Origin of the sequence: Comamonas serinivorans (assembly GCF_002158865.1) — a bacterium.
Lineage (GTDB): Bacteria > Pseudomonadota > Gammaproteobacteria > Burkholderiales > Burkholderiaceae_C > Comamonas_E > Comamonas_E serinivorans.
On record NZ_CP021455.1, the window covers coordinates 2324299 to 2439641 of the forward strand.

The window sequence follows — 115343 nt, forward strand, 5'->3', positions numbered from 1 at the left end:
CAACGAAGGGCCGAGTCCGCGTGCGCTGGTGCCGGCGCCGCTCTACCAGGGCATGAACCTGGGCAAGATCGTGCGCTTCGAGGAGATCACGCGTGCGCCGCTCGAGGTGCAGGACTGCCTGCTGGGCATGCTGTCGGACCGGGTGTTGGCGGTGCCCGAGCTGGAGGGCGAGCACGCCATGCTGTACGCCCGCGAGGGCTTCAACATCATTGCCACGGCCAACACGCGCGACCGCGGCGTCAACGAGATGAGCGCCGCGCTGAAGCGCCGCTTCGATTTCGAGACCGTGTTCCCCATCATGGATTTCGACCGCGAGATGGCGCTGGTGCAGTCGGCCTCGACGCGCCTGCTGGCCCAGAGCGGCATTCCCCACACCGTGCCGGCCAACATCGTGGAGCTGCTGGTCACCACCTTCCGCGACTTGCGCGGCGCCAAGGACGCCAACGCCGGCAAGGGCCAGAACTCGGACATGGACAAGCTGACGGCCGTCATGTCGACCGCCGAAGCCGTGAACGTGGCCCATGCCGTGGGCGTGCGCGCCTGGTTCCTGGAGCAGCGCGAAGGCAGCCCGGCCGACCTGGTCGACTGCATCGCCGGCACCGTGGTGAAGGACAACGCCGACGACCGCGCCAAGCTGCGCCGCTACTTCGAGCAAAAGGCCGCGAAGAAGCCCGGCGCGCACTGGCAGGCCTACTACCAGGCCCGGCACCGCCTGCCTTGATGCGTGGGGCTTGTGTGGTGCCGGAGTATGACGGTGTTTCCGATGACAAATCATCGGGATTGGGTGAATACTGCCCAAATGACACGGCCTGGGTAACACGACATGGGGGTGCATGGGCATGACCGTCGTCGATGACGTGCGCCGGTTTCTGGCCGATTTCGATGCGCGCGTGGGCGGGCCTGCCCGGGTGCTGTGGCCGCACACGGCCTGCGAGCTGGATGCCGCCGAAGCCGCGCTGGGCATGCGCCTGCCGCTGTCTTACCGCCGCTTTCTGGGCGAGTTTGGCGGCTGCTGGGCCGGCCTGGACGTGTACGGCCTGCGCAACGACGACCTGTTGCAGTCCACCTCCATGGTGGAGCTGACCCGCGAGTTTCTGGACGACGGCTGGCCCTTGCCGCGGCCGTGTTGCGTGTTCAGCATCGACGGCGCCGGCAACCCGATCTATTTCGATGCCGTGGGGCAGGTGTGCCTGTTCGACCACGACCTGGGCCAAGCCAGCCTGCTGGCGCCCGACTTTGACGCCTTGATGCGAGACGTGCTCACATGAGTCCCAGCAACGGCCCGGCCGGGAACGGCCCCGAACCCCTCATCATCGGTGTGCGCCACCACAGCCCCGCCTGCGCGCGGCTGGTGCAGGCGCGCATCCGCCAGCTCAAGCCGCGCCACGTGCTCATCGAAGGGCCGGCCGACTTCAATGGCCGCGTGGACGAGCTGATGCTGCCGCACCAGCTGCCGGTGGCCATCTACAGCTACCTGTCGTGCGGCACGCTGCACCGGGGCTCGTGGTCGCCGCTGGCTGCGCACTCGCCCGAATGGCAGGCCCTGGTGGAAGGGCAGGCCGCCGGGGCGCAGGTGCGGTTTTGCGACCTGCCGGCCTGGCACCCCGCGTTCTCCGACATGGAAAACCGCTATGCCGACGTGGCCGACGCCGAGCAGGAGCAGGCCGGCGCCACCTACGAGGCGGCCCTGGCCGAGCGCCTGTCGGTGCAGGGCACCGATGCGCTGTGGGACCACCTGTTCGAGGGCCTGACGGCGCCTGAGCAGGTGGACGAGTTGAGCCAGCGCCTGGCCGTGCACTTTGCGCAGCTGCGCGGCGACACCCCGGGCTCGCTGGGCAACCAGCAGCGCGAACAGATGATGGCGCGCTGGCTGGCCTGGGCCGTGCGCGATGCCCTCAGCCAGGGCTGGCGTGGCGGTGCCGACGAGCCCGGCGGCGTGGTGCTGGTCTGCGGCGGCTTTCACGCTCCCATGCTGGCCCGGCTGTGGCCGGGCTGCGATGGCGAGCTGCCCGACACGCCCGCACCCGACGTGCGCCAGATCCGCCTAGCCATGCTGGGTATGGGGGTGTCTGCGTCTGAAGATGAATCGGATCCGCTGGATACTGTGGACGATGAAGCGGTTCACGGCATGCCGCCCGGCCCAGACTTGCCGGCCCTGTCGGGCGTGCCGCTGGACCTGGACGCCGAGCCGCTGCGCCATGGCTCGTTCATCGTGCCCTACAGCTTTGCGCGGCTCGATGCGTTTGCCGGCTATGCCTCGGGCATGGCCTCGCCAGGCTGGTACGAATGGCTGTGGCAAGAGGGGCCGGATGCGGCGGCCAAACAGCTGCTGCTGCGGCTGTCGCGCCGCATGCGCGACAAAAAGCTGCCCCTGTCCACGGCCGACCTGATGGCGGCGCATGGCCGCGCCATGGGCCTGGCGCGTCTGCGCGGCCACGCCTGGCCCTACCGCATCGACTGGCTCGACGCCATGGCTGGTGCGCTGGTGAAAGAGGCGTTGGACGTGCCGCTGCCCTGGACCTACCGCGGGCCGCTGCGGCCCGGCACCGCGCCCGTGCTGGTCGAGGCCATGGACGTGCTGGCGGGCCAGCAGCTCGGCAAGCTGGCACCCGGCACGCCGCAACCGCCGCTGGTGCAGTCGGTCATGGCCGAGCTGGAGGCCCAGGGCCTGCTGCCCCTGCAGGGTCAGCGCCGGCTCAACCTGCTGCAGCCCGAAGACCGGCAGCGCAGCCAGAGCCTGCATCGGCTCAAGCTGTTGGACGTGCCGGGCATCGAACGCACACAGGGCCCTGACCTGGCCCTGTCGGGCGACCCGAGCGAGCACTGGCGGCTGTCCGCGCCGGTGTCGCAAGCTGCGGCCTTGATCGAAGCCGGCGCCTGGGGCGGCACCCTGCGCGACGCCGCACGCGCCAAGCTCGAACACCTGCTGGCCGGTGCCGGGCAGGACATTGTCAAGCTGGCGCGGCTGCTGAACCTGGCCGCCTGGGCAGGGCTGTCCGCCATCAGCCAGCAAGCCATGGACCGGCTGGGCGATGCCGTGAGCCAGGCGCCGCAGCTGGAGCCGCTGGGCGAGGCCCTGGCCACGCTGCACACCATGCTGCGCCATGGCCAGGCCCTGGGCATGGCGCATGCGCCCGTGCTGAAGGTGGTGGTGCAGGCCGGCTTCGACCGCGCCCTGTGGCTGATGGAATTGCCCATGGGCGTGCCGCCCGACCAGATGACGGCCCACATCCAGGCGCACGCCACGCTCAAGCAGATCGTGGCCGATGCGCTGGCCGATGCCGCCCCGGCGCTGCGGGGTGCACAGGGCGCTTGGCCTGTCGGGACAAGCCCGGCCCCGGCCGCCGCCCTGCCTGCTGCGGCCGATCACGCCCTGGCGCAGGCGGCGCAGCAGCTGGCCGCGCGCGCCGTGGCCGTCTGGCAGCGCAAGCTGCGCGACGGCCAGAGCGACCCCGTGAGCCGCGGCGCAGCGCTGGGGGCGCTGGTCGACCTGGCCGACCGTTTCGACATGGGGGCGGTCGACGGCCGCGCCCAGGCGGTGGCGCAGGACTGGGAGCAGCAGGCGCTGGCCTTGCTCGGCACCCTGCCCATGGGCGGGCTGGGCGACGCCCTGGCCGGTCTGCTGGCGCTGGCCCGGCATGCGCTCGAACGCTCGGCCGGCTTTGTGCAGGGCCTGGACGGCCTGGTGCAGAACCTGGATGACGGCGACTTCGTGCTCGCGTTGCCGGCGTTGCGGGGCGCGTTTTCGTGGCTGCCCACGCGTGAACGCGGCGAATTCGCCCAGCAGGTCGCGGCCCTGCACGGCAAAGGCCAGGGCGGCGACTGGCGTCAGCTGCTGGCACGCCTGCCCAGCGAAGCCGGCGTGCTGGCCCTGGCCGAGGCGCAGCGCGACGAGCGCGCCGCCATCGCACGCCTGCGCCACTGGGGCGCTTGGGACCTGGAGCCCATGCCCGCCGACGAGGCGCCAGCCACGGCCGGCGGCCCCGAGCCCCATCCACCCGATGACGGGGGCGCCGGCGTGGGGGCCACGCCGTGCCGCAGCGAAGGGCCGCTCCCGAGTCAGGCACGGCCTCCTCGGGGCGCGCCCAGCATAGGGGCAGCGGACCAGGCGAAGCCGGGGGGCGTGGGAGCAACGCCAACCGTGGGGGAGGCCGGCGCATGAGCCTCACCGTGACCGACCCGCTGGAGCGCTGGCGCCTGCTGCTGGGTGAAGCCGCGCAGGACGCCTGCGGCGGCCTGGGCGCCGATGCCGCTGCGGCCGATGCCGCACTCGACTGGCTGTATGGCCGCGACAGCGACCTGGGCGCGCGCGGCGAGCGCAGTGCCGAGCGCAGCGGCGACATGAGCCCCTCGGCCCTGACCGTGCCCGACTGGATCAACGCCATCCACACGCTGTTTCCGCAGGAGGTGATCGAGCGGCTGGAGACCGACGCCGTCGAGCGCTACGGCATCGATGAAGTGGTGACCAACCTCGAGGTGCTGCAGCGCATCGAGCCCTCGCAGGGCCTGCTGCGCGCCGTGCTGCAGACCAAGCACCTGATGAACCCCGAGGTGCTGGCCGCCGCGCGCGCCATCGTGACCGAGGTGGTGCGCCGCATCATGGAGAAGCTCGCCACCGAGGTGCGCCAGGCCTTTGGTGGCACACGCGACCGGCGCCGCAACTCGCGTCGGCCCATCGCCAGCAACTTCGACTTCAAGCGCACGGTGGCGACCAACCTGCACCGCTACGACCCGGCCAGCGGCCGGCTGTACCTGCAGACGCCGCGCTTCAACAGCCGCACCAAGAAACACACCGACACCTGGGACATCATCTTGCTGGTTGACCAGTCGGGCTCCATGACGGACTCGGTCATCCACTCGGCCGTGATGGCCGCCTGCCTGTGGCAGCTGCCCGGCATGCGCACCAAGCTGGTCGCGTTCGACACCGCGGTGGTGGACCTGACCGACGACGTGGCCGACCCGGTCGAGCTGCTGATGAAGGTGCAGCTCGGTGGGGGCACCGACATCGCCAAGGCCGTGGCCTATGCGCAAGGCCTGGTGAACAACCCCCAAAAAACCGTGGTGGTGCTCATCTCCGACTTCTACGAGGGCGGCAGCGAATACGAGCTGATTCGCCGCGTGAAGGCGTTGACGGCCGAAGGCGTGCGCTTTCTGGGGCTCGCGGCGCTCGATGCATCGGCCAACCCCGTCTACAACCACGAGACCGGCCAGGCCCTGGCCAACGTGGGCGCCAAGGTGGGCGCCATGACGCCCGGCCACCTGGCCGCCTGGCTGGCTGAGCAGGTGCAGGGGTGAGGTGCAGTATGCGTTCAGGCCCGAATCATTCAAATCGGAGGACAAGTGATACTGCGCATGAATTCGGCATCGGTGTCGCCTCACCCGAGTGTGACCAAGCCCGGCAGGGCGCAGGCCTGACCCTGCCAACCCATGCGCGCGAGGCGTGGCCACTGCAGAGCGCCTCGTTGACTGCGGCAGGTGGCCGTCCTCGCGATGAGGCCCTGGGCGCGCCATGAAGACCGTGCGCCACACCCTGCAGGCCGGCCTGCTGATGGCCAGCGCGGCGGCGTGCGCGCAGACCGTGTCGCGCGCCGACTTGCTGGGAGCGCTGTCGCCGCTGGCCGTGGACCAGGGGGTGCCCGCGTACCTGCCCCAAGGCCTGCGCTGCGGCGCCATGCCGTGGCAGCTGGACCACGAGGCCTATGTGCAGCGCCTGGCGCGCACGCCCGTGGCGGACCTGGACCTGTTTGAGCTGGTCTACCTGAAGAACGCCGAAGCCCGGCTGCGCGAACGCTTGCAGGCGGGCGCCAACCCCAATGTGTGCGGCGGTCCCCTGAACGTCAGCCTGCTGAGTTTTGCGGCCGGCACGGGCGATGTGAAGCTGGTGCAACTGCTGTTGGCGCATGGCGCGCACCTGGAGCAGCCCCTCGATGACACCGGCGGATCGGCCTTCATCCAGGCGCTGACGGCCGACCGCTACGACGTGGCCCAGCTGCTCATGGCGCGTGGCGCGGATGTGCACATCACCACGACAGACGGGCGCACAGCCCTGCACGCGCTGGCGAACGCCAACCGGGTCCAAGGCCGCTACCAGCCGGCGCGCGAGCTGGCACTGGCCCGCCGCCTGTTGCAGATGGGCCTGTCGCCCAATGCGCAAGACCGGCAGCCCAACGGCGGCTTCACGCCTGTGGCGCTGGCGGTGGTGTTCAACCAACCCGAGTTGGTGCGGCTGTTCATGGCCCACGGCGCGGACCTGAGCCTGACCGACGCCAAGGGCCGCACGGCGCTTCAACTGGCGCGCCAGCTGGACCGAGGCGCGGTTGCGCGTGCTGGAGGGGCGATGACCACGGCACACCCCGTCGCACGCCATGACCGCCGGGCCGGCCAAGCTCATGCCCCGGTCCGAACCCAAGCCCGACACCGGCCATGCAGGGGGACGCGATGAGCCCGCCGCCGCTGGCCGTGACCGACCCGCTGGAGCGCTGGCGCCTGCTGCTGGGCGAAGCCGCGCAGGACGCCTGCGGCGCGCTGGGCGAGTCGGCCGCTGCGGCCGATGCCGCGCTCGACTGGCTGTATGGCCGCGACAGCGACCTGGGCGCGCGCGGCGAGCGCAGCGTGGGCAGCCGCGACGGCCAGCGCTTTGGCGTGCGCACCGACGACGCCGTGTCGGTGCCCGACTGGATCAACGCCGTGCACCGGCTGTTTCCGCAAGAGGTGATCGAGCGGCTGGAGACCGACGCCGTCGAGCGCTACGGCATCGCCGAGATCGTCACCAACGCCGAGGTGCTGCAGCGGATTGAGCCGTCGCCCAGCCTGCTGCGCGCCGTGCTGCAGACCAAGCACCTGATGAACCCCGAGGTGCTGGCCATGGCGCGGCAGCTGGTGGGCGAGGTGGTGCGCCGCATCCTCGAGCAACTGGCGACCCAGGTGCGTCAGGCCTTCAGCGGCACGCGCGACCGGCGCAAGCCCTCGCGCCGCGCCGTGGCCGCCAATTTCGACTTCAGGCGCACGGTGGCGACCAACCTGCACCGCTACGACCCGGCCAGCGGGCGCCTCTACCTGCAGACGCCGCGTTTCAACAGCCGCAGCAAAAAGCACACCGAGACCTGGGACATCATCCTGCTGGTCGACCAGTCGGGCTCCATGACCGACTCGGTCATCCACTCGGCCGTGCTGGCCGCCTGTCTGTGGGGCCTGCCCGGCATGCGCACGCACCTGATCGCCTACGACACCGAGGTGGTCGACCTGACCGATGACGCGGCCGACCCGGTCGAGCTGCTGATGAAGGTGCAGCTGGGCGGGGGCAACGACGGCGCCAAGGCCGTGGCCTATGCCCAGGGCCTGGTGCGCAACCCGCAGCAGACCGTGCTCGTGGTCATCAGCGACTTTTACGAAGAAGCCTTCGTCGCGCGCGAGATGGTGCGCCGCATGGCGCAGCTCATCGCCGATGGCGCCAAGGTGCTGGGGCTGATGGCGCTCGACGAACACGCGGTGCCCACGTACGACCACGAGGTCGTGCAGGCCATGGCCAACGTGGGCGCCAAGATGGGGGCGATGACGCCGGGTCACCTGGCGGCCTGGCTGGCCGAGCAGCTGCAGGCTTGAAGGTGCGATGCAGTATGGGATTGGCATGACCAAAAATAAATCGGTGGACCCTGCATACACCCGCATGGCGGGTGCCCCGGCCGCAGGTGGCTGTGAAGGAGCCCGGACATGACGGCGATGGCCTTGTCGATCGACGGACAACGCCTGGCGACGGTGTGCTGCGACGGCTTCGACGTCGTCCGTTTTCACCTGCAGGGCACGCGCTCAGACCCCGCCTTTGCCCACGTGCACCTGGGCGCCGGGGGCTTGCTGTGGCTGAACGACGTGACCGTGACGCCGGGCCAGCGCGTGGGCCTGGCGGTGCTCGCCGCTGGGGAGACCGCACCGGCCGGCCAGACGCTGGACCTGCTGTACCCCGATGACGGCCTGGACCAGGACAACCAGGCGGAGGGCGAGGGCTCAGGCCCCATCGAGTTTGACGACCGCGCGGCCATCGACCGTGTGCTGAACCACGTTCGCGGCCTGCCCAGTCACCGCGCCGGCTACCGGTTCGACTGGCTGGACGCCGACGGCACGCGGGTCAGCGGCAGCACGGCGGCAGCGATGCACGGCATCACGTTCTCGGCGGTGTGGAACCGGTTTCACCCGGCGCGCGTGCGGGTGTCCTTGCACACGCACACCCTGGCCAGCGTGGGGCAGCGCCGGCGCAACGACGCAGCGGGGCAAGTGACGCTGGCCCGCGGGGATTTGATGGCCGGCCAATCGGTGAGCGTGACGCTGTCGGACAGCGACAACATGGAGGAGGGCGCATGAACCGCCGCGAAGATTTGCTGGAACTCACGCCGCAGGCCTTGACGGCCTTGGCCAACGCCGGGTTTGTGAAGCGCGCGCAGCGCGAGGTGGCGGCCGGGCAATTGCCCACGCTCAGCATCGACGACCAGGGCGTGGTGACCGCCGTGTTCGACGACGGCGTGGAGACGCGGTTTCCGCCCGGCGTGGGCCTGCACGACGCGCACTGCAACTGCCCCGCCAGCGGCATGTGCCGCCACCGCGTCACCCTGGTGTTGGCTTGGCAGGCGGGGTTTCATACTGAAGATGAGGCTGATTCATCGGAAACGCCTGGTACTGCCTCAGCGGTTGGCGCCGCGTCCACCGAAGCACCCCAGCCAGCTGATGCACCGTCCGCAGAGGCCGGCCAGGGCGGCGCGGTGGCAGGTACAGCGGCGGTGAACCCCGGCGATGCCGATGCGGGGGGCGCACCACCTGCCGCAGGTGCTGCGGGCGCCAAGCCCGCCAGTGCCGGGCTGGCCAGCGCGGGCGGCAAGGCCGCCGCACCCGTCCGCGCGGCAGGAGGAGAGGCCCGGCCAAGAGAGGCCCGGCCAGGTGAGGCCCGGCCAGGTGAGGCCCGGCCAGGCGAGGCCCGGCCAGGCGAGGCCTTCAGCCCCGCCGACTTCGACGACGCGGCCTTGACCACCGCATTGGGCGCCACGGCGCTGGCCCAGGCCACGCGCTTTGCGGCCCAGCAGCCCACGGTGCGCGTGCAGCCCTGGCAGGGCGCCGATGCGCCGCCGCTGGCGCGGCTGCCCATGTGCACGGTGCGCTTTTTCTCGCGCCACAACCTGCAGCTGGCGCGCTGCGACTGCGTGGCGGGCGGCCGCTGCGCTCACGTGGCGCTGGCCGTGTGGGCGTTTCGCCAGGCCAGGCCGGCGCCGGGCGAGGGCGAGCGGGTGCTGACCCTGCGCGGCCCGGTGCCCTTCGGCGCCGTGGCGGCGACGGCGTCCCCCGACTCAGCGCTGCCGGCAGATGCCGTGGCGGCGGTGGCCGGGGCCGAGCCGGCCGCAGCGGTGGTGTCGCCCCGCCGCGCGCGGGGCGCCAAGGCAGGTGCTGGCCTGGACACCGACAGCGCCGAATACGCCATCGTCGATGCGCGTGGCGATGGCTTCGGCCTGCAGTCGCCCGCAGGCCTGCGCGTGCGGGCCGGGCTGGATGCGCTGCTGGCCCAGCTCTGGCTGGAGGGCGCGGCGCAGCCCCAGCTGGCGTTGGCCGGCCGCATCACGGCCCTGCGCGCCGACCTGCAGGAGCTGGGCTGGCAGTGGCTGCTCGATGCGCTGGACGAGCTCGAAGGCCAGCTGCACGCCCTTGCCGCGCGCAGCACGCGCTTCGACCCGTTGCGGCTGGTCGACGTGAGCACCGAGCTGTGGGCGCGCTGGCGCTGTGCCCAGCACCAGTGGCAGCGCGAGAGCCAGCCCGGGCAGGCGGGTGCGGCCAGCGCCGCGGCCCACGAGGCCGTGCCGGCGGCGGAGGTGCTGGGCCGTGGCGTGCGCGGTGAAGTCGCACTTGACCACCTGCGGCTGGTGTCGCTGGGTGGTGCGCTCTGGTCCGATGCGCAGGCCGAAGGGGCCAGCGTCTACCTGGCCGACCCGGACACCCAAAGCGTGCTGGTGCTGGAGCGCGAGTGGCCCAAGGCCGAAGCGGCTGCCGCCACCACGGGCAGCGGCCCGACACCGGTGCCCGCGCCCGGTGCGGCCAGCGCGTCCGTGGCGCAAACCAGCCTGCTGCAGCGCCGCGTCGTCAACGTGCCGCTGCGCCAGCTGCTCGACAGCCAGATCGTCACCAAGGCCGCCAAGCGCCGCGCCAACGGCGCCGTCGACATCGGGGGCAACAAGCGCCAGACCGGTGTGCTGCCGCTGTCGGCCACGGCCTGGAACGAGCTGGCCCCGCCGCTGGCCCAGCCCGATGTGCAGTCGCTGGACGCCCACCTGCGTCAGCAGGTGCCGCCCTTCGTGGCGCCGCGGCATGCGGCCACGGGTGCGGCCGCCGGCGTGTCGGGCCACCTGCACGTGGTGCGCCTGGCCGATGCCGAGTTGCAGCACTGGTGGTGGGACGGCGCGCGCCAGACCGTGCACGCCGTGTGGACCCAGGCCACCGTGATGACCCACGAGGCCGTGCTGGCCGGCGATGGCGACCCCGACACCGCCGAACGCCCCGCCGTGCTGCATGTGCAGCTCGCCTACCAGCCCGAGTCCCCGGGGGCCGTGGACGGGCTGGCGCGCGCGCTGGCCGGAGAATGGGGCGCCGTGCAGGCGGTGGCCGGGCCCGCCTGGCGGGCCCAGGGCGAGGTGCGCCTGCAGGCCACGGCCATCGTCTGTGCCCAGCGCGCGCTGGCCCTGGCGGCGCAGCCTGTGGCGCCGCAAACCATGCCCAGCGCCGAGGCGGGCGACGACGAGGACCTGCGCGCCCTGGCCCTGCAGAACGGCCTGCACCACCTCAGCGTGCTGTTGCGGGACGGCATGCGCCATCAGGGCGGCAGCTGGTCGCAGAGCGCGGCCGAGCACGCGCAGCTGTTGCGCCGCGCCGGCTTTGCCCAGGCCGCCCAGGCCCTGACCGCCTTGCCGGGGCTGGCCCTGGGGGCCAACCGCGAGGCGGTGCTGCCGCGCGTCACCCAGCTGGCCCTGCTGCTGCGGCAGCTGCAGGCCTGAGGCGTCGACCAGGGCCGGCCACCAAGGAAGACCCTGAGCGGCTGCGAGCGGCCCTGGCCTGTGCGCAAGCTGAACACCTGCTGAGGTGCCCCGCAGGCAAGGCGGCGGCTCAGATCATGGCGTCACCGACGCATGTCTTCATCCAGTATGGTGCCACTTCCGTTTCATGTTGAATGGGAAGTGGCTCATACCCCTTCAACCATCACAGTGGTCGCCCCACCGGCGTCTGGAACGCGCCCGGCTGCGCGTGGGCGGTGCGCTGGGGCTGGTCGATGGGCCGGCGGCCGGCGCCGTGGGCGATTGGTGGGTGCCCACCGCGCGCTGAGGCCTGTGTGTGATGGACCAGCAGCCGGGTTCTGTACGAGCCGGCTTGCGCGCTGCAGTTCACCGCCTTAGCCTGTGCGGCCGCCGAAGACGGAGCGTAGAGGCCCGCCACCTCGGCAGGGCTGCCAGCAGCGCTATCGGCACGGCTGCGGGACGCTCATGCGGCCAGCGGCGCGCCGACCGCCTCTCTGTATCCGCATGCCAGCGCCGTGTCGCGCGCGGCTCATTCGTCCGGGGAAATCGGCCTTGTATTAATGCTCATTTTGAGAATAATGAACACACCTTCACCCCACGAGACCCTGAGCATGTCCATCAAATCCGTGCAGTTCGATCAGCCCCTGATCTCGTCTCTGGGGGCGTCCGGCGCCGCCACGGGCGCGGCGTGCAGCATCGGCGAAGCCTGGGCGCGTGTGCCGCCCGACCTGAGTCCGGCCGAGCAGCAGCAGGCCAAACAACGCATCCACGCCTTGCTCGAGCAGCACAACGCCGTGCTCGTCACCCACTACTACGTGGATGGCCCGCTGCAGGACCTGGCGCGCGAAACCGGCGGCTGCGTGGGCGATTCGCTGGAGATGGCGCGCTTTGGCGCCGCGCACCCGGCCTCCACGCTGCTGGTGGCGGGCGTGCGCTTCATGGGCGAGACGGCCAAGATCCTGAGCCCCGACAAGCGCGTGCTGATGCCCGATGGCGACGCCACCTGCTCGCTGGACCTGGGCTGCCCGGCCGATGCGTTCAGCGCCTTTTGCGACGCCCACCCCGACCGCACCGTGGTCGTCTACGCCAACACCAGCGCCGCCGTGAAGGCGCGGGCGGATTGGGTGGTGACCTCGTCCATCGGCGAGCAGATCGTGGCGCACCTGCACGCACGCGGCGAAAAAATCCTCTGGGCGCCCGACCGTCACCTGGGCCACTACATCCAGCAGCAAACCGGCGCCGACATGCTGCTGTGGAACGGCGCCTGCGTGGTGCACGACGAGTTCAAGGCCAGCGAACTCGCGGCGCTCAAGCGCGAGCTGCCGCAGGCGGCCGTGCTGGTGCATCCCGAGGCCCCGGCTGCCGTGGCGGCGCTGGCCGACGTGGTGGGCTCGACCACGCAGCTGATCGCCGCCATCGACCGCTACCCGACCGACACCTTCATCGTCGCCAGCGACCGCGGCATCCTGTACGAGATGGGCGCACGCCACCCGGACAAGCGCTTTTTGCCGGCACCCACGGCCGGGCAGGGCGCGGCCTGCAAAAGCTGCGCCATGTGCCCGTGGATGGCCATGAACAGCTTGGCCGGCATCGAGCAAGCCCTGCGGCACGGCCACGGCGAGATCACGCTGGACGCCGCGCTGGCACAGGCCGCGCGCCAGCCCATCGAGCGCATGCTGCAGTTCGCCGCCGAGCGCGGGCAGCGCGTGCGCACCAGCGGCAGCCACGAGCAGGACGCCAGCCTGTTCACGCACCACGGCGTGGCCTGAGCCATGGCGGATCTCCACACCCCCTCCCGCGAGCCAGTTCGGCACGGCGATGTCCTGGTCATCGGCGCGGGGCTGGCCGGTCTGTCCGTGGCGCTGTCGCTGCCCGCCCACCTGCGGGTCACCGTGCTGAGCAAAGGGCCGCTGCAGGCCTGTGCCAGCGCCTGGGCGCAAGGCGGCATCGCGGCCGTGCTGGACCCGGCGGATGACCTCGAATCCCACGTGCAGGACACCCTGGTGGCCGGCGCCGGCCAGTGCGACGAGGCCGTGGTGCGGGCCATCGTGGCCCAGGCGCCGGGGGCCATCGCCTGGCTGCGCAGCCTGGGCGTGGACTTTGACCGGGACGAGGGCGGCCAGGCCCTGCACCTCACGCGCGAAGGCGGGCACAGCCACCGGCGCATCGCGCACGTGGCCGACCGCACCGGGCAGGCCGTGCACGCGGCGCTGCTGCAGGCCTGCCGTGCGCGCGCCCACATCGAACTGTTGGAAGGGCACGCCGCGCTGGCGCTGGTGACCGCCGGCGAGGCCGAGGGCGCGCGCTGCCTGGGCGCCCGGGTGCGCCAGCCCGGTGGCGAGGTCGTGCGCTGGCAGGCCGCGCACACCGTGTTGGCCACGGGCGGCCTGGGTCAGCTGTTCGCCAGCACCACCAACCCCGATTGCGCCACCGGCGATGGCGTCGCCATGGCCTGGCGCGCGGGCTGCCGCGTGCAAGACCTGGAGTTCATCCAGTTCCACCCCACGGCCCTGCAGGTGCAGGGCCGCGCCGTGGGGCTGGTGACCGAGGCGCTGCGCGGCGAAGGCGCGCTGCTGCGCCTGCCCGACGGCACGCGCTTCATGCCGGCGCATGACGCGCGCGCCGAGCTGGCGCCGCGCGACGTCGTGGCCCGCGCCATCTGGCACGAGATGCGCAGCCGCGGCCTGCCGCATGTGCTGCTGGACATTTCGCACCGGCCACGTGATTGGCTGCAGCGCCATTTCCCAGGGGTGATGCAGCTGTGCGCTGCGCATGGCCTGGACCTCGCGCAGGCGCCCATTCCCGTGGCGCCGTGCGCGCACTACGCCTGCGGCGGCGTGCGCGCCACGGTAGCGGGCCGCACCGACCTGCCGGGGTTGTATGCCGTGGGCGAGGTGGCCAGAACCGGCCTGCATGGCGCCAACCGCCTGGCCAGCAACTCGCTGCTCGAATGCGTGGTCATGGGCCGTCAGGCCGCCCGGCACCTGGTGGGCGAGCTGGCGCCAAAGCCGCATGCCGAGGGCTCGGGCGAGCCGCGTCTGCAGGCTGATCAGCTGGCCGCGCCCTGGCCTGACGTGCAGGCCATGCCAGACCCCGCATGCCCGGGGCGCTCGTCATCGCCCGAACCGGCGGCGCCTCAGGGCGACGCGGGCGGGGCACCCAGGGCCACCTCAGCCGGATGGGTCGAGCCGGGCGCTGCCAGCGTGGGCACAGGGCCCAGCCTGCAGGCCTTGCGCCAGCTGATGAACGCCGTGGCCGGCATTCAGCGCAACGCGGTGGACCTGGCCGCTGCTGCGGCCCAGCTCGCAGCCTGGCAGGCGCAGCTCGCCGAGGGCGAGCACCTGGCGGTGCATGCACCCGGTGACCCTGGGGCGGCTCAGGTCGGGGGCCAAGGCGTGGGGCCAGTCGTGCTGGGGCCGGACGCCGCCGTGCGCCACGCACTGGACGTGTGTCAGCTCATTGTCAGCGCGGCGCTGCAGCGCCGGCACAGCTGCGGTGCGCATGCGCGCAGCGACGAGCCCGGTGAATCGTTGGTGGCGGGTGATGCCATCAATCCGCAGTATGCAGCCACTGCCGTTCATTGAACAACGGCGGCGGTGCTGTACTGCCTTTCGACGTCTCGTGGGGGCTGAGGCGTGCGGTCAGCGCAGGGCGTGGCTCAGCGCTTGCGCCAGGTCGGCCTGCAGGTCGGCCGTGCGCTCCAGGCCCACGGCAAAGCGGATGAGGTGGCCCGGCGTCAGCGTGGTGGGCAGGCTGCGCATCTCGTCCAGGTGGTAGGGCACGACCAGGCTGATGGGGCCGCCCCAGCTGTAGCCCAGGCGGAACAGGCGCAGCGCATCGCAGAACGCATCGACCTGGGCCGGGCTGCAGCCGGGGTCCAGCATCACGCTGAACAGGCTGGCCGCCGCGCCGCTGTCGTCGCCCGCATCGGCCCGCGCCTGGGCCGGGGCACACAGCCGGCGCCAGTGGTCGTGCCCGGGCGAGCCCGGCAGCGCGGGGTGCAGCACCTGCACGAACGCCGGCTGCTGGCTGGCCCAGCGCGCCAGGGCGCGCGCGCTGCGGTCGGCTGCGCCGTAGCGCAGGTGCACCGTGGGCAGGCTGCGCAGCACCATTTCGACGTCGTTCATGCCCACGCCCAGGCCCAGGCGCATGTGGGCGAGCTTGAGCTTTTTGTGCAGCAGCGCATCGCGTGTGGTCACGCTGCCCATGAGCACGTCGCCGCCGCCGCTGGGGTACTTGGTCAGCGCGTGGGCCGAGATGTCGGCCCCCCAACCGTCGCCGAAATCGAACGGGTTGAAGGCGATGCCGGCGCCCCAGGTGTTGTCCAGCGCGGTGGTCACGCCGCGCTCGCGGCAGATGCGGGCGAGCGCCGGCAGGTCGGGGAACTCCAGCGTCACCGAGCCGGCGGCCTCCAGCCAGACCAGGCGGGTTTTGTCGCTGATGCGCGCGGCCAGGTCGTCCGGGTTCATGGGGTCGTAGAACTGGTGCGTGATGCCCCAGTTGCGCAGCTCGCCCTCGGCCAACGACTTGTTGGGGCCATAGGCGTTGTCGGGCATCAGCAGCTCGTCGCCGGCCTTGAGCAAGGCCATGGGCACCAGCGCCAGCGCGGCCAGCCCGCTGGGCACCAGCAGCGTCTGCAGGCCACCTTCCAGCGCGCAGATGCGCTCTTCGAGCAGAAAGCTCGTGGGCGTGCCGTGCAGGCCGTAGGTGTAGCCCGACTTGTCCATCCAGGTGGTGTCGCGCATGGCGGCCACGCTGTCGAACAACACTGTCGAGGCCTTGTGGACGCCAAACGTGGGCGCGGCGAACACCGTGGGCGGCTGGTAGGGGTGGTGAATCAGCTCGGTGGCGCTGGCCGGTTGTGCATGCAGCGGCGCGTGTGGCTTGGGCAAGGCGGGGGATGGGGTATCGCTCATGCGGACAATGGTAACGGGCGAGACACCGGGGTGCGAGGCGGGTGGGCAGGGCGTGTGCGCGTCCGCCGGGGCGCAGCAGGTGATACTCGGTGACCATCTTGGCCGCGTCGCACCGTCCCCGAGCCAGCATGCGCAGGCCGGGGCGCGGTGGGCGTGCCAGGCAAGCAACACGAAGGGGTCGACATGGTGGAGTTGTTGGCACTGGTCGGTGTCGCGGTGCTGTGGGTGCTGGTGCGCCGGCTCACGACGCGCGTGCGCCAGCTGGAAGAATCGCTGCGCCTCCTGCAGCAGGCCCAGGCCTGGACCGCGCTGCAGGACCCGGCGGAGGCGGCGTCGCCAGCTGCATCGGCTGCGGCATGGGGCGTGACCGCGGCGCCGCCGTCGCCCAGCGCGGCCACAGCTTCCGGGACACCCGCGACGGCGGTGCCGGTGGGTGCAGCGGCCGACGCCGCGCCTGCCTGGGGCCTGACAGGACCTGTTCCTGGTCCAGAGGCCATCCCGAGGCCTGACGTTGCGCCCGCCAGCCGCGGCGCTGCGCGCCCGCCTGTCGCGCCGCCGGCCGACGAGTTGTTCGACTGGGACGGCCCTGCGGCCAGCCCCGACCCCGCAGAAGCCGCCGAGCCCAGCGTGCTGGCCCGCGCGGGCCTGGCGATCAAGGCCTGGTTCTCGACCGGCAACGTGCCCGTCAAGGTGGGCATGCTGGTGCTGCTGGCCGGTGTGGCGGCCCTGCTGCGCTACGCCAGCGGCCAGGGCTGGGTGAACGTGCCGATCGCCTGGCGGCTGGTGGGCGTCAGCGCGCTGGCGTTGGGCGGCCTGGCCCTGGGCTGGCGCCAGCGCGCCAGCCGGCCCGTGTTTGCCCAGGCGCTGCAGGGCGGGTCGCTGGGCATGGTCCTGCTGGTGGTGTTCGCGGCCTTCAAGCTGTATGGCCTGCTGGGGGCCGGTGTCGCGCTGGGCCTGTCGGCTCTCCTCATCGGGGCGGTGGCGGTCATGGCGGTGCGACAGAACGCGCTGAGCCTGGCCATGCTCAGCGTGGCGACCGGGTTCCTCGCGCCCATCTGGCTGTCCAGCGGCAGTGGCAACCACGTGGCGCTGTTCTCGTACTACGCGCTGCTCAACGCGGGCATTTTCGCCATGGCCTGGCAGCGCGCCTGGCGCTGGCTCAACCTGATGGGCTTTGCCTTCACCTGGGGCATCGGCACGCTCTGGGGCGTGCTGCAGTACACGCCGGCCAAGTTCGCCAGCACCGAGCCCTTCCTGGTGCTGTTCTTTGCTTTTTACCTGGCGCTGCCCGTGCTGTTCGCACGCCGGGCCACGGCGCGTGAGGGCGACCGGCTCGACGCCTGCCTGCTGTTCGGCACGCCGCTGATCGCCTTTGCCCTGCAGGCGGTGCTGCTCGAGGGCAAACGCCTGCCGCTCGCGCTGTGCGCGGTGGCCGTGGCGGCCCTCTACGGCGTGCTGGCCAAGGCCCTGTGGGGTCGGCCGCGCCACGCGGACCTGGCCCGGGTGCATGCCGTGCTGGGCGTCGCCTTTGCCACGCTGGCGGTGCCGCTGGCGTTCTCGTCCAGCGTCACGGGCTGCGTGTTCGCGCTGGAGGGCGCGGGCCTCATCTGGCTGGGCCTGACGCAGGGGCGCAGGGGGCCGCAGGCCGGGGGCGCCGGGCTGCAGCTGCTGGCCGCCGTGGCGGTGCTGGATGCGCTGAGCCAGCCCGCGCTCGCGTCCACGCCGGTGTTCAACGCCGGCTTCATGAGCTTGCTGTTGCTGGCGCTGGCTGGGTTGACCAGCGCGTGGCTGTACCGCAGGGCCTCGGGCCTGCAAGCTGCAGCCACAGCCCGTCGCGACCGCGGGGCGAGCCCCGCCGCGCAGGACGCAGCGCCCACCTGGGCGGCCGCGGTCGCCTATGGCTGGGGTCTGGCGTGGTGGCTGCTGATGGGCCTGCGCGAGATCGAGCGGTTTGTGGCTGCCGACGGGCTGTGGCCCGCCAGCCTGGTGTGGCTGGGTGCCACCGGCTGGCTGGCGGCCGAGGTGCACGCGCGCCGGCCGGCCGCAGCCCTGCGCTGGACCAGCCTGGCGGCCGTGCTGGCGGCCTACCCGCTGGCCCTGGCCCAAGGCACGCCGTTGTGGGGCTGGCCCGTGATCGCCTGGCTGGTTGCTGCGGCGCTGACCCTGCGCAGCCTGGCCTGCCTGGGCCCAAGTCCCGCCGACACGACATCGGCTGCCGCCGATCGGCAGGTGGCTGCAGCCCAGCTGGCCTGGGCCTGGTTGCCGCCCACCCTGGTGTGCCTGTCGCTGCCGCGCTGGTTTTCCGCCGCCCCGGGCGACTGGCCGCTGGTGCTGTTCGCGCTGCCCTGGCTGGCGGCTGCGGCGCTCGCGCTCTGGCGCTGGTCGTGGCTCGGCTGGCCCCAGGCTGGGCGACTGCCGGGCTGGCGCCATGTCTACCTGGGCGGCACCTTCGCGCTGCTGGCCGTGTGGTGGTGGCTGGCCCTGGGCAGCGCGGGCGACACACTGCCCTGGCCCTGGGTGCCGGTGCTCAACCCGCTGGACCTGGCGCAGCTGGCCGTGTTGGCGTTGCTGGGATGCTGGTGGGGGCGCGCCGACGCACCCGAGCCCCTGGCTCGTTGGCGCGCAGGCGGCCTGGCCGGCGCGGCCTGTGTGCTGATCACGGTGGTGACGCTGCGGGGCACGCACCACTGGGGCCACGAGCCCTGGTCGCTGCAGCTGCTGGGCAGCAGCCTGGCGCAGTCGTGCCTGACGGTGCTGTGGAGCGTGCTGGGCGTGGGCGGCTGGGTGCTGGGCTCGCGCCGTGGCCACCGCGTGCTGTGGCTGGCGGGCGCCGTGCTCATGGGCGTGGTGCTGCTCAAGCTGCTGCTGATCGATCGGCAGAACCTGGGCGACCTGCTGGGCATCGGTGCCTTCATCGCTTACGGCTTGCTGTGCACGGCCGTGGGCTGGCTGGCGCCGGCGCCGCCCAAGGCCGCATCGGCAGACGACGCAGGCGAGGAGCCCGGGCGCGCGCAGGCGGCGCCCGGCGGCCCTGGCTGAGGGCCCAGGTTGGTGCATGGGGCGCAGGGCATGGGGTAAGGTCGGCCATCTCGTGGGGCAGCAAGGAAGCCGAATGATTCGATCGATGACCACCTGGGCGGCCGTGGCCGGCCTGACCTTCACCACCGCCGCGTGGGCGCAGTCCGGCGGCCTGCCGAATCTGGCCGAATTGGGCGGCCAGATGCATGCCGCGGCCCAGGTGTGCGGCCACCATTCGGCCGACGAACTGCAGAAGATGAAGGCGGCGCAGAAGGCGCAAAGCCTTCAGCAGGGTGTGTCGGCCGAGGCGTTCGACGCCGGCTTTCAAAAAGGCTTGGACGATGGCCTGGCGAAATTCAAGCCCCTGTCGGCCGCCCAGAAGAGCCAGACCTGTGCGCAGCTGAAGGCCTTGTCCCAGGTGAAGCTGCCGCAGCGATGAGGCCAGTGATCCCCAAGGCCTTCGCCTGACCGCTTACCCGCGGTCAGGGCGGCGATTCTGGCCGACTGATTCAAGCTTTGAAAGGGGTATCAGGCAGTTTCCGTTCAATACAAAACGGCAACAGCTCCATACTCTTGTGCATCACACTTCGGCCTCGAGCGCCTCGATCTGGGTGCTGGCGTCCAGCCAGGCTTCTTCGGCGGCGACCAGCTCGTCGCCAATCGCCTTCAGGCGCCTGCCGGCCTCGGCCATGGCGTCGGGGCTGGGGTTGTCCAGCAGCGATTGCTCCAGCGTCGCCTGTTCCGACTGCAGCGCGGCCATGCGCGCCTCGGCCGCGGCCAGCGCCTTTTTGTGCGGGCGCAGCTGGGCGGCCAGTTCCTGGCGGCGCTGGGCCGCGAGCTTGCGGCGTTCGCCGCCCGACAGGCCGTCGTCGATGGCAGGCGCCTGCGCGCTGACAGCCGGCGCCGCCGCGGGACTGGCGCTGCCGGCGAGCTTGGCGGCTTCGCGCTGACGCTTGGCCTCCTCGAGCAGGTAGCGCTGGTAGTCGTCCATGTCGCCGTCGTAGGGCTTGACGCCGCCCTGGGCCACCAGCCAGAAGTCTTCGCAGACGGCGCGCAGCAGCATGCGGTCGTGGCTGACCAGCAGCACCGTGCCGTCGAAATCGTTCAAGGCCATGGCCAGGGCTTCGCGCGTCGCCAGGTCCAGGTGGTTGGTGGGTTCGTCCAGCAGCAGCAGGTTGGGGCGCTGCCACACGATCATGGCCAGCACCAGGCGGGCCTTTTCGCCGCCGCTGAAGCTGCCCACGGACTGCATCACCTGGTCGCCCGTGAAGTTGAAGCTGCCCAGGTAGTTGCGCAGGTCCTGCTCGCGCGATTCGTTGGCCGCGGGCGCGCCCTGGGCGGCCAGGTCGCGGGCCAGCCGCGTCATGTGGGCCAAGGCGTGGTCGTCGGGGCGCAGCACGTCCAGCTCTTGTTGAGCGAAGTAGCCCACCGTCAAGCCCTTGCCCTCGGTGAACTGGCCCGCCAGCGGCGCCAACTCGTGCGCGATGGTCTTCACCAGCGTGGACTTGCCCTGGCCGTTGGCCCCCAGGATGCCGATGCGCTGACCGGCCAGCACCGAGCGGTTGATGCCGCGCAGGATGGTGGTGGGAGCGCCGTCAGCTGACGCCGGCGGGTAGCCGACGGCGGCATCGGTGATGGCCAGCATGGGGTTGGGCAGGTTGGCCGGCTCGCGGAAGGTGAAGGTGAAGTCGGCCTCGGCCAGCACGGGGGCGATCTTTTCCATGCGCTCGAGCTGCTTGACGCGGCTTTGCGCCTGCTTGGCCTTGGTTGCCTTGGCCTTGAAGCGGTCGATGAACTTCTGCAGGTGCGCCATCTTCTCCTGCTGGCGATCGAACGCCGCCTGCTGCAGCAACAGCTGCTGCGCACGCAGCTCCTCGAACTTGCTGTAGTTGCCGCCGTAGCGGGTGAGGCGGCCTTGCTCGATGTGCACGGTGACGCGCGTGACGGCGTCCAGGAACTCGCGGTCGTGGCTGATGACGATCAGCGTGCCGGGGTAGCGGCCCAGCCAGCCTTCCAGCCACACCAGCGCGTCCAGGTCCAGGTGGTTGGTGGGTTCGTCGAGCAGCAGCAGGTCGCTGGGCGCCATGAGCGCGCGGGCCAGCTGCAGGCGCATGCGCCAGCCGCCCGAGAAGCTGTTCACGGGGTGGTCCAGCTCGGCCACCTGAAAGCCCAGGCCCAAGATCAAGGCCTGGGCGCGCGCGCTCGCGTCGGCCGCGCCGGCATCGAGCAGGTCGCTGTGGGCCTGGGCGATCGCCATGCCATCGCCCTGGGCCTCGGCGGCGCGCAGGGCGGCGTTCAGCCGCGTCAGCCGCGTGTCGCCGTCCAGCACGAACTGCGTGGCCGATTCGTCGGTTTCGGGCATGTGCTGCGCCACCTGCGCCATCTGCCAGCCGCTGGGGATCTGGAAATCGCCCGAGTCTTCGTGCAGGTCGCCCGCCAGCAGGGCAAACAGGCTGGACTTGCCGGCGCCGTTGCGCCCGACCAGGCCGACTTTCTCGCCGGGGTTCAGGGTGAGCGACACGTCGTCCAGCACGACTTTGGTGCCGCGGCGCAGCGTGATGTGAGAGAGGGAAATCATGGGCCTGAGGCAGCTGCGGCGGACAAGGGCGTCCAACGGGGCGAGGGGGAGGAGGGCGCAGCCAAAGCCCTCGATTATCCCTGCTGAGGGCCGCCGCACTGCCTGGACGCATGCCGCGGCCCATGCGGCCGACCCGGCACCGATGCGCGGTGGCCCGTGTGTGCGGCAGCCGTCACCGGCCGGGCAGGGCGCCGAGCAGGACCTGGGGGAGCGGCCCGGTGCGCGTCAAGCGGCCCGATATGCAAAAACCACATGTCGTTGTGCGCGATTGTTCGTTCACAGGATGCGGCGCGGCGCGAAGAATCCGTGGCCATGTACCCGTCTGCGTCGCTCTCCGAGCCATCGCCAAGGCGGGGTACCCGTTGTCTGTCTCCTTTCTTGCCCAAGGTTCGCACCATGCCCCACGCTGCTTCCACTCCGACCCGCGATGCCGGTCGCACGCCGTTTCAGGCCCTGGGGGTGCTGGTGCTGGCCTGGTTGTCCAGCTGGAACAGCCTGGCCTGTGACCCCGAGGTGGACATCCACCTCTACCCCTTCTTCTGAGGGGCGCCACGCGCTTGCACGGGCGCCCGGGCTGATGGCCCGGTTGCCGTGCGATCCGCAGGCGCCGCTCTGTCTCCCGGCCTGCCCTGGTGCGGGCTTTCCCTGGCTTGTCGTTTCGCTTCCTGCCCATGCTGTTCACCCGTCGCCACCTGCTGGCCGCCCTGTCTTCCACGTCCGCACTGGGCCTGTCCATTGCGCCCCTGGCCACCGCGGCCGCGGCAACCCCGGCGTCTGCCGCCAGCCCGCACTTCGGGGGTGTGCTCAACGTGGCCGTGTCGCCCGAGCCCACCCTGCTGACCTCGGCCTTCATCACCACGATGAACATCGGCCAGGTGTCCAGCAAGGTGCTGGAGGGGCTGGTCGCCTATGACCTGGACCTCAAGCCCGTGCCGGCGCTGGCCACCTCCTGGGCCACCGCGCCCGATGGCAAGACCATCACCTTCAACCTGCGCAAGGGGGTGAAATGGCACGATGGCAAGGATTTCACGGCCGCCGACGTGGCTTTCACGCTCAAGGAGGTGTGGCAAAAGCTGCACCCCTTCGGCCGCGCCGCCTTCGCCAACGTGCAAGAGGTGCTGACGCCCGATGCCCACACCGTGGTGCTCAAGCTCAGCGCGCCCGCGCCTTACCTGCTGAACTACGCCAACACCTATGGCGCGCAGATCCTGCCCAAGCACCTCTACGAGGGCAAGGACGTGCTGACCCACCCGGCCAACAACGCGCCCATCGGCACCGGGCCCTTTGTGTTCAAGGAGTGGGTCAAGGGCAGCCACGTGCGGCTGGAGCGCAACCCGCAGTACTGGGGCAAGGACGCCCAGGGCAAGCAGCTGCCGTACCTGGACGGCATCGTGTTCCGCTTCCTCCCCGATCCGGCGGCGCGCGCCGTGGCGCTGCAGGCCGGCGAGCTGGACGTCGCCCTGGGCTCCAGCATTCCGGTGACCAGCCTGGCCAACTTCAAGGACCCCAAGCGCTACACCATCAACCTGGACGACGGCCGCTACCTGTCGACCATCTTCCTCACGCAGTTCAACGTGCGCCGCCCGCAGCTGCAGGACAAGCGCGTGCGCCAGGCCTTTGCCCACGCCATCGACCGCAATGCCCTGCTCAAGGTGGTCTACCTGGGCTACGGCAAGGCGGCCACCGGCCCCATCCCATCGTCCGTGGTGCAGTACTACACGCCGAATACGCCCCAGTACGCGTTCGATTTGAAAAAGGCGGGCGAGCTGCTCGATGCCGCGGGCCTGAAGAAGGACGCCAAGGGCGTGCGGCTGAAGGTCAACCTCGACTACGACACCGGCAGCAACCGCGCGGCCGAGTTCATCAAGCAATCGCTGGCGCGTGTCGGTGTGCAGGTCAACCTGCGCACGGGCGACACCGCGACCTTCCTGCGCCGCATCTTCACCGAGCAGGACTACGACCTCATGGTGTCCAGCCTGCACCGCCTGCCCGACCCCACGCTGGGCGTGCAGCGCCTGTTCTGGACCAAGAACATCGTCAAGGCGCCCTGGACCAATGGCTCGGGCTACAGCAACCCCAAGCTGGACCAGATCATGGAGGCCGCCGCCGTCGAGGCCGACGCCGCCAAGCGCACGCAACTCATCCACGAGTGGCAGCGCATCGCCCAGGAAGACCTGCCGCTGATCGACCTGATCGAGCCGACCTGGGTCACCGTGTCCACCGCGCGGTTCCACACAACCATGCGCCAGGGCGACGGCCTGTTCGCCTCGTACGCCGACGCCTGGCTGCAGCCCAAGACGCCATGAGCGAGGTGCTGGACCTTCCGCGCGAACCCCTGGCCGGGGTGCCGGGTGCGCCGGCGCGCCCGGCCGACGGGGCGCCGCGCGCGCTGCCGGCGGTGCTGGGCACCGCGCTGCGGCGTGCGGCACCGCGCGTGCTCTCGCTGCTGCTGGTGGTGCTGGGCATTGCGGTGCTCAACTTCTTCATCCTGCAGCTGGCCCCGGGCGACGTGGTGGATGTGCTGGCCGGCGAGGCCGGCGGTGCCAGCCCCGAATACATGGCCCTGCTGCGCGAGCGCTTCGGCCTGGATGCGCCCTGGCACGTGCAGCTGCTGAACTACCTGGGCCAGCTGCTGACGCTGGACCTGGGCTTTTCGTTCCGCCACAACATGCCCGTGGTCGACCTGGTGGCCGCACGCCTGCCGGCCACCTTGCTGCTGATGCTGTCGGCCCTGGGCCTGGCGCTGGTGCTCGGGGTCCTGCTCGGCGTGTCGGCGGCGCGCAAGCCCGGCGGCGCCTGGGATGCCACCTTGTCCGTGGTGGGGCTGGTGTCGTACGCCTTGCCCACCTTCTGGCTCGGCCTCATGGCCATCGTGCTGTTTGCCGGCCACCTGGGCTGGCTGCCGTCCAGCGGCATGGTCGACCTGTCGGCCGACCACAGCGGCTGGGACCACGTGCGCGACGTGGCCGCGCACACCGTGCTGCCGGCCTCGGTGTTGGCCACCTTCTACATCGCCGTGTACGCCCGCCTGGTGCGCGCCGCCATGGTCGAGCTGCAGGGTGCCGATTTCGTGCGCACGGCCCGCGCCAAGGGCGCCAGCGACGCGCGCGCGCGCTGGCGCCACGCCTTCCGCAACGCCTTGCTGCCGCTGGTCACCATGGTCGGCTTCCAGACCGCGTCGCTGCTCAGCGGCGCCGTCCTGGTCGAGTCGGTGTTCGACTGGCCCGGCCTGGGCCGGCTGACGTTCGAGTCCATCCAGGCGCGTGATTTCAACCTGCTGCTCAGCATCCTGTTCCTCAGCTCGCTGCTGGTGGTGGCCGTCAACCTGGTGGTGGATCTGCTCTATGGCTGGCTGGACCCGCGCGTGCGGGTCGAGGGGGATGCATGAAGCAGTCCGCACACACCGATGGGAGTAACCACCCCTTGCCGATGAATCGGAATCGGAAACTGGCCCATACCTCTGTAAGCGATGCGGAGTTGACGCGCTCTGTGGGCGGTCGCGCCGCCAGCCGCATCCGCGCTGCCTGGGCGGGCTGGCGGCACAGCAGCTGGAGCCTCCAGCTCGGCAGCCTGCTGTTGCTGCTGGTGGCGGCCGTGGCTGGCCTGGGGCCGTTGCTGTTTCCGGGCGACCCCTGGGCCATGGCCGGGCCGCCCATGCTGTGGCCGGGCGATGACCCCGCGTTTCCGCTGGGCACCGACATCATGGGACGCGACCTGGCCACCGGGCTGGTGTCCGGCGCCAAGGTGTCGCTGCTGGTGGGGGCCGTCAGCACGCTGATGGCCAGCGTGGTCGGGGTGCTGGTCGGCGCGCTGGCCGGCTTCCATGGTGGCCTGGTCGATCGCGTGCTCATGCGCGTGGTCGAGCTGTTTCAGATCGTGCCGCATTTCGTGCTCGCCGTCGTGCTGGTGGCGGTGTTCGAGCCCTCGGTCACCACCGCCATCGTGGCCATTGCCGTGGTGTCGTGGCCGGCCACGGCCCGGCTGGTGCGCAGCGAATTCCTGAGCCTGCGCGAACGCGAATTCGTGCTGGCCGCCCGCACGCTGGGCATGGGCGACCTGCGGCTGATCGCCACGCAGCTGTTGCCCAACGCCTTGCCGCCCGTGCTGGTGGTGGCGCTGCTGTCGGTCGCCACGGCAATCCTGACCGAGGCGTCGCTGGCCTTTCTGGGCCTGGGCGACCCCAACGTGATGAGCTGGGGCACGCTGATCGGCGCCGGCCGCGAGCAGATCGTGGACGCCTGGTACGTGTGCGCCTTGCCGGGCGCGGCCATCGTGGTCACCGTGCTGGCCATCAACCTGGTCGGCGAAGGCCTGACCGACCGCTTCAACCCACGCCTGAGCCGGAGGTGAACCATGGCTTTGCTTGACGTGCGCGCCCTGAGCACGCAGATCCAGACCCGCGCCGGCCCCGTCACGGTGGTCGATGGCGTGTCCTTCTCGGTCGACCGCGGCCAGACGCTGGCCCTGGTCGGCGAAAGCGGCAGCGGCAAATCGGTGACGGCGCTGAGCCTGCTGCGGCTGCTCGACCCGTTGGTGCAGCCCCGCATCACGGGCCAGGTGCTGCTGGACGGCCAGGACGTGCTGGCCATGCCGCGCCACCGGCTGCGCGCCCTGCGCGGCAACCAGATCGCCATGATCTTCCAGGAGCCGCTGTCGGCCCTCAACCCGGTGCTGCGCGTGGGCGAGCAGGTGGCCGAAGCCGTTCGCCTGCACCACGACGTCGGCCACCGCGAGGGCTGGCTGCGCGCGATCGAGCTGCTCGACCGCGTGCACATCGCTCAGGCCGCGGCGCGGGCCCGCGACTACCCGCACCAGCTGTCGGGCGGCATGCGCCAGCGCGTGATGATCGCCATGGCGCTGGCCTGCAAGCCCAAGCTGCTGATCGCCGATGAACCGACGACGGCGCTGGACGTGAACACCCAGGCCCAGATCCTGGACCTGCTGCGCGAGCTGCAGGCGCAGGATGGCCTGGCCCTGCTGCTCATCAGCCACGACCTGGGCGTGGTGGCCGACATGGCCGATCGCGTGGCCGTGATGTATGCGGGCCGGGTGGTTGAGTATGCGGATGCTGGCGTTTTGTTCCAATCGCCAGCCCATCCATACTCCAGAGGTCTGCTGGATTCGGTGGCGCTTGACGGCGTGCCCCCGCAGCAGCCGCTGCCCGAGATTCCCGGTGTCGTGCCGCTGCTGAGCGAGTTGCCGCCCGGCTGCGCGTTCGCGCCCCGCTGCACGCGCGCCACGGCCGAGTGCGAACGGCAGGTGCCGGCCCTGCAGAACCACGGCCGTGGGGACGCGGGCCTGCAGGCGGCTGCCTGTCTGCACCCTTTGCCACGGGCGGAGACCCCTTCGGAACCGGCCTTGCCGGCCAGCCAGCTGGCCGCGCCGCGCCTGCGGCGCATGGCCGAACTCGTGCAGGAGGCGGCATGACCGATCTGAGCCTGGCCACGGCCGCAACGCGCGAGGCCGGTCCAACGCCCTTGCTGGCGCTGGAGGACGTGCGCAAGACCTACGTGGGCCGCCACGGCCGCGTGCACGCGCTCGACGGGGTGAGCCTGCAGATCCAGCCCGGCGAAACCTTTGGCCTGGTGGGCGAGAGCGGCTGCGGCAAGTCCACGCTGGCGCGCGTGGTGATGCAGCTGGTGGGCGTGGATGCCGGCCGCGTGCTGGTCGACGGCCAGTGGGTGGCACCCCAGCCACGCCGCTGGTGGCCGGCCGCCCGGCGTCCGCAACCCCGGGACGAGCCCGGCCCGCAGCGGCTGGACACACAGCGGGTGCAGATGGTGTTCCAGGACCCCTATGCCTCGCTGAATCCGCGGCAGACCATCGGGCAGGCGCTGGAGGCGCCCCTCATCGTGCACCGGCGCGGCGACGCCGCGGCACGGCGCGAACGCGTGCGGCAGCTGCTGGACTGGGTCGGCCTGCGCGAGCAGGTGCTGGACCGCTACCCGCACGAGTTTTCGGGGGGCCAGCGCCAGCGCGTGGGCATCGCGCGCGCCCTGGCGCTGTCGCCACGCCTGCTGGTGCTGGACGAAGCCGTGTCGGCGCTCGACGTGTCGGTGCGCGCCCAGATCATCAACCTGCTGCTGCGCCTGCAGCAGGAGCTGAAGCTGACCTACCTGTTCATCTCGCACGACCTGGGCGTGGTGCGCCACGTCTCGCACACCGTGGGCGTGATGCAGCAGGGGCGGCTGGTCGAGTGCGGGCCCGCGCAAGCCGTGTGGCGCCAGCCCGCGCACCCCTACACGCTGAGCCTGCTCAACGCCGCGCGGCGCCTGCCGCATCCCCAGGTCATCCGGCCCGCCCAAGCCCAACGTCCGGCGCCCGCCGTTTTCTCGTCCGATTCCCGCCCAGGAGCGCATGCATGACCCGAACCTTGAAACTTGGTGCCTATTTCACCGGCAGCGCCGTCCAGGGGGACAGCTGGCGCCACCCGCAGTCGCACATCGACGCCGACCAGCGCTTTGACCGTTACCTGAGCTATGCCCAGCGGCTGGAGGCGGCGTGCTTCGACGCCATCTTCTTCTTCGACAACCTGTTCGCGGCCACCGACCGCGACACCGTGGCCACCACGCCCCAGGCCCCGCGCTGGGACCCGCTGGTGCTGCTGTCGGCCCTGGCCACGCACACGCGGCGCATCGGGCTGGTGGCCTCGGTCAGCACCAGCTACAGCCAGCCCTACAACGTGGCGCGGCAGTTCGCCGCGCTGGACCAGCTGAGCCAGGGCCGCGCGGGTTGGAACGTGGTCACCTCGACCGGCGGCGGCGAGAACTTCAACCTGGACGGCCACCTGGACCACGCCTTGCGCTACGAGCGCGCGCACGAGTTCGTCGAGGTGGTGACCGGGCTGTGGGACAGCTGGGCCGACGACGCCTTCTTGCGCGACAAGGTCAGCGGCCAGTGGGCCGACCCCGACAAGCTGCGCGTGCTGGGCCACCAGGGCAAACACTTTCAGGTGCGCGGGCCGCTGAACGCTGCGCGCTCGCCACAGGGCTGGCCCCTGATTTCGCAGGCCGGCTCATCCGAAGCGGGCAAGGACCTGGCCGCCCGCTTTGGCGAGATGCTTTACACGGCGGCGCAAGACCTGGGGCAGGCGCGCGCGTTTTACGACGACGTGAAGGCCCGCGCGGCCCGGCACGGCCGTCTGCCTGAGCACATCCTCATCCTGCCGGGCGTGATGCCCGTCATCGGCCGCACGCAGGCCGAGGCCGACGCCAAGTTCCAGGCGCTGATGGCCGCGCGCGACCAGCCGGCCGTGCTGCGCGCGCTGTCGTCCTATGCCAGCCTGGGCATCGACCTGGCCGGCCTGGCCATGAGCGACCGCGTGCCGCTGCCCGAGGTCATCCCCGAAACCAACAGCCACAAGAGCCGGCAAAAGCTGCTGGTGGACTGGATCCGCAGCGAGCAGCCCACGGTGCAGGACCTGTACACGCGCTGGAGCGCCGGCGGCCACCGCCTGCTCGTGGGCACGCCCGAGCACATCGCCGACGACTTCCAGCATTGGTTCGAGGCCGGCGCCTGCGACGGCTTCAACGTCATGTTCAGCTCGACGCCGGGCGGCCTGGAGGACTTCTGCAGCCTGGTGGTGCCCGAGCTGCAGCGCCGCCACCTGTTTCGCCGCCAGTACAGCGGCCGCACCCTGCGCGACCACCTGGGCCTGCCGCGCGTGCCCAACCGCCACTTTGCCCCGGCGTCAGACCCCGCACCCGCGGCTCAGGCGGACGCGCCGCCGTCCGAACTGACCGCCGCCTGACGCCCTCGGCCCGCGCAGCGCGCCGAGGCCGGCACCGGCCACTGCCCCTTCTCCAACCCACCAACGAGAGACACCCCCATGAGCCTGGTCACCGAACACCACGCCCCCGAATCGACGAGCGAGCCCAGCGCGCGCCTGCACCAGCGGCCCAGCAGCCCGGTCGTGACGCGGCCCGAAGGCAAGCCCACGCGCCAGGACTGGTTCGACCCCGTGCCGCCGCGGCCCACGCTGGCCGCCGAGCGCCGCTTCCGCCAGGAGCAGCTGGCAGCGGCCTTTCGGCTGTTCGCCCAATTCGGCTTCGACTACGGCCTGGCCGGCCACATCACGGCGCGCGATCCGGAGTGGACCGACCACTTCTGGGTCAACCCCTTTGGCGTGCATTTCTCGCAGATGAAGGTGTCCGACCTGCTGCTGGTGAACCACCACGGCGAGATCGTGCAGGGCAGGGGGCCGCTGAACCGCGCGGCCTTTGCCATCCACGCGGCGCTGCACGAGGACCGGCCCGACATCGTTGCGGCAGCCCACACCCATTCGACCCATGGCAAGGCGTGGGCCACCTTCGGCCAGCCGCTGCAGGCGCTGACGCAGGACTCCTGCGTCTTCTACCAGGACCATGGCGTCTACGAGCAGTTCCACGGCGTGGTCAACGAAACCGACGAAGGCCACCGCATCGGCCAGGCGCTGGGCGCGCACAAGGCCGTGATCCTGAAGAACCACGGCATCCTGACCGTGGGGCCGTCGGTGCAGGCCACGGCCTGGTGGTACATCGCGCTGGAAAACGCCTGCCAGGTGCAGCTGCTGGCCCAGGCCGCAGGCCAGCCGTCGCCCATCCCCCACGACATGGCGGCGCTCACCCACAGCCAGATCGGCCGCCCCGGCGGCGCCGAGTTCGCCTTCAAGGCCTGGTTTGACCAGCTCGTGCAACGCGAGCCCGAGGTGCTGTCCTGAGACAGGCCCAAGCCATGTCAAGGGTATGAGTTGGTTGCCGATGATTTGAAATCGGCTAGGGCTTGATACTGCCAAAAAGGATGGCTGAAGGCCGTGACACTGCCGGTCCAGCTAGCCTGAGACCGCAGCCCCGTGGCGCGGCTTCGGTTCAGGCCACGCCGCATGGCACCGAGCGACGATGCCCGCATGCCAACGGGCCGCTTGCTGCAAGGCAAGCGGCCCGTAAGTTCGTTGGGAGAGCGGGGTGCGACGCGTCTGCCGGGCTGACGAAGCTGGGGCCGTGAGCCCCCTTTGCGCCAGGCCGTTGCAGTCGGCCTCGACGGACGCGCGCCGAAAACGGCCGACGCCCGCTGTGCGGGTCCGCGTCACGCCACCGTGTCCCCGCTGGGCAGAGCGGTGGCGTGGGCCCGATGCGCGCACCGGACCGCAACCGGGACCGGGGCCAGCTCAGCGCACCGTGACGGCGACTTGCTTGCTGGCGGCGCCTGGCTTGCGGGCCGTGGTCTTGCTGGTGCCGGCGCGGGCCTTGGCGCCCTTGGCGGCCAGCGGCTTGCTCGCGGCGTCGGCCACGCGTTTCTTGATGTGGGCCAACGCTTCCTCGACCTGGTCGATGAGGATCAGGCAGACGTCGCCGGCTTTCAGGCGCGAAAGCGCGTGGTCGATGGCGGCGAATTCGCCGTGGATTTCGTCAACCTGGCGGGTGCGCTGCGCGTTGGCCAGGCCCTGGCGCAGCAGGCCCAGCACTTCGCCATCGGCTCGGCCGCGCTGGCAGGCGTCCTGGTAGAGGACCACCTCTTCGAAGGACTGGCCCAGGATCTCGGTCTGCTTGACGATGTCCTGGTCGCGTCGGTCGCCGGCGCCGCTGATCACCACGCTGCGCTGGCGCGCCGGCATGGCCGACACGGCCTGGGTGAGTGCGGCGATGGCGTCGGGGTTGTGGCCGTAGTCGGCGATCAGCGTGGCGCCGCGGAACTCGAACACGTTGAAACGGCCGGGCACGCCGTGCACGTCGTTGATGAAGCTGCCCAGACCGGTGCGGATCACGTCCCAGGGCACCTGCGACGCCCACGCCGCGCCCACCGAGGCCAGCGTGTTGTCGACCTGGAAGCCGATCTTGCCGCCCATGGTCAGGGGCACACGCGTCAGCGGCAGGCGTTTTTCGAACTTGCCTTCGGCCACGACGATGTCGCCCTGGTCGACGAAGACCACGCGTTTGCCCAGGGCGCGGTGGCGCGCCAGCACGGGGTGTTGGCCATCCTGGGCGAAAAAGATCACCTGACCGGGGCAGTAGGGCGCCATGGCCGCGACATGGGGGTCGGCGGCATTGAGCACGGCGTGGCCCGAGGTGGCCACGTTCAGCACGATGACGCGCTTGAGCACCGTCAGGTCTTCCACCGTGGTGATGTAGTTCAGGCCCAGGTGGTCGCCTTCGCCCACGTTGGTGACCACGGCCACCTGGCACTCGTCGAACGCCAGGCCTTCGCGCAGCATGCCGCCGCGCGCCGTTTCCAGCACGGCGGCGTCGACGTCGGGGTGCATGAGCACGCTGCGCGCGCTGCGCGGGCCGCTGCAGTCACCGCTGTCGATCTGCTTGCTGTTGATGTAAACACCGTCGGTGTTGGTCATGCCGACCGTGAGGCCCTGCGTGCGCAGCAGGTGGGCGATGAGGCGCACCGTGGTGGTCTTGCCGTTGGTGCCGGTCACGGCCACGACCGGAATGCGGCCGTTGTCGCCCTTGGGGAAGAGCTGGTCCATGACGGCCTCACCCACGTTGCGGCCCTTGCCGAACGAGGGGCTGATGTGCATGCGCAGGCCGGGCGCGGCATTCACCTCGACGATGCCGCCCGATTGACCCTGCAGCGGCTTGCCCACGGTTTCGCAGACCACGTCCACGCCGCAGATGTCCAGCCCCACGGTCTGCGCGGCCACGATGGCGGCTTGTGCCACATCGGGGTGCACGGTGTCGGTGACGTCGGTGGCGGTGCCGCCGGTCGACAGGTTGGCGTTGTTGCGCAGCACCACGCGCTGGCCCTTGGCCGGCACGTCATCGGCCGTCAGGCCCTGGGCCTTCAGGCGGGCAAACGCGATGTCATCCAGGCGCATGCGGGTCAGCGGTGTGGCGTGGCCGTCGCCGCGGCGCGGGTCCTGGTTGACGAGGTCGACCAGCTCACGCACGGTGTGCGTGCCGTCGCCGATGACCAGCGGCGGATCGCGGCGTGCGGCGGCCACCAGCTTGTCGCCCACCACCAACAGGCGGAAGTCGTGACCGGGCAGGTAGCTTTCCACCATCACCTCGCCATAGGGCTCGGCGGCGCGGTAGGCCACGTCAAAGTGTTCGCGCTCGTAAATGCAAACGGTAACGCCCTTGCCCTGGTTGCCGTCCTGCGGCTTGACGACCACAGGCAGGCCGATCTCGTTGGCGGCCTTCCAGCCGTCTTCCACATCGGTCACCGGACGGCCCAGCGGCACCGGCACGCCGCAGGCGCGCAGCAGCTTCTTGGTCAGGTCCTTGTCCTGGGCAATCGCCTCGGCGATGCAGCTGGTCTGGTCCACCTCGGCGGCCTGGAAGCGGCGCTGTTTCTTGCCCCAGCCCAGCTGCACCAGCGACCCCTTGGTCAGGCGACGCAGCGGGATGCCACGCGCCAGCGCGGCTTCGGCGATGGCGCCCGTGGAGGGGCCCAGGCGTTCGTCTTCGTCGAGCTCGCGCAGCTTGGCGATGGCGCCGGGCACGTCGAAGTCCTCGCCGCGCAGGGCGGCCTGGACCAGCTGCTCGGCCAGCTCCAGGGCCAGCCGGCCGACCGCTTCTTCGCTGTACTGCACGACGACTTGATACGTTCCCGCTTCCTCAGTCGCGGTGGTGCGGCTGAACGTCACGGGGCATCCGGACTGGGACTGCAGCGCCAGGGCGGCGTGCTCCAGGGCATGGGCGAGCGTGATGGGCTCGCTGGGCTTGTTGGCGTGCAGTGCCCCGATGGCGGGGAACAGGGCGCGCAGCTGCTTCTCGAAGTCGGGATAGCGGCTGAGGTCGTTTTCGGCGCCGGCACAGTTCACGATGGCTTCGATGGCCGTGGAGCGGCTCCAAATGTTGGGGCCGCGAAGGGCGCGAGTGCGTGAGACGTCCATGATGGGTTGCCTGCCTTTGCGAAGGGTCGGTTGAAGAGGCGCTGGGCGCCGTTCATGTGCAATCAAAATCAGAATATCACGAGGATTCCGATTGAATTGCGGACTTCAACGAAAAATTTGAATGCGAATGATGTGGGAATGTTGGGGCCGTTTGCGAAATGCAACAGCCCCGCGAATCAGAAGATGGTGTCGGTGGCCAGCAGGTGATCGGTCTGCGCCAGGGCCGCGCCGATCAACTCGAGCGGGATGCCCAGGGCCCAGGCCGCGGCGATGGCGGGCAGGGCCAGCGTGCTTTCGCCCGCGACCAGCACCTGGGCCGTGGTGGAGCTGCCGGGGTGGGCCTGCTGCTGGGCCTGCAACATGCCCGACAGGTCGATGCGGGCCAGCGGCAGCACCGGGATTTCATGTTCACCCGCGCACAGCACGATCTCGCCGTCGCGCACGAACACGCCACGGCCGCCGCCCAGGCGGTGCTGGATGAACGCGGCGTTGTCGCTGCGCGTGCTGTACATCAGCACCTCGCCATCGCACAGCGGCGCCATCTCGGCCACGGCGGCATCGTCGGCGTTCAAGATGCCGAAACCGTGCTTGAGCACCACGTCGATCTGCGTGCGCGCGACGTTGGGCATTTGCTCGGTGCGCGTGATGTAGTGGTCGGCGAGGCCGTCCGTCCCCGGCATGCGGGTGACGATGCCGACGTTGCAGCGGTCGTAGGGCAGGCCCTGGTTCAGGATGTGCCAGGCGCTGGTCTCGATGACGCCGGCCTTGGCGTGGCGGCTCATGAGCACGCGCTCGCCACCGCCCCAGCCGCGCGAGTCCATGCGCTCGAGGATGCGGTTGCCGAGGAACAGGCCATCGGCACAGGCCAGGGCCGTGGGCTGGCCCTGCAGCTGGATCAGGCCGGCAATGAGCCGGGCCGTGAGGCTGGCCTCGCTGCCGCCCAGCACGCCGACGAGCAACATGCGCGCCGAGCCGTCGATGCCGGCCGTTTCGCCAGGCGGGAAGAGGTGATCGACGATGGCCTTGCCGACAGGACGCGGCTTGCCTTCGCTGGGCTTGAGGTGCATCAGCAGGCCGGGGCCGGCGTTGACCTCGACGATGGCGCCGCCGGTTTCCTGCAGCGGGCGGCTGATGTCGGTGGTCACCAAGTCGATGCCGGCGATGTCCAGACCCACGACGCGGGCGGCCAGCGCGGCTTCGGCGGCGACCTCGGGGTGCACGATGTCGGTCACGTCCTCGCACATGTTGCCCGTGCGCTCGACCACGGCCAGTTGGCCGAAATCGGGCACGCTGTCGGGCGTCAGGCCCTGGCGCAGCAGCTCCAACATGACCTTTTTGTCCTGCGGCAGCACGATGGGTTCGAGCGGCACGTTCTCTTCGTCGCCGCGGCGCGGGTCGGCGTTGAGCTGGCGGTCGATGAGTTCGCGCACGGTGGACTTGCCGTCGCCGCGAATCTGCGTGATGCGGCCGCGCGTGGCGGCGGCCAGCTTGCCGCCCACGATGAGCAGGCGGTGTTCGCTGCCAGCGATCATGGCTTCGGCCAGCACGCCCGAGCCTTCTTCCTTGGCGATCTCGTAGGCCTCGAAGACTTCGTCGCGGCTGGTCAGGTTCAGCGACACGCCGCGTGCGTGGTTGCCGTCGATGGGTTTGACCACGCCGGGCGCGCCCAGGTCGTGGATGAATTCCCAGGCTTCTTCGGCCGATTCGACCTCGGTGCCGCGCGGAATCGGCACGCCGCAGGTGCCCAGCAGTTCCTTGGTCAGGTGCTTGTCGCCCGCAATGCCTTCGGCGATGGCGCTGGTGCGGTCGGTCTCGGCCGTCCAGATGCGGCGCTGAAACGCGCCCTGGCCGAGTTGCACCAGGTTGCCGTCGTTCAGGCGCAGGGCCGGGATGCCGCGTTCTGCAGCGGCGTCGACGATGGCCGCCGTGCTCGGGCCCAGGCACAGGCGGCTGCCCATGGCCTTCAACTCGCGCACGGGCGCCGTCACGTCGAAGGGGGTGTTGTCGATGGCTGCCATCAGCAGGTCGCGTGCAGCGTGCAGGGCGAACTTGCCGATCTCGGCGTGCTCGCTGCGGATGACGACCTTGTAGACGCCGCGCTCACCGGTTTCGCGGGCCTTGCCAAAACCTGTGCGCAGGCCGGCCATGTTCTGCAGCTCGATGGCCACATGTTCCATGATGTGGGCCGGCCACGTGCCATCGCGCAGCCGCATGAGGAAGCCGCCCCGGCGGCCCACGCTGCAGCGATGCTCCACCAGTCCAGGCAGCCAAGCGGAGAGGCGCTCGTTGAAACCCGGCAGCACATTGGAGGGACAGTCCTCCAGGTCTGCGATGTCAACCACGGCCTCCACAGCGGGGCGATAGGTCCAGATGCTGGGGCCCCGAAGCTCGGTCATGCGCAAGATGGTGATGGTCTTGTTGTTCATACACACTCACAAAGTCGCGATGAGTGCTTAACGCAGCGGTCCTGCTTTTGGGTGACACGCGCGCAATACAATTTGTGAACGAGAGAGGGTGATGGCGATGCCATGAGACCGCCGCCGAAAAAAATCTCTTCACCAACAACTACTTAGCACTTCGCTTCGTTTGCTGCATCTTCTTACGCCCGGGCTTTCCCGGGGGGCGAAATCCCTGCGGCACACTCCACGCCCATGAGCTCCATCCCATCTGCCGCCCCCTTGAGCACGAGCCAGGAGGCGCTCAAAGCGCGCGCCCTGCAATCGCTGGCAGCCCCAGCCGAGGTGCTGGCCCAGCTCGACACCGACCTGGACGATCAACTGCGCTTCGACGCGGGCGTGCTGCTGCTGACGGCGCAGGGCCTGTGCGCGGCCGGACCGGGGGCCGCCGAGGGCCGGAGCTGGGCGATCCGGCCCGACATGCGGCTGATCGAGCGCGACCACAACGGCGTGGGCGTGCTGGAGCTGCACGACGCGGGCCGGCGCCTGGCGGCCTGGCGCTTCACGCTGGGCAAGCACGTCGCCGCCATGGCGCTCAAGGACCGCTTCGAGCAGGTGCGCGACCAGACCGATGCCGGCCCGGTCAGCGACCTGCTGCTGAACGAGGACGAGGCCGAGCCCGCCGAGGATGACAAGCCGCCCTCGGGCATGACGCTGTTCCGCCTGTGGCGCTTTGCCAAACCCTACAAGTGGCCGCTGGCGCTGGGTTTTTCGCTCATGCTGGCCTCGACGGCGGCGACCATGGTGCCGCTGTACATGACCAAGCCGCTGATGGACGAGGTGCTGATCCCGTTCCAGAACGGCCAGCACATCGACCCCATGCTGGTGGCCAAGTACCTCGCCGGCCTGTTTGCAGCCGCCATCCTGGCCTGGCTGCTGGGCTGGGCCAAGACCTACATCCTGGCCATCGTGTCCGAGCGCATCGGCGCCGACCTGCGCACGACGACCTACGACCACCTGCTGCGGCTGTCGCTGGAGTACTTCGGCCGGCGCCGCACGGGGGACCTGATGGCGCGCATCGGCAGCGAGACCGACCGCATCAACGTCTTCCTGTCGCTGCACCTGCTCGATTTCCTGAGCGACGTGGTGATGATCATCATGACGGGCGTCATCCTGTTTTCGATCAACCCGACGCTGGCCCTGGTCACGCTGGTGCCGCTGCCCATCATCGGCTGGATGATCCACACCGTGCGCGACCGCCTGCGCACCGGCTTCGAGAAGATGGACCGCGTCTGGGCCGAGGTGACCAACGTGTTGGCCGACACCATCCCCGGCATCCGCGTGGTCAAGGCCTTTGCGCAAGAGGCGCGCGAGTCCGAGCGTTTCCACGAGGCCAACCGCCTCAACGTCGAAGCCAACAACCGCCTGAACAAGGTCTGGTCGCTGTTCTCGCCCACGGTCACCCTGTTGACCGAGCTGGGCCTGCTCGTGGTCTGGGCCGCCGGCATCTGGCTGGTCGCAGGCCAGCAGATCACCGTCGGTGTGCTGACCATGTTCCTGGCCTACATCGGCCGCTTCTACACCCGGCTGGACTCGATGAGCCGCATCGTGTCGGTGACCAGCAAGGCCGCTACGGGCACCAAGCGCATCTTCGAGATCCTGGACCACGTCTCCAGCGTGCCCGAGGCCGCCAACCCCAAGCCGCTGACCAACGTGCGCGGGCAGATCGACATCGAGGACGCCTACTTCCGCTACGGCAACCGCTCGGTGCTGCGGGGCCTGAACCTGCACATCCGGCCCGGCGAGATGATCGGCCTGGTGGGGCACTCGGGCTCGGGCAAGAGCACGCTGGTCAACCTGATCTGCCGCTTCTACGACATCAGCGAAGGCAGCATCCAGATCGACGGACACGACATCCGCGACGTCAAGGTGGCCGACTACCGCCGCAACATCGGCCTGGTGCTGCAAGAGCCTTTCCTGTTCTTCGGCACCATCGCCGAGAACATCGCCTACGGCAAGCCCGAAGCGACGCGCGAGGAGATCGTGACCGCCGCGCGCGCCGCGCATGCGCACGAGTTCATCCTGCGGCTGCCCCAGGGCTACGACTCCATCGTCGGCGAGCGCGGCCAGGGCCTGTCGGGCGGCGAGCGCCAGCGCATCTCGATTGCGCGCGCCTTGCTCATCGACCCGCGCATCCTCATCCTGGACGAGGCCACCTCGTCGGTGGACACCGAGACCGAGAAGGAAATCCAGAAGGCGCTGGACAACCTGGTGCGCGGCCGCACCACCATCGCCATCGCCCACCGCCTGTCCACGCTGCAGAAGGCCGACCGCCTGGTGGTGATGGACAAGGGCGTGAAGGTGGAAGAGGGCACGCACGCCGACCTGCTGGCCCAACAGGGCTTTTATTGGCGCCTGTACGAGGCGCAGCAGCGCCAGGAAGAGGCGGATCGCGTCGCGCTGATGGGCGGATCCGCCGCGTCAGAACCCGTCAATGCATGAGCAGTATGCGGGCACTGCCGATGAATTTGGAATGAGAAACCATGCATACCCCAGTGTTTGAGTTGAAGCGCGACGAGCACGGTCGCCTGGTCTGCATCGACGGCCAGGGCCAGGCCCACGTGGGCGTGAACGCGGTGCGCGCCTTTCCCATCTCGGCGCCGGGCGAGGGCATTTCGCTGGTTGATGCCGATGGCCACGAGCTGGTCTGGCTGCCCACGCTGGCGGGCCTGGCGGCCGATCAGGCGGCGCTGGTGCTCGAGGGCCTCACGCAGCGCGAGTTCATGCCCGTGATCGAGCGGGTCACGCACGTCAGCAGCTTCGTCACGCCCAGCCTGTGGGACGTGGTGACCGACCGTGGCCCCACGCAGCTGCTGCTCAAGGGCGAAGAGAACATCCGCCGCATCGCCGAGGGCGTGCTGCTGGTGAGCGACGCGCACGGGGTGCAGTTCCTGATCCGCAACCCGCAGGACATGGACCGCGACAGCCGGCGCCTGCTCGATCGCTTTCTGTAGTCGCCCGCGCTGCCGGCGAACGCTGCCCGCAGCGCATCGCTTGACTGGTACGTCGGTTGGAGGTGTTGGCTGCGCTGATTCAACCCGCCGGCGCTGCGGCGGGCGTTTTCGCCAGGGTCGACGTCCACCACACCAGCATGCCGCCGATCACCGCCAGCGCGTGACCCACGGCCAGCAGCAGACCGCTGTGGAACAGGTGCGGCACGATCAGGCCGGCCATCAACGAAAAGAACAGCATCTGTGTGAAGCCCTGCAGCGACGACGCCAGGCCTCGCATGGTGGGGAACAGCCCCAGGATCCGCAGCGACAGGATGGGCATCAGCAGCGCGATGCCGAAGCTGTAGAGCGTGATCGGCATCACGGCCCAGGGCACGGCCGGCTCCAGGCCCAGGCCGCGCACCGCCAGGTTGTAGCCCACGTTCCAGACGCAGGCCGCAAACAGGCAGGAGTAGCCGATGCGCTTTTGCGCCCGCTGTGGCAGCTTGCCGGCCATCGAGCCCGTGAGCACCGAGCCCAGCATGGTGCCGCCGATCAGCGGGATGAACAGCCAACCGAACGAGGTCTCTTCGAGGCGCAGCACGCCCATGATGAACTCGGCCGCCGAGCCGATGTAGACCGAGTTCGCTCCGGCCATCAGCCCCAGGCCAAGGATCATGAGGCGGAACTGGCCGTTGCTCAGGGCGTGCAGGTAGTTGCTGGCGATCACGCCCAGGCGCAGGGGCTGGCGTTTGTCGGCCGGCAGGGTTTCGGGCATCACGCGCCAGACCAGCAGGGCCAGCAGGGCGCCAAAGCCAGCCAGGAAGTAGAAGGTGGTGCGCCAGCCGCCATGCGCCTGCAGCCAGCCGCCGAAGATGGGCGCCAAGGCCGGCGCCAGGCCGAAGCAGAACATGACCATGGCCATCATGCTTTGGGCTTCGGCGCCCTGGTAGCGGTCCTGCACCATGGCGCGCACGATCACCATGCCGGCGCCGCCCATCAGGCCCTGGGCAAAGCGCACGGCCACCAGCGCCTCGATGCTGGGCACGAAGGCGGCCACGAGCGAGGTCAGGCAGTAGCCCACCGAGGCCCACAGCAGCACCGCGCGCCGGCCGAAGGTGTCGCTCAGCGTGCCGTAGAACAGCATGGTGCCGGCCATGGCCAGCACGTAGACGCTCAGCGTCTGTTGCACCGCGACCTGACTCACGCCGAACTCACGCCCGATGGCGTGGAACGAGGGCAGGTAGGTGTCGATGCCCAGGGGCCCGAGCATGGTGCACAGCGCGAACAGCGCCGTCAGTTGAAGCTTGGAACGCATGGAAAAGCGGAAGGTGGGCCCGTCCCGTGCCGGGCCGGCGCCTGAGGAACACAAAAATCGGGGGCGGGAGACGGTCGCAGCGCAGGGATTTGTTGCCCAAAGCCTGAGCGGGGTGCGGCCTCAGGTCTGGTGGCTTCATGGGCATGCGGCACGCCTGACTCACCGTCCGGCGGTGCCGGGATGCCCTGCGGGTCAACCCCTGGTGAGCGGCCATTCTGCCATGGGGCCCGGCAGGGATGGCCGTGTGCCGGTGTGGCATGGCGGCGTCCCACGCCTGAAGCCGCAGGGTCTGAGCAATGCCCCGACCTGGTGCGCTCCTGCCTGAGCAGCTGGGGCGTCTGTGGGGCGGGTGCGGCTGGTCGGTGCGCAGACGCGCCGCGCGCCGGCGTCTCAGCACGCTCAGCCCGCCTTGTGGGGGCGATTGCGAACCTGGCGGTCACACCGCGCTTGGTTCAGGCCCAGGCGGCGCCTGGCCTGGCGCCCGGGTGCGCCGCCACCTCAAAGGCTTTTCAGGCGGCCGGAAGGGTCCCCCCGGCACGCCATAATTTGCGCGCAGCGGGCCGGCCGTGCCCGCACCAACCACCCGGCTGCGCGATCAGCCACTCAGGAGGGCGCACCCGTGCAACGCTACGAGTTCAGCGATGGCAAATCGAACAAGTTCTGGCAGGTCAAGCAAGCCGGCAGCGAGCTGCACATCGCCTGGGGCAAGATCGGCACCGCCGGCCAGAGCCAGGTGAAGGGCTTCGACGACGAGTCCCAGGCGCAGGCCGCCCAGGCCAAGTTGGTGGCTGAGAAGACCAAAAAAGGCTATGTGCTGGCGGGCGCCGCTGCGGCCATGGCCCCCATGCCTCAGCCGGCACCGCCGCAGGTGGCCGCATCGGCCGACGCGCAGCACGAGGCACGAACCGCAGCGCCGGCGTCCACGGCGGCTGTGGCGACACGCGAGCCGCTCGACACGTCACCTGCGCCCGATTCGGCCTGCCCGGATGCCGATGTGGTGCCCGAGGCCGGCCCTGCAGCGCCGTTGGCTGCGGACATCGCCACAGTGGCGGATGCGTCCCATGCCCCGGACGCCCAACGGCAACTCAACGCCTGGCTGGCCGAACGCCGCGCCACACCCGGGTTCGACCAGCGCTTGCTGGCCGCCTGGCGTCAGCTGCTGACCGAGGTGGCGGCCGGAAACCTCTCGGTGCTCGACCCAGCCTTCGAGGCCCAGTCGAAGCATCGAATGGCCCCGGATGACGCGGCTGCACGCGCTTCGCTGAGCGCGCTGGCGCTGAAGATGCCGACCGCCGCCCAGTTGAAGAAGCGCTTTGCACTGGACGACGCGGCTGCGCGCGTGATGCTCACCTGGCTGGAGCAATTCCGCCGCGGCGACGACCTGCAGACGTGGAGCGCGTCCATGCTGGTGCCCGTGGCGCAGGCGTTGCTGGCCGAACCGCGCCTGGCCGAAGCCGAGGCCGCCGCCGCGCACAGCCACGCCGCGCAGTGGGCCGATCTGGCACCTGGCGATGCCGCACAGCGCGACGACGCCCGCTGGGGTGCTGGGGCTGAACGGGCCTTGCCCCTGTTTCACATCCCGGTCTGGCCCGATGCCGAGGCCGCGAGACGCGCGCTGAACGACCTGTTCAGACGCACCAACCTGGAGCGCTTCGATGCCGAGGCGTCTGACGACGACTTCGCGCCGGTCATCCAGCGGGTGCGCGAGCGGCAACGCTTGCACGATCCGCTGGATGCCAAGGCTGGACTCGAGGCGGATGCCGAGGCGGACGCCGAGGCCGATGCCGTGTTGCTGGCCCTGTCGTTTGGCAACCATGTGCTGCTCGCACCCTGGCTCATCCATCGCGATGGCTTGCCCGGCTATGTGGTCCTGCTGCTGGAGGCCGCCCGCATCGTCGTTCACGACAACTGGCGCACCCGCCGATTCCACCTGACGCGCGGCACGGCGAACCTCGATCATCAGCTGGGCCTGCCGGTTCCCGGCCTGGCGTATGTGCGCGAACTGCTGCGCCAGGCCCCGGCGGAAACCCGCGCCCAGTGCGAACAGCTGCTGCTGGCCGGGCTGCCCCGGGTGCCGGTGCCGCTTCGGCAGCACATGGCCATGCTGCTGCCCGAGTCGCAGGCGCTGGTGCAGGCGGTGCTGGCCGAGCCCGAGCTGGATTGGACCGAGGATGCCTGGCTGCTGCTGTCGTGCGAGCTGGACGAGGCGACGCGCGCCCGACTGGAACCCCACCGCGGCCGCTGGAGTGGCTGGCTGGAGCGCAGGGCCTGGGTGTCCAACCTGGCGCGGGTGCATGCGGGGGCCGACGATGTCGGCACGCACCCCGATGCCCTGACGCAAGCCCTGGAAGCGGTCGACGGCAAGGAGCGCCAGCAGGCCATCGAGGTCTGCCAGGCGCGCGCGCCCCTGGCCATGCTGATCGCCGCCACGCGGGTGGCCTTGGGTGGCGGGCGCCAAGCGCCCCTGGCGCAAGGCATGGTGCGCAGCATGCTGGCGGACCTGGCGCCGGGGCTGGTGTTGGTCCGGCCGTGGTTGACGCCCGCGGCCTGGCGCTGGCTGCAGGTGCAGGCCCAGCCGCAGGCCGCCATCGCCCTGGCCGACGCCGCGGAGCTGCCGCCGGTGTTGGCCAACCCGCCCTGGCGCCAGAAGACCGCCAAGGCCGGCCGCACCGTGCTGACGCTGCAGGGCGGCACGGTGCCTGCCCCTGCGCTGAATTGGCCGGCCCCGTCCGAACCCGGCCATGCCGCCAAGGTGCTGACCGATCCCGCCAAGATGGCCAGCCTGCTGGCCGTGAGTCACCGCGACAAGGGACCACACCTGAGCGCCTGTGCTCAGGCCATTCGCGCAGGCGACATGACGGCCCTGCTGGCGGCCTGGCGCGAGGGGCGCGAGCAGGCCGTCAGCCGTGGCGAGCACACCTACCTGTTTGGCAACGACCTGCTGCGCCTGCCGCCCGAGGTGGGGGTGCCGTTCTGGAACGCCGTGGCCGGCGAGATCACGATCTGGTACTGGGACGACCTCATTGCGCACTGGGGTGAAGCCGCCTTGCCCGGGGTGCTGGCCCAGCTGCGCGCGTTTGCCGATGAGCGCGCCAACCACTGGCTGCACGTCGGGTCGACGGCGCTGGCCATCGACAGCGCCCGCATGGGCTTGCGGGCCAAGGCGCCGGCACAGCGCCTGTTGGGCCAGCAATGGTTGCTCGCGTGGCCGCGCCATGCCGCGGCCGGCCTGGTGCCCGTGGCCCTGGGGCCGGACGGGGCCGAGCAGGCCGACGCCGCGGCCGCGCTGCGCTTCATGGCGGCGCAGGCCGGTGCCGGCCTGCGTGAGCTGCTGCTGGCCCAGGCGGCCAGTCATGGCCACCCCGATGCGGAGCATGCCCTGGTGGCCGTTCTGGATGCGGACCCGCTGGCGCTGTACCCCGCCAAAATCGGCAAATTGCCTGACTTTTGGCAACCCCAGCAGTGGCAGCGCCCGGTGTTGGCAACCGGCCCGGGCGCCGGCAAGGGACTGCCCGATGCCGCCGTCGAGGCGCTGGGCCAGATGCTGAGTTTTCCGCGTCCGGCGGGCGCCTATGCCGGCCTTGGCCAGGTGATCGCGGCCTGCACGCGCGACTCCCTGTCCGCGTTCGCCTGGGACCTGTTCAGCGCCTGGCTGGCCGCCGGTGCGCCGGCCAAGGACAACTGGGCCTTCTCGGCCCTGGGCGTGCTGGGCGACGACCACGCCGTGCATCGCCTGGCGCCGCTCATGAAGGCCTGGCCCACCGAAGGCGGCAGCGCGCGTGCCAGCCTCGGCCTGCTGGTCATGAGCGAGCTCGGCAGCGACAGCGCGCTGCGCCTGGTGGCCGACCTGGGCGCCGAGAAAATGCCCAAGGGCATGCGCGCCAAGGCGCAGGCCGCCCTGCAGCAGGCGGCCGATGAGCGCGGCCTGAGCCTGGATGACCTGCAGGACCGCCTGGTGCCAGACCTGGGCCTGGACGACCGCGGCCAGACCACGCTGGACTACGGGCCGCGCCAGTTCCTGCTGTCCTTCGACGAGAACCTCAAGCCCTGGTTGCGCAAGCTCGAGGGCGGCAAGCCCGGCGCGCGCATCCGCAGCCTGCCAGCCCGCAATGCGGCCGACGACCCCGACCAGGCGCAGGCCGCCAGCGAACGGTACAAGGCCATCAAGGCCCAGACCGAGGGCGTGGCCAAGGTGCAGCGGGTCCGGCTGGAGCAGGCCATGGTCGCGGGCCGGCGCTGGAGCCGCGAGGACTTCGAAACCCTCTACGTGCGGCAGCCACTGCTGCGGCAGCTGGCCGCGCGCCTGATCTGGGGCATTTTTGCCGACGAGACCGGAGGCGCCGATGCGCCCGCGGTTCAGGCCGGCAACGTGCGGGGCCGCCCCGAGCGCCTGCTGCAGGTCGTGCGGCTGGCAGACGATGGCGAGCTGAGCACGGCCGACGACGAGCCCTGGGATTGGCCCGAGGCGCAGACCCGGCCTGTGCGCGTGGGCATCGTCCACCCCCTGGAGCTGAGCGAGGCCGAGCGCGCGGCCTTTGGCCAGCTGCTGGCCGATTACGAGCTGATGCAGCCGTTCGAGCAACTGGCCCGCTGGCTGCAGCCCGCGGTGGCGCCCGATGGGCGCGCCGCGCTCGTCGGCCAGCTGACGGCGCCCGGCAGGCAGTACGCGCCGATGCGCCTGCTTGCCTTCAAGACCCGCGGCTGGAGCCTGCACAGCGACGACGGCTATGGCTTCAGTGGCGGCACCCGAGAACTGGGGCCGACCTGGCGCGTGCAGATCCGGGTCACGCCGGGCGTGGACACCTACGACCTGCGCAACGCGCCCCCGCAGACCCTGGCGGCCGTCGCGGTGTACGAGGCCGGCACAGCCCAGGGCAAGCCCGGCAGCGACGACTGGGCCCGCCTCGATGCCGTGGCGTTCAGCGAATTCATGCGCGACATGGCGTACCTGACACTGTGACCGAGGTTGCACAGGGTGATGTGCAGTATAGGTCAGTGCTCGTTTATTTTTGATCGGGATTGGGTTGATACTGGGTAGATTTTGAGGAAACATTGCAGGCGGCCGTCGAACGACGCGAGCGGCACGAACAACAGGGAGGGCACATGCCACGGTATGCATTCAACGACGGCAAGTCGAACAAGTTCTGGCAGATCGAGCAAGTCGGCAGCGAGCTGCACATCGCCTGGGGCAAGGTCGGCACCGCGGGCCAAAGCCAGGTGAAAGCCTTCGACAACGAGGCCAAGGCCGGTGCCGCCATGGCCAAGCTGCAGGCCGAAAAGACCGGCAAGGGCGATGTCGTCGAGGGCGAGGGCGGTGGGGTGACCGCCGATGCCCTGCCGGTGGCGGCACCGTCTGCGCCGCCGGCCCCACGCCAGGCCAAGCGCAAGGCGGGCACCACGTCGCATGCTGGCATGGAGGCCGCAACGGAGGCCGCGATCGAAGTCCGGACCCATGGCGACGCTGCAGCACGCCATCCGCGTGGGCGTGCCCCATGCGCTGCACATCGGCGCCGAGGACCAGCAGGCCTTCAGCCAGATCTTTGCCGACTACGAGCTGCTGCAGCCGTTTGCGCAGCTGGGGCGCGACACCTATGCGCTGAGCGGGGCCGAGCGCCAGGGCACGGTGCTCTCGCGTTGGGTGGGCGTCACGGTGGCCAGCGGCCGCGTGATGGGGCTGCTCTCACGGGGCTGGTGGCGCGGGCATGCCCAGGACGGGGGCGGCATCTGGTACTTCAGCAAGCCCGTGGGCGATGGGCGGATGATCGAGCAGAGCCAGGCCCGGGCTTCATCGTGGCGGCCATGCAGGAGTTCGACACCCAGACGCTGGGCGAGGTGAAAGTCGGCGTGCCTTGGGGCGAGACGGGGGCCGGCCAGGTGCAACCCTGGCACGCGCTGGACGAGCTGACGACCAGCGAGCTGATTCGCGACCTGGCGGGCTTGTCGGCGTGAGTGCACCTGCGCGGTGCAAAACCAGCCGGCGTCGTCGCCCAGGCCGCGGAGGCGACGCGCGTTCTGGCGATAATCGCCCGCTGTTCGTTGTATTGCCGCATGCGCTGGAAACCGTCCCCCTTCATCACCCTGAGTTGCACCGCGCACGCGGCGGCGCTGGCCGGGGTGTGTGCCATGCCGCAGCACTGGCCCTGGATGGCCGGCGCCGTGGCCGCCAACCAGCTGCTGCTGACCGGGGCTGGCCTGTGGCCTCGCAGCGACTGGCTGGGCGCCAACCTCACGCGTCTGCCGGCTGCAGCGGCCGCGCGCGGCGAGGTGGCCCTGACGTTTGACGACGGCCCCGACCCCGAGGTGACGCCCGAGGTGCTGGACCAGCTGGCGGCACAGGGCGCAACGGCCAGCTTTTTCTGCGTGGGGCAGCGCGTGCGCGAGCAGGCGCCCCTGGCGCGCCGCATCGCGGCGGCCGGCCACACCCTGGAAAACCACACCCAGACCCATCCGAACCACTTTGCGGCGCTGGGTCCGTCCGGCATGCGCGCGCAGATCCGCGATGCCCAGGCGTCGATCGCGGCGACTGTGGGGCGAGCGCCCCGTTTTTTCAGGGCCGTGGCGGGCTTGCGCAACCCCATGCTGGACCCCGTGCTGCAGACCGAAGGCCTGCTGCTCGCGCATTGGACAAGGCGCGGCTTTGACACGCGTGACGCCGATGCCGAACGCGTGCTGACCCGCCTCACGCGGGGCTTGGCGGCGGGCGACGTGTTGCTGCTGCACGATGGCCACGCCCGGCGCGACGCGCAGGGGCGGCCCGTGGTGCTGACCCTGCTGCCACGGCTGCTGGCACGCCTGCGCGAAGCCGGCTTGAAGGCCGTCGCGCTGGACCAGGCCGTGCCGCTGGGCCACGGGCCGAATCCCGCGCGACCCGCCGCAACCCTGCAAGATGCCCCCCGGAGACCATGAGCGCCGTCCCGCACCATTCCCGCGCTGCCCCCCGGGGGTATCGACAGCCCCTTCACCTGGCCCTGACCGAGCAGGCCAGCGACTGGTATCGCGCAGGCGGGCGTTTCGCGCACGGGTTTGCCAAGGGCAAGCTGGGGCGCGATCCGCTGTTCATCGACATGTTGCGGCACGGCATGTTCCCGGCCAAGGGCCGATTTTTGGACCTGGGTTGCGGGCAGGCGGTGTTCGCGGCCTGGTTGCTGGCCGCGCAGGCCCATGCCGACGCCGGCCGCTGGCCGGCCGACTGGCCGCCGCCGCCGCAGGTGACCCAGTTGCTGGGGCTGGAGCTCATGCCGTCGGACGTGGCGCGCGCCCATGCGGCGCTGGCGCAGTTTTCGCCGCGCATCGTCATCGAGCAAGGGGATGTGACGCAGGCGGCATTTCCGGCCTGCGAGGTGGTGACCATCCTCGACGTGCTGCATTACTTCGACCACAACCGGCAGCGTGACGTGCTGACCCGCGTCCACCAGGCCCTGACGCCCGGTGGCGTGCTGGTGGCACGGGTGGGCGACGCGGCGGCGGGTTGGCGTTTCGAGTTGAGCCGCAAGGTTGACCAATGGGTCACCTTCGTGCGCGGCCATGGCTGGTCGCAGCTGCACTGCCGCTCGGTGGCCGACTGGCAGGCGCTGTTGCAGGACATCGGGTTTGAGGTGCAGGTGATGGCCAGCGTTGGCGGGCCACCCTTTGCCAACACATTTTTGGTGGCACGGCGCCCGCAAGGGGCCGTCGCGTGAACAGAGGGAGACAACCGTGGCGCGTGTGATTGCCTACACAGCGACGAGTGCTGTGGGCCAGGGCCGCAAGGCCTTGCTCGATGCCTTGATGCAGGGGCGCAGCGGCCTCCAGCCCTGCGATTTTCCGCAGGCGGAGATCGCCACCTGGATCGGTGCGGTCGAGGGCCTGGAGGCCGTGACGCTGCCGGCCGAGCTGGCCCCCTGGGATTGCCGCAACAACCGCCTGGCCTGGCTGGGCCTGCAGGCCGATGGCCTGCACGCGGCTGTGCAGCAGGCGGTGCAGGCCTTGGGCAGCGCGCGCGTCGGCCTGATCCTGGGCACCAGCACCTCGGGCATCCTGTCTGCCGAGCAGGCCTATCAGCACCGGGCGCCCGACTCGGGCGCCTTGCCGGCCTGGTTCGACTACCGGCGCACGCACGACACCGCGGCGCTCAGCGGCTTTGTGGCGGCCGTCCACGGCTTGACCGGGCCGGCGCTGACCATCTCCACAGCCTGTTCGTCGTCGGCCAAGGCCTTTGCGGCGGCCGACCGCTGGCTGCAGCAAGGCGTGGTCGATGCGGTGTTGGTTGGCGGAGTTGACAGCCTGTGCCTGACCACGCTCTATGGCTTCAGCTCGCTCGAGCTGACGTCCAGCCAGCCCTGCCGGCCGGGCGATGCCCACCGCGACGGCCTGTCGATCGGTGAAGCGGCGGCCTTTGCCCTGCTGATGCGCGATGGCGAGGACTTGGCGGGCGTCAAGGCCAGCGGCATGCGCCTGGCAGGCTGGGGCGAGTCGAGCGATGCGCACCACATGTCGGCACCACACCCCGAAGGTCTGGGCGCACGCATGGCCATGCAGGCCGCGCTGCGCAGCGCGGGCCTGTCCGCGGGCGACATCGATTACATCAACCTGCACGGCACGGCCACGCCGGCCAACGACCAGGCCGAAGGGGCAGCGGTGGCGGCTGTGCTGGGCACGGCGGTGAACTGCAGCTCCACCAAAGGCCTGACCGGCCATACGCTGGGCGCCGCGGGCGGGCTGGAGGCCGTGGTGTGCCTGTTGGCCCTGGAACAGGGACTGGTGCCGGCCACGGTGGGCTTGCAACAGCCCGACCCGGGCATCGCGCTGAAGCCGGCCCTGCGCAGCCGACGCATGCCCGTGCGCCATGCAATGAGCAATTCGTTTGGCTTTGGCGGCAGCAACTGCAGCCTGATCGTGTCCCGGGAGGCCGCATGAGCGTGCATGCCTTGCAGGCAGAGGTGTTGGGCGCTGGGGTGCTGGGCCCCGGCTTGGCCGATTGGAGGCAGTGGCAGGCCGTGGTGGCCGCCCCCCAGACCTGGACCGCCGCGCCCACGGTGCTGCCGGCTCCCAGCCTGCTGCCGCCGGCCGAGCGGCGGCGGGCCAGTCGCGTGGTGAAGGCCGCGCTCGAGGCCGGGACGCAGGCGGTGGCCCAGGCCGGCCTGGTCGCCAGCGAGCTGCCGGTGGTGTTCGCCAGCTCGGGCGGCGACGGGCACAACTGCCATGCGCTGTGCGAACTGCTGGCTGGCGACGACAAACAGATCTCGCCCACGCGTTTTCACAACTCGGTGCACAACGCGGCCTCGGGCTACTGGTCGATTGCGGCCCAGGCCATGGCGCCCGCGCAGGTGGTCGCGGCATTCGACGGCAGCTTCGCCATGGGCCTGCTGGAAGCTTTATCGCAAGTGCAGTATGCGGGTGTTCCCGTTTTGCTGATCGCCTGTGACAGCGAATACCCCGAGCCACTGCACAGCACGCGGCCGATTGCCGACGTGTCGGCCCTGGCGCTGGTGCTGGGGCCGGTGGGCGACGCCCGGGCCACGGCCGCTGGTGCGCCCGCGACCCTGGGCCGCCTGCACCTGGATGCCTCGGCCGCCTGGGGCAGCACGCCGGCCACGGCGCTGCCGGGCGCCTGGCCGGCCGGCTTGTGCGCGCTGCCGGCGCAGCTGCCGCCATGGCGCGGCCTGAGCCTGCTGGCTGCGCTGGCCGGTGCGGCGGTTGGTGACCCCACCGGAGCCGAGCCGGCGGCGCGCACCCTGCACCTGCACGTCGACGACGGGCGCTCGCTGGCCGTGCGGCTGCGCGTCGGTCGGCCAGGCGATGAGGCGCCGGGATCGCCATGACCGGGGTGGCGCCGAATCCCGACCGCTGGTCGCTGGCCGCGGGCCAGGGCCGCGACTGGATTGCCGCACGCATTCCGCATGCCGGCGGCATGTGCCTGCTCGACCACGTGGTGCGTGCCGCGCCGGACCAGCTCTGGGCCGCCACGCGCAGCCACCTGCGCAGGCCACATCCCCTCATCGTGCGCGGCGACCGCCTGGGGGCGGCCCACGGGGTCGAGTACGCCAGCCAGGCCATGGCGCTGCATGGCGGCTTGCTGGCCGGTGCGGCCGGCTCGGTGACGGGGGCCCACCCGGGTGGCGGCCGGCTGGTCAGCGTGCGCGAGTTGCGGCTGGCGGTGCCCGAATTGGCCCGGCCAGGCAAGGCGCAGGCAGGCGATGGCCCAGACCCCGCCGCGCAGGTGCTGGGTGTGCACGTGACGCTGGAGGCTGGCGATGCCCGCCAGGCCAGTTACGCGTTTGCGCTCGGGCCCTGGACGCCTGCGGCAGCCGACGCCGGGCTCGGCACATCGGCCGGCGCCTGGCCCGGTGAGCCGCCTGGGCTGGACACGATCTGGGTCAGCGGCCGCGCTTCGGTGCTGCTGGTGACCTGACCACGAGAAAGAAGAACGACGCATGCCAACTGAGACAGCGACCGAGGCAACGACAGGGCGGGGCGATGCCCAGCGCGTCAGATGGGCCCTGGTGACCGGGGCGAGCGGCGACATCGGCGCCGCGGTGGCGACCACGCTGGCGGCACAGGGCCTTGCCGTGTGGGTGCACGCGAACCGCAACGCCGCGCGCGCCGATGCCGTGGTGGCCAGCATCGAGGCCGCAGGCGGGCAGGCCAGGCCCATCGTGTTCGACGTGGCCGATGGCGCGGCCTGCGCCGCGGCCGTGGCGCAGATGCTGGCGGTGGCGCCCATCCAGGTGCTGGTCAACAACGCCGGCGTGCACGACGACGCCGTGATGCCCGGCATGCGCGCCGAGCAATGGCAGCGCGTGATCGACGTCAACCTGAACGGCTTCTTCAACGTCACCCAGCCGCTGCTGCTGCCCATGCTGCGCACGCGCTGGGGGCGCATCGTCAACGTCACCTCGGTCGCCGGTCAGGCCGGCAACCGGGGCCAGGTGAACTACGCCGCCGCCAAGGGCGGGCTGCATGCCGCCACCAAGGCCCTGGCGCTCGAAGTGGCCAGCCGCGGCGTCACGGTCAATGCCGTGGCGCCCGGCATCATCGCCACGGCCATGAGCGCGGACACCTTCGATGCGGCGCGCATCAAGCAGCTGGTGCCGGTGCAACGCGCCGGCCAGGCGCAGGAGGTGGCCGATCTGGTCGCGTTCCTGGCCAGCGAGCGTGCCGGCTACATCACGGCGCAGACGCTGGCCATCAATGGCGGCATGTGGGCGGCATGAGGCATGCATTGGGCAGTATGCGCCTGTTTCCGATGGTGACTGATCGGAAACCTTGAGATACTGCCCACACCTGTGGCCCCGTGTGGCGTGCAGCATGCCGCAAGCCGGTGACGCCACACGTGTCACGCGCCCGCCCGGGGGCGGTGGCATGATGGCAAAGGCCACGGCTCGCCTGCGGGCCCCGGGCCAGGCAACAACAGTGAACACGAACATGAGCACCTTCGATCACGAGGTTTGGGTCATTGGTGGCGGGCCGGGCGGCGGCGGCGCTGCTTGCCGGGGCCGCGCGGTGCGGCGGGCCAAGCACGATTGCCCTCGTTGCCGCGTGAACGCACCCCTGCAGCCGGCCTGCCTGCCGCGTGAGCAGGGCGTCGGCAAGTCCGCGCCCCGCGTGGGCATGACGCCGGGTGCGGCTGGGTGCGTTTCGCGGGACGGCCAGCCACGTCACCCCACCCGTCTGGTTGACCACGTGGCATGACGGCACCGCTCAACCGCCAGGACCGCGCCTCGCCGACCCGGCCGGTCGGCTCGGCGGCGCTGGTCGCATTTCGCTGGCTGGCCATGGTGCTGGGCCTGGGCGTGCTGGGCCTGATGTGCCTGGCCTGGACCCCGTTCGCCCTGGTGTTGCGCGGGGTGTTGCCGCGCGACGTTGGCAGCGCCATCGGCCGGCGGGTGATCTCGTACTGCTTCCGTTTCTACGTGGGGGTGTTGCGCGTGGCCTGCGGCTGCCGCATCGACCTGTCTGAGCTGGACGCGCTCACGCGCGAGCGGCGGCCGCTGGTGGTGGTGGCCAATCACCCGTCGCTGCTGGATGCGGTGCTCATCGTCTCGCGCCTGCCCAATGCCGTCTGCATCATGAAAGGGGCGGTGGCGCACAACGCGTTTCTGGGGGCCGGGGCCCAGCTGGCGGGTTACGTGTCCAATGTGTCGGCCCTCAGCGTGGTGCGCGGCGCCTTGCAGGATTTGAAGCGCCACCAGAGCCAGCTGGTGATCTTTCCCGAGGGCACGCGCACCGGCGAAGGCCCGATCGGTGATTGCGGCGCCACCGCCGGCGTGATCGCGGCACGCGCCCAGGTGCCGGTGCAGACCCTGGTCATCACCATGAGCGAGCGCTACCTGGGCAAAGGCTGGCCCCTGTTTCGGCCGCCGCCGCTGCCCCTGCACATCCGCGTCGAGGTGAGCGCGCGTTTTCGAGTGGTGCCGGCCCTGGCCGACGAGTTTGGGCACGACCTGAAGGCCTGGTACCGCGCCCGCCTGGAGGGTCAGCCCAGCCCGGTGCTGCGCGCGCTGGTGCCGGAAGCGGGAGGTCAGCCATGAGCATGCCCGGGCCATCGCAGCCGTTTGCCAGCACGAATGCTGGCGCGCCCGCTGTGCCGGGGCAGGCCAGCGCGTCGGCCCGCGGCCTGCTGGCATCGCCGCAGCCCTCGCGCACGCACCTGGTGCTCATCCCGTCGTACAACCCGGGGCGGCTGGTGCAGCAGACGGTGCAGGCCGCGCGCGCGCAGTGGAACCCGGTGTGGGTCGTTGTCGACGGCTCGACCGACGAGAGCGTGGCGCTGTTGCGCGAGATGGCGGCGCGCGACCCGGGGCTGCGCGTGATCGAGCGAGCCCGCAATGGCGGCAAGGGCGAGGCCATGCGCGACGGCGTGGCGGCGGCCCTCGCGGCCGGCTTCACCCATGTGCTGTCCATGGACTCGGACGGTCAGCACCCGGCCCCGCTCATCCCGACGTTCATGGCCACGTCCCGTGAGCACCCCGCTGCCATGGTGCTGGGCAAGCCGGTGTTCGACGCCGATGCGCCGCGTGCGCGCGTGCTGGGGCGCGAGGTGTCCAACGTGCTGGCTCGCCTGCAGACGCTGGAATCGGTGCGCTCGGGCATTGGCGACTGTCTGTACGGCTTTCGCGTCTACCCCGCGCAGGCCTTGGCGCGTGCGCTGGCGGCCTCGGCCTACATGCAACGCATGGATTTCGACCCCGAGGCCGTGGTGCGCATGCGCTGGGCCGGCGTGCCGGTCATCAACCTGCCGGCGCCTGTGCGCTACATCGCCCGCGAGGCGGGCGGGATCTCGCACTTCCGCTATGGCCGCGACAACGCGCGGCTGGCCTGGATGCACACGCGCCTGCTGGCGGGCATGGCCTGGCGGTCACCGCGTCTGCTGTGGGCGCGCCTTCAAGGCCGATGACGGAGTATGGGTTTGCTGCCGTTTGAATGACAACGAAAATGGCTTGATACTGCCGTTGTGAGTCATTCCCTGGATCTGGCTGAACGTCCGGTTTGTTGGTGATCGATATGTGGGTCGTCCTGGTCGCCAGGCGCTTGCACGTGGCGTTGAGCCTGACGAGCGCCGTGTGGCCTGGCCCGCGCAGTGAATCCATGCCGGCGGTCGGGCGCGAAACGGGGACTGCTTTCGTGAGCGCTTGGCGGGCGTGCAGCATCAGGGGGCCCCAACACCTGCGTCCAACCTCCGGCTGCACATCTCCCGACGCGATTCATGCCAACGCCAGGCCCTGGCCATGGCCATGGCCCGCTGCCGGGCGTCAGCGCGCCAACACGGCCTCGCGCTCGCCTTGCACGGCGGCCAGCAGCACCTCGCGCGCGAGTTCCGGCCGCTCCATGGGCACGAAATGCGTGGTGCCGGGCACGGTGCGCACATCGGCCTGGGCCGGCCAGTCCTGCCAATGGCAGGTGCTGCCTTCGGCGGCGCGCAGCACGGTGATGGGCACCGGCAGCTGCGCGATGGGCGCGTTGACGGGGCGGAAGGGGTGGCTGAAGTTGTGGGCCTCCCAGGTGGGGGCGCAGCGCAGGTGCCAGGCCTGGTCATCGCCCAGGAACAGGCCATCGGCCAGGTAGTCGGCGATCACTTCGGTCGGCCAGGTCTTGAACGCGCCCCGGCCCTGGTAGCTGGCCAGGGCCGCATCCGGGCTGTCGAAATGGTTTTTGCGCCGCAGGGCGCCGGCCAGCAGCGGCGAGGGGTCGCGGTTGGCGTCTGGCGCCAGGGGGGGCGCAACCACCGGGTCGAACAGCACCAGGGGGCGTTGCGGGCCGAGGTCGGCGGGCCACTGCAAGGTGGCCAGCAGGCAGGTCGCGCCCCCCATGGAGTGGCCGGCCAGCACACGCGGCACCTCGCCTTCGGATTGGCGTAACGCGCGCAGCAGCGCATGCAGGTCGTCGCGGTAGCCATCCCAGCTCGACACCGTCGCGTCGGCCTCGGCCGGCAGGGTGGTGAGGCCGTGGCCGCGCAGGTCGACGGCCAGCACGCGCAGGCCCTGGTCGCCCAGCGGACTCAGCAGCCGGGTGTAGGTCATGGCGTTGAAGCCGTTGGCGTGCAGGAACAGCAGGTCATGCCGCCCGTCTTCGGGGCCCCATTCCAGGGCGGCGATCTGGCCGTTGCCGTGCGGCGTGCTCAGGTCGAAGTGGCGGCGGCGAGGAGGGGTCTGGGGCAGGGCGGTCACGGCGTTCATGGGGACGGGGAAGGGGGCCGATCTGGCGGCCGGCATGCCGTCAAGTATGCGGGCAAGTCGGCACCGGGCCCGTCACCCGTGCAGCGGCCGTGGGACACGTCCCGGCTGCCGTTGGAAGGCGTGCGGCACGGGTGACGGTCGCCTGGGGCGCCGTTGTGCGCACAAGTCCTCGTCCCTGGGGCGGCATCGGGGCCGGGCCGCAGGGAGGCCACCATTGAAAAGCCTAAAATGCCCCCACATTCCAGAGCACCGCCGAGTAGCGTCCCGCGCGAGGCGGTGTGTCTGTTTTTTGCGTGACTTGGAGTCTGGCTTGAACAATCAATTGTTTACGAAGGTCGCCATCTGGGCGGTCATTGCCATGGTGCTGTTCACTGTGTTCAAGCAGTTCGACGGCCGCGCCATGGCGGGCGCCAAACCCATCGAATATTCCACCTTCCTGAAAGACGTGCGTGAAGGCCGCGTCAAGAAGGTGCTGATCCAGGAAGGGTCCACGGGGTCCGAAGTGCTGGCCGAGAACAGCGACGGCAGCCGCGTGCGCGCGAGCGTGCCCTACCTGGACCGCGGTCTGGTCGGTGACCTCATCAACTACAACGTCGAGTTCGACACCGAGCCGCGCAAGGAAGGCAACCTGCTGGTGTCCCTCCTCGTCAGCTGGGGCCCCATGCTGCTGCTGATCGGCGTCTGGATCTATTTCATGCGCCAGATGCAAGGCGGTGGCAAAGGCGGTGCGTTCAGCTTTGGCAAGTCCAAGGCCCGCATGATCGACGAGAACAACAACAACATCACCTTTGCCGACGTGGCCGGCTGCGACGAAGCCAAGGAAGAAGTGCGTGAGGTCGTGGACTTCCTGCGCGATCCGCAGAAGTTTCAGAAGCTGGGCGGCCGCATCCCGCGCGGCCTGCTGCTGGTCGGCCCCCCGGGCACCGGCAAGACGCTGCTGGCCAAGTCCATCGCCGGTGAAGCCAAGGTGCCGTTCTTCAGCATCTCGGGTTCCGACTTCGTCGAAATGTTCGTCGGCGTGGGCGCGGCCCGTGTGCGCGACATGTTCGAGAACGCCAAGAAGAACGCCCCCTGCATCATCTTCATCGACGAAATCGACGCCGTGGGCCGCCAGCGTGGCGCCGGCCTGGGCGGCGGCAACGACGAGCGCGAGCAGACGCTGAACCAGATGCTCGTGGAGATGGACGGCTTCGAGACCAACCTGGGCGTGATCGTGGTTGCCGCGACCAACCGCCCGGACATCCTGGACGCCGCCTTGCTGCGCCCGGGCCGTTTCGACCGCCAGGTCTACGTCACGCTGCCCGACATCCGCGGTCGTGAGCAGATCCTCAGCGTGCACATGCGCAAGGTGCCGATTGGCCAGGACGTGAACGCCAGCATCATCGCGCGCGGCACGCCGGGCATGTCGGGTGCCGACTTGGCCAACCTCTGCAACGAGGCTGCGCTGATGGCCGCCCGCCGCAACGCGCGTGTGGTCGAGATGCAGGACTTCGAGAAGGCCAAGGACAAGATCCTCATGGGCCCCGAGCGCAAGAGCATGGTCATGCCCGAGGAAGAGCGCCGCAACACCGCCTATCACGAGGCCGGCCATGCCCTGATCGGCAAGCTGCTGCCCAAGTGCGACCCGGTGCACAAGGTGACCATCATCCCGCGTGGCCGCGCGCTGGGCGTGACCATGAGCCTGCCCGAAGGCGACCGCTACAGCTACGACAAGGAATACATGCTGAACCAGATCAGCATGCTGTTCGGTGGCCGCATCGCCGAAGAGGTGTTCATGAACCAGATGACTACCGGCGCCAGCAACGACTTCGAGCGCGCCACGGCACTGGCGCGCGACATGGTCATGCGCTATGGCATGAGCGAGTCGCTGGGCCCCATGGTCTATGCCGAGAACGAGGGCGAGGTGTTCCTGGGCCGCTCGGTCACCAAGACCACCTCGATCAGCGAGGAAACCATGCAAAAGGTCGACATCGAGGTGCGCCGCATCATCGACGACCAGTACACGCTGGCCCGCAAGCTGATCGAAGACAACAGCGACAAGATGCACGCCATGGCCAAGGCCCTGCTCGAGTGGGAAACCATCGACATGGACCAGATCGACGACATCATGGCGGGCCGCGAACCGCGTCCGCCGCAGGACTTCACACCGCGCCTGCCGCCTTCCAGCGGTGGCCCGGGGGGTACGCCGGCGGTGAAGCCGGATGCCTCGCCGACCGCGGCCTGATGTCGAGGGCCGGCCACGGGTCGGCCTGCTGTTCAAGAACGGGGCATGAGGCCCCGTTTTTGCCTTCTTCACGACCCGGTCGAGCGCGACCCGGTCGGCCCGCGACCGATTCACCTTGTGTCATGAGTCACCCTCCCATCTGGCAGACCACCCGCCACGCCATTTCCCTGGCGCAGCCGGTGGTCATGGGCATCGTCAACGTCACGCCCGATTCCTTCTCTGACGGGGGGCGCCACAACCAGCCCCACGCGGCCCTGGCCCATGCCGAGCGCCTGGTGAAGGAGGGCGCCGCCATCCTCGACATCGGCGCCGAATCGACGCGCCCTGGTGCGCCCCGTGTGCCGCTGGATGAAGAGCTGCGCCGCCTGGACAGCGTGCTGCCTGAGCTGCTGCGCTGGCAGGTACCGATTTCGATCGACACCTACAAGGCCGAGGTGATGCGCCACGTGCTGGACCTGGGCGTGGACATCGTCAACGACATCTGGGCCCTGCGCCAGCCCGGTGCCGAAGCGGTGGTGACCCAGCATGACCGCTGTGGCGTGTGCCTGATGCACATGCACGGTGAACCCGCCACCATGCAGCAGACGCCCATGGCCGGCCACGCGGTGGCGACCAGCCTGGCTTTCCTGCACGAGCGCGTGCAGGCCCTGACGGCGCAGGGCGTGGCCCCGGCGCGCATCACCATCGACCCGGGGGTCGGCTTTGGCAAGACCGTGGCCCAGAACTTCGCCACCCTGGCCCATCAGCAGGCGTACGCCACGCTGGGGCTGCCGCTGCTGGCGGGCTGGTCGCGCAAATCGTCGCTGGGCGCTGTGCTGGCCGACGACTCGGGGACGCCGCCCGCCCCCGACCAGCGCGTGGCGGCCAGCGTGGCCGCTGCACTGGTGGCGGTGCAGCGCGGCGCGGCCATCGTGCGCGTGCACGACGTGGCCGCCACCGTGCAGGCCCTGCGCGTGTGGCAGGCCGTGCAGGCGGCGGCTGACGATGGCGGTGCGTAGCGGCCGCGGGCCGGCTGAGCCGGCGCACGCGCGAAGGGCTGCGACCGGCATGTCGGCGGTCAAAGGTAAAACAATGTGGGGTATGGATCATTCATCGTTGAATGATGAACGGTGATGGGTGCATACTGTGTGGATGGATGGTGCGACACGAGGCGCACCCAGGAGTGAACATGACAAGAAGCTACTTTGGCACCGACGGCATCCGCGGCACCGTGGGCCAGGCCCCGATCACCCCGGACTTCGTGCTGCGCCTGGCGCATGCCGTGGGCCAGGTGCTGCGGCGCCAGATCGAGCGCCCCACGGTGCTGATCGGCAAGGACACGCGGATTTCGGGCTACATGCTGGAGTCGGCGCTCGAATCGGGCTTCAACTCCGCCGGGGTCGATGTGGTGCTGCTCGGGCCCCTGCCGACACCGGCCGTCGCTTACCTGACGCGGGCGCAGCGCGCCAGCCTCGGGGTGGTCATCAGCGCCAGCCACAACCCGTACCCCGACAACGGCATCAAGTTTTTCTCGGCGCAGGGCGCCAAGCTGCCCGACGCCTGGGAAGAGCAGGTCGAGGCCGCGCTGGCCTGCGAGCCGGTCTGGGTGCCTTCGGCCCAACTGGGCAAGGCCAGGCGGCTGGACGACGCCGCGGGCCGCTACATCGAGTTCTGCAAAAGCACGTTCGACCACGCGCTGAGCCTGCGCGGCCTGCGCCTGGTGGTCGATGCTGCCCATGGTGCGGCCTACCAGATTGCGCCCGCCGTGTTCCATGAGCTGGGCGCCGAGGTGCGGGCCATCGGCGTCACGCCCGATGGCCTGAACATCAACGAAGGCTGCGGGGCCACGCACCCCGAGGCCTTGTGCCAGGCCGTGCGCCAGCATCAGGCCGATTTCGGCATCGCCCTCGATGGCGACGCCGATCGCCTGCAGCTGGTCGATGCGCAAGGGCGGCTCTACAACGGCGACGAGCTGCTGTACGTGATGGCCCAGGCGCGCGCCCGCGATGGCCAGGTGCCGCCAGGCGTGGTCGGCACGCTGATGACCAACCAGGGCATCGAAGTGGCCCTCAAGCGCCTGGGCGTGGCCCTGGTGCGCGCCAAGGTGGGCGACCGCTATGTGCTCGAAGAGCTGGAGCGCCGCGGCTGGCTGCTGGGCGGCGAAAGCTCGGGCCACCTGTTGGCCCTGGACAAGCACACCACGGGCGACGGCATCGTCAGCGCCCTGCAGGTGCTGCAGGCCTGCGTGCGCGAGGAAAAGACCCTGGCCCAGCTGCTCGATGGCGTGAGCCTGTTCCCGCAGACCATGATCAACGTGCGCCTGAGCGAGCACAGCGCCGATTGGCGCCACAATGCCGCCCTGCAGGCCGCCACCCAGGCCGTCGAAGCCGAGCTGGGCGATGCCGGCCGCGTGCTCATCCGCCCCAGTGGCACCGAGCCGCTGCTGCGCGTGATGGTGGAGGCCAGGGACGCCCGGCAGGCCCAGGCCGCCGCCGAACGCATTGCGGCCACGGTGTGAGGTGTGGTGAAGAGCATGGCTTCATCCCTGTCATCCATTCAACGCGAGCATGGGCATACTGCCTTTTCGGGGGGTGACCGTGTGGCTGCGTGATGCCACCATCGCCGTGCTGGCCCTGATGGTCGGTGGGACTGCCAGCGCCGAGGGCGTCTGGCGCTTGCCGTCCAGCAAGGCCCCGGCCCAGGCTGCACCACCGGCCTGGACCGGCGATGCCCGAGGCTTTGCCGCCTGTGCGCACCTGTTTCCGGCCCCGCCGCCGATGCCGGCCACGCCAGGCGCGCTGCGTGCGCTGTGCTTCAACGAGTTCGCCGTGCTGCACTCCGGCGACACCAAGACGCCGGTCTACGTCGTGCAGCGCCTGAACGCGCGCCAGTTGCAGGCCGCACGTGAGCTCAAGCGCAAGGACAAGTTCTACGCCGAGGGCCGCCTGCCGCGCGCCGAACGCGCCGAGCTGTCGGATTACAAGCACTCGGGCTACTCGCGCGGCCACATGGCGCCCACGGGCGACATGGCCACGGCAGAGGGCAAGGCACAGAGCTTTTCGCTGGCCAACATGGTGCCGCAGGACATCGAGCACAACGGTGGTGCCTGGAACGACATCGAGCAGGACACGCGCGCCTACATCCGCCGCACCCAAGGCGATGTGTTCGTCATCACTGGTCCGGTGTTCGCGCCGCCCGTGCGCACCGTGGGCCAGGGCCGCGTGCGTGTGCCCAGCGCCTTGTTCAAGCTGGTCTACGACCCCGGCACGGGCCGCAGCTGGGCGCACTGGCAGGACAACCGCGGCGGCACGCGCGCGGGTCAGCCCATCAGCTACACCGAGCTGGTGCGCCGCACCGGCCTGGCCTTTTTGCCGTGATGGGCGGGCAAGGCCGGGACGGCCGCAGCCTGCACAGCGACCGCGACCGGGTGTGCAAGCTTGCGAGGACCGATTGCCCATGCGGGCTCGGCTGATCCGGCTGCACGGGGGCAGGGTGTGGGCGAGCAGGCGGATGCCGCCAAATCGCTGCGGCGGCCTCATGCCGCCACAACCCGCGTGCGGAGTGGCCCCGTTCACTGGATGGCTTCCCTTTGGGGTGGGTAGTATGACCTATCTACCGTTTCAAGTTCATCGGCATGTGGGTGATACTGTGGCATGCCATGCGTTGCTGCAGCTTGTCGATGCAGCGCGTGGCGGCCGCCGTCCGCCCCTGTTCAAGCGTTGAACACGCCCGTCAATCGGGTGTGAAGGCGTCCACGGCATCGGTGATCAGGCTGTCCACCCCCAGGGCCAGCAGGCGTTCGGCCTCGCGGGCGTCGTTCACGGTGTAGGCCGCGCAGGCCAGGCCGGCGTCGTGGATGGCCTGCACGCGGCTGGCCTGCCACAGCCGATGCTCGGCCACCAGGCCGACGCAGTCCAGGTCCTGTGCCAGCTGCAGGGCGTCGGCCGTGTGGCGGGGCCAGGACGCCAGCAGCAGCGCGCGCGGCCAGTGCGCGTCGGCCTCGGCCGCCGCCTGCAGCGCTGCCGGCTGGAACGAGCTCAGCAAGGGCGGCGTGGCGTCCGGCGGCCAATGCGCGCGCAAGGCCTGGACCACGGCGCGGCCGGTGGCTTCCGCCTGGCCCGGGTTGGGCTTGATCTCCAGGTTCAGGTTCATGCCGTTGGCCCGGCAATAGCGCAACACACTGGTCAGGTGCGGCAGGGGCTCGCCCGCGTAGGGGGCGGAATGCCAAGTGCCTGCATCGAGCTGGGACAAGCGCGCCCAAGGCCACGCGCCGGCTGGCCCGTGGCCGTTGCTGGTGCGCTGCAGGGTGTCGTCGTGCAGCAGGAACAGCACGCCGTCGGCCGACAGCTTCACATCGCACTCGGCCATGCGGTAGCGGCGCGCCGCACCGGCGCGGATTGCCGCCAGCGTGTTTTCCGGGGCGCAGTGCCCCGCGCCGCGGTGGGCGATCCAGCGCGGGCAAGGCCAGGCAGGGGATGTGCGCATGGGAGAGGTGATGGGAGATGACGGGAAGGGCATCATGCCGCACCCGGTGCTGAGGCCGGATCATCGGCCTGGATGCGGTAACGTGGTGCCAACCTGATGCGGCCGGGTGCATGCTCCCAAAGGGACGGCCGCGAGCGGTGACCGCTTCCGGGCAACGCGCCAACCGTCGCCCGATGCGCTTGAGCGGCGCCGCCGCTCGACACCTCGCTCGTTCGGTTTGCAACACCCGGTGGCACCGGCCCATTCCGTCGCGCGAGCGACATGGCGCCCGTGGTCCGCGGTGCCGGAATGCCCCGGCAAACCCCGAGCCGCGAGCGGCGCAGCACAGGTTGTGCAGAAAAATTAGGTGAAAACACCAATTGGTGCGACAATAGCGGGCTTATCAGGGATCACGCTCCCGGCATGCCACTTGGGCATGCCGATGATCACCCGGCGTTGCCGGGCCACAGCGGATCCGATGAGCCCTGCATCTCCCTTCTTGCACACAGGCTAGCCACCCTTGCAGACGCACCCCGCGTTCTGCGCCGACGATGACCCCATCGCCGAGGTTTTTGGTGGCCGAGGATGGCCGAAACGCAGTCTGTCGCTGGCGCCGCTTCACCGATGAAGCCGGCACCACACCGATCAGGCCCGCATGCGTTTTTTGTCGTTGGATGGTTGATGTGTTTTGAACCGTCCAACGCCGGCGCGCCCCTCGTGCGCCGGGCGTGACATTTCTCTTTTGGAAAACCATGTCCGATTTGGCACACACCGTGCCGGGCAACGCATTGCCCGAACAACAAGCTACCCCTGAATCCGTGTCCACCATCGATGCGCTGGCACGCGAGTTCGATGCCGCCGAAGTGCGTGCCCTGGCCGAGCGCCAGGCCGACGGTTCGGCCCAGGTCAAGCGCCTGAAAGCCGACAAGGCTGAGCAGGCGGCCCAGGCCCGCCAGGCCAAGCAGGCGAGCGACATCCAGCGCGAAGCCCGCGAAGCCGCTGCCGAGCGTGCCGACGCCGACACCGGGGCCGACGAGCCCCAGAACGCCGAGCCGGTGAATGCCGAGGCGTTTGCTGCCCTGGGCCTGGCGCCTGAGCTGGTGCAGGCCGTGGCCGACCTGGGCTTCTCCGATCCCACGCCGGTGCAGGCCGCCGCCATTCCCAAGGCCATGCCCGACGGCTTGAGCGATGCGCGCCAATATGCCGACCTGATGGTGTCCAGCCAAACCGGCTCGGGCAAAACGGCGGCGTTTTTGCTGCCCGTGCTGAACACGCTGCTCAAGCTGCAAAACAGCAAGTTCGAGCGCGAAAAGGCCGAATGGGATGCCAAGGTTGCCGCTGCGCTGGCCAACGGCGAAGAAGCACCCAAGAAGCCGCGCCGCAAAAACCCGTTGCAGTCGCGTCACTTCCAGCCCGCCATTCCCGGCGCGCTGATCCTGTGCCCCACGCGCGAGTTGGCCCAACAGGTGGCCAATGACGCCATCGACCTGGTGCGCCACTGCCGCGGCCTGCGCATCGCCACCGTGGTGGGCGGCATGCCTTATCAACTGCAAGTGGCCAAGCTGCAAAACGCCAACCTCGTGGTGGCCACGCCGGGCCGTCTGCTCGACCTGGAGCGCAGCGGTCAGCTCAAGCTGAACGAGGTTGAATTCCTCGTCATGGACGAAGCCGACCGCATGCTCGACCTGGGTTTTGCCGACGACCTCGAAGCCATTCACCAGCTGACCGGCAACCGCCGCCAGACCATGATGTTCTCGGCCACGTTCGCCCCGCGCATCCAGGATCTGGCCATGCGCGTGATGCACGAAGGCGGCAAGCACGTCCAGCGCATCCAGATCGACACGCCGCAGGAAGCGCATGCCAACATCGAGCAATCGCTGATGTGGGCCGACAACTCGGTGCACAAGCGCCAGCTGCTGGACCACTGGCTGCGTGACCCCGCCATCAACCAGGCCATCGTCTTCGCCTCGACCCAGATCGAGTGCGACGGCCTGGCCGAAGACCTGCAGCAAACCGGCTTTGCCGCCGTGGCCCTGCACGGCGCGCTCAGCCAGGCGCTGCGCAACCGTCGCCTGCGCGCACTGCGCGAAGGCAAGGTGCAGATCCTGGTCGCCACCGACGTGGCCGCCCGCGGCATCGACGTGCCCACCATCACGCACGTGTTCAACTTCGGCCTGCCGATGAAGGCCGAGGATTACACCCACCGCATTGGCCGCACCGGCCGTGCGGGCCGCGATGGCATCGCCGTCACCTTCGCCGAAATCCGCGACCGCGGCCGCTTGTTCGACATCGAACGCTACACGCGCCAGGCCTTCCAGATCGCCACGGTGCCGGGCCTGGAGCCCACGCTGCGCTTCCCGGTGATCAGCGAGCGCAACGGTGGCCGTGCGCCCGGCGGCAAGGGTCGCCATGGCGGCGGCCGTGGCCGCCCCGGTGGCGATCGCGGTGGCCGTGGTGCCCCGCGCTTCGACGACCGTCGCAATGGCCCGCGCATGTACCGCGGCGAAGGCGACTTCAACGACCAGCGCGCCCCCCGTGCCGACCGGCATGACGGCCCGCGCGAGGGCGGCTTCGATCAGCGCCGCGATTTCGGCGGTGGCCGCTTCGAGCCGCGTGGCAACCGTGGCGCCGAGGGTCGTGGTGATTTCCGCGCACCGCGTCCCGAAGGCCGTTTCGACCCCCGTGGCGACGCCCGCCGCGAGCCGCGCTTCGACGACCGCGCCCCGCGTTTCGACCGCGCCGAGCGTCCCGCACGCGGTGACTTCGACGACCGCCGCCCGGCGACGCGCCGCGAAGGCCACCGCGATGGCTTCGGCAGCAAGCCGGCCGCCGCGCGCCCCTACGAGCCGCGCGGTCAAGCGCGCGACAGCCGCATGGGTGACCGCGACGGCCGCTCGCACGCGCCCCAGGGCCGCGGCGGCAAGCGCACGCACGAGTATTGATGCCACCGCACTGGTGGCCTGAAGGCTGCCAGTTGGTGTGTATATGCAAGGGTATGGCCCTGTTGCCGTTGTGTTGATAACGGCAACAGGACCATACCCTTGTGCATTGTGCCGATTGAACCCGCAGTCCAGTCACCTCGACGCGGGCGGGTGTGCGGGCCCGGGCAGGGCGCCGCAGCATCCTCGGTCTGGCCTCGCCCAGGACACACGCGGGAAGGCCGTGTACGCAGAATTACGGCCAGATGACCGTTTGTTTAACCGTAGACTTTCAAGGTTATTCACCTTTTCCGCGCTCGGAGCTTTACATGGACTTCCTTTCACACCCCGACTTCTGGGTCGGGTTGGTCAAGATCATCTGGATCAACATCATCCTGTCGGGTGACAACGCCGTGGTCATCGCCCTCGCGGCGCGTTCGCTGCCGCCCGCGCAGCAGAAGAAGGCCATTGCCTTCGGCTCTGGCGCTGCCGTGGTGCTGCGCATCCTGCTGACGGTGGTGGCCGCCAAGCTGATGGCCTTGTCGTTTGTGCAGATCGTGGGCGGCGCGCTGCTGCTGTGGATTGGTCTGCAGCTGCTGACCGGCGACGAAGGTGATGAGGGCGAATCCAAGGGCACGGGCTCGATGATGGCGGCCATCCGCACCATCTTGATTGCCGACCTGGTGATGAGCCTGGACAACGTGATCGCCGTGGCCGCTGCGGCGCAGGGCAACATGGTGCTGCTCATCGTGGGCCTGGCCATTTCCATTCCGCTGGTGATCTTCGGCTCCACGCTGATGATCAAGCTGATGGAGCGCTTCCCCGTCATCGTCGTGCTGGGCGCGGCCTTGATCGGCTGGGTGGCCGGCGAAACCATCATGAACGACAACATCCTGCATCCGGCCGTGGTGGAACACCCCTCGCTGCACTACATCGCCGCTGCCGCAGGCGCGGTCCTCGTTGTGGGCCTGGGCATGTGGCTCAAAAAGCGTGGCGAAGCCAAGGCCGCGCAGCCCTCGGCCTGACACGGCCTCACAGGCCCTCGACCAAGCCGCCTGCCGGGCGGCTTTTTTCATGGTGAATGGGGTTCAGGGTGATCGCGTGCGGCTGTGGCGGGCGGCGGTGAGTCACGGCCAGGTCAAAGGCGGTTGGCTCAATGAAAAATAATTAAAAAGAATGCGTTTTTGAGCAATTTTTCTCCTATGCTGCCAAATGTTTCTCGGTGGTCGTTGACCACTGCGTTGGTGCATGGGCTTGGCCGACGCGTTCCGTCAACCTTTTATCCAGTGCATCAACCCATGTCCTCCACACGCTTTCCTCGCCTCCTGCTCAGCGCCTTGCTGCTGGCTGCCGCCAGCCACGCTCAGGCTGCTTACACCGTCACTTTCCAACAACAAGGCAGCAACGTGGTGGCCACCGGCTCGGGCAGCTTCACGGTGAGCACGCCCGACTCGGCTGTTGAGCTCCCGCAATCGGGCCTGTTCCAGGGCCGGGGATTGCCAGACTCCAGCAACCAAGCAGGCTTTCTGCTGGGCGATGTCGGCCAGGTGGCGCTGCACTATGGTCAGCTGTCGAGCGCGGTGACCGAGTTGAGCGCGGTGGAAACGCCGTTTTTCGGAACCTCCAGCGGCGGGTTTGCGGGCATGGCTGTGCAATCCAATGGGATCTGCATCTTGGCAACGCCATTCGATTACACCTCTGGTGCGTCGCTCAACAACACCACGACCTGGACCAACACCACCTTGGCCGACATGGGCCTGACCGCCGGCTCGACCCTGACGTTCGAGTGCGATCCGCTGCCGGTGGCGACGGCCCTCAGTGCCGAAGCCCCGTCTGCCAAGGCCGTGACGGCCAACAACGTCATCGTCGTGCGCGTCTTGGCCGCCAGCACAGGCACCACCCAGGCCGTGCCGGCCCTGGGGCCCTTCGGCCTGCTGGCCTTGGGCGCCGCCCTGGGCGGCTGGGGCGTGTTGCGTCGCCGCCGCGCCAACGCCGCGGCCTGATCCGCGTCACCCGCTCGCGCCGCATGGCGCGCTTGCAGACCGCCCTCGTGGGCGGTTTGTTCGTTGGGGGCAGTCCTGTGGCGTGACGCCCCAGGGACATGCACCACCCTGGCGCGCGTTTCCACTGGGCACACAACCACCCGGAGACGCCCCATGACCCGCTTTTCCCTTCAACGCCGTGCCGTGGCGCGCGCCGGCGCCTGCCTGCTGCTGCCGGCCTGGGCCCAGGTTGGCGCGGCGGCCGCCGCCACCTGGCCGGCCAAGCCGGTGCGCATGGTGGTGTCCAGCCCCGCAGGGTCCACGGGCGACGTGATTGCGCGCCTGTTGTGCGACCAGATGACGCGGGCCACGGGCCAGCCCTTCATCGTGGACAACAAGCCTGGCGCCAACAGCTCGATCGGTGCCGCCGAGGTGGCCCGTGCCGCGCCCGATGGCCACACCCTGATGCTGGCCAACACCAGCAGCGTGGTCGTCAACCCGCAGCTGTACAAAAAGCTGCCGTACAGCGACAAAGACTTCACGCCCATCAGCGCCATCGTCGAGGGCCGCTTCATCCTGGCCGTGAACCCGGCCTGGGCGCAGGCGCAAGGCATTGCCACCGCGGCCGATTTCCTGGGCTGGGCCAAGCGCAACCCGGGCCGTGTGCGCTACGGATCAGCCGGCCAGGGCAACCTGGCGCACCTCACCTTCGCCATGCTGAACAACCACGCCGGCATCGTCACCACCCACATCCCCTACAAAGGCAGCGGTCCGGCGCAGAACGCGTTGATGGCCGGCGAGATCGAGGCCATGTTCGACATCCCGAACGCCATCCCGCTGTTCGAGTCCGGCCGGCTCAAGCCCCTGGCCGTCACCGCGCCGCAGCGCATCGCAGCCTTGCCCCAGGTGCCCACGCTGGAGGAGGTGGGGGTTCGCGGCTTCGACGTGACCTACTGGATGGCGGTGCAGGCGCCCGCCCGCACGCCACCGGCCATCGTCGATCAGGTGTATGCGGCGCTGAAGCAGGCGGCCGCCGACCCCAAGACGCGCGCGGGCCTGGCGGTGCAGGGCGATGTCATCGTGATGGCGCCGCAGCCGTTTGCGCAGCGCATCCAGCGCGAGATCGCGCTCTGGGGCGACGTGATCCGGCGCGAAAAGCTGTCGCTGGAGTGAAGCGCGGCCTCAGCCCATGAGCTTGTCGCGGAAGATGAAAAACACCGCGCCCAGGATGCACAGGCCGGCCCACAGGTAATCGAGCTTGAACGGCTCTTTCATGTAGAGCACGGCGAACGGCACGAACAGCGTGAGGGTGATGACCTCTTGCAGGATCTTGAGCTGGCCCAGCGACAGCACCTGGTAGCCGATGCGGTTGGCCGGCACCTGTAGCAGGTACTCGAAGAAGGCCACGCCCCAGCTGATCAGCGCCGCCACGATCCAGGGCTTGCTGCTGAGTTCCTTGAGGTGCGCATACCAGGCGAACGTCATGAACACGTTGCTCAGGCACAGCAGGCCGATGGTGATCGCGATCTTGGGCATGGTGATGCAGTATGGGGTGGTTGCCGATTCACAACAAACGGGTGCCCAGGGGTACTTCGCCCTCGGGAATGCACAGCCGGACCGCACCGTCGGCATCGTGAAACCCGGTCACCAGGCATTCAGACATGAGGGGGCCGATCTGCTTGGGCGGGAAATTCACCACGGCGACGACCAGCCGCCCCACCAGATCCTGGGGCTGGTAGTGCACGGTGATCTGGGCGCTGGACTTGCGCACGCCCAGCTCGGGGCCGAAGTCGACATGCAGGATGTAGGCCGGTTTGCGGGCTTTCTCAAACACATCGGCCTGCAGCACGCGGCCCACGCGCAGCTGCACCTTGCTGAAATCGTCCCAGGTGATGGTGTCCATGGAAAAAGGGAAGGGCGGTGGTGGTCGAAGCGGCGATTGTCGGCCAAAGGATGGCGCCTGCAGCCGGCGCGTGCCATCAAGATGGGCCGGCCGTGGATGGCAGCGGGGAGGGGACGCTGCTGTCCGAACTGGATGGGAGCAAGTCGGCGGCCCCGTCGACCGGTGCGGCACCGGCTGGCCACGATCTTTTCAAACGTGAGGCCCTGGAAAAGTCCAGCGGCGCAGTCGTGCTCTGGCATGCGTGTGGCGGTTGACGGCGGCCTGCCCATGGTGCGCCCAAGTGCCCAGGCGCCGAGTGCGCGGTGGCGCCGCATCCCGCGTGGTGTCGCACGTCGTGCACCACGTCATGGCCGCCGCTCAGCCCACTGTCCTGGGTGAATGGGCCTTGACCCTCAATGGCTGCGCCATGGGGATGATCTTTCTTCAAGGGGTATGGCTTGATTGCCGATTCCGAATCAACGGCAACAACCACATACTCCACAACGAATCAGCCGCCGATGTAGCTCATCTCCACGCGGGCGGGGCCATCGGCCGCGGCCAGGCCGGGCTGGCGCAGGGCCGAGTAGCGGTCGTCCCGCCGTTGCCAGGTCTGGCGAATGCGCTCAGCCAGCTGCCCGTCGTTGGCGCCACCGCGCAGCAGCCCGCCCAGGTCGGTGCCCGTGGCGGCGAACAGGCAGGTGAACAGCTGGCCGTCGGTGGACAGGCGCAGCCGGGTGCAGCCCGCGCAAAAGGCCTGGGTGACGGCGCTGATGAAGCCCAGCTCGCCGAGCTGGGGCTGGTGGTGGCCCTGGGCGTCCACGTGCAGCCAGCGCTCGGCGGTGTCGCGGGGCGTGGCCACCGCATCCCGCGGCGCATCGGGCGACGCCAGGCGCATGGCGTCCGCAGCCTCGAAGACCGGCCCCTCATCGCCGACGGGGCGCAGCGCGAATTCGGCGCGCAGCCGGTCCAGCAACTCGGCGCTGGGCACCACCTGGTCCAGCCGCCAGCCGTTGGTGCTGCCCACGTCCATGTACTCGATGAAGCGCAGCGCCAGGCCCTGGCCCCGGAAGTGGCGCGCCATGGGCAGCACCTGCGCATCGTTCACGCCACGCTGCACCACCATGTTGAGCTTGATGGCCAGGCCGGCGTGCTGAGCGGCTGCGATGCCAGCCAGCACGGCGGACACGGGCTGGTCGGTGTCGGCCATGCGGCGAAACACGGTGTCGTCCAGCGCGTCCAGGCTGATGGTGACGCGCCGCAGCCCGGCCTGGGCCAGGGCTTGCGCCTTGGCGGGCAGCAGCACGCCGTTGGTGGTCAGGCACAGGTCCACCGGCGTGCCCTGCGGGGTTCGCAGCCGGGCCAGCCGGGCGACCAGCTCGGGCAGGTCGCGTCGCAGCAGGGGCTCGCCGCCGGTCAGCCTGAGCTTGTGCACCCCCAGCCGCACGAACACGCGCGCCAGGCGCTCGATCTCGTTGACCGTCAGGTAGGCCGAGCGCGGCAGGTAGCGGTGGTGGTCGAACACCTCGCGCGGCATGCAGTAGCGGCAGCGGAAGTTGCAGCGGTCGGTCACGCTGATGCGCAGCTCGCGCAAGGGCCGGTGGAAGCGGTCCAGCGGCTGGCCCGCGTTGCCGGGCGCGCCGTGCTGGCTGGCAGCGCCTGGCTTCGTGGGCGAGGCGTCCTGGGGATGGCCCACTGCGGCACCCATCGGCATGGCCGGGGCAGGCGCAAGCCCCGCCGGGCGCGTGCGGGCGTTGCGGCGCAAATCGTGCAGGGGCAACCAGGGGCGATCCATGCCCGCATTGTGGCGCGGTGCGCGCAGCGGCGATTCGACGACTCACGCATGAACGGCGGTCCGCAGGGGCGTGCCTGCAGGCTGTGCGGCGGTGAACGGGGCGGCAGGCGGCCCTGACGGCTGTGGTGCCGAACGCCTGCCTTGAGCGGCGTACGGCGCGCGCCGCCACAATGCCCGTTTTCCCAACCGACCCTGAACCCATCCCTGTCATGCCAACCTTGAGCGACTTCCCCATTGGCCAGAAGTGGCCCGCCCAGCACCCCGACCGCCTGCAGCTGTACTCGCTGCCGACACCGAATGGCGTGAAGGTGTCCATCATGCTGGAGGAAACTGGCTTGCCGTATGAGGCGCACCGCGTGGACTTCGCGACCGACGACCAGCTGTCGCCCGAGTTCCTGTCGCTGAATCCCAACAACAAGATCCCCGCCATCCTCGATCCCGATGGTCCGGGCGGCCAGCCCTTGCCGCTGTTCGAATCGGGCGCGATCTTGATGTACCTGGCCGACAAGACCGGCCGCTTTGTGCCGCAGGATGCGGCGGCGCGCTGGCAGACCCTGCAGTGGGTGATGTTCCAGATGGGGGGCGTGGGCCCGATGTTTGGCCAGCTCGGCTTCTTCCACAAGTTCGCCGGCAAGGACTACGAGGACAAGCGCCCGCGCGACCGCTACGTGAACGAGAGCAAGCGCCTGCTGGGCGTGCTCGACAAGCACCTCATCGGCCGCGACTGGGTGATGGGCGACGACTACACGGTGGCCGACATCGCGATCTTTCCGTGGATCCGCAACCTCGTGGGCTTCTACGAGGCGCGCGAGCTGGTGGGGTTCGACGCGTTCAAGCAGGTGGCGCGGGTGCTCGATGCCTTCGTCGCCCGGCCCGCCGTGCAGCGGGGGCTGAACATCCCGGCTGCGCCCTGAGCAGGCGGCTACACCGACGGCCAAGGCGAGGGCTGCTGCGTCGTCGTCCGGCTGGACGACGGTCACACCCTGGTCGCACCGGTGGCGTCGCGCTCAAGCGCCTGGATGCCGAGGACAACGGGATCGTCAGGGCCTCGCGGGGGCCCACCGGACCGAGGGGGCGCAAGGCCGAACCGCACGCGGTGTCCGGGGCCCTGACTTGTTCTGGACACCGCGCAGCCTCGGGGTGTACCTACCTGATGGCCGCCATGAGGCACGGCGGTGACCCAAGCCCATCTTGGCTACAAATGCCGCATTTCCACGCGGCCATGGGGTGCGTCGACGCGCCCGCTTGCGGGCGGGGCGGCGCTGGCCCTACCATCGGCGCCGCAGCACATTTGGGCGGCTGCACCGCTTGATCGTTTCGCCCAGCAAAGGAAATCCGCCATGTCCAACAACTCCCTGGTGAGCGAACTGCTCGCGCAACTCGACGGTGCACCCACGCAGCAGATCGCCCAGCAGCTGGGGGTGGGCGGGCAGGACGCCAACACCGCCATCTCCGCCGCCGTGCCCATGCTGCTGGGCGCGCTCGGCAACAACGCCAGCCAGGCCGGCGGCGCCGATGCGCTGTTCAACGCGCTCACGCGCGACCATGCGCCGGCCGTGAACCCGGCCCTGGGCGGCGTGGACCTGGGGGGGTTGCTGGGCTCGGTCCTCGGCGGCCTGGGCGGCGGTGCGCCGGCCAGCGCGCAGCTCGATGGCGGCAGCATCCTGGGCCATGTCTTTGGCAACGCACAGGACCGCGCGCAGGACGGCCTGGGCCAGGCCACGGGCCTGAACAACGGCCAGGCGGGCCAGCTGCTCAAGATCCTCGCGCCCATCGTCATGGCTTTTCTGGCCAAGCGCGTGATGGCCGGCGGCCTGAACTCGGGCGGCCTGGGCAGCATGCTGGGTCAGGAAACCAACGAGATTCGCCAGGGCGGCTCGGCCGGCGGCAGCCTGGGGGGCGGTTTGCTGGGTGCCGTGCTCGACCAGAACGGCGACGGCAAGCTGGACGTGGGCGACCTGCTCAAGATCGGCGGCAGCCTGCTGGGCGGCCGCCGCTGAGCAGCGAAGCCGGGGCGCCAAGCCGGCCGGGTTGAGCCGTCGCTTGGCCGGCTGCGCTGAACGGCAAGCTGTGCCACCGGGTTCATCGTTCCAGCTACCATGCAAAGGGCCGTCAGGCCCTTTTTCATGGGTATCACGCCACTGCCTTTCATCTTTCATCGACAACCCGGAGATACCCCTTTGAGAGGGACGCTCGGGCACGCGTCTCGATCAGCGAGGCCCACCGAGCCGGCAACCATCCGCCTGCCGCTTTCGGACTGGACGGGCCGGCCGGCGGCTGCACCTTGCGCGAGAACGATTATCATTTTCGGCTCGCTGCTGCGGCGCAACCTGGGTCGAGCGCGGCAAGCCATTGAACAATCCATCGATCGAAGGAAGAGGGTTTATGACGCGTCAAGTCGCACGCCGTGTGGTGCTGGGCGGGCTGTTGGGGGTGGGGCTGGGCCTGGGGCCGGCCGGGATGACGGCGGCGCAGGCGCAGTCGGCGTCCAGTTCGCAGACCGCGACCTCGGCCAAGGCGGTGGCCAGCGGCTATGCCGAGCTGGTGTTCGCCACCTATGGCGACACGCTGGCCGGCGCACGCGACATGCAGGCGGCACTGCTGGCCTTCACGGCCGCCCCGTCGCCGACGACGCTGGAGGCCGCCCGCAAGCGCTGGCTGGCCGCGCGCGAGTTCTATGGCCAGACCGAGGCGTTTCGCTTCTACGGCGGCCCCATCGACGACGACCAGGGCCCCGAGGGCCAGATCAACGCCTGGCCCATGGACGAGTCCTACGTCGACTACGTCGAGGGCAAGCCCAACGCGGGGCTGATCAACAACCCCAAGTTCCAGATCACCAAGGCCAACCTGGCCAAGCAGAATGAGCGCGGGGGCGAGGAGAACATCGCCACAGGCTGGCATGCCATCGAGTTCCTGCTCTGGGGGCAGGACCTGTCGGAAACCGGGCCCGGTGAGCGCTCGTTCGAGGACTACGTGGACGGCAAACGGGCCAACGCCGACCGCCGCCGCACCTACCTGAAGGTGGTGACCGAGCTGCTGATCGACGACCTGGAACAGGTGACGCGGGCCTGGGCGCCGGCGCAGAAGAACTACCGCGCCCGCTTTGAGGCGGGCGGCATGGAGTCGGTGCGCAAGATCATCGTCGGCCTGGGTTCGCTGTCGCGCGGCGAACTGGCGGGCGAGCGCATGGAAGTGGCGCTCAATTCGCAGGACCAGGAAGACGAGCACTCGTGCTTCTCGGACAACACCCACCGCGACATGGTGGCCAACGCCACCGGCATCCAGAACGTGTGGCTGGGCCAATACAAGCGCCGCGACGGCAGCACGCTCCAGGTGGCCTCGCTGGCCGATCTGGTGGGCGTCCGCAACGCCGAACTGGCCAGCAAGACCAGTGCACAGCTCGCGCGCACCGTGGCGGCCACCGAAGCCATCCAGGCCCCGTTTGACCGCGAAATCATCGGCGGCGCGCAGGCGCCGGGTCGTTTGCGCATCCAGGCGGCCGTGGACAGCGCGACCGAGCAGTCCAAGTTGCTGGTCCAGGCGGCCCATGCCATCGGCATCACCCGGTTGACGCTGGTGCAGCCTTGAGGACCTCTGAACGCAGGGGCGGGGCGACGACCAAGACCCGGCCCGTGCCTCGGGGCATGCGCTCGCGGCCCAAGCGTTGGGCGGCGCACCGTCCCCAGGCCCGGCCGGCAGGCTGGGCGCTGGGCCTGTGCGCGGCGGCGGTGCTGGTGGCGGCTTTGCCCTGGGCCTCCCCTGTCAAGCCGGCCGAAGCGGCCGCCGCACAGGGCGGCACCGCCAGCGACCCCAGCGAATACACCGGCGGCCAGACCACGGTGTTCGCCACGGGCAAGAACGCGTTCTCGTTCCCGTTCGCCAACCTGGCGGACGAGGAGCGCACGCGCTTCGTGATCGGCAATTCCTTTTTCAAGCGCAACTGGGTCGAGGCGCCGGCCAGCACCCGGGTGCGCGACGGCCTGGGGCCGCATTTCATCGCGCGCAGCTGTGGCGGCTGCCACGTGATGGATGGGCGCGGTGAGCCGCCCGATTACGCGCGCACGTTGGACCCCGATCCCGAGCCCACGGTGGCGCTGCTCATGCGCCTGTCCGTGCCCGGCCGGGCCGACCCGCGCGTGGGCGTGGTGCCCGAGCCCACCTACGGCGACCAGTTCGGCAACGCCGCGGTGCAGGGCGTGCGGCCCGAAGGGGTGGTCCGCATCCACAGCGAGGTGCTGCGGGGCCACTTTGCCGACGGCACGGCGTATGAACTCATTCAGCCCCGCTACACGCTGACGGACCTGGGCTATGGCCCGCTGGCGCCCGACGTGATGGTGAGCCCGCGCATCGCGCCGCAGGCCATTGGCGTCGGCCTGCTCGAGGCCATTGCCGAAGCCGACATCCTGGCCAACGCCCGCGCGCAGGCCGCGCTGGGCGGGCCCATCCGCGGGCAGGTGAACCGCGTGTGGGACGCCTACGGCCAGCGCGAGGCCGTGGGCCGCTTCGGCTGGAAGGCGAATGCGCCCAGCGTGGCGCACCAGACCTCGCACGCGTTCCTGGGCGACATCGGCATCACCTCGCGCGTGTTTCCGCGCGAGGCCTGCATGCCGGGCCAGGCCGACTGCCTGGCCGCGCCCCATGGCGGCGGCGCGCAACCCGGGTTGACCGCGGCGCAAGCCGGCGCCGACGCGCCCGAGATCGACGACAAGACCCTCGACGACGTGATCTTCTACCAGGCGACGCTGGCGCCGCCCGCCCGCCGCAACCTGCACGACCCCGTGGTCCGCCAGGGCGAAAAGTTGTTCACCGAGGCCCAATGCGCGGTGTGCCACAAGCCCAGCTACGTCACGGGCGAGGGGCCGTTTCCGCGCCTGACCGCCAAGGCCATCGCGGGCCAGCGCATCTGGCCTTACACCGACTTGCTGCTGCACGACATGGGGCCGGCGCTGGCCGACGGCCGGCCCGACTTTCTGGCGAATGGCCAGCAGTGGCGCACGCCGCCGCTGTGGGGCATCGGGCTGCTGCAGGACGTGAACGGCCACCAGCGGCTGCTGCACGACGGGCGTGCCCGCGGGGTGCTCGAAGCCATCCTCTGGCACGGTGGCGAGGCCGAGGCCGCCAAGCAGCGCGTGCTGACCCTGAGTGCCCAGGACCGCGACGCCCTGGTCAAGTTCGTGGAGTCCCTGTGATGCGATTGAATCCATCAGAATTAGCAGTATGGCGCCATTCCCGTTTCATGAAAAACGGAGGCTGCACCATACTGCCTCCTCATACCACCTCGCTTCGGCGAACTGGCGCCCGCCTGACCGGCCCGGCGGCCTGGGTGCTGGCGGGCCTGCTGGCCGGCGGACCCGCGCTGGCCCAAGGCGCGGAGTCGGCCACGCCGGATGGCGCAGGCGACACGCCCATGCCGTACTACAGCGCGTCCCAGGTGCTGGGCAGCTTGTACGGCCGCCACCTGCCCGGGCGCGCAGCAGCGTTTGCGCAGGCGGCCCAGACGCAGGAACAGGCGCTGGTGCGCTTTTGTGCCGGTGGCCACGCCGGCGCAGGCCAGGCGGCAGAGGCCTTGCGAGGCCCCTGGCGGCAGGCCCTGGACGCATGGCTGCAGCTGTCCACCCCCAGCCTGGGGCCGCTGGTGGTGCGGCGCTCGCTGCGGCAGATCGACTTCACGCCGATTCGCCCGCAGCTGATTGAGCGCGCACTGCAAAAAGCCCCCCAAACGCCAGCCGACATGGAGCTGGTCGGCACACCGGCCAAGGGCTTTGGCGCCCTGGACTGGCTGCTGGCCCAAGGGCTGCAGCCCGCCACGCCGGCCTGCGCGTTTGCCGCGCAGGTGGCGCGCGCCATCACGGCCGAGGCGAGCGCACTGCAGGCCGATCTGTCGGCCACGCCAGCCAAGGCCTGGGACAACCCAGGCACCGGCGAGGAGGGCGAGGCGGATCCCGACCAGGCAGCCCGGGCCGCGCAAGCAACCAGCGAGGCCATGGCCGAGTGGGTCAACCAGTGGCTGGGCGCGCTGGAGCGCCTGCGCTGGGCCCAGATGGACAAGCCGATCCAGGCCGCCGAGGGTTCGGGCAAGCCGCCAGCGTTGGCCCGCCAGCGGCTGGCCGACAACCTGGCCGATTGGCAGATGCAGTGGCAGGCCTTGAAGGCGCAGGCCGTGCTCACGCCCGCGCAGCGCCGCACACCGCCTGTGCCGGGCCAGTCGCTCATCCCCATCGAGGCCTTGCTGCTGAGCAAGGGCCACATCGCGCTGGCCGCGCGCTGGCGCCAGCGCGTGGAAGCCGCCGACGCGGCCCTGCACCGCCTGCAGTCGGCAGGTGCGCCAGACAGCCGTTCGACTGGCCGGAAGGCCAACCAGGCAGCGCGACCATCGGCCAATCCGGCGGCGAATCAGATGGGGTGGACGCCGCCGTTGCAGCGCGAGGTGGTGGCCGCGGCCGCCCGGCTCAAGGTCGTCACCGCGCTGTACCAGGCCGAGGTGGCACCGGCGCTCGACATCCCGCTGGGCTTCAGCGATGCCGACGGGGACTGAGGTGGCCGCTCAGGTCTTCGTTGCTGCCGGCATGAGCAGCGCGGAGCCATCGCCGGCCCAGGCCCTGGACGCGCCGGACGGTGCGCGTCGGCGTTTGCTGCGCTGGGCGGTTTTGGGTGGCATGGGTGGCGCATGGAGTATGGGGTCGTTGGCGTTTTCTGTTCATCGGGAAAGGCTTGATACTGCCAACGAAACTCGCCCCCATCCACACGCCACACTCGCCGCCGTCTGGCAAGACCAGGGGGGCGATGGCTTGACACAGGATTGGGCCGGCCTGCTGCACATCGATGAACGCGGTGGGGAATGGGCCTGGCGCCTGGGCGCCCGCCTGAAGCTGCCCACGCGTGGCCACGGCGTGCAGCGCCTGCCTGACGGGCAGCTGGTGTTCGTGGCACGCCGCCCCGGCGATTGGCTGGTTCGCTGGCAGCCGGCCACCGGCCAGGCTGAGTGGGCCTGGATGGACGAGGACCGCTGTTTCAACGGCCATGTGATGCTCGCCAGCGCGGCGACGGCTGTCGCCCTGGGTCAGCCGCACGGTGTGCTGCTGACCACTGAAACCGACCTGGAGGACAGCCAGGGCTGCATTGGCCTGCGCAGCGCGCAGGGCCTGGCCAAGCTGGCCGAATGGCGCACGCACGGCATGGACCCGCATGAGCTGATCGTGCTGCCCGCTGCCGTGGGGCCATACCCTGCGGGCACGCTCATCGTGGCCAATGGCGGCATTCCCACCCAAAGCGAGACCGGCCGCAGCAAGAAGTGGCTCGATCGCATGGACCCCTCGCTGGTGGCCCTGCATCCGCACGATGGTCGGCTGCTGGGGCAGTGGCGGTTGCCGGACCCGCGCCTGTCCATCCGTCACCTGGCCTGGGATGGCGAGCGGCAGCGCCTGGGCATTGCCCTGCAGGCCGAGCACGATGGTCCTCAGCGGCAGCAGGCGCCCATTTTTGCGCTCTGGGACGGGCGCGCGCTGCGGCTGGCGCAAGGCCAGCCCGAGCTGGCGGGCTACGGCGGCAGCGTGGAGCGGGCCCCGGGCGACGCGGGTGGCTTCGTCGTCAGTTGCCCCAAGTCCGACTGCACGGCGTGGTTCGATGCACAAGGCCGCTTTGTGCGGACGGTGGCGCAGCGCGACGTCTGTCCGTTGGCCGTGCAGGGCAACCGACTGTGGAGTGGCGGCGGCCACGGCATGGCGGCCAGCCGGCCGATCGGCGAAGCGCTCACGCCCATCGGCAGCCAGTTTGCGGTGCCGGGGCAGGACGGGGTGCATGCGCTGCAGTTCGACAACCACTGGCGGCTGGCCTGAGACCAGCGCGTGCCCAGCCCTGGCGCTTGGGTGTCGGTCTTGTGCAGGTGCCGCGCGTGGGCGATGGGGGCCGCATTCAGGTCATCCGCGCCGCCTCGCGGGCCACCGCTTGAACGCGTTTCGCCCGAGATCGACGCCCCTCAGAGCCCACTGGGATGGGGCGACAGCCAATCGGCAAACCGCGCCAAGCCATGTGCGCGTTGGGCGCCATCCACGCAGATCAGGTCGGCTCCGCCAGCGTAGGGCGCATACACGCACCCGCGCGCCAGGTCGGCCCACAGCATGGGGCCTGCGCGTTCTGCCAGCACAGCGGCGATGGCCTCGTCGTGGGCGTGCGGCAGCCACCGCGTCTGCCGCGCGCGCAGCGCTTCAGCCCACTCTTCGGTGTGCAGCATCGGGCGCACCCAGCCGCGCTCGCCAGCTTGCTGAACCGTGCAGACCTCGATCCGCCACACCGCATGCGCCTCGCCCAACAGCCAGGCGGCGACGGCGTTGTGACGTGCCAGCGCCTCGGTCCAGTCGCCGGGCGTCTCGGGGTGGCGGCGCGCCTGCGGCAGATGGTGCACGCGCAGCCAGCGCTGCGGCAGGGCGTGTCGCAGCTGGTGACCCAAGGGCGGCACGGCCCCGAAGTGGTGTCGCCAAGCGACATGCAGCGCGTCGACCTTGGCGCGGGTGGGGCTCATGCGGGCAGGAAACGTCTGGTGGTGCGATGAGGTCAACGCCTCGGTTGATGGGCGCGTCGGGGCGCCATCAGCGAATGCCTTTGAACAGCTCGAAACTCAGGACGGACACCAGCGTGCGCGCGATGGCATCGGCGGCGACGTGGCCGGTGCTGAATGCGCCGACGGTGGAGGTCTGGAAGTCTTGCGGGTTGCCGCTGGCGTGCAGCTCGATGAACGCCGTGGAGGAGCGGATGGCCGGCGCGCGCCGCAAGGCCATCATGGCCTCGGGCGACTGCAGCTCGTCGTGGATCACGGCGTCCAGCGTTTGACCGGCCAACTGAGCGGCCGCTGCGGCCACCGAGGCAGCGACTTCGCAGTGCATGCCGAGCGGCACCAGCGCATCGAGCACGGCCGCGCGGCGGTCAGGGTGGGCGGACACCAGCAGCACGCGCAGGCCGTGAAGCTGGGAGTGGCCGGTCGGCGCTGCGGCTGCGGTGGCGTCTTGCACGGGCGGAAAGCTCACGCGCAACACCAGGTGGTCGCTGTCGGTGCGCAACTCGGTGCGCGCCTGCAGCCTGCGCGCAATGCGGTGCCACACGAACCACCGCGTGTTCTGCCACTTGGGGTTGCGCCCGCCCTGCGTCTCGGACGGGAACCAGGCGCCTACGCGCAGCCGCGTGCGCGGGCGGGGCTCGTCGCCATACACGGCTTCCAGCTGCAGGGCGACGTTGCTGGAGAAGTCGCTGGTCCAGAGCAGCAGCTCGTCGAAGAAGGTGTACAGCTCACCGGGGCGGGCTTGCACCTGGGCGCTGCTCAAGGCTTGGCGCACCTGGATGTCGCGTTCGCGCAGCCAGTCGCCACGCCCCAGGATGGCGGCGCGCAGGAAGTTGGCGGCGTCCAGCGGTTCGGCCGCGGGCGTCAGCTGGGGCACATCGCTGAACAACTGCGCGGAGCGGGCGATGTCGTGCGCGCGTTCGACCGCGGCAAACACGGGCTGGAAGCGATCGGTCAACGTGGGGCTGAGTTGCCGCAGCTGCTGCAACTGGCCCTGTGCGGGCGCCAGGGCCAGCAGGATGTCGCTGCTGAGCTGCTTGACCATGCTTTGCGCGAGCAGCTCGGCCTCGCTGGCGTCGTTGGCCTCGCCAGCCACGGTGGCGGGCGGCGAGGAGGGGGGCGAAGCCCCCGCGGTCTTGCGCTGGAACCAATGGCGTGCCATGTGTGCATCCTCCCGAGGGGCCAAAGCCCCTCATGCAACGGTGTGTGTGGCCACGGTCGCCCCGGCCTGTTTGCGGCCAAGGTCTGTGAAGGCACGAGTATAGGGGCCGTGCGAGGCGGCTCAGCGCTGGGCCTTGCCCGCACGCACCTGCTTGACGTCGAATTCCGTGACGGGCGCCGCCTGGTTGCCCCAGCTGTTGCGCACGTGGCTGAGCACATCGGCCACCTCGGCGTCGTTCAGCACCGTCATGAAGGGCGGCATGCCGAAGGGCCGCGGGTTGGCCGCGGTGCTGGGAGCAAACCCGCCACGCAGCGTTTGCTCCACCAGGTTGGACACGTTGTCCATCAGCACGGCCCGGTTGCCGGCCAGCGGCGGATAAGCCCCGGGCACGCCCTGGCCGCTTGCGCCGTGGCACTGCACACAGTGCACCTGGTACAGCGTGGCACCGCGCGTCAGCCTGTCCTTGCTGGATGCTGGCGCCTGGGGCGCCGGTGGCGCGGCTTCGACCGGGATGGCCTTGAGGTAGGTGGCCATGGCGTGGAGATCGGCCGGTGTCAGGTACTGGGTGCTGTGCTGCACCACCTCGCGCATGGGGCCGGCCACCGTCCCGCGGCTGGACTGGCCGGACGCGAGCAGGGCGACGATGTCGGTCAGCGGCCAATCCTGCACGCCGGCTTGCCGGGGATCGGACAGGGACGGGGCGTACCAGTTGCGCATGGGGATCATGCCGCCGGGCATGAGGGCGGTGTGGCGGCTCGCGCCCCAGGCGTTGCGGGGGGAATGGCAATCGGCGCAATGGCCCAGTCCGGTCACCAGGTAGGCGCCCCGGTCGTACTCGGGACCCCGCTGGGCCTGCGGCTTGTGTTCGCCGGGCGAGAAGAACAGCGCCCGCCACACGGCCAACGCCGCCTGTTGGTTGTACGGCCACCGCAGGTCCGCCGGTCGATTGGGCTGCGCGACGGCCGGCAGGCTTTGCAGGTAGGCGAACATCGCATCGCTGTCGGCGCGCGTCACCCGCGTGTAGCTGGTGTAAGGAAACGCCGGGTACAGCAGGCGGCCATCGGCGGCGCGGCCTTCATGCAGGGCGCGCCAGAAGGCGTCGGCATTCCAGCTGCCGATGCCGTGCTGGCGATCCGGGGTCAGGTTGGGGGCATACAGGCTGCCAAACGGCGTGGGCAGTTCGCGCCCACCAGCCCAGGCCGCGCCGCCCGGCGCGGTGTGGCAGTGCATGCAGTTGCCGGCACGCACCAGGTAGGCGCCACGCTGCAGCGCCTGGGCCGAGCGATCCAGTGGCGGATCATCCCGAATGGCGATGTCGCTGCTGTTGCGCCACACCACCCAGGCCACAGCCGCCGCCAGCAGCACAACGGCAACCAGGAGCCAACGGCGCAAGCGGGATGTCGGTGCGCGCGTCATGGGGCCTGCAGATCCGGTGCGGCGCCACAGCGGTAGGCCGGGACCAGGGGACCACGCACCGCAGCGGCGGGCTTGGCGCCTGCGGGCACGGCCTGCACCGCCAGCCAGCTCGCGGCGGCGTGCAGGTCTTCGTCGGTCAGCTCGTGCACAACGCGGGCCATGCAGTCGGGCGCCAGCGCGCGGCGCTGGCCGGTGCGCCAGGCACCCAGCTGACCGACGAGGTAGGCCTTGGGCAAACCCAGCAAGGCCGGGGTGTTCGGGGCGATGCCCATCAGTTGCTCGCCATGGCACTGCATGCAGGCCGGCACGCCTGCGCCTGGTTTGCCCTGGCGCACCAGTTGCTCGCCGCGCGCCAGCAGCTGCGCATCCACCTGCGACGCCCGTTCGGCCGGCGGCGGGTAGACGACATCGAGCTGGGCAAAGTAGCGGGCAATTTCAAGCAGGTATGCGTCTGAAAGAGGCTCCACCAAATCGGCCATCAGGCCATAGTGGCGCCTGCCATCTTGAAAATTCTTGAGCTGGTGGTAGAGGTAGCCTGCCGGTTTGCCGGCCAGGCGCGGGTAGTAGCCATCGGGCCCCGCACGGCCCTGCAAGCCATGGCAGGCCGTGCAGGCCTGCATGCGCTGGGCCATGGAGTCTTCAAAGGTGGGAGACGCTGAAGGTGTCTGGGCCTGCACGCTGCCCAGCAGCGCGGCCGATGCCGCCAGGCAAACCGCCGCAGCGGCCAGGACCGAGGAGAAGAAGCGCAACCCGCGTTGGTGTCGCATGCCCGTTCACTCGCGTGCGTCAGCGCACCACGATCAGCACGCGCCGGTTGCGCGGCTCATCCACGCCCGGTCCGGTGGCCACGAGCAGGTCGCGTTGCCCGCGCCCCACGGCGCGGATGCGATCAGCTGGAAAACCCCGGCCCACCAGCAAATCCCGCAAGGCGTTGGCGCGGGCTTGGGAGATGCGGTCGTTCTGCTCGGGCGTGCCCGTCGTGTCGGTGTAGCCGATGACGACGATTTCGCCGCCCGGGCGCGAGGTAGCTGCCGTCAGCACCGTGTCCAGCTCAGCCAGGGATTTCAGCGTGAGCGTGGCCCCTCCGGTCTCGAACTCCAGCGTGTAGGTATCGGGCTTGGCGGGTGTCAACCGCAGGATGTCGGCATACGCGTCCTTCACGGCCGCCGCGTCCAGGGTGGATGCCGTCTGTTTGCCCAGCGGGCTCACGTCGGTGCTGGCATAGGCGTGGCTGAGCACCTGTTCGGAATCGTTGTTGCGCACCACCACCGCGGTGGCACGGCCCCCGCTGTCGGGCAGCAGCACCACGCGCGTGCGCGGTGCGCAGGCCGTCAGCAGGACACAGGACGCAAGCAGGGCGAGGGCGGGGACACGAAACACACCCTGGTTCATGACTCGACGTCCACGATGAAGTCGGTGCCGCGCACGCCGATGACGGCTGTGGGCGTGGTGACCTTCACGTTGTCGGGTTGGCTTTTGCCGAGGGCGCCGGTGATCATGCGCAGCGTGCCCTGCACGATCTGTACGGCCAGGTTGCCGGTCTGATTCACGGGCTCGTAGCGCAGGGCGGTCAAACTGACCGACGAGTTGGCACCCACGGTGATCACGGTGCCGTCGCTCAGGGTGAGGGCCGCGCCGCTTTTGCTGCCGGTTTCGATGCGGTCGGACTCGGCAATCGCCTGGCCCACCACGGGCTGCGTGCGAGAATTCCCGTGGACCACGAACACCTCGCCTTCGACGGCTTTGAAGATGCCGCCGGAAGAGGGCAGTGGCTCAGCCGCGTGGGCGGCACCCAGGCCAAGGGCGCAAATCACGGTCAAGGACCGCAGCCATGAAGACAGGTGGAGATTCATGGTGGTGGAAGGCTGATGAAAACTGAATCGTAACGCCAAGACACACAATTCAAGGCCAAAGATTTGTACTACCAAGGAATGCAATGGCAAGTTTGTTGATTTTGTTGGATGACATCGCCACGATGCTGGACGATGTGGCCGTGCTCACCAAATTGACCGCCAAGAAAACCGCAGGCGTCCTGGGGGACGACCTGGCGCTCAACGCACAGCAAGTGAGCGGCGTTTCTGCCAGCCGCGAGTTGCCGGTGGTCTGGGCAGTGGCCAAGGGCTCGTTCATCAACAAATGCGTGCTCATTCCGATTGCCCTGCTGCTCAACGCCTTTTTGCCGGCGCTGGTCACGCCGCTGCTGATGCTGGGCGGCGCCTTCCTGTGTTACGAAGGGGCGGAAAAAATCCTCCACAAGCTGCTGCACAAGGGGGAGGACGACGGCAAAACCAACGCAGCGGTGCTGCAGGGGCAGCTCACCCCCGCTGAAATCCAGGCCATGGAGGCCCAAAAGATCAAAGGGGCGATCAAGACCGATTTCATCCTGTCCGCGGAAATCATCGTGATCGCCCTGGGCGTGGTGCAAGAGGCCACGTTTTGGACCCAGGTGTCGGTGCTGTGCGGCATCGGCATCTTGATGACCGTCGGGGTGTACGCCCTGGTCGCCGGCATCATCAAGCTCGATGACCTGGGCCTGTACCTGACGCAGCGGGCCAGTGCCGCGCAACAGGCCGCAGGACGCGCCATCCTGGTGCTGGCTCCGTGGCTGATGAAGACCTTGTCGGTCGTCGGCACGGCCGCCATGTTCCTGGTGGGCGGCGGCATCCTGGTGCACGGCGTGCCCTGGTTGCACCACGCGGCAGAAGCCGCGGTGGCTCACCTCGGGGCGTTCCTGGGCAGCAACCTCTTCAACGCCGTTGTGGGCATCGTGGCCGGCCTGGTGATCGTGGCCATCGTGACCGGTGTACAGCGTCTGCTGCGGCGCAGTGCGTAATTCGTCCGCGCCGATAAATGGAGTATCGGCTGATCGCCGATGATTGAATAACGGCGGCAGTCGTATACTCCTGAAGCGGCTGCTCAGGTGCTTGAGGCGCGGCGGGCGTAGGCCGCGTCCATGACCTGCGCGAGGCTGACGTCTTTCTGGGTCAGGCCTTGCGCATCGTGCGTGGTGAGCGTGACCCAGACGCGGTCGTAGACGTTGCGCCAGTCGGGGTGGTGATCGGCGCGTTCGGCCGCCAGCGCCACCTCGGTCATGAAGGCAAACGCGGGGCCAAACCCCGCAAACACGAACTCTCGCTGCAGCTGGCCACCTGCCTCGTCCAACAGCGTCCACTCGGGCACGGCCGAAATGGCTGCGTCGCGTTCCACCCCTGTCAATCGTTTCATGGTCGATCCTTGCAAGTCAGGCCTGTGGGCCCAGGCCTCAGTGTGAGCTCAGCAGCACCGAAGTGGCGGTCCGGTGCCTGACAGAGCTGCCCCCGCCGTCAGCCGCCGTCACCCGTGCCGCTGCTGCTGCGGATCAAGGGCGGGTTGACCTGCCCAGGCGGGCGCCGGATGACCGCGCCATTGCCCGGGTTGCCCACGGGACGATCAGCACCGGTGGGCCGGTTGGGGCGCGGCCGGTTGTTGTCGGGGCGGTTGTGGTTCCAGCCCGGACGATCGGGGCGACCGTTGTTCCAGCCGGGCCGGTGGTCGTCGGGGCGCCAGCCCGGCCGGTTGTAGCCTGGGCGTTCGTAACGGCCCGGAATCCAGCGGCGATGACCGCGGTCCAAGTCCCAGTAGCCGCTGACCCAGAGGGCACCCGCATACGGCGCCACCGGCACCACCTCGTGCGGGATGGCAGGGTAGTAGGTGCCGTTGTAGAAGCCGTCGGCATAGCCGTTGTCGTAATAGCTGCCGCCGCCGTAATAGGTCGAGCCACTGTCGTAATACGGTTCGCCCACCGGAGCGACCACGCAGCCGGTCAACGCCAGGCCGGCCAAGGCGGCCACCAGCAGGGCAAGGGGACGACGCCCGTGAGGATGTTGACGATTCACGAAGAACCTCCTGTGGGTTAAGCCCGGCCGGACACGCGTCCCGCCATGAGGCACTCCCGTCTTAACGCAAGTCCTGCATCGGGGGCTGACCCGGCACACGACTTGACACCGAACTTTACCTGGGCCTTACCTGCTTGCCCGCTGGCACGCCAGTCGGCATCTCCATCGCGCTTTGCAGACCACCCAGTATTGGCCAGTTGGGGGCGGTTGTGGCAAGAAAAAAGGGCCTGGGAGGCCCTCATTTCGTGACAGATGGCATGCCAGCCTCAGATCACGCCCTGGGCAAGCATCGCGTCGGCCACCTTCACAAAGCCGGCCACGTTGGCGCCGTTCACGTAGCTGACCGAGCCGTCGTCGCGACCGCCGTACTGCACGCAGGCGGCGTGGATCTTCTGCATGATCTCCAGCAGGCGACCGTCGACCTCTTCGCGCGTCCAGTTCAGGCGCATGGCGTTCTGGCTCATTTCCAGGCCAGAGGTGGCGACACCGCCCGCGTTGCTGGCCTTGCCGGGCGCGTACAGCACTCGGGCTTCTTCGAACACGTGAACGGCGTCCAGCGTCGACGGCATGTTGGCGCCTTCTGCCACACAGATCACGCCGTTCTTGACCAGCAGCCGGGCGTCGTCGCCGTTGAGTTCGTTCTGCGTGGCGCAAGGCAGGGCCACGTCCACGGGCACGTGCCACGGCGTCTTGCCGGCATGGAACTCGGCCTTGACGCGCTTGGCGTATTCGTCGACGCGACCGTAGAGGTGGTTCTTCACCTCCATCAGTTCGGCCAGCTTCTCGGGGCTGAAACCGTCTTCATCGACCACGGTCCCGCTCGAGTCCGACACCGTCACGACCTTGGCGCCCAGCGCCATGGCTTTTTCGACGGCGTACTGCGCCACGTTGCCCGAGCCGGACACCGACACGCGCAGGCCCTGGAAGGACTTGCCCTGGCGTTGCAGCATTTCGTCGGCAAAGTACACCGTGCCGTAGCCCGTGGCTTCGGGGCGGATCAGCGAGCCACCAAACGACAGGCCCTTGCCGGTCAGCACGCATTCGGCGCTGTTGGTGAGCTTCTTCATCATGCCGGCCATGAAGCCGACTTCGCGGCCGCCGACGCCGATGTCACCGGCCGGCACGTCCGTGTCGGCGCCCACATGGCGGAACAGCTCCTGGACGAAGGCCTGGCAAAAGCGCATCACTTCCATCGGGCTCTTGCCCTTGGGGTCGAAGTCCGAGCCCCCCTTGCCGCCGCCCATGGGCAGGGTGGTCAGGGCGTTCTTGAAGGTCTGCTCGAAAGCCAGGAACTTCAGGATGGACAGGTTCACCGAGGGGTGGAAGCGCAGGCCACCTTTGTAGGGGCCGATCGACTGGCTGTGTTGGATGCGGTAGCCGCGGTTGACCTGCACTTCGCCGCGATCGTTGATCCAGCTGACGCGGAACGTGATCACACGCTCGGGCTCGACCAGGCGCTCCAGCAACGATTGCTCGGTGTACTTGGGGTTGTTGCTGATGAAGGGCCACAGGCTGTCGATCACCTCGGTCACGGCCTGGATGAACTCAGGTTGGCCGGGGTTGCGTTCCTGCACATGCTGGAGAAACTGCGCCGAGGAGGTGTATTTCATCTTGATGAACTCGTTGGAAAAAAGAAACAACTGCTTGTTGCGAAAAGCCCGCCATTTTGCATGAAGGGCGGCCGCGGTCCCTCAAGACGCGCCATGCTGGTGCGGATATGCACCGGGTTGGCGCCTTGTTTGCCCCAACTTTGGGAACGCTTCGGCATGTGCGAAGGCTTTGGGTGGCGCGGGTACGCCGCGGCTCGCCCCCGGCTTCGCGACGGTCGCTGAAGCGACCTGCTCGGGAGCCTGAAGCAGGCAAGGCTTTCTCGCGGGGAAATGGCCTTGGCGTGAACAGGCGTGCGGGCACAATCGGTCCATGACCCAAACCCAAGAACCTGCCGGCGGGCACGCCCTGTCCGGTCAGACCCTGCTGCTGGTCGATGGCTCCAGCTACCTGTACCGCGCCTACCACGCCATGCCCGATCTGCGGGCCGATCCGCTGGACCCGACCAGCCCGCCCACCGGGGCCATCCGCGGCATGATCAACATGCTGGGCAGCTTGCGCCAGGACTTCCCCGAGGCCCAGTACGTGGCTTGCGTTTTCGACGCCAGCGGCAAGACCTTCCGCGACGACCTCTACGCCGCGTACAAGGCCAACCGCTCTCCCATGCCGGACGACCTGCGCGCCCAGATCGAGCCCATCAACACCGTGGTGCAGCTGCTGGGCTGGACGGTGTTGACCATCCCGGGCATCGAGGCCGACGACGTGATCGGCACGCTGGCCCGCGCCGGCGAGGCGCGCGGCATGCAGGTCGTCATCTCCAGCGGTGACAAGGACCTGGCGCAGCTGGTGACCGAGCACGTCACCATCATCGACACCATGAGCGGCAAGAAGCGCGACCTGGCCGGTGTGCAGGCCGAGTTCGGGGTGCCGGCCAACCGCATGATCGATTACCAGACGCTGGTGGGCGACAGCGTGGACAACGTGCCGGGCGTCAGCAAGGTGGGGCCCAAGACGGCGGCCAAGTGGCTGAACGAATACGGTTCGCTGGATGCCCTCATCGCCCAGGCCGATGCGGTGAAAGGTGCCGCGGGCGAAAACCTGCGCAAGGCCCTGGACTGGCTGCCGACAGGGCGGCAGCTCGTCACCATCCGCACCGATTGCGACCTGAGCCCGGCCTTGAACGCGCAGGCCACGGGCACCGCCACCGTGGATGACCCCATCCATGCCTTGCCGGTGCGCCCGGCCGATGCCGCGGCGCTCGCGCAGTTCTACGAGCAGTACGGATTTCGCTCGTTGGCCAAATCGATCGCAGCGGGCCATACCACCTTGGGTGGTGCCGGCAAGGGCGGCCGCGCCAAGGCGGGCCCCGCACCCGAGACCGACTTGCCGGCGGGCAAGTCCGAAGTGGGCGAGCTGCGCTACACCACCATCCTGACCTGGGCGCAGTTCGACGAGTGGCTGGCACGCATCGACGCGGCCGAGTTGACGGCGCTGGACACCGAGGCCACCTCGCTCGACGAAATGCAGGCCACGCTGGTGGGCATCAGCCTCAGCGTGCAGCCCGGCGAAGCGGCCTACATCCCGTTGATGCACACCCAACCCGGCACGCCTGAGCAACTGCCGCTGGACGAGGTGCTGGCCCGCCTGAAGCCCTGGCTGGAAGACGCGAGCAAGCCCAAGCTGGGGCAGAACTTCAAATACGACCGCCACGTCTTCGCCAACCATGGCATGACGGTGCGCGGCTATGTGCACGACACCATGCTCGCCAGCTACGTGCTCGAGGTGCACCGGGCCCACAGCCTGGAAAGCCTGGCCGACCGGCACCTGGGCCGCACCGGCCTGAGCTATGAGGACGTGTGCGGCAAAGGGGTGAACCAGATCCCGTTTGCCGAGGTGGACCTGGACACCGCCACGCGATACGCCTGCGAAGACGCCGACCAGACCCTGGATGTGCACCGCGCGCTGTGGCCCCGCCTGGCCGCGGACGAGCGGCTGCGCGGCATTTACGCGCTGGAAATCGAGACCAGCGAGCGCCTGTTCCGCGTCGAACGCAACGGCGTGCAGATCGACGCCGGTACGCTGGCCCGGCAGAGCAACGACCTGGGGCGCCGCATCCTGGAGGCCGAAGAGAAGGCCTACGAGCTGGCCGGCCAGCCCTTCAAGCTGGGCAGCCCGAAACAGATCGGCGAGATCCTGTTCGGCAAGCTCGGCATTCCGCCCTTGAAGAAGACCCCCAGCGGCGTGCCCAGCACCGACGAAGACGTGCTGGAGCAACTCGCCGAGGACTACCCGCTGCCCGCCACCATCTTGGAGCACCGCAGCCTGTCCAAGCTCAAGAGCACCTACACCGACAAGCTGCCGCAGATGGCCTCGCCGCTGGACGGCCGCGTGCACACCCACTACGCCCAGGCGGTGGCGGTGACAGGCCGCCTGTCCAGCGTGGACCCCAACCTGCAGAACATCCCCGTGCGCACGGCCGATGGCCGCCGCATCCGCGAAGCCTTTGTCGCGCCGCCGGGCCGCCTGATCGCCAGCGCCGATTACAGCCAGATCGAGCTGCGCATCATGGCGCACCTGTCGGGTGACGCGGCTTTGCTGAAGGCCTTCCGCGAGGGCCTGGACGTGCACCGCGCCACGGCGTCCGAGGTGTTTGGCGTCGCGCCCGACCAGGTCAGCAGCGAACAGCGCCGCTATGCCAAGGTCATCAACTTCGGGCTGATCTACGGCATGAGCGCCTTTGGCTTGGCCAAGAACCTGAACATCGAGCGCTCGGCCGCCAAGTCTTGGATCGAGCGCTACTTCGAGCGCTACCCCGGCGTGCGCCGCTACATGGACGACACCGTGGACTTCGCGCGTTCGCACGGCTACGTGGAAACCGTGTTTGGCCGGCGCCTGTACCTGCCCGAAATCAACGGCGGCAACGGCCCCCGCAAACGCGCCGCCGAGCGCCAGGCCATCAACGCGCCCATGCAGGGCACGGCCGCCGACCTGATCAAGAAAGCCATGTGCGCCGTCCAGGACAAGCTGGACGCACAAGGGCGCCAGACGCTGATCATCATGCAGGTGCACGACGAACTGGTGTTCGAGGTGCCCGAGGCCGAAGTCGACTGGGTGCGCGAGGAGGTGCCGCAGCTCATGGCCAGCGTGGCCGAGCTGCAGGTGCCGCTGCTGGCCGAAGTGGGCGTGGGCCTGAACTGGGAAGAGGCGCACTGATGCACGGGGCGCCGCCCCCCTCGTTGCTGGCGCGGCTGTACCGCGCGCTGGTCGAGCGTGGGCAGGCGCTGGTGCGCTGGGCGCGCAACTGGTGGGGCCTGCTGTTCATCGGGGCGCAGGTCATCGTGCTGGCCTTGTCGCCCAGCAGCTACAACGCGGGCAGCAACCGCCGCGTCATCAAGCAGATCTACTTGGCCACGGCACCGGGGCTGCGGTCGTTCACGCTGCTCATGGCGCTGTTCAACGTCGTGATCATCCGCATCCTGGTGACCACGGCGTCCAGTTACGGCTTGTCAGGGTATGCCCTGAATGTCGTTGTCCGCACCTTGGTGCTGGAGTTGATCCCCCTGACAGCGGCTTTGTTCGTCGCCATCCAGTACAGCGTGCCAGGCGGCAACGAGTTGTTCAAGACCCGGCGCGCGCGCCTGCAAAGCGGCGAGCGCGTCAACCCGCATCACCTGCTGGGCCTGGAGGTGCTGCCCCGCGTGCTGGCCGGGGTGTTTGCGGTGTCCTTTTTGGGGCTGCTGAGCGCGCTCATCTCGCTGGTGCTGGCCTACCTCATCATTTACGGCCCCAACCACTGGGGCATGCTGCCGTACACGCGCGTCGTGGGGCAGATCTTCAACCCGCCCACCTCGCTGATCTTTGTGCTGAAGACCTGGCTGTTCGCCCTCATCGTGGCGGTGCTGCCCGTCGGCGCGGCCATGCAGGACTGGCCGCGCGGCACCAGCCGCACCAGCGTCGAGCTGCAGGGTCTGGTGCGCATGCTGGCGCTGCTGCTGGTGGTGGAAGTGGTGTCGCTGATCGGCAATTACTATTGAGCCATGACCGAGCCCGAGACCCCTGCCGCGGCCCAGGCCGAGGCCCGTCCCGACGATGCACACGCCCAGCAGGCCGTGGCAGCGGCCGAGTTGCGCGCGATTCGCCACCTCGAGCTGAAAGCCATCCTGCTGCTCGTCGCGTTCGTGCTGGCCTTGTCGGCGGCCGCGGGCTACCTGCTGTATGCCCGCGGCGCGTTCGAGCCCACGCAGCAGGTGGTGCTCATGACCGACGACGCCGAGGGCGTGACCATCGGCATGGACATGACGTTTGCGGGTTTTCCGATTGGCCGGGTCGCGCGCACCGAACTCGCCGAGGACGGCCAGGTGCGCATCCTGGTCGATGTGCCCACCAAGGACGCGCGCTGGCTGCGCACCTCCAGCGTGGTGACGCTGGAAAAAGGCGTGGTGGGGGGCGCCAAGCTCAAGGCCTTCAGCGGCGTGCTGGACGACCCGCCCTTGCCCGACGGTGCGCAGCTGCTGGTGCTGCGCGGCGACATCACGGCCGAGATTCCCAAGCTCATGAACCAGGCGCACGAGGTGCTGCAGAACGTGGCCGCGCTGACGGCGTCTGAGGGCTCGCTGGGCCGCACCCTGTCTGACCTGCAGGCCGTGTCGGGCCGGCTGAGCGGGCGCCAGGGCGTGCTGGGCGGCCTGATGGGCAACGAGGACGATGCCCGCAAGCTGGTGCAGACCATCGACAGCGCCAACGCCCTGCTGGCCCGGCTGAACACCTTGTCCGGCAAGGCCGACAGCCAGGTGTTCGGGCAGGGCGGCGTGGTGCCCGGCGCGCAGCAGACGGTGCGTGAGTTGACAGGCCTGCTGGTCGATGCGCGCGAATCGCTGAAGAAGGTGGACCAGGTGCTGGCCGACGCCACCGTGATCAGCGGCAACGCCAAGGATGCCTCGAGCGACCTGGGCGCCCTGCGCAGCGAGGTCGAGGCCAACCTGCGCAAGGTCGAGCGCCTGATCAACCAGCTCAACCGCACCTGGCCGTTTGCGCCCAAGCAGCAAGAGGTGAAACTGCCATGATGCGTTGGTCTTTTCGGGATAGGGTATCGGGCTCGGCTGTCCACAAATCAATCGGTGCTGCTGAGTACTCGGCATGGTGTGCCCTCGTCATGCTGCTGCTGACGGCCTGTGGCAACGCCCCCAAGGTGCCCGACTGGCAGGTGAGCGCCAAAAGCGCCACCGATCGCTTCGTCGACGCCGAGCTCAGCGGCAGCGCGCGGGCGGCCCAGGCCGAGTTCGTCCTGGCGCGCCGCGAAACCGCCAGCACCGGCCGGCCCGACCTCGTGGCCCGCATCGAGCTGCTGCGCTGCGCCACCCAGGTGGCCAGCCTGGACCTGCAGCCCTGCACCGGCTTCGAGGCCTTGCGCGCCGATGCCGCAGCGCCCGAGCGCGCGTACGCCGACTACCTGGCTGGCCGCGACCTGGCCGCCGATGCCGTGGCGCTGCTGCCCGCCGCGCAACAAGGCATGGCGAATCAGGGCGCGCCCGGCCAGGGCGGGGCGTCCGCCGCGTCGCCCGGCGCGGATGGCCAATCGTCTGCACCGGACGGGCGCCAGGCCGCGCCCGGGGCCGGCGCCAGCGTGGCGCAGATCGAGGACCCGCTCTCGCGCCTGGTGGCGGCCGGCGTGCTGTTCCAGCGTGGCGCCGCGAACGCGGCCGTGGTGCAAAGCGCGGTGGACACGGCCTCGGCCCAGGGCTGGCGCCGCCCCTTGCTGGCCTGGCTGGGCGTGCAGGTCCGGCAGGCCGAGGCCGCGGGACAGACCGAGCGCGCCGCAACCCTGCGCCGCCGCATGGACCTGGTGGCGCCCGCAGGCGCTGGCCAGACGCTGTCACCTGCTTCATCCCCATGAAGTTGCGCAGTATGGGGGCATTGCCGTTTTCAAACAAACGGGGATGGCCTGATACCCCATGTTTTGTCGCGAAACAGCCGAGCTGCCCGCACGGCCTGGCGGCATGTGCCGCTTTCCGTCTCTGACCCTACGGCCACGCGCTCCTGCTGACGTCCGTCCTGAACACCACGTCCGCTGCGGGGCTGCCGGCGGCCAGTGCCGCACAGCGCGATGCATGCGTGGCGTGGGTTGGGCGCGGGGTCGGCTGCACCCGCTTTTCCACGCCTGGATCTGGCTCGTGTGGGACGCACAGCGCCGCCTCGGCGCACCTTCCGTCCCGGGGCGTTCCACCGAATCGGCGGGCGACGCTCAGGGCTGGACCTCGAACGCGCGCTGACCCGTTCAGCGCAGCTCAGGCGTCGCGGGCAAAGGTGACGGCGTGGCGCAAGGCGGGCGCGATGCCCATCCAGTCGCCCAGCGCGTGGTCGACGTGGCTGGGCACCTGGGCCAGCAGCTGGGTGCCGTCGGCCAGCGCCAGGGTGTAGAGGTGGTCGGCACCGCGAAAGGCTTTGCGCAGCACCTGGGCCCGCAGGGGGGAATCGGGCGCATGCACCACGTCGTCGGCCCGCAGCAGCAGGTCGCATTCGTCGTTGGCATAGGCGCCGGGCAGGGGGCAGTCGTCCAGGGCGTCGAGCACGCCGAGTGCGGTCAACAGGTGCGCGGCGCGGGGCTGGCCCTGGGCGTTCACGTCGCGCACCACGCGCGCCGGCACGAACACGCCCTTGCCGATGAAGTCGGCCACGAAACGCGTGGCGGGGCGGTGGTAGAGCTGGTAGGGCGCATCCCACTGGTGCAGCCGGCCCTGGTTCATCACGCCCACGTGGTCGGCGATGGCAAAGGCCTCCATCTGGTCGTGGGTGACGAACAAGGCTGTGGCGCCCGCGGCCTTGAGGATGTCGCGCACCTCGTAGGCCAGGCGCTCGCGCAGGTCGACGTCGAGGTTGGAGAAGGGCTCGTCCAGCAGCAGCAACTGGGGTTCGGGCGCCAGGGCCCGGGCCAGGGCAACGCGCTGCTGCTGGCCGCCCGACAACTCGTGCGGGGCCCGCGCGCCGGCCTGCGCCAGGCCCACGCGGTCCAGGGCGGTTTGCACCCGGCGCTCGCGTTCGGCGGCCGGCAGGTGCTGCAGGCCGAAGGCCACGTTTTGCGCCACGCTCATGTGCGGAAACAGGGCGTAGTCCTGGAACACCATGCCCATGCGGCGTTTTTCAGGGGCCACGTGCTGGTGGGCACTGCTGAGCGCCTGGCCATGCAGGTGAATGCTGCCGGCGCTCAGGCGTTCCAGGCCGGCCACGGCGCGCAGCAGACTGGTTTTGCCGCAGCCGGACGGGCCGATCAGCGCGCCGATCTCGCCCGGCGCCAGCTCAAAGCCCACCGCATCCACGGCGGGCCTGGCCTGGCCGGTGTAGCGCACTTCCACGTCTTGCAGCTGCAAATTCATGGCGGCCGATTGTAGGTTCAGGCTTCGTACAATTTCGGTTTCCCCGACCGGCCCGTCCAGGCTCCCGGCCCGCGCGCCGGCCCTGGCACAGGTGTCCCGCGACCGGCGCTTGCCGGTCATTGGCCGCTCCCGGCTTCACCTGTCCTGGCTTCCCCGTGCGATTGCTTCAGACCCTTGCCCTTGTCCTGCTGGCGGCCGTGCTGTGCGTGCCAGTGCTGAGCGTGCTGGCGTCATGGGCGCAGTGGGATGCCGGCACGGCGAACATCCTGAGCGAGATGGCCGCCACCGTGCTGCCGGAGTACGCGCTCACCACGGTGATCCTGTGCGTGGGGGTGGCGCTGGGCGTGGTGGGGGTGGGCACGGTCACCGCCATGGCGGTCACGCTGGTGGATTTTCCGGGTCGGCGGCAGTTTGAGTGGCTGCTGCTGCTGCCCATGGCCATGCCGGCCTATGTCGTGGCCTACGCCTACACCGATTTTTTCCAGTTCAGCGGTCCGTTTCAGACCTGGCTGCGGGCCAGCTTTGGGCTGCAGGGCCGGTTGCTGCCCGAGATCCGCTCGACCGGTGGCGCCACGCTGATCTTCATCGTCGTGCTCTACCCCTACGTCTACCTGCTGGCCCGCGCGGCCCTGAGCGAGCGCGCCGCCCACCTGATGGAGGCCGCACGCCTGATGGGCGCACCGCTGTCGCGGCGCCTGCGCCAGGTGGCCCTGCCCATGATCCGGCCTGCGCTGGTGGCCGGCCTGGCCCTGGCTCTGATGGAGGTGCTGGCCGACTATGGCGTGGTGACGTACTTCGGCATCCAAACCTTCACCGCCGGCATCTACAAGGCCTGGCTCAGCATGGACAACCGGGTGGCGGCCGCGCAGCTGGCCACCATGCTGCTGGCCAGCGTGGTGCTGGTCCTGAGCCTGGAGCGCCACGCGCGCCGGCGCCAGCGCTTTGCCAGCGTACGCGGGCGAGCCGGCAGCAACGAGGCCCAGGCGTTGCCGCTGTCGGGGTCTGGCGTGGTGCTGGCCTGGGCGGTGTGCGGCGTCCCCATCCTGCTGGGGTTTGTGCTGCCCGTCGCCTTTCAGCTGCGGGCGCTGTACGCCGCCGACTGGGAGATGCTGCCCTGGACCCGTTACCTGGCCTGGGGCTGGAACAGCGTTTACCTGGCTGGCCTGACGGCCGCGCTGGCCGTGCTGCTGGCGCTGGGGCTGGCCTACGTGCAGCGGACCCGGCGCGACTGGGCCTCGCGCGGCGTGGTGGGGCTGGTCAGCCTGGGCTATGCGGTGCCCGGTGCCGTGGTGCTGGTGGGCCTGCTGTTGCCGGTGGGCTGGGTGCAGGGCCGCTGGCCCGACGCGCAGCTGGGCTACTGGATCACCGCCACGGTGCTGGGCCTGATCTGGGCCTACTTGGTGCGCTTCACGGCTGTGGCGATGCAGTCGGTGCACAGCGGCTACACGCGCATCGCCCCCAGCCTGGACGAATCCGCGCGCATGCTGGGGGCGAGCGGGCCTCGCCTGCTGGCGCGCGTGCACTGGCCGCTGCTCAAGCGGTCGACCGCCGCGGCGGGGCTGCTGGTGTTCGTGGACGTGATGAAGGAGTTGCCCGTGACTGTGGTGCTGCGCCCCTTCAACACCGACACCCTGGCCGTGATCGCCAACCAGCTGGCCCGCGACGAGCGCCTGGGCGAAGCGGCTGTGCCGGCGCTGGCGTTGGTCGCGGTGGGGCTGATCCCCGTCATGCTGCTGAGCCGGGCGTTGCGGGCCAAGTCGGGTTGATGGGCCCGCTCGCGCGGCGGTGGGACTTGGGGAGATGCGTGCCGGTCGGGCCTCGGTGTTGCGCACGCGGCGGCGTGCCAGCGCGGTCAGGCAAGATCAGGCGAAATGCCTGGATGCATCAGCCGGGTAGTATGGTGTTGTTGACGATCTTTGATGAACGGAAGCATGGTGATACTGCCTTTCATGTGACATGAGTGACATGATGGGCGCGGGGCATGCGGAACGTGCCTCCATCCACCCGCAGCCGCCGCGCTGGACATGCCTCAGAGCAGCAGGAAGGCCAGCGCAGCGACCAGCGTGGGCAGCAGCGCCCCCAGCAGCAGGCCGCCCGCGCCCACGGTTTCATCGGCAAAGCCGCGCTTGAGCAAGGCGACGCCCGCCGGATTGGGGGCGTTGGCGATCACGGTGAGGCCACCACCCGCCACCGCGCCGGAGACCAGCATGTAACGCGCTTCTTCGCTCATGCCCTCGATGAGCGAACCCAGGTAAGTCAACGCGGCGTTGTCGGTCACGGCGGTGAGCCCCAGGGCCCCCGCAAACAGCGCGAGCGGCTCCAGACCGGCCACGATGGGTTGCAGCCACCACTGCTGCATGCCGCCCAGCACCACCAGGCCGGCCAGGAAAAAGCCCACCAGCAAGGCTTCCTTGAGGATCAACGGGCTTTGGTGGCGGGCGTAGGCCTGCGTGAACCCGAGGAACATCAAAAACAGCCCCATGAAAATCACCGGGTGATGCGCGGCCAGCACCACGCCGGCCAGCAGGCCCAGGTGTACCAGGACCACCGCCCACGGCACGGCTGCCGGGGCCGAGGCCGCGCCGTCGGGCATGGGCATGAGGTGCTTGCGCAGCACCCAGGTGGCCACGGTCGCGTTCACCAGCACGGCCAGCGCCGCCTTCCAGCCAAAGGTGACCAGCATGAAGGCGCTGTCCCACTGCCAGGTGGCGGCCACCATGAGCACGGGTGGCGCCGCATAAGCGGTGAGGGTGCCGCCGATGGAGATGTTCACGAACAGCACGCCCAGCGCCAGGTACTTCACCCATTCGGGCAGGAGGGGGCGAAAGATCTGTGGCGCCAACAGCAGCGCGGCAATGGTCATGGCGGCCGGCTCGGTGATCAGCGACCCCAGCAACGGCACGGCGGCCAGGCCCAGCCAGGCCGTGGCCAGGGGCGCGCGAACCGGTGCCAAGCGGGCCAGGCCGTTGACGAGTTGGACCACCGTGGCCAGCACGGGCCGCGAGGCGGCCATGACCATCACCACGAAGACGAACAGGGGTTCGGTGTAGTTGCGCGATTCGGCATAGGCCAGGGCCTCGGTGTGGCCCGCCGTCATGGCCATGAGCACGATGAGGACCATGGCCCAGAAGCCGAAGACCACTTCCACCTCGCCCAGCAGGTGGAACAGGCCAGCGTGGCGTGGGAAGCGTTTGGAAAGCCGCTCGAACTGCTTGGCGGTGAAGGTGTGGAGCAGGGCGATCGCAAAAACAAAGGCTGCGATCCACTGAAGCGAGAGGATGGGCATGGGCTGGGCACGACAGCGCCGCGAGGCGGCCCGACCTTCGCGACTGTCCTGGCCCACCCTCATGTGGACCACCCAGAAAGGTCGAGCCCCCTGATCTGTGTGCAGATCTCTTGGTGGGGCCGACCTAACCCGGCATTTTAACGAGGCGAGCAGGGCGGCCTCAGGGGCCGCGCCCTATGGGCCACGTGGAACCAGGGCAATGGCCTGCGAGTGGCTTGCTGGCAGTCGGGCCGACCGACGGGTTGAGCGCCCGGGCCACGGCCGCATGCCCGCTGCGCAGGTCACCGACCCGCCTGCAGCGGGGAGAGCCGCTGTCAAGGTCGGTATGGCTCAAAAAAAGCGATAGGCTGGCTCGTCCGGCGGTATTCAGCTATAATTGCGCTCTTGTCTGCGCAGACAAGTCGCATCTCATGACGACACGTCAGTCACCATGACGAGAAAAAGAGGTGGCTGTAGGACATGCCTACCGTAAACGGTGACCGCGTAAGAGTCACCGTCCATTTACCAAAAAAAGCGGCCCTCGGGCCGCTTTTTGCTTGGGCGATGTGCTGATGCAAGCGCTTGAATCGTCTTGCCGCATTGCCCCCTGACGATGTCGGCCATGCGCCGAAAGGGTTTGCGCCAGCGTTGTCCCCAAACCCGGACTCGGCTGGTGCCCCCGACAGGAATCGAACCTGTACCTGCCCCTTAGGAGGGGGCCGTTCTATCCATTGAACTACAGGGACCCAAAGCCGGCGATTGTAGCCCTGGCTCGGCCTTGCACCGGCCGCCTCAGTCGTACGACAGGCGGAACAGCAGGTCGATCGCGCTGTCTTCGCCGGCCTGGCCGCGCACGGTCCAGCGGCGCGACAGCTCCAAATAAATCATCAGGGTGCCGGTGACCCCTGAAAGGCTGCGCTCGTAGCTGGCGTACAGGTTGTCCGACAGGCGCTTGCCCAGCGTGACGCTGGCGTCCGAGGTGCTGCCATTGCCCGACCCGAACGACAGCTCATCGAGCCCGAACCGCGAGGCCAGCGACGTGCCGCTCTTGCCCCCCAACACCGCCATGGCCGCCGATTGCAGCATGGCCGCTTCGGCGCCCGTGTCGGGTGCGGCCCGGCCCAGCAGCAGCCAGGCCAGGGCTTCGGTGTCCGACAGGCTGGGGTTGGAGTACAGCGTGACGACCGGCAGCAGGGCGGTGCCTTGCACCTGAACGCCCACGCGTTGTTCGGACGCGTAGTTGGGCCGCAGGGCCCGGATGTCGAGGGTGGGGTTGTCGATGGCGCCGCTGAAGCGGATCAGGCCGCGCTGGATGGTGAGGTTCTGGTTGTAGGCCTTGAAGGTGCCGCCTTCGGTGCGCACATCGCCCGTCAGCCTGGGCATGGCCGTCAGCGGCCCGTTGGCGGCCAGCGTCAGCTCGCCCTTGAGCTTGGTGTCGATGCCCATGCCGCGCAGGCGAAAGTCGTCACCAAGGTTGAGCTTCACGTCGGCCTGCACCTGCAGGTCGGTGTTCGCGGGCTTGGCGGGGGACTCGCTGGCGGCGGCGGTGGCCATGTTGCTGTTGCCCAGGGGCTCGTCGCGGCGCCGGGTGGCGATGTCCTTGGCCCCCCGCACGACCACGTCGGAGCCCAGCGTGGGCGCCGAATCCTCGGGCAGCAGGATGAGGGCGTGGTCCACGCCCAACTGGCCCGTGACGCGGGTGAGCTTGCCGTTGAGGCTGGCGTCCACCTGGCCGGACACCGTCACCTGGCGGTCGGCGCGGATGCTGGCGCGCAGGCGTTGCAGCTGAATGGCCAGGCTGGCCTGCGGCGCCCCGTCGACCAAGCCGGCTTCGCCGGTGGCGAGCAAGCGACCACCCTGGTCGCCCGCGCCGCGCAGGCTGAATTCGTCGAGCAGCAGCTTCTGGCCGGCCAGGCGGGCCCGCAGGCGGCCCCGGCCGAACTCCAGGCCATCGACCACCGAGCGCATGGCCAGGTCGTCGGCGCCCAGGTTGCCCGTCACCAGCGGCGCGCCCAGGGTGCCGGCGATCTTCACATCGGCGTTGACGCTGCCGTGGAGGCGCCAGCCCGGTGGCGCCAGGATGGACCAGGCGTTGACGCGCGGCAGCTGCAGCTTGAGCTGGCCGTCGAGCGGTGCCGTGTCCGGCAAGGTCCACTGGGTCTGGCCATCGGCCCCGCGCGAGGCTGCCAGCCGCGTGGCCAGGTCGCCGGTGGCCGTGCCCAGTTGGGCGCTGTCCCAGCGCAGCTGGGCGTTCACGCGTTCGCCGTCGTTGCGCAGCCCCAGGCGTGCCTCGCGCAGGCCGGCCGCGATGCGGCTTTCGATGCCGGTTGCCGCATCCTTGCGGATCACGGTCAGGTCGCCCTGGGTCCGCGTCAGGCTGGCCTCCAGCTTGAGTTGCTGGCCCAGCTGGGCGTTCCACTGGCCATTGAACACCACGTCGCCGCTCACGCCGGCCTGGCGCATGGCGTCGCCGGCCACTGCTTCGGCCCAGGCCATGGGCAGCCCCACGATACGGCCCGCTGTGCTGAGTTGGCCCGGTTGCCAGCGCACCGGATCCCAGAGGACGCGTGCGGTGCGCGCGGGCTCGGGCGAGGTGAGGCTCAACTCGCCACTGGCCACGGTCAAGGCGGCGGTCTGCCGGCCCTGGGCCGCACGCCATTCGCCATTGACGGGCTGGGCGAGCTGGGCCCGCCAACGGCCTGCTCCCAGCTGGGGATCGCGCAGGTCAATGGCAAGCCGGTTCAGCTGCAGCCGCCAGTTGGCGTGGGCCAGCGGCGCTTGGGGCGTGCTGCGGCCGCCCTGGGCGTGCAGGTCGAGCTGGGCCGAGCGTTCGCCCTGCAAGGCCTGGCCGCTGAGGCTCAGCGTGGCCTGGTCCAACCCGCCTTGCAACGCGAGCTGCAGCTGGCGCACACCCAACGCCTGGGCATCGCCCGGTGGTTGCCAGGTGAGCGTGGGCGCCTTGAGCTGGGCATCCACGGTGGGCAGCGCCCAACCACCGCGCCACGTCAGCGCCAGATCGGCCTGGCCCTGCGCGCGGGCGTCAACCACGGCGGTGGGCATGCCGGGCAGTCGCGCCAGCCAGGTCTGGGTGCGGGCCAGGTCGCTCACGGTGGCGTTGAGCTGGCCCTGGCCGGTGCGTTCGTAGAGGTCGCCGTGCGCGGTGAGCCGGACACCGGGCAGGCTCAGATCCAGCTTGGCCGCGCCGCCCCGGCGCTGGGGGTCGAACTGGCCGCTGCCTTGCAGCTTGGCGTCCGCTGCCGTCACCGACAGCGCGTGCAGCTCCAGCCGCTGTCCGGTCCACAGGCCCGTCGCCGTCAGCTCGCGCAGCGCAATGGCTTGCAGGGCGCTGCGTTGGCGCGCCACTGCGCGTTGTTCGCGGGCTTTCAGCTCGCCCTCGAAGCGGACTTGCGCACCATTCCCTTCGGCCGTGATGTCGCCATCGAGCGGAAACGCATCGAGTTGGCTGTGAATCGCCTGCGGGTTGAGCTTGGACAGCTGCGTGTGCAGCGACCACTGGCCCAGGTCAGGTGGCGCCGTGTTGTTGGCAGTATCACCCGCTTTCCGTTCATCGTCAGACGGAAGTCGCTGGATACTGGATACAGATTGATCGACTGTGGCCGCATCGACCGCCACGGGCTGCCGCCATTGGCCCTGGGTCTGCAGCGTGCCGCCGGCCAGCTCGGCCTGCAGGGCACGCACCACGGCGAGGCCGTCGCGCCAGTCCGCGTCCACACGCAGGCTGTCGACGGGCAGCCTGTTCTCGTCCAGGCGGCCCGGCAGGGCGTTGTCGATCTGACCCCGCACGCGCCAGTGCTGCCCCCAGCGGCGCCGCTGGGGGCTGATGCGGTGGAGGCGGGCTGCGACGACGCCCCAGGCCCTGCAGACGCGCCAGGGCCGGGAGTCGAAGCGCCTGCGGCGGGCGCAGCGGAAGTGCCGGCCGCCGCTGGCTCGATGGGGGTGTCGGCCGCCAACGGCGCCAAGGTCAGCGCGCCGCTCAGGTGCGTGCGCGGCGCCTGGGCCAGAAAGGCGCCGACATCCAGCGCCTGAAAGCGCGCGTCCAGGGTCGAGACGAAGGGCGCCTGCCAGGGTGTGACGGTGCCGGTGGCGGACAGCGAAGGCTGTTCGGCGTCGGCTGGGCTGGCATCGGCCGGCTGCTGGCGCGTGTCGGAGGCCGAGCCCGTGGAGGACGCCTTGCTGGCCGCGGCCGCGGGGCCGGGCGCGCCGGCCCCTGCATCGGCGGTGGACTCGGCCAGCTTGGCACGCACCTCGTCCGGCAGCTCGGCCAGCGCCGAGGGGTCAGCGGCCACCTTCAGGGCCAGCTCGAAGGCGTCCAGCGGACCCTGAATGTCAACGCTGGCACGCAGCGGCAGCGGGGCCTGGCCTTCGGGCATGGGGCTGGCCACCACGCCCTCAAGCTGCACCTTCAGCGTGGGCGCGCCCACCACACCCACCTGCGCTTCGCCGCGGTAGGCGCCATCCATCACCTCCAGGCGATCCAGCTTCAGCGCATGCTGCACGCGGTCGTACCGGTAGCTGCCGGCAAAGTGCCGGGCCACGACCTCGGGCGGGCCTTCCCAGACGAACTCATCGGCTGCGATCGACTTGACCTCGATGCCCAGCGGCAGGCTCAGGCTTTGCGGCGGGCCGGAGGGCGGCGTGGGCTCGTCCTTGGGCTCGCTGCGCACGGCAATGCGGCGGGCCGAGAGCGTGTCGATCTGCAGCTGTCCCTGCAGCAGGGCCAGCGGTTGCCACAGCAAGGTGGCGCCTTCGACCTCGGCGCGCACGCCGTCCTTGTCCCACACCAGCTTGTCGACCGTGCCACCACGCCGCAGGCTGCCTTGTGCGTTTTCGCTCACCAGCGGCACCTGGGCGCCGGCCAGCCGCAGCACCGTGGCCAGCGAGCCGTCCTGGCCCGCCCAGACCCACAGCCCCAGCACGGCGGCCACCAGCAGCGCGAGCAGGCCCAGGACCAGCCCCAGCACGATGCGCCACAGGCGCCGGCCGGGCTGGCGCGGGGGCGTGGCGCGGGGGGCAGGGCCGCTGGGGGCCGCATTCGGCGCGGATTCGGGGACGTCAACCCTGCTCAAAACACAAACCCCACCGACATGTGCAGGCGCACCGCTTTGGATTCCACGCCATAGGCCACATCCAGGGCCAGGGGGCCCACGGGCGTGTTCATGCGCACCCCGGTGCCCACGCCCCAGTTGCTGCGGATGTCCTGGGCCTTGTTGGCCACGCCGCCCACATCGACGAACACCGCGTGTTCCAGCAGGCCCGGGAAGCGGTCTTCAAAGATCGGCCGCAGCCATTCCACGCTGGCCACGGCCATGTAGCGGCCGGGCAGGGTGATGTCGCCCTCGTAGGGAATGCCGATGCGCCGGAAGCCGTAGCCGCGCACGCTGGTGTCGCCCCCGGTGCGGAACAGGTACGAGGCCGGGATGGCGGCGCGGTCGTTGGCCATGACGGCGCCGACCTCGGTGCGGAACTGCAGCCGGCTGCTGCGCAGCGGCATCAGGCCCAGCCAGCGGCCCTGGGCGCGCACAAAGGGCTTGTTGCCGTTCAGCAGCGTGGTGCCGCCGCCCACGTCAAACCCCAGGCCGAAGCCGCTGCGCGGGTTGGTGGCGTTGTCGAAGTAGCGGCCCGTCCAGGCGTAGTTCAGGCTGATGGCGGCACCGTCGCCGATCAGGGCGTCGCCCAGGTTGTTGGCTGTGATGGAGGAGTTCACCCGTGCTTCCGATGACAGTCGAACGGTGGCACGGTCATACTGCACATAGATGTTGCGGTCGTAGCGCTCTTCGCTTTTCACGCGCCCATAGCGCAGCTTGACGGCGGACGTCACCAGGCTGTCGTCGTCGATGCGCTCGATGCGACCCAGCGCGGCCCAGCGCCAGCCGCCCGAGGACGGCAGCGACATCCACTCGGATTCGAGCAGCGGCGTTTTGCGGTTGGCGTGGATCTTGGTGATGGCGCGCCAGCCGATGCCGGGCACCTTGTTGTGCCGGTGCTCCAGCGTCAGGCGAGGCCCGGAATCGGTGGAAAAGCCCACGCCCAGGTTCAGGCGCTGCAGCTTGGCCTCGCGCACCTGAATCGTCACCGGCACGGCACTGGGTTCGCCCTCGGGGTCGATGGCGATGTAGGCCGCGTTGTAATAGCCGCTGGCCGCCAGCCGCTGCTGGGCGTCGACCAGGCGCTTTTGGTCATAGACCTCGCCGGGCTTGAGCCAGGACAGGCGCTCGGCCAGCACCGGGTCGTAGCGCTCCTGGCCTTTGACGGTGATGGGCCCCAGGCGGTACAGCGGGCCCGAGTCCAGCGTCAGCTGAAGGTGGGCCGCGTTCTCGGGCGCATCGATGTCGGCCAGGCTGTGGCTGATCTTGCCCGTGGGGTAGCGTTTGGCGACCAGGCCGCGCAGGGCATCCGATTTGGCGCTGGACCAGTCGGACTGGGAAAAGGCCTCGCCTTCGTGGAGCGACCAGTCCTCGGTGATGGCCTGGCGCTGCTGGGCCACGTCGGCATCGGGGTTGGTGGCGATGTCGCCCTGAAAGTCGAAGCGCACGTCGGCCACGCGCGTGCGGGGGCCGGGCTCGATCGTCACCACCACCGTGGGGTGCTGGGCAACGGGCCCACTGGCCCGGATGTCCACCTGGGGGTTGAAATGGCCGAGCGCGCCGAGCAGGTTGCGCACATCTTTTTCCGACAGGGCCATCAGGCGCTGCAACTCGACCTCGTCCAGGTCGTCGACGGCGGCGTAGCGCTTGAGCTCGATGTGCTTGTCCACCAGTTCACGCACCGCCTTGTCCTCGCTGCGGACCTCGACCGTGAACGCCGCCACGGTGGGCACGTCGCCCGCCGCGCCGACTTGGCCGCGGGGCGTGGTGCCGGGTTCGCGCGGGGTGCCATCGTCGCTTCCGGCATCGGCCACGGTGTCAGCCGCGGCAACGCCCCTGCTGCCCGCCGCCGCATCGGATGGGGGTTCGGAGGCTTGGGACGTGCGCTCGGAGCGGGCGGGTGCCGAAGCCGTCTCGCGCTGGACGGTGGATGGCGCCGCGTCCTGTGGCGCGCTGGCCGTGGGTGCCATGACGCCCTCTTGTTGGGCCACAGCCGCCTGCATGCACAGAACAGCCGCCAGGGCCAGCGCCAGCCGCGGGCCAGGGGGGCAGGGCGAACACGCCGTGCGGCGTCTCGCAGTCGAGCGCTGCAGGTCTTCTCGCATATCAGGAAAGCAAACCAACATCGCGGGCAAGTGTACGCAGGCTTGCGCCGTCCTTGCGTCAGCCCAGGGCTTGTCAAATCGGCCGGCTCAGCAGGGCCGGCGCGCCACGGGCTTGCGACCGCCAGCCGTGGTGTCGCAGCGGTCGACGTCAGCTTGCGTGCTTGAGACCCACATTAGGCAAGGAGTATGGGGTGATTCCCGTTGTTGAAGTATCGGCAAACTGGGCATACCCCAATGACAACGGCGCCAGGTGGCGCCGTTGGGGATTCTCGGTTGGAAGTCCGGGTTCCTGCCCAGCTCGGGCTGACCCGTGAGCCGGTGCCACCCCCCATGAGCGCTCAGTCTTCGGCGTCCGCCATCTGGCTTTGCAGGTAGTTCTGCAGGCCTGTCTTCTCGATCAGGTCCTGCTGCGTTTCCAGCCAGTCGATGCGCTCCTCGACGTCTTCGAGCATCTCCTGCAGCAGGTCGCGCGAGACGAAATCGCGCACCGTTTCGCAATGCACCACACCGTCCTTGAGGGTCTGCTGCTTGGCGAGTTCCACGCGCAGGTCGCAGGCGAGGATCTCGGGCACGTCCTCGCCGATCTGCAGCTTGCCCAAGTCCTGCAGGTTGGGCAGGTCGTCGAGCATGAAGATGCGCGCCATGAGCTCGTCCGCGGCCTTCATGGCCTCGATCGACGCCCGGTACTCGGCCTTGCCCAGCTTGTCCAGGCCCCAGTGGCCCAGCATGCGGTAGTGCACAAAGGTCTGGTTGATGGCCGTGAGTTCGTTCTTGAGCTGCGCTTGCAAGAACGCGATGGCTTTGGGGTCACCTTGCATGGTGCGTTCCTTTCGGTGTGAGGTGGCGTTGAATCACGCGCTGAAGCCAAGAGTTTAGACGCAAAAGCTCATTTGGCAAAGAAAGTTTGCTATCCATTGAATAGCGAAAGACGGCTGCGTCTTGTTCGCATTTGCGTTGGCCTGCCCAGCGGCCCCCACGCTCAGATCGCATCCCAGAACGAGCGCACCAGGAGGCTGTCGCGGCGCTCGGCCATGCAGTACACGTAGGTGGTGGTGCTGGCCGGGTCGCCCACGATGCGCACCGGGCGAAGCTGGGCGTGGGGCACGAACTCGGCCTCGGACACCGCACCCAGGCCCAGGCCGCGCGCAACGGCCTCGCGGATGGCCTCTCGGCTGCCGATCTCCAGCCCCATGCAGGGCTGCACGCCGGCGGCCTGCAGCGCGGCTTCCAGGGCCAGCCGGGTGGTCGACCCCTGTTCTCGCAGCACCAGGGCCTGGCCCTGCAACTCGCCGATCGCCACCTGGTCCCGCTGGGCGAAGGGGTGGTCGACGTGGGCCAGCAGGATGATGGCGTGGCGGGCGTATTCGCGCAGGGCGAGCTCAGGCCGTTCGTAGCGACCGGCCAGGATCGCCACGTCGGTGGTGTAGTGCGTGAGGTCATGCAGCACCTGCTGCGAGTTGCCCATGCGGATGGCGAGCTGCATGCCGGGGTACTGCGCGCGGTAGGCCGCCACCATCTCGACCACGTGGAAGGGCCCGACGGCACCGATCTTGAGTTCGCCGCGGTGCAGCCGGCCCGAGTCGCGCAGGAAGAAGTCTGCCTCTGACTCGGCGACCATCAGCCGTTGCGCCAGGGCCAGCAGCTTGTGGCCGGTGCTGCTCAGCGACATGCGGTAGCCCTGGCGGTGAAAGAGCTCGACCCGGCTTTGCCGCTCGAGGGCGGCAATCTGCGTCGACACGGTGGGTTGGCTCACGCCCAGCGCCCGCGCGGCGGCACTCAGGCTGCCATGGTGGGCGACGGCCACGAAGGCGCGATAACGGGCGGTGCTCATGCGCGGCGCCCGTGCCGTGGCGCCGGCGAATCGAAGTCGGGCAGGGGGTTCATCTCAAGGTTTGGGCTATGGAAGCTGACCCGTTCGATTCTGGAACTTTCACATGGCAGAAATATGTCATCCCTAGCATTCACCGGGAACGCACGACATCCCGCAGGTGTGCCTGCCCATGCAAAGGACTTCCCGATGACACTGACCCGCAAAGCCTGGCTGAACGCCGCCTTGACCCTGGTGCTGGCCAGCGGTGTGAGCCACACCGCCTTCGCGCAGACCGCCGAGTTGCGCGTGGGCCTGATCCCCTCTGAAGACGCGCAAGCCATGATCCGGGCCAGCCAGCAGGTCATGGCGCAGCTGGCCGCCAAGACCGGCATGAAGGTCAGACCCTTCGTGGCGAACGACTACAACGGCGTGATCGAAGCCATGCGCGCCGGCAAGATCGACGTGGCGTACTTCGGCCCGTTCTCGTACGTGTTGGCCAGCCAGCTGGCCGAGGCCGAGGCCTTCGCCATCCCGGTGTCCAAGAAGTCGGGGCAAAGCTCGTACCAGAGCATCCTCATCACGAAGAAGGACGGCGGCGCCAGCACCTTGGCCCAGCTGCAAGGCAAGACCTTTGCCTTCGTCGACCCCAGCTCGGCCTCGGGACACCTGTTTCCCAAGGCGGGCCTGAAAAGCGAGGGCATCGCCACCGATACCTACTTCTCGCGGGTGATCTTTTCGGGCTCGCACGACGCCAGCATCCTGGCCGTGGCCAACGGCAAGGTCGATGCCGCTGCGGTGGCCGAGCCGATCTTTCACAACGCCGTGGCCAAGGGCCACGTCAAAGCCGAGGACTTTCGGATCGTGTGGCGCTCGCAAGCCATCCCCGAGTCGCCCATGGCCTGGCGCAAAAGCCTGGACGCCGCCACCAAGCAGAAGGTGGCGACCGCCCTGGCCGACATCAAAGGCCTGCCCTGGGGCGACCGAGGCGAGCTGAATGGCTTTGCCGCCACCACCGACAAGGCCTACGACGTGGTGCGCCAGACCGCAAAGGCCCTGGATCTGGACCTGGGGGCCATGAAATGATCCACATCCGCAACCTGCGCAAAAGCTACGGCCGCAATGCCGTGCTGCAAGGCATCGACATGGATGTGCGGGCGGGCGAGTTCGTGGTCATGCTGGGCCTGTCCGGCGCCGGCAAGTCGACATTGCTGCGCTGCATGAATGGCCTCAATCAGCCCGACAGCGGCACTTTGCGGGTGGGCGACATCGACCTGATGCGCAAGCACTCGCGGCGCGAGCTGGCGCGCCACGTGGCGATGGTGTTCCAGCACCACAACCTGGTGCCGCGGTTGTCGGTGCGCAAGAACGTGCTCACGGGGCGCCTGGGGCAAACGGCGGCACTGGCATCGGTGCTGCAGCTGTTCAGGCAAAGCGACCTGACGCTGGCTGGCCAATGCCTGGACCGTGTGGGGCTGGCCCACAAGGCGCACGAACGCACCGAGGCCTTGTCAGGCGGTCAGATGCAGCGCGTGGGCATCGCCCGGGCGCTGGCGCAGCAGCCCCAGGTCATCCTTGCCGATGAGCCCGTGGCCAGCCTGGACCCCCAGACCGCCCGCAGTGTGCTGCAGTACCTGCGCGACGCGACCCGGGAACTGGGCATCGCCGTGGTCTGCAACCTGCACCAGGTGGACTATGCGCGCGAGTTTGGCGATCGCATCGTTGGCCTGGCCCAGGGGCGCATGGTGTTCGATGGAACACCCGCCGAGCTGGACGCCGCGGCCCTGGACACCATCTACCACGCCGCCCCTCAGAACGAGCCAGAAGCAGGGCGGGGTTCAATCAGCGCACCGCCCGCGAACGCCTGGGTGCGCACCGCCGCCCCGGCAGGAGGCCTGTGATGAGCGGCACCCCTTCGACGCTGCCGGCCGACCGCTGGAAGTGGACGGCAGCACGGCCCGCCCACGCCGGCGGCTGGCTGGGCTACGGGGCCGTGGCGCTGGCCATTGCCTGGGTGCTGCACTGGAGCGCCGGGGGCGCGCAGATGAGCTGGCGCGAGCTCGCCAGCGGCATGCCACAGATCGGCGACTTCCTGTCGCGCTCGGTGCCCCCGGACTGGACCATCCTGCCGCGCCTGTGGGCACCGGCCCTGGAAACGGTTCAGATCGCCATCTGGGGCACCTTGCTGTCGGTTGTGTTGGCGCTGCCGCTGTCGTTCATCGCCGCAGGCAATCTGCACGGCTGGCACTGGCTCCGGCGCATCACCCGCCAGTTCCTCAACGTGGTGCGCAGCATCAACGAATTGATCCTGGCCCTGGTGTTCGTGTCGGCCGTGGGCCTGGGCCCATTCCCCGGCGTGCTGGCCCTGGCCTTGCACGGCATGGGCATGCTGGGCAAGTTCTTCGCCGAAAGCATTGAAGAAATCGATGACGGACCGTTGCAGGCCTTGCGAAGTGCCGGTGCCGGCCAGCTGCAGGTGATTGCCTTCGGCGTCATCCCGCAGGCAATCACGGCCTGGATTGCCGTGGTGCTGTACCGCTTCGAGGTCAACCTGCGGTCGGCCACCGTGTTGGGCATGGTGGGCGCCGGCGGGCTGGGCTTTGAGCTGGTCAGCAGCCTCAAGCTGTTCCGCTACCCGGAAACGGCCACCTGCATCGTGGTGATCACCGTCATGGTCATCCTGGCCGACCTGGTCTCGAACGCCTTGCGCCGCCGCATTCAGCAAGGCCACCGCCACTGACGGCTGGCCACTCACGGCAGCCACCGACCTTTCTTTCCATGTGCCTGAGCGTCGGCGCCACCGGTTGGCGTCGTGGCGCAGCTCACCCTCATTGTTTGTACGAGGACGTTCCGTGACCCACTTTCACAACCCCGTGGACATCACCCTGGGCCCCGGTGGCCTGAATCAACTGCCCCGGCTGCTGGCCGGCCGCAACTGCCTGCTGGTGACGTTTCCCGAAGCGGAAGGCCTGGGCCTGGTGCAGCGGGTGCGCCAGTTGCTGGGCGATCAGCTGCGCGGCGTGGTGGATGGCATCCAGCCCAACCCCGACGTGCAGTGGCTCGCGCCGTTGTACGACCGCGTGCACCGAGACCACGCTGACGTGAGCGCCATCGTGGCGCTGGGCGGCGGCAGCGTCATCGATTCGGCCAAAGCCTTGTTGTGCGCCACGCCCAACAGCCGTTTCGACGAGCTGCTGACGGCGATGGAGCAGGGGGCTCGACTGCCCGAGGGCGCCCACAAGGCGTTGATCGCCATCCCCACCACGGCGGGGACCGGCAGCGAGGTGACGCCATGGGCCACCCTGTGGGACGCGCAACGTAGCCGCAAGCATTCGCTGCACCAGACCTGCACCTGGCCCAAAGCCGCCATCGTCGACGCCGCGCTGATGACCAGCCTGCCGGCCGGCGCCACGCTGGCCGCGGGGCTGGACGCCATGTCCCATGCCCTGGAATCGATCTGGAACGTCAACCGCAACGCCGTGTCGCAGGCCCTGGCCGTGCAATCCGCGCGTCGCACCCTGGTCACGCTGCCAGCCTTGATGCAGGACCTGACCCATGCCCGCCTGCGGGCCGACATGGCCGAGGCCGCCTTGCTCGCCGGCCTGGCGTTCTCGAACACCCAAACCGCGCTGGCGCACGCGCTGTCGTACACCATCACCCTGGACCATGGCGTGCCGCACGGCATTGCTTGTTCGTTCAGCCTGCCGTGGGTGCTGGACATGGCCCTGGGCGCGGACCCGGCGGTGGACGCCGCGTTGCTGGCGGCCCTGGATGCGGAGACCGGCCCACAAGCGCAAACGAAGCTGCACGCCTGGCTGCGGGGCTTGGGCGTGGCCACCGACCCGACGCATTACGGCGTGGCGGCCGACGCGTGGACCGACCTGGTGCAGCACGCCGCCAGCGGTCCGCGCGGCCGCAATTTCATCCGTACTTTGGCCTGATATTGGAGCAGGGTATCCAGCCATTCTCGTTTTTTGAACAACGGGAATAGGGTGGTACTGCCCCGTCTGATCAATTGAATTTCCCCGTCATCCTGAACTGCTGAACCATGAATGCCGTCACCGATTCCTTTGCCATCGCTCCCTCCGAAGCCTCTAGCGACCTGTCGCCCCTGCAGGCCGTCATTTTCGATTGGGCCGGCACGCTGGTCGATTTTGGCTCTCTGGCGCCCACGCAGATTTTTGTCGAAGCCTTTGCCACGTTTGGCATCAGCCTCACGCTGGCCCAGGCGCGCGGCCCCATGGGCCTGTCCAAGTGGCACCACATCCACCAGCTGTTGCAGGACGAGCGCATCGCCAGCCAGTGGCAAGCCGCCTTTGGGCGCCGCCCGGCGCAGGCCGATGTGGACGCCATTTACGCGCGCTTCATGCCCATGCAGATTGCCAAGGTGGGCCAGTTTTCAGCGCCGATTGACGGCGCCGCCGAGGTGTTGAGTTGGCTGCGCGCCCAGGGCCTGAAGGTGGGGTCGTGTTCGGGCTATCCGCGCGAAGTGTTGGACCAGTTGCTGCCTCAGGCGGCGGCAGCCGGCATCGCGCCAGACCATGTGGTGGCTGGCGACGAGCTGTCTGCAGGCGGTCGACCAGGGCCGTTCATGGCGCTGGCCAACGTGTTGGCCCTGGGCGTGACCGACGTGCGCGCTTGCGTGAAGGTTGACGACACCGTGCCTGGCATCGAGGAAGGCCTGAACGCCGGCATGTGGACCGTGGGCCTGAGCCTGTCGGGCAACGAAGTCGGCTATTCGCCGGAGGAACTCACGCACGTGTCAGCCGCGTACGTGGATGCGCGCGTTGCCGAGGCAGAAGCCAAGCTCAAACGTGCGGGCGCTCACCACGTCGTGCGCAGCATCGCCGAGCTGCCGGGGGCGCTCAAGGCCATCGCCAAGACGGTGAGGAAGGCGCGGCGCGTCCAGCGAGGCTAAACAGCTCCGTAGGGGTTTGTTCTGGCCAGCTTGTTTAGCTTTATACGATGTATATTATGTAAATAAATAGTTATGGAAGACCGACTATCTGGCGCCAACCGCTGCAGTTTGCAGCCGTTGGCGCCCCTCCTCATTGCCCCAGGTTGGCCAGGTGGTCGCCCCAGTCGTACAGCTCAGACAGCAGCTCGGAGCTGGCTTCATCGTCTTCGGCGGCTTCCAGGCGGGACTCGAGTGCGTCCCAGAATGCCTGAACGCTGGTGTAGCCATCTTCACCGTGCAGCACCCGCGCCTCGCGGTGCGCCTGCCAGGTCTGGACTTCGTCAGCCGACAGCGACTCGGGAAAGTTGCGCGCGCGAAAGCGGAACACCAGCTCCTGCAGACGCGGGTCGTCGAACCCCAGCCGTGCCCGGCTCATGGCTTCGGGGCTCAGTTCGATGAACTGCACCAGGCGATCGCGGTCGCTGTCGCTCAAAAAACCGCCGTACAGGTCCTCATCGACATCGCGAGGCGCCATCGCCGGACGCTCGTAGACGCGTCGCCACACGTGGGTCATGTCGGGCAATCCACGCAGCTGTTGGGCATGCCGCTCGGCCTGCGCCAGGTCGACGCCCCATCGCTGAGCCTGCGCATCCGACAACGTCCGCAGGTTGCGGATGACGATGGGCGACTTGTTCAGGTGAATGCCTTTGATGGGCAGTCGGGAAACGCCTTCAGGCAGATCCTGGGTTGGTGTGAACAGGCGTTCTCGCAGCTGTTCGGCGGTGAGGTCGGCCAGTCCTGCAGGATCCTCGCGCAGGTCCCAGGCCAGCAGCTCGTTGGCGTTCGTCGGGTGCATCGCCAGCGGCCACATCACGGCCAGACAGCCGCGGGTGGGTGAAAACATGCCCGACACGTGCAGAAAGGGTCGCGCCTCGCCCACCGTGGTGGGCAAGCCCAGCTCCTGGGCCACCCGTTGTTTGTGCCGCAGGGCCAGGCAGAATTCGAACAGTTTGGGCTGTTGCTGCTTGAGCAGGCGCGCGAGCGCGATGGTCGCGCGCACATCCGACACCGCGTCGTGCGCCGCGTCGTGAACCAGCCCATTGGCGCGGGTCAGATGCTCCAGCTTGAAGGACGGCTGCCCGTCCACCAGCGGCCACTCGATGCCCTGCGGCCTGAGGGCATACGCGCACCGCACCACATCAAGCAAATCCCAACGGCTGCACCCATTGCGCCATTCGCGTGCAAACGGGTCGCGCAGGTTGCGCCACAGCAGGTACCGCGTCACCTCGTCGTCGAAGCGGATGGAGTTGTACCCGAGGCTGATGGTGCCGGGCGCGCTCATCTCCGCCTGAATGCGCGCGGCGAACGCGGCCTCGTTCACCCCCCTGCTCTCGCAGCGCTGCGGCGTGATGCCTGTGATCAGGCAGGCCTCGATCTCCGGCAGCATGTCGGTCGGCGGCTGGCAATACAGCTCAATGGGCTCGCCGATCTCGTTGAGGTCCAGGTCGGTCCGGATGGCGGCAAACTGCGCGGGCCGGTCACGGCTGGGCCGGGTGCCAAAGGTTTCATAGTCATGCCAGAGAAAGGTCTGCGCAGCGTGCATGGATCATTCACATGAAGGGTATCAGCCGGTTGTCGTTTTCATTTAAGCGATAACTGGCTGATACTGGTCTGACAAAAACACCTGAACGTCCCTCCAAAAGAAAAGCCAGTCCGGGCGGACTGGCTTGTTCCATGGAGGCCTCAAGGGCTAGCGGCCATCAGTCGGCAGCGAGTTCCTCGTGTGGCTCGGCAGGCTCGGACTTGGACTTCTTGGTCAACGGGGTGATGTCGAGCAACACCTCGTCCTTGTCGTCCAGATCGACGTTCAGGCGACCGCCATCGACCAGGCGGCCAAACAGCAATTCGTCGGCCAGGGCCTTGCGAATGGTGTCCTGAATCAGGCGCTGCATCGGGCGCGCACCCATCAGCGGGTCGAAGCCCTTCTTGGCCAGGTACTGGCGCAGCTTGTCGGTGAAGGTGACCTCGACCTTCTTCTCGGCCAGCTGGGTCTCCAGCTGCAGCAGGAACTTGTCGACCACGCGCAAGATGACTTGCTCGTCGAGCGGCTTGAAGCTGACGATGGCATCCAGCCGGTTGCGGAACTCGGGCGTGAACAGGCGCTTGATGTCGCCCATTTCGTCGCCAGCCTGCCGTGGGTTGGTGAACCCGATGGTGGCCTTGTTCATGGTCTCGGCGCCCGCGTTCGTCGTCATGATGATGATGACGTTGCGGAAGTCGGCCTTGCGCCCATTGTTGTCGGTCAGCGTGCCATGGTCCATGACCTGCAGCAGCACGTTGAAGATGTCCGGGTGCGCCTTCTCGATTTCATCGAGCAACAGCACCGCATGCGGCTTCTTCGTGATGGCTTCGGTCAGCAGACCGCCCTGGTCAAACCCCACGTAACCCGGAGGCGCACCAATCAGGCGCGACACCGCATGGCGTTCCATGTACTCGGACATGTCGAAGCGGATCAGCTCGATGCCCATGATGTAGGCCAGCTGCTTGGCCGCCTCGGTCTTGCCGACGCCCGTGGGGCCGCTGAACAGGAACGAGCCGATTGGCTTGTCGACCTTGCCCAAACCTGAGCGCGCCATCTTGACGGCCGACGACAGCACCTCGAGTGCTTTGTCCTGGCCGAACACGACGGATTTCAGGTCACGCTCCAGCGACTGCAACTTGCTGCGGTCGTCGTGCGAGACGCTGGCCGGCGGGATGCGGGCGATCTTGGCCACGATCTCTTCGATCTCGTGCTTGCCAATGGTCTTCTTGCGCTTGGACACGCTGAGAATGCGCTGGGCAGCGCCCGCTTCGTCGATCACGTCGATGGCTTTGTCCGGCAACTGGCGGTCGTTGATGTACTTGGCCGACAGCTCGGCCGCCGCCTGCAACGCCGCCTGCGCGTACTTCACGCTGTGATGCTCCTCGAAACGGCTCTTGAGTCCCTTGAGGATGTCCACGGTTTCGGCCACGCTGGGCTCCACCACGTCGATCTTCTGGAAGCGGCGCGACAGCGCAGCGTCCTTGTCGAAAATGCCGCGGTACTCCGTGAACGTGGTCGCACCGATGCAGCGCAACTGGCCGCTGGACAGCGCCGGCTTGAGCAGGTTGGACGCATCCAGCGTGCCACCCGAAGCCGCACCGGCTCCGATCAGCGTGTGGATCTCATCGATGAACAAGATGGCATGCGGCTTGTCCTTCAGCGCCTTGATCACGCCCTTGAGGCGTTGCTCGAAGTCGCCGCGGTACTTGGTGCCGGCCAGCAGCGAGCCCATGTCCAGCGAGTAGACCACGGCATCCTTGAGGATGTCGGGCACGCTGTCCTGCGTGATGCGCCAAGCCAGGCCTTCGGCAATCGCGGTCTTGCCCACGCCCGCCTCGCCCACCAGCAGCGGGTTGTTCTTGCGACGACGGCACAGAACCTGAATGACGCGCTCAACCTCGTACTCGCGGCCCACCAGCGGGTCGATCTTGCCCTCTTTCGAGGCTTGGTTGAGGTTGAGGGTGTACTGCTCCAGCGGCGAGGCCTTTTCGGCTTTGTCGCCCGACTGGTTTTCCTCGTTTTCACCTGACGGCTGTTGCTCGTTGCCGCGACCAGCCTCGGGTGCTTCGCCCTTGCGGATACCGTGGGCAATGAAGTTGACCACGTCCAGCCGGGTCACGCCCTGCTGATGCAGGTAGTACACGGCGTGCGAGTCCTTTTCGCCAAAGATGGCGACCAGGACGTTGGCACCCGTGACCTCTTTCTTGCCATTGCCCGTGGATTGCACGTGCATGATGGCGCGCTGAATGACGCGCTGGAAACCCAGCGTGGGCTGGGTGTCCACCTCGTCGGTGCCAGCCACCTGGGGGGTGTTGTCCTGGATGAACGTGGTCAGGGACGCACGCAACTCGTCCAGGTTGGCTGCGCAGGCGCGCAGCACTTCAGAAGCGCTGGGATTGTCCAGCAGGGCCAGGAGCAGGTGCTCGACCGTGATGAACTCATGGCGCTGCTTGCGCGCCTCCACGAACGCCATGTGGAGGCTGACTTCCAGCTCTTGGGCAATCATGTGATTCCTTTGTTTCAGACGGCCTGAAGATCGACCGGTTGACCGGTGGCCTCGCTGACATCATAGCTGCGCGGCACGCCCGGTATTGGCCTCACATCTGGGGATGTGTCCCAACTATTCAACAGGTTCGCTGATGCATTGCAGCGGGTGCCCCGCCTGCTGGGCGGCTTCGCGCACGCGGTC

Annotated in this window: 87 protein-coding genes, 1 tRNA gene and 1 pseudogene (2 of these 89 only partly in view); 59 read left to right on the forward strand and 30 right to left on the reverse strand. The window is 69.4% G+C overall.

What is annotated here, in order from left to right:
- The 10 genes from CCO03_RS09925 to nadB all read left to right on the forward strand — a co-directional run.
- Positions 1–721, forward strand: the 3' portion of a protein-coding gene (locus tag CCO03_RS09925; protein ID WP_087280542.1) for an ATP-binding protein. Its footprint begins 419 nt before the window's first position; the window shows 721 of its 1140 coding nt (coding positions 420–1140); its start codon lies off the left edge, out of view; it ends in the stop codon at positions 719–721.
- Between the two features lie 118 nt (positions 722–839).
- A complete protein-coding gene (locus tag CCO03_RS09930) occupies positions 840–1268 on the forward strand; it encodes an SMI1/KNR4 family protein (RefSeq protein ID WP_157667621.1) in 429 nt (142 codons plus the stop codon).
- On the forward strand, positions 1265–4162 hold the full coding sequence (locus CCO03_RS09935) for a DUF5682 family protein (RefSeq protein ID WP_087280548.1): 2898 nt from the start codon (positions 1265–1267) through the stop codon (positions 4160–4162). Before CCO03_RS09930 ends, CCO03_RS09935 begins: the two co-directional genes overlap by 4 nt.
- Positions 4159–5295, forward strand: a complete 1137-nt coding sequence (locus CCO03_RS09940) for a VWA domain-containing protein (RefSeq protein WP_087280552.1) — start codon at positions 4159–4161, stop codon at positions 5293–5295. Before CCO03_RS09935 ends, CCO03_RS09940 begins: the two co-directional genes overlap by 4 nt.
- 214 nt (positions 5296–5509) lie before the next feature.
- Positions 5510–6442 (forward strand): ankyrin repeat domain-containing protein, encoded by a 933-nt coding sequence (locus CCO03_RS09945; RefSeq protein WP_087280557.1) that lies wholly within the window; start codon positions 5510–5512, stop codon positions 6440–6442.
- Complete coding sequence (locus CCO03_RS09950; RefSeq protein ID WP_087280560.1) at positions 6439–7602, forward strand: VWA domain-containing protein; 1164 nt, start codon at positions 6439–6441, stop codon at positions 7600–7602. The genes CCO03_RS09945 and CCO03_RS09950 overlap by 4 nt, the downstream gene beginning before the upstream one ends.
- Before the next feature lie 108 nt (positions 7603–7710).
- A complete protein-coding gene (locus tag CCO03_RS09955; RefSeq protein ID WP_157667622.1) occupies positions 7711–8355 on the forward strand; it encodes a hypothetical protein in 645 nt (214 codons plus the stop codon).
- Positions 8352–11021 carry a hypothetical protein gene (locus tag CCO03_RS20395; protein WP_087280565.1) on the forward strand — a complete coding sequence of 890 codons (2670 nt, stop codon included), beginning with the start codon at positions 8352–8354 and terminating at the stop codon, positions 11019–11021. Before CCO03_RS09955 ends, CCO03_RS20395 begins: the two co-directional genes overlap by 4 nt.
- Before the next feature lie 623 nt (positions 11022–11644).
- Positions 11645–12808, forward strand: coding sequence for a quinolinate synthase NadA (gene nadA, locus CCO03_RS09965; protein ID WP_205690404.1), 1164 nt, complete (start codon positions 11645–11647; stop codon positions 12806–12808).
- A 3-nt stretch (positions 12809–12811) separates the two neighbouring features.
- On the forward strand, positions 12812–14623 hold the full coding sequence (gene nadB / locus CCO03_RS09970) for an L-aspartate oxidase (RefSeq protein ID WP_087280571.1): 1812 nt from the start codon (positions 12812–12814) through the stop codon (positions 14621–14623).
- Positions 14624–14680: 57 nt separating this feature from the next.
- Here the strand turns inward: nadB and CCO03_RS09975 are convergent, their stop codons facing one another.
- Complete coding sequence (locus CCO03_RS09975) at positions 14681–15955, reverse strand: PLP-dependent transferase (RefSeq protein ID WP_087280574.1); 1275 nt, start codon at positions 15953–15955, stop codon at positions 14681–14683.
- Positions 15956–16138: 183 nt separating this feature from the next.
- Between CCO03_RS09975 and CCO03_RS09980 the strand changes: the two genes are divergently transcribed.
- Together CCO03_RS09980 and CCO03_RS09985 are read left to right on the forward strand one after the other, a co-directional pair.
- Positions 16139–18994, forward strand: coding sequence for a DUF2339 domain-containing protein (locus tag CCO03_RS09980; RefSeq protein ID WP_087284521.1), 2856 nt, complete (start codon positions 16139–16141; stop codon positions 18992–18994).
- Positions 18995–19079: 85 nt separating this feature from the next.
- On the forward strand, positions 19080–19412 hold the full coding sequence (locus CCO03_RS09985; protein ID WP_087280577.1) for a hypothetical protein: 333 nt from the start codon (positions 19080–19082) through the stop codon (positions 19410–19412).
- A 141-nt stretch (positions 19413–19553) separates the two neighbouring features.
- Here the strand turns inward: CCO03_RS09985 and CCO03_RS09990 are convergent, their stop codons facing one another.
- Complete coding sequence (locus tag CCO03_RS09990; protein ID WP_087280579.1) at positions 19554–21551, reverse strand: ABC-F family ATP-binding cassette domain-containing protein; 1998 nt, start codon at positions 21549–21551, stop codon at positions 19554–19556.
- A 396-nt stretch (positions 21552–21947) separates the two neighbouring features.
- On the opposite strand from CCO03_RS09990, the gene CCO03_RS19745 reads away from it, so the two are divergent.
- The 8 genes from CCO03_RS19745 (at position 21948) to CCO03_RS10025 (ending at position 30249) form a co-directional block, all read left to right on the forward strand.
- Positions 21948–22094, forward strand: coding sequence for a hypothetical protein (locus CCO03_RS19745; protein ID WP_157667623.1), 147 nt, complete (start codon positions 21948–21950; stop codon positions 22092–22094).
- Between the two features lie 128 nt (positions 22095–22222).
- Positions 22223–23857 carry an ABC transporter substrate-binding protein gene (locus CCO03_RS09995; RefSeq protein ID WP_157667624.1) on the forward strand — a complete coding sequence of 545 codons (1635 nt, stop codon included), beginning with the start codon at positions 22223–22225 and terminating at the stop codon, positions 23855–23857.
- Positions 23854–24939, forward strand: coding sequence for an ABC transporter permease (locus CCO03_RS10000; protein WP_087280585.1), 1086 nt, complete (start codon positions 23854–23856; stop codon positions 24937–24939). Before CCO03_RS09995 ends, CCO03_RS10000 begins: the two co-directional genes overlap by 4 nt.
- A gap of 89 nt (positions 24940–25028) precedes the next feature.
- The gene (locus CCO03_RS10005) at positions 25029–25901 is read left to right on the forward strand and encodes an ABC transporter permease (RefSeq protein WP_236903764.1); all 873 of its coding nucleotides are present in this window, start codon (positions 25029–25031) and stop codon (positions 25899–25901) included.
- A gap of 3 nt (positions 25902–25904) precedes the next feature.
- Positions 25905–26978, forward strand: coding sequence for an ABC transporter ATP-binding protein (locus tag CCO03_RS10010; protein WP_087280592.1), 1074 nt, complete (start codon positions 25905–25907; stop codon positions 26976–26978).
- Positions 26975–27916 (forward strand): ATP-binding cassette domain-containing protein, encoded by a 942-nt coding sequence (locus CCO03_RS10015; protein ID WP_087280595.1) that lies wholly within the window; start codon positions 26975–26977, stop codon positions 27914–27916. Before CCO03_RS10010 ends, CCO03_RS10015 begins: the two co-directional genes overlap by 4 nt.
- Positions 27913–29301: an LLM class flavin-dependent oxidoreductase gene (locus CCO03_RS10020; protein WP_087280598.1), complete on the forward strand. Its 1389-nt coding sequence runs from the start codon at positions 27913–27915 to the stop codon at positions 29299–29301. The genes CCO03_RS10015 and CCO03_RS10020 overlap by 4 nt, the downstream gene beginning before the upstream one ends.
- Before the next feature lie 78 nt (positions 29302–29379).
- The gene (locus tag CCO03_RS10025; RefSeq protein ID WP_087280602.1) at positions 29380–30249 is read left to right on the forward strand and encodes a class II aldolase/adducin family protein; all 870 of its coding nucleotides are present in this window, start codon (positions 29380–29382) and stop codon (positions 30247–30249) included.
- Positions 30250–30696: 447 nt separating this feature from the next.
- Here CCO03_RS10025 and cphA read toward each other — a convergent pair whose 3' ends face one another.
- The gene (gene cphA / locus CCO03_RS10030; RefSeq protein ID WP_087280605.1) at positions 30697–33372 is read right to left on the reverse strand and encodes a cyanophycin synthetase; all 2676 of its coding nucleotides are present in this window, start codon (positions 33370–33372) and stop codon (positions 30697–30699) included.
- A 176-nt stretch (positions 33373–33548) separates the two neighbouring features.
- Positions 33549–35798: a cyanophycin synthetase gene (locus CCO03_RS10035; protein WP_087280609.1), complete on the reverse strand. Its 2250-nt coding sequence runs from the start codon at positions 35796–35798 to the stop codon at positions 33549–33551.
- A gap of 225 nt (positions 35799–36023) precedes the next feature.
- Between CCO03_RS10035 and CCO03_RS10040 the strand changes: the two genes are divergently transcribed.
- Entirely contained in the window at positions 36024–38270 is a 2247-nt protein-coding gene (locus tag CCO03_RS10040; RefSeq protein WP_087280611.1) for a cyanophycin metabolism-associated ABC transporter, read from the forward strand.
- A gap of 41 nt (positions 38271–38311) precedes the next feature.
- Positions 38312–38782, forward strand: a complete 471-nt coding sequence (locus CCO03_RS10045) for a cyanophycin metabolism-associated DUF1854 family protein (protein WP_087280613.1) — start codon at positions 38312–38314, stop codon at positions 38780–38782.
- Positions 38783–38861: 79 nt separating this feature from the next.
- Here the strand turns inward: CCO03_RS10045 and CCO03_RS10050 are convergent, their stop codons facing one another.
- Positions 38862–40076 (reverse strand): multidrug effflux MFS transporter, encoded by a 1215-nt coding sequence (locus CCO03_RS10050; RefSeq protein WP_087280616.1) that lies wholly within the window; start codon positions 40074–40076, stop codon positions 38862–38864.
- 619 nt (positions 40077–40695) lie between these two features.
- Between CCO03_RS10050 and CCO03_RS10055 the strand changes: the two genes are divergently transcribed.
- The 12 genes and pseudogenes from CCO03_RS10055 (at position 40696) to CCO03_RS10105 (ending at position 53451) form a co-directional block, all read left to right on the forward strand.
- Positions 40696–45036 carry a WGR and DUF4132 domain-containing protein gene (locus CCO03_RS10055; protein WP_169717462.1) on the forward strand — a complete coding sequence of 1447 codons (4341 nt, stop codon included), beginning with the start codon at positions 40696–40698 and terminating at the stop codon, positions 45034–45036.
- Positions 45037–45179: 143 nt separating this feature from the next.
- Positions 45180–45308 (forward strand): annotated as a pseudogene (locus CCO03_RS20755) (WGR domain-containing protein); the annotation flags it as partial.
- 220 nt (positions 45309–45528) lie between these two features.
- Positions 45529–45912 (forward strand): DUF4132 domain-containing protein, encoded by a 384-nt coding sequence (locus tag CCO03_RS10065; protein ID WP_157667625.1) that lies wholly within the window; start codon positions 45529–45531, stop codon positions 45910–45912.
- The gene (locus tag CCO03_RS20075) at positions 45876–46025 is read left to right on the forward strand and encodes a hypothetical protein (RefSeq protein WP_169717433.1); all 150 of its coding nucleotides are present in this window, start codon (positions 45876–45878) and stop codon (positions 46023–46025) included. The genes CCO03_RS10065 and CCO03_RS20075 overlap by 37 nt, the downstream gene beginning before the upstream one ends.
- A 99-nt stretch (positions 46026–46124) precedes the next feature.
- Positions 46125–46982 (forward strand): polysaccharide deacetylase family protein, encoded by an 858-nt coding sequence (locus CCO03_RS10070; protein WP_087280624.1) that lies wholly within the window; start codon positions 46125–46127, stop codon positions 46980–46982.
- Positions 46979–47755, forward strand: coding sequence for a class I SAM-dependent methyltransferase (locus CCO03_RS10075; RefSeq protein ID WP_087280626.1), 777 nt, complete (start codon positions 46979–46981; stop codon positions 47753–47755). Before CCO03_RS10070 ends, CCO03_RS10075 begins: the two co-directional genes overlap by 4 nt.
- A 16-nt stretch (positions 47756–47771) precedes the next feature.
- The gene (locus CCO03_RS10080; RefSeq protein ID WP_087280628.1) at positions 47772–48971 is read left to right on the forward strand and encodes a beta-ketoacyl-[acyl-carrier-protein] synthase family protein; all 1200 of its coding nucleotides are present in this window, start codon (positions 47772–47774) and stop codon (positions 48969–48971) included.
- Positions 48968–49876, forward strand: a complete 909-nt coding sequence (locus CCO03_RS10085; RefSeq protein WP_087280631.1) for a beta-ketoacyl synthase chain length factor — start codon at positions 48968–48970, stop codon at positions 49874–49876. The genes CCO03_RS10080 and CCO03_RS10085 overlap by 4 nt, the downstream gene beginning before the upstream one ends.
- Entirely contained in the window at positions 49873–50466 is a 594-nt protein-coding gene (locus CCO03_RS10090) for a hotdog family protein (protein WP_087280635.1), read from the forward strand. The genes CCO03_RS10085 and CCO03_RS10090 overlap by 4 nt, the downstream gene beginning before the upstream one ends.
- A gap of 22 nt (positions 50467–50488) precedes the next feature.
- On the forward strand, positions 50489–51268 hold the full coding sequence (fabG, locus tag CCO03_RS10095; RefSeq protein ID WP_087280638.1) for a 3-oxoacyl-ACP reductase FabG: 780 nt from the start codon (positions 50489–50491) through the stop codon (positions 51266–51268).
- Positions 51269–51742: 474 nt separating this feature from the next.
- The gene (locus tag CCO03_RS10100; RefSeq protein ID WP_087280641.1) at positions 51743–52585 is read left to right on the forward strand and encodes a lysophospholipid acyltransferase family protein; all 843 of its coding nucleotides are present in this window, start codon (positions 51743–51745) and stop codon (positions 52583–52585) included.
- 2 nt (positions 52586–52587) lie between these two features.
- Positions 52588–53451: a glycosyltransferase family 2 protein gene (locus tag CCO03_RS10105; RefSeq protein ID WP_087280644.1), complete on the forward strand. Its 864-nt coding sequence runs from the start codon at positions 52588–52590 to the stop codon at positions 53449–53451.
- A 355-nt stretch (positions 53452–53806) separates the two neighbouring features.
- Here the strand turns inward: CCO03_RS10105 and CCO03_RS10110 are convergent, their stop codons facing one another.
- Complete coding sequence (locus CCO03_RS10110; protein WP_087280648.1) at positions 53807–54730, reverse strand: alpha/beta hydrolase; 924 nt, start codon at positions 54728–54730, stop codon at positions 53807–53809.
- 310 nt (positions 54731–55040) lie between these two features.
- On the opposite strand from CCO03_RS10110, the gene ftsH reads away from it, so the two are divergent.
- The 4 genes from ftsH to CCO03_RS10130 all read left to right on the forward strand — a co-directional run bounded on the left by ftsH (position 55041) and on the right by CCO03_RS10130 (position 60310).
- The gene (ftsH, locus tag CCO03_RS10115; protein ID WP_087280651.1) at positions 55041–56954 is read left to right on the forward strand and encodes an ATP-dependent zinc metalloprotease FtsH; all 1914 of its coding nucleotides are present in this window, start codon (positions 55041–55043) and stop codon (positions 56952–56954) included.
- 122 nt (positions 56955–57076) lie between these two features.
- Positions 57077–57952 carry a dihydropteroate synthase gene (folP, locus tag CCO03_RS10120; protein ID WP_087280653.1) on the forward strand — a complete coding sequence of 292 codons (876 nt, stop codon included), beginning with the start codon at positions 57077–57079 and terminating at the stop codon, positions 57950–57952.
- Positions 57953–58122: 170 nt separating this feature from the next.
- The gene (glmM, locus tag CCO03_RS10125; protein WP_087284524.1) at positions 58123–59451 is read left to right on the forward strand and encodes a phosphoglucosamine mutase; all 1329 of its coding nucleotides are present in this window, start codon (positions 58123–58125) and stop codon (positions 59449–59451) included.
- 49 nt (positions 59452–59500) lie between these two features.
- Entirely contained in the window at positions 59501–60310 is an 810-nt protein-coding gene (locus CCO03_RS10130; RefSeq protein WP_087280656.1) for a DNA/RNA non-specific endonuclease, read from the forward strand.
- Positions 60311–60665: 355 nt separating this feature from the next.
- Here the strand turns inward: CCO03_RS10130 and ugpQ are convergent, their stop codons facing one another.
- On the reverse strand, positions 60666–61418 hold the full coding sequence (ugpQ, locus tag CCO03_RS10135; RefSeq protein WP_087280659.1) for a glycerophosphodiester phosphodiesterase: 753 nt from the start codon (positions 61416–61418) through the stop codon (positions 60666–60668).
- A gap of 731 nt (positions 61419–62149) precedes the next feature.
- Here ugpQ and CCO03_RS10140 point away from each other — a divergent pair.
- The 4 genes from CCO03_RS10140 to CCO03_RS10155 all read left to right on the forward strand — a co-directional run bounded on the left by CCO03_RS10140 (position 62150) and on the right by CCO03_RS10155 (position 67470).
- The gene (locus tag CCO03_RS10140; protein WP_087280662.1) at positions 62150–64339 is read left to right on the forward strand and encodes a DEAD/DEAH box helicase; all 2190 of its coding nucleotides are present in this window, start codon (positions 62150–62152) and stop codon (positions 64337–64339) included.
- A gap of 305 nt (positions 64340–64644) precedes the next feature.
- A complete protein-coding gene (locus tag CCO03_RS10145) occupies positions 64645–65340 on the forward strand; it encodes a TerC family protein (protein ID WP_087280665.1) in 696 nt (231 codons plus the stop codon).
- A 273-nt stretch (positions 65341–65613) separates the two neighbouring features.
- Entirely contained in the window at positions 65614–66318 is a 705-nt protein-coding gene (locus tag CCO03_RS10150; protein WP_087280668.1) for an IPTL-CTERM sorting domain-containing protein, read from the forward strand.
- 153 nt (positions 66319–66471) lie between these two features.
- Positions 66472–67470, forward strand: coding sequence for a tripartite tricarboxylate transporter substrate binding protein (locus tag CCO03_RS10155; protein WP_087280670.1), 999 nt, complete (start codon positions 66472–66474; stop codon positions 67468–67470).
- Positions 67471–67479: 9 nt separating this feature from the next.
- On the opposite strand, the gene CCO03_RS10160 is transcribed toward CCO03_RS10155, so the two are convergent.
- From CCO03_RS10160 to CCO03_RS10170, 3 genes are all read right to left on the reverse strand, one after another.
- Positions 67480–67833 carry a DMT family protein gene (locus CCO03_RS10160; RefSeq protein WP_087280673.1) on the reverse strand — a complete coding sequence of 118 codons (354 nt, stop codon included), beginning with the start codon at positions 67831–67833 and terminating at the stop codon, positions 67480–67482.
- Positions 67834–67861: 28 nt separating this feature from the next.
- Complete coding sequence (locus CCO03_RS10165; RefSeq protein WP_087280674.1) at positions 67862–68200, reverse strand: tRNA-binding protein; 339 nt, start codon at positions 68198–68200, stop codon at positions 67862–67864.
- A 487-nt stretch (positions 68201–68687) separates the two neighbouring features.
- Positions 68688–69971 carry a GTP 3',8-cyclase MoaA gene (locus tag CCO03_RS10170; RefSeq protein WP_236903767.1) on the reverse strand — a complete coding sequence of 428 codons (1284 nt, stop codon included), beginning with the start codon at positions 69969–69971 and terminating at the stop codon, positions 68688–68690.
- A 209-nt stretch (positions 69972–70180) separates the two neighbouring features.
- On the opposite strand from CCO03_RS10170, the gene CCO03_RS10175 reads away from it, so the two are divergent.
- From CCO03_RS10175 to CCO03_RS10200, 6 genes are all read left to right on the forward strand, one after another.
- The gene (locus tag CCO03_RS10175) at positions 70181–70885 is read left to right on the forward strand and encodes a glutathione S-transferase N-terminal domain-containing protein (protein WP_087280677.1); all 705 of its coding nucleotides are present in this window, start codon (positions 70181–70183) and stop codon (positions 70883–70885) included.
- A gap of 426 nt (positions 70886–71311) precedes the next feature.
- Positions 71312–71971, forward strand: a complete 660-nt coding sequence (locus tag CCO03_RS10180; RefSeq protein WP_087280680.1) for a DUF937 domain-containing protein — start codon at positions 71312–71314, stop codon at positions 71969–71971.
- Positions 71972–72431: 460 nt separating this feature from the next.
- On the forward strand, positions 72432–73559 hold the full coding sequence (locus tag CCO03_RS10185) for an imelysin family protein (protein ID WP_236904123.1): 1128 nt from the start codon (positions 72432–72434) through the stop codon (positions 73557–73559).
- A 56-nt stretch (positions 73560–73615) separates the two neighbouring features.
- Entirely contained in the window at positions 73616–75160 is a 1545-nt protein-coding gene (locus CCO03_RS10190; RefSeq protein ID WP_087280686.1) for a di-heme oxidoreductase family protein, read from the forward strand.
- Positions 75161–75294: 134 nt separating this feature from the next.
- Positions 75295–76506 carry a hypothetical protein gene (locus CCO03_RS10195; RefSeq protein WP_087280689.1) on the forward strand — a complete coding sequence of 404 codons (1212 nt, stop codon included), beginning with the start codon at positions 75295–75297 and terminating at the stop codon, positions 76504–76506.
- Between the two features lie 253 nt (positions 76507–76759).
- Positions 76760–77806: a DUF1513 domain-containing protein gene (locus tag CCO03_RS10200; protein ID WP_157667627.1), complete on the forward strand. Its 1047-nt coding sequence runs from the start codon at positions 76760–76762 to the stop codon at positions 77804–77806.
- Positions 77807–77946: 140 nt separating this feature from the next.
- Here CCO03_RS10200 and CCO03_RS10205 read toward each other — a convergent pair whose 3' ends face one another.
- From CCO03_RS10205 to CCO03_RS10230, 6 genes are all read right to left on the reverse strand, one after another.
- Complete coding sequence (locus CCO03_RS10205; protein ID WP_157667628.1) at positions 77947–78489, reverse strand: DUF3885 domain-containing protein; 543 nt, start codon at positions 78487–78489, stop codon at positions 77947–77949.
- Positions 78490–78556: 67 nt separating this feature from the next.
- A complete protein-coding gene (locus tag CCO03_RS10210) occupies positions 78557–79684 on the reverse strand; it encodes a hypothetical protein (RefSeq protein ID WP_087280698.1) in 1128 nt (375 codons plus the stop codon).
- A gap of 120 nt (positions 79685–79804) precedes the next feature.
- Entirely contained in the window at positions 79805–81076 is a 1272-nt protein-coding gene (locus CCO03_RS10215) for a c-type cytochrome (protein ID WP_087280702.1), read from the reverse strand.
- 20 nt (positions 81077–81096) lie between these two features.
- Positions 81097–81867 (reverse strand): c-type cytochrome, encoded by a 771-nt coding sequence (locus CCO03_RS10220; RefSeq protein ID WP_087280705.1) that lies wholly within the window; start codon positions 81865–81867, stop codon positions 81097–81099.
- Positions 81868–81886: 19 nt separating this feature from the next.
- Positions 81887–82492 carry an OmpA family protein gene (locus CCO03_RS10225; protein WP_087280708.1) on the reverse strand — a complete coding sequence of 202 codons (606 nt, stop codon included), beginning with the start codon at positions 82490–82492 and terminating at the stop codon, positions 81887–81889.
- Positions 82489–82953, reverse strand: a complete 465-nt coding sequence (locus CCO03_RS10230; protein ID WP_087280711.1) for a FecR family protein — start codon at positions 82951–82953, stop codon at positions 82489–82491. The genes CCO03_RS10225 and CCO03_RS10230 overlap by 4 nt, the downstream gene beginning before the upstream one ends.
- An 83-nt stretch (positions 82954–83036) precedes the next feature.
- On the opposite strand from CCO03_RS10230, the gene CCO03_RS10235 reads away from it, so the two are divergent.
- Positions 83037–83933, forward strand: coding sequence for a DUF808 domain-containing protein (locus CCO03_RS10235; RefSeq protein ID WP_087280714.1), 897 nt, complete (start codon positions 83037–83039; stop codon positions 83931–83933).
- Positions 83934–84016: 83 nt separating this feature from the next.
- On the opposite strand, the gene CCO03_RS10240 is transcribed toward CCO03_RS10235, so the two are convergent.
- From CCO03_RS10240 to gdhA, 3 genes are all read right to left on the reverse strand, one after another.
- Positions 84017–84325 carry a 4a-hydroxytetrahydrobiopterin dehydratase gene (locus tag CCO03_RS10240; protein ID WP_087280716.1) on the reverse strand — a complete coding sequence of 103 codons (309 nt, stop codon included), beginning with the start codon at positions 84323–84325 and terminating at the stop codon, positions 84017–84019.
- Between the two features lie 98 nt (positions 84326–84423).
- Complete coding sequence (locus CCO03_RS10245) at positions 84424–84975, reverse strand: YXWGXW repeat-containing protein (protein ID WP_087280719.1); 552 nt, start codon at positions 84973–84975, stop codon at positions 84424–84426.
- A 266-nt stretch (positions 84976–85241) separates the two neighbouring features.
- Positions 85242–86585: an NADP-specific glutamate dehydrogenase gene (gdhA, locus tag CCO03_RS10250; protein WP_087284530.1), complete on the reverse strand. Its 1344-nt coding sequence runs from the start codon at positions 86583–86585 to the stop codon at positions 85242–85244.
- A gap of 310 nt (positions 86586–86895) precedes the next feature.
- On the opposite strand from gdhA, the gene polA reads away from it, so the two are divergent.
- From polA to CCO03_RS10270, 4 genes are all read left to right on the forward strand, one after another.
- Positions 86896–89736 carry a DNA polymerase I gene (gene polA, locus CCO03_RS10255; RefSeq protein WP_087280722.1) on the forward strand — a complete coding sequence of 947 codons (2841 nt, stop codon included), beginning with the start codon at positions 86896–86898 and terminating at the stop codon, positions 89734–89736.
- Positions 89736–90557: an MlaE family ABC transporter permease gene (locus CCO03_RS10260; RefSeq protein WP_087280725.1), complete on the forward strand. Its 822-nt coding sequence runs from the start codon at positions 89736–89738 to the stop codon at positions 90555–90557. Before polA ends, CCO03_RS10260 begins: the two co-directional genes overlap by 1 nt.
- A gap of 3 nt (positions 90558–90560) precedes the next feature.
- Positions 90561–91586: an MlaD family protein gene (locus CCO03_RS10265; RefSeq protein WP_236903768.1), complete on the forward strand. Its 1026-nt coding sequence runs from the start codon at positions 90561–90563 to the stop codon at positions 91584–91586.
- An 89-nt stretch (positions 91587–91675) separates the two neighbouring features.
- On the forward strand, positions 91676–92416 hold the full coding sequence (locus CCO03_RS10270; protein ID WP_087280727.1) for a hypothetical protein: 741 nt from the start codon (positions 91676–91678) through the stop codon (positions 92414–92416).
- Between the two features lie 391 nt (positions 92417–92807).
- Here the strand turns inward: CCO03_RS10270 and CCO03_RS10275 are convergent, their stop codons facing one another.
- Positions 92808–93893 carry an ABC transporter ATP-binding protein gene (locus CCO03_RS10275; RefSeq protein ID WP_087280730.1) on the reverse strand — a complete coding sequence of 362 codons (1086 nt, stop codon included), beginning with the start codon at positions 93891–93893 and terminating at the stop codon, positions 92808–92810.
- A gap of 155 nt (positions 93894–94048) precedes the next feature.
- Here CCO03_RS10275 and CCO03_RS10280 point away from each other — a divergent pair, with 155 nt between their 5' ends.
- Complete coding sequence (locus tag CCO03_RS10280; RefSeq protein WP_236903769.1) at positions 94049–95659, forward strand: ABC transporter permease; 1611 nt, start codon at positions 94049–94051, stop codon at positions 95657–95659.
- 263 nt (positions 95660–95922) lie between these two features.
- On the opposite strand, the gene CCO03_RS10285 is transcribed toward CCO03_RS10280, so the two are convergent.
- From CCO03_RS10285 to CCO03_RS10315, 7 genes are all read right to left on the reverse strand, one after another.
- Positions 95923–97179, reverse strand: coding sequence for a putative Na+/H+ antiporter (locus CCO03_RS10285; RefSeq protein WP_087284536.1), 1257 nt, complete (start codon positions 97177–97179; stop codon positions 95923–95925).
- 650 nt (positions 97180–97829) lie between these two features.
- Positions 97830–97904 (reverse strand) — tRNA-Arg (locus tag CCO03_RS10290).
- Positions 97905–97950: 46 nt separating this feature from the next.
- Positions 97951–100218, reverse strand: a complete 2268-nt coding sequence (locus tag CCO03_RS20670) for a translocation/assembly module TamB domain-containing protein (RefSeq protein ID WP_335583043.1) — start codon at positions 100216–100218, stop codon at positions 97951–97953.
- A gap of 323 nt (positions 100219–100541) precedes the next feature.
- Positions 100542–102245 carry a hypothetical protein gene (locus CCO03_RS20410; protein ID WP_087280739.1) on the reverse strand — a complete coding sequence of 568 codons (1704 nt, stop codon included), beginning with the start codon at positions 102243–102245 and terminating at the stop codon, positions 100542–100544.
- On the reverse strand, positions 102242–104233 hold the full coding sequence (locus CCO03_RS10305; RefSeq protein ID WP_236903770.1) for an autotransporter assembly complex protein TamA: 1992 nt from the start codon (positions 104231–104233) through the stop codon (positions 102242–102244). Before CCO03_RS10305 ends, CCO03_RS20410 begins: the two co-directional genes overlap by 4 nt.
- A 473-nt stretch (positions 104234–104706) precedes the next feature.
- Positions 104707–105186, reverse strand: coding sequence for a bacterioferritin (bfr, locus tag CCO03_RS10310; RefSeq protein WP_087280743.1), 480 nt, complete (start codon positions 105184–105186; stop codon positions 104707–104709).
- Positions 105187–105347: 161 nt separating this feature from the next.
- Complete coding sequence (locus CCO03_RS10315) at positions 105348–106199, reverse strand: LysR substrate-binding domain-containing protein (protein ID WP_087280746.1); 852 nt, start codon at positions 106197–106199, stop codon at positions 105348–105350.
- Between the two features lie 186 nt (positions 106200–106385).
- Here CCO03_RS10315 and phnD point away from each other — a divergent pair, with 186 nt between their 5' ends.
- The 5 genes from phnD (at position 106386) to phnX (ending at position 111093) form a co-directional block, all read left to right on the forward strand.
- A complete protein-coding gene (gene phnD / locus CCO03_RS10320) occupies positions 106386–107261 on the forward strand; it encodes a phosphonate ABC transporter substrate-binding protein (protein ID WP_087280749.1) in 876 nt (291 codons plus the stop codon).
- Positions 107258–108076, forward strand: coding sequence for a phosphonate ABC transporter ATP-binding protein (gene phnC, locus CCO03_RS10325; protein ID WP_087280752.1), 819 nt, complete (start codon positions 107258–107260; stop codon positions 108074–108076). Before phnD ends, phnC begins: the two co-directional genes overlap by 4 nt.
- Positions 108076–108915 carry a phosphonate ABC transporter, permease protein PhnE gene (gene phnE / locus CCO03_RS10330; protein WP_087280754.1) on the forward strand — a complete coding sequence of 280 codons (840 nt, stop codon included), beginning with the start codon at positions 108076–108078 and terminating at the stop codon, positions 108913–108915. The genes phnC and phnE overlap by 1 nt, the downstream gene beginning before the upstream one ends.
- Before the next feature lie 112 nt (positions 108916–109027).
- Entirely contained in the window at positions 109028–110116 is a 1089-nt protein-coding gene (gene psrA / locus CCO03_RS10335; protein WP_087280756.1) for an iron-containing alcohol dehydrogenase PsrA, read from the forward strand.
- Positions 110117–110223: 107 nt separating this feature from the next.
- Positions 110224–111093, forward strand: a complete 870-nt coding sequence (gene phnX / locus CCO03_RS10340) for a phosphonoacetaldehyde hydrolase (protein ID WP_087280759.1) — start codon at positions 110224–110226, stop codon at positions 111091–111093.
- 130 nt (positions 111094–111223) lie between these two features.
- On the opposite strand, the gene sbcB is transcribed toward phnX, so the two are convergent.
- The 3 genes from sbcB to clpS form a co-directional block, all read right to left on the reverse strand.
- Positions 111224–112675 carry an exodeoxyribonuclease I gene (gene sbcB / locus CCO03_RS10345; RefSeq protein WP_087280762.1) on the reverse strand — a complete coding sequence of 484 codons (1452 nt, stop codon included), beginning with the start codon at positions 112673–112675 and terminating at the stop codon, positions 111224–111226.
- A gap of 157 nt (positions 112676–112832) precedes the next feature.
- Positions 112833–115160 carry an ATP-dependent Clp protease ATP-binding subunit ClpA gene (clpA, locus tag CCO03_RS10350; protein ID WP_087280764.1) on the reverse strand — a complete coding sequence of 776 codons (2328 nt, stop codon included), beginning with the start codon at positions 115158–115160 and terminating at the stop codon, positions 112833–112835.
- Positions 115161–115274: 114 nt separating this feature from the next.
- A protein-coding gene (gene clpS / locus CCO03_RS10355; protein WP_087280767.1) for an ATP-dependent Clp protease adapter ClpS crosses the window boundary here: on the reverse strand, positions 115275–115343 show its final stretch. 288 nt of this gene lie beyond the right edge of the window; the window shows 69 of its 357 coding nt (coding positions 289–357); its start codon lies off the right edge, out of view — the gene reads right to left on this strand; its stop codon occupies positions 115275–115277.

Excerpts from the sequence above, each read along its gene's own strand:
- CCO03_RS10270 (WP_087280727.1), top strand. The coding sequence starts at position 91,676 with ATGCTGCTGCTGACGGCCTGTGGCAACGCCCCCAAGGTGCCCGACTGG.
- CCO03_RS09980 (WP_087284521.1), top strand. The coding sequence starts at position 16,139 with ATGGTGGAGTTGTTGGCACTGGTCGGTGTCGCGGTGCTGTGGGTGCTG.
- CCO03_RS19745 (WP_157667623.1), top strand. The coding sequence starts at position 21,948 with ATGCCCCACGCTGCTTCCACTCCGACCCGCGATGCCGGTCGCACGCCG.
- CCO03_RS10170 (WP_236903767.1), bottom strand. The coding sequence starts at position 69,971 with ATGGATCGCCCCTGGTTGCCCCTGCACGATTTGCGCCGCAACGCCCGC.
- CCO03_RS10050 (WP_087280616.1), bottom strand. The coding sequence starts at position 40,076 with ATGCGTTCCAAGCTTCAACTGACGGCGCTGTTCGCGCTGTGCACCATG.
- CCO03_RS09990 (WP_087280579.1), bottom strand. The coding sequence starts at position 21,551 with ATGATTTCCCTCTCTCACATCACGCTGCGCCGCGGCACCAAAGTCGTG.
- CCO03_RS09940 (WP_087280552.1), top strand. The coding sequence starts at position 4,159 with ATGAGCCTCACCGTGACCGACCCGCTGGAGCGCTGGCGCCTGCTGCTG.
- CCO03_RS10105 (WP_087280644.1), top strand. The coding sequence starts at position 52,588 with ATGCCCGGGCCATCGCAGCCGTTTGCCAGCACGAATGCTGGCGCGCCC.
- CCO03_RS10000 (WP_087280585.1), top strand. The coding sequence starts at position 23,854 with ATGAGCGAGGTGCTGGACCTTCCGCGCGAACCCCTGGCCGGGGTGCCG.
- cphA (WP_087280605.1), bottom strand. The coding sequence starts at position 33,372 with ATGGACGTCTCACGCACTCGCGCCCTTCGCGGCCCCAACATTTGGAGC.
- CCO03_RS10085 (WP_087280631.1), top strand. The coding sequence starts at position 48,968 with ATGAGCGTGCATGCCTTGCAGGCAGAGGTGTTGGGCGCTGGGGTGCTG.
- CCO03_RS10045 (WP_087280613.1), top strand. The coding sequence starts at position 38,312 with ATGCATACCCCAGTGTTTGAGTTGAAGCGCGACGAGCACGGTCGCCTG.
- CCO03_RS10010 (WP_087280592.1), top strand. The coding sequence starts at position 25,905 with ATGGCTTTGCTTGACGTGCGCGCCCTGAGCACGCAGATCCAGACCCGC.
- CCO03_RS09975 (WP_087280574.1), bottom strand. The coding sequence starts at position 15,955 with ATGAGCGATACCCCATCCCCCGCCTTGCCCAAGCCACACGCGCCGCTG.
- phnX (WP_087280759.1), top strand. The coding sequence starts at position 110,224 with ATGAATGCCGTCACCGATTCCTTTGCCATCGCTCCCTCCGAAGCCTCT.
- CCO03_RS10225 (WP_087280708.1), bottom strand. The coding sequence starts at position 82,492 with ATGAACCAGGGTGTGTTTCGTGTCCCCGCCCTCGCCCTGCTTGCGTCC.
- CCO03_RS10180 (WP_087280680.1), top strand. The coding sequence starts at position 71,312 with ATGTCCAACAACTCCCTGGTGAGCGAACTGCTCGCGCAACTCGACGGT.
- CCO03_RS10015 (WP_087280595.1), top strand. The coding sequence starts at position 26,975 with ATGACCGATCTGAGCCTGGCCACGGCCGCAACGCGCGAGGCCGGTCCA.
- bfr (WP_087280743.1), bottom strand. The coding sequence starts at position 105,186 with ATGCAAGGTGACCCCAAAGCCATCGCGTTCTTGCAAGCGCAGCTCAAG.
- CCO03_RS10035 (WP_087280609.1), bottom strand. The coding sequence starts at position 35,798 with ATGAACAACAAGACCATCACCATCTTGCGCATGACCGAGCTTCGGGGC.
- CCO03_RS10205 (WP_157667628.1), bottom strand. The coding sequence starts at position 78,489 with ATGAGCCCCACCCGCGCCAAGGTCGACGCGCTGCATGTCGCTTGGCGA.
- phnD (WP_087280749.1), top strand. The coding sequence starts at position 106,386 with ATGACACTGACCCGCAAAGCCTGGCTGAACGCCGCCTTGACCCTGGTG.
- CCO03_RS10150 (WP_087280668.1), top strand. The coding sequence starts at position 65,614 with ATGTCCTCCACACGCTTTCCTCGCCTCCTGCTCAGCGCCTTGCTGCTG.
- CCO03_RS10155 (WP_087280670.1), top strand. The coding sequence starts at position 66,472 with ATGACCCGCTTTTCCCTTCAACGCCGTGCCGTGGCGCGCGCCGGCGCC.
- CCO03_RS10175 (WP_087280677.1), top strand. The coding sequence starts at position 70,181 with ATGCCAACCTTGAGCGACTTCCCCATTGGCCAGAAGTGGCCCGCCCAG.
- CCO03_RS10235 (WP_087280714.1), top strand. The coding sequence starts at position 83,037 with ATGGCAAGTTTGTTGATTTTGTTGGATGACATCGCCACGATGCTGGAC.
- CCO03_RS10090 (WP_087280635.1), top strand. The coding sequence starts at position 49,873 with ATGACCGGGGTGGCGCCGAATCCCGACCGCTGGTCGCTGGCCGCGGGC.
- glmM (WP_087284524.1), top strand. The coding sequence starts at position 58,123 with ATGACAAGAAGCTACTTTGGCACCGACGGCATCCGCGGCACCGTGGGC.
- clpA (WP_087280764.1), bottom strand. The coding sequence starts at position 115,160 with ATGATTGCCCAAGAGCTGGAAGTCAGCCTCCACATGGCGTTCGTGGAG.
- CCO03_RS10075 (WP_087280626.1), top strand. The coding sequence starts at position 46,979 with ATGAGCGCCGTCCCGCACCATTCCCGCGCTGCCCCCCGGGGGTATCGA.
- CCO03_RS20670 (WP_335583043.1), bottom strand. The coding sequence starts at position 100,218 with ATGCCCACCGCCGTGGTTGACGCCCGCGCGCAGGGCCAGGCCGATCTG.
- CCO03_RS10130 (WP_087280656.1), top strand. The coding sequence starts at position 59,501 with ATGGGCATACTGCCTTTTCGGGGGGTGACCGTGTGGCTGCGTGATGCC.
- CCO03_RS10275 (WP_087280730.1), bottom strand. The coding sequence starts at position 93,893 with ATGAATTTGCAGCTGCAAGACGTGGAAGTGCGCTACACCGGCCAGGCC.
- CCO03_RS10065 (WP_157667625.1), top strand. The coding sequence starts at position 45,529 with ATGGCGACGCTGCAGCACGCCATCCGCGTGGGCGTGCCCCATGCGCTG.
- CCO03_RS10315 (WP_087280746.1), bottom strand. The coding sequence starts at position 106,199 with ATGAGCACCGCCCGTTATCGCGCCTTCGTGGCCGTCGCCCACCATGGC.
- CCO03_RS10240 (WP_087280716.1), bottom strand. The coding sequence starts at position 84,325 with ATGAAACGATTGACAGGGGTGGAACGCGACGCAGCCATTTCGGCCGTG.
- sbcB (WP_087280762.1), bottom strand. The coding sequence starts at position 112,675 with ATGCACGCTGCGCAGACCTTTCTCTGGCATGACTATGAAACCTTTGGC.
- CCO03_RS10165 (WP_087280674.1), bottom strand. The coding sequence starts at position 68,200 with ATGGACACCATCACCTGGGACGATTTCAGCAAGGTGCAGCTGCGCGTG.
- CCO03_RS10140 (WP_087280662.1), top strand. The coding sequence starts at position 62,150 with ATGTCCGATTTGGCACACACCGTGCCGGGCAACGCATTGCCCGAACAA.
- CCO03_RS10025 (WP_087280602.1), top strand. The coding sequence starts at position 29,380 with ATGAGCCTGGTCACCGAACACCACGCCCCCGAATCGACGAGCGAGCCC.
- CCO03_RS10230 (WP_087280711.1), bottom strand. The coding sequence starts at position 82,953 with ATGAATCTCCACCTGTCTTCATGGCTGCGGTCCTTGACCGTGATTTGC.
- CCO03_RS10160 (WP_087280673.1), bottom strand. The coding sequence starts at position 67,833 with ATGCCCAAGATCGCGATCACCATCGGCCTGCTGTGCCTGAGCAACGTG.
- ugpQ (WP_087280659.1), bottom strand. The coding sequence starts at position 61,418 with ATGCGCACATCCCCTGCCTGGCCTTGCCCGCGCTGGATCGCCCACCGC.
- CCO03_RS20075 (WP_169717433.1), top strand. The coding sequence starts at position 45,876 with ATGCAGGAGTTCGACACCCAGACGCTGGGCGAGGTGAAAGTCGGCGTG.
- CCO03_RS10040 (WP_087280611.1), top strand. The coding sequence starts at position 36,024 with ATGAGCTCCATCCCATCTGCCGCCCCCTTGAGCACGAGCCAGGAGGCG.
- CCO03_RS10070 (WP_087280624.1), top strand. The coding sequence starts at position 46,125 with ATGCGCTGGAAACCGTCCCCCTTCATCACCCTGAGTTGCACCGCGCAC.
- CCO03_RS10265 (WP_236903768.1), top strand. The coding sequence starts at position 90,561 with ATGACCGAGCCCGAGACCCCTGCCGCGGCCCAGGCCGAGGCCCGTCCC.
- CCO03_RS10285 (WP_087284536.1), bottom strand. The coding sequence starts at position 97,179 with ATGCCCATCCTCTCGCTTCAGTGGATCGCAGCCTTTGTTTTTGCGATC.
- CCO03_RS10210 (WP_087280698.1), bottom strand. The coding sequence starts at position 79,684 with ATGGCACGCCATTGGTTCCAGCGCAAGACCGCGGGGGCTTCGCCCCCC.
- CCO03_RS10100 (WP_087280641.1), top strand. The coding sequence starts at position 51,743 with ATGACGGCACCGCTCAACCGCCAGGACCGCGCCTCGCCGACCCGGCCG.
- CCO03_RS09945 (WP_087280557.1), top strand. The coding sequence starts at position 5,510 with ATGAAGACCGTGCGCCACACCCTGCAGGCCGGCCTGCTGATGGCCAGC.
- phnC (WP_087280752.1), top strand. The coding sequence starts at position 107,258 with ATGATCCACATCCGCAACCTGCGCAAAAGCTACGGCCGCAATGCCGTG.
- CCO03_RS10110 (WP_087280648.1), bottom strand. The coding sequence starts at position 54,730 with ATGAACGCCGTGACCGCCCTGCCCCAGACCCCTCCTCGCCGCCGCCAC.
- CCO03_RS09930 (WP_157667621.1), top strand. The coding sequence starts at position 840 with ATGACCGTCGTCGATGACGTGCGCCGGTTTCTGGCCGATTTCGATGCG.
- CCO03_RS10260 (WP_087280725.1), top strand. The coding sequence starts at position 89,736 with ATGCACGGGGCGCCGCCCCCCTCGTTGCTGGCGCGGCTGTACCGCGCG.
- CCO03_RS10185 (WP_236904123.1), top strand. The coding sequence starts at position 72,432 with ATGACGGCGGCGCAGGCGCAGTCGGCGTCCAGTTCGCAGACCGCGACC.
- CCO03_RS09995 (WP_157667624.1), top strand. The coding sequence starts at position 22,223 with ATGCTGTTCACCCGTCGCCACCTGCTGGCCGCCCTGTCTTCCACGTCC.
- phnE (WP_087280754.1), top strand. The coding sequence starts at position 108,076 with ATGAGCGGCACCCCTTCGACGCTGCCGGCCGACCGCTGGAAGTGGACG.
- CCO03_RS09950 (WP_087280560.1), top strand. The coding sequence starts at position 6,439 with ATGAGCCCGCCGCCGCTGGCCGTGACCGACCCGCTGGAGCGCTGGCGC.
- folP (WP_087280653.1), top strand. The coding sequence starts at position 57,077 with ATGAGTCACCCTCCCATCTGGCAGACCACCCGCCACGCCATTTCCCTG.
- CCO03_RS20395 (WP_087280565.1), top strand. The coding sequence starts at position 8,352 with ATGAACCGCCGCGAAGATTTGCTGGAACTCACGCCGCAGGCCTTGACG.
- polA (WP_087280722.1), top strand. The coding sequence starts at position 86,896 with ATGACCCAAACCCAAGAACCTGCCGGCGGGCACGCCCTGTCCGGTCAG.
- CCO03_RS10305 (WP_236903770.1), bottom strand. The coding sequence starts at position 104,233 with ATGGCACCCACGGCCAGCGCGCCACAGGACGCGGCGCCATCCACCGTC.
- fabG (WP_087280638.1), top strand. The coding sequence starts at position 50,489 with ATGCCAACTGAGACAGCGACCGAGGCAACGACAGGGCGGGGCGATGCC.
- CCO03_RS09935 (WP_087280548.1), top strand. The coding sequence starts at position 1,265 with ATGAGTCCCAGCAACGGCCCGGCCGGGAACGGCCCCGAACCCCTCATC.
- CCO03_RS10190 (WP_087280686.1), top strand. The coding sequence starts at position 73,616 with ATGCGCTCGCGGCCCAAGCGTTGGGCGGCGCACCGTCCCCAGGCCCGG.
- gdhA (WP_087284530.1), bottom strand. The coding sequence starts at position 86,585 with ATGAAATACACCTCCTCGGCGCAGTTTCTCCAGCATGTGCAGGAACGC.
- nadB (WP_087280571.1), top strand. The coding sequence starts at position 12,812 with ATGGCGGATCTCCACACCCCCTCCCGCGAGCCAGTTCGGCACGGCGAT.
- CCO03_RS09955 (WP_157667622.1), top strand. The coding sequence starts at position 7,711 with ATGACGGCGATGGCCTTGTCGATCGACGGACAACGCCTGGCGACGGTG.
- CCO03_RS09985 (WP_087280577.1), top strand. The coding sequence starts at position 19,080 with ATGACCACCTGGGCGGCCGTGGCCGGCCTGACCTTCACCACCGCCGCG.
- CCO03_RS10020 (WP_087280598.1), top strand. The coding sequence starts at position 27,913 with ATGACCCGAACCTTGAAACTTGGTGCCTATTTCACCGGCAGCGCCGTC.
- CCO03_RS10145 (WP_087280665.1), top strand. The coding sequence starts at position 64,645 with ATGGACTTCCTTTCACACCCCGACTTCTGGGTCGGGTTGGTCAAGATC.
- CCO03_RS10220 (WP_087280705.1), bottom strand. The coding sequence starts at position 81,867 with ATGCGACACCAACGCGGGTTGCGCTTCTTCTCCTCGGTCCTGGCCGCT.